Origin of the sequence: Salinactinospora qingdaonensis, assembly GCF_039539445.1 — a bacterium.
Taxonomy (GTDB): Bacteria; Actinomycetota; Actinomycetes; order Streptosporangiales; family Streptosporangiaceae; genus Salinactinospora; species Salinactinospora qingdaonensis.
Genome location: NZ_BAABDD010000001.1, coordinates 461,373 through 545,228, shown reverse-complemented (window position 1 = coordinate 545,228; position 83,856 = coordinate 461,373). Strand labels below are relative to the sequence as shown.

At 68.9% G+C, this 83,856-nt stretch carries 61 protein-coding genes, 2 tRNA genes and 2 pseudogenes (1 of these 65 cut by a window edge); 40 read left to right on the top strand and 25 right to left on the bottom strand.

The genetic code is table 11. The features are described 5' to 3' along the window. The 3 genes and pseudogenes from ABD848_RS02230 to ABD848_RS24960 all read left to right on the top strand — a co-directional run. A partial coding sequence (locus ABD848_RS02230) for an RNA-guided endonuclease InsQ/TnpB family protein (protein WP_344966699.1) occupies nt 1-351 on the top strand: 351 nt, incomplete at its 5' end. A gap of 64 nt (nt 352-415) precedes the next feature. Next, nucleotides 416-559 (top strand): hypothetical protein, encoded by a 144-nt coding sequence (locus ABD848_RS02225; protein ID WP_344966697.1) that lies wholly within the window; start codon nt 416-418, stop codon nt 557-559. 159 nt (nt 560-718) lie between these two features. After that, nucleotides 719-850, top strand: a pseudogene (locus tag ABD848_RS24960) (type II toxin-antitoxin system VapB family antitoxin); the annotation flags it as partial. Between the two features lie 284 nt (nt 851-1,134). On the opposite strand, the gene ABD848_RS02220 reads toward ABD848_RS24960, so the two are convergent. Further along, nucleotides 1,135-1,455: a hypothetical protein gene (locus ABD848_RS02220; RefSeq protein WP_344966695.1), complete on the bottom strand. Its 321-nt coding sequence runs from the start codon at nt 1,453-1,455 to the stop codon at nt 1,135-1,137. Between the two features lie 373 nt (nt 1,456-1,828). Here ABD848_RS02220 and ABD848_RS02215 point away from each other — a divergent pair, with 373 nt between their 5' ends. From ABD848_RS02215 to ABD848_RS02195, 5 genes are all read left to right on the top strand, one after another. Then, a complete protein-coding gene (locus tag ABD848_RS02215) occupies nt 1,829-2,908 on the top strand; it encodes a Gfo/Idh/MocA family oxidoreductase (protein WP_344966693.1) in 1,080 nt (359 codons plus the stop codon). A gap of 219 nt (nt 2,909-3,127) precedes the next feature. Then, nucleotides 3,128-4,399 (top strand): MFS transporter, encoded by a 1,272-nt coding sequence (locus ABD848_RS02210; protein WP_344966691.1) that lies wholly within the window; start codon nt 3,128-3,130, stop codon nt 4,397-4,399. Between the two features lie 182 nt (nt 4,400-4,581). Then, nucleotides 4,582-5,925 carry a four-carbon acid sugar kinase family protein gene (locus tag ABD848_RS02205; RefSeq protein WP_344966689.1) on the top strand — a complete coding sequence of 448 codons (1,344 nt, stop codon included), beginning with the start codon at nt 4,582-4,584 and terminating at the stop codon, nt 5,923-5,925. 170 nt (nt 5,926-6,095) lie between these two features. Continuing rightward, the gene (locus tag ABD848_RS02200) at nt 6,096-7,217 is read left to right on the top strand and encodes an adenosine deaminase (protein WP_344966687.1); all 1,122 of its coding nucleotides are present in this window, start codon (nt 6,096-6,098) and stop codon (nt 7,215-7,217) included. Nucleotides 7,218-7,338: 121 nt separating this feature from the next. Next, complete coding sequence (locus tag ABD848_RS02195; RefSeq protein ID WP_344966685.1) at nt 7,339-7,848, top strand: pyridoxamine 5'-phosphate oxidase family protein; 510 nt, start codon at nt 7,339-7,341, stop codon at nt 7,846-7,848. A 100-nt stretch (nt 7,849-7,948) separates the two neighbouring features. Here the strand turns inward: ABD848_RS02195 and ABD848_RS02190 are convergent, their stop codons facing one another. Continuing rightward, a complete protein-coding gene (locus ABD848_RS02190; RefSeq protein WP_344966683.1) occupies nt 7,949-8,470 on the bottom strand; it encodes an OsmC family protein in 522 nt (173 codons plus the stop codon). Nucleotides 8,471-8,607: 137 nt separating this feature from the next. On the opposite strand from ABD848_RS02190, the gene ABD848_RS02185 reads away from it, so the two are divergent. Next, nucleotides 8,608-9,756: a hypothetical protein gene (locus ABD848_RS02185; protein WP_344966681.1), complete on the top strand. Its 1,149-nt coding sequence runs from the start codon at nt 8,608-8,610 to the stop codon at nt 9,754-9,756. A gap of 142 nt (nt 9,757-9,898) precedes the next feature. Here ABD848_RS02185 and ABD848_RS02180 read toward each other — a convergent pair whose 3' ends face one another. Both ABD848_RS02180 and ABD848_RS02175 read right to left on the bottom strand, forming a co-directional pair. Continuing rightward, nucleotides 9,899-10,219: a DUF4873 domain-containing protein gene (locus ABD848_RS02180; RefSeq protein ID WP_344966680.1), complete on the bottom strand. Its 321-nt coding sequence runs from the start codon at nt 10,217-10,219 to the stop codon at nt 9,899-9,901. A gap of 217 nt (nt 10,220-10,436) precedes the next feature. Then, nucleotides 10,437-11,357, bottom strand: a complete 921-nt coding sequence (locus tag ABD848_RS02175) for an AurF N-oxygenase family protein (protein ID WP_344966678.1) — start codon at nt 11,355-11,357, stop codon at nt 10,437-10,439. Between the two features lie 308 nt (nt 11,358-11,665). On the opposite strand from ABD848_RS02175, the gene ABD848_RS02170 reads away from it, so the two are divergent. Then, nucleotides 11,666-12,427, top strand: coding sequence for a MerR family transcriptional regulator (locus tag ABD848_RS02170; protein WP_344966676.1), 762 nt, complete (start codon nt 11,666-11,668; stop codon nt 12,425-12,427). Between the two features lie 72 nt (nt 12,428-12,499). Here ABD848_RS02170 and ABD848_RS02165 read toward each other — a convergent pair whose 3' ends face one another. Further along, nucleotides 12,500-14,344, bottom strand: coding sequence for a GMC family oxidoreductase (locus ABD848_RS02165; protein ID WP_344966674.1), 1,845 nt, complete (start codon nt 14,342-14,344; stop codon nt 12,500-12,502). A 229-nt stretch (nt 14,345-14,573) separates the two neighbouring features. On the opposite strand from ABD848_RS02165, the gene ABD848_RS02160 reads away from it, so the two are divergent. From ABD848_RS02160 to ABD848_RS02150, 3 genes are all read left to right on the top strand, one after another. Further along, on the top strand, nt 14,574-15,191 hold the full coding sequence (locus ABD848_RS02160) for a DUF6230 family protein (RefSeq protein ID WP_344966672.1): 618 nt from the start codon (nt 14,574-14,576) through the stop codon (nt 15,189-15,191). A 4-nt stretch (nt 15,192-15,195) separates the two neighbouring features. Beyond that, a complete protein-coding gene (locus ABD848_RS02155) occupies nt 15,196-16,620 on the top strand; it encodes a DUF6114 domain-containing protein (protein WP_344966670.1) in 1,425 nt (474 codons plus the stop codon). A 282-nt stretch (nt 16,621-16,902) separates the two neighbouring features. Then, nucleotides 16,903-17,856, top strand: a complete 954-nt coding sequence (locus ABD848_RS02150) for a type IV toxin-antitoxin system AbiEi family antitoxin domain-containing protein (RefSeq protein WP_344966668.1) — start codon at nt 16,903-16,905, stop codon at nt 17,854-17,856. Nucleotides 17,857-17,917: 61 nt separating this feature from the next. Here the strand turns inward: ABD848_RS02150 and ABD848_RS02145 are convergent, their stop codons facing one another. The 5 genes from ABD848_RS02145 to ABD848_RS02125 form a co-directional block, all read right to left on the bottom strand. Next, the gene (locus tag ABD848_RS02145; RefSeq protein ID WP_344966666.1) at nt 17,918-19,765 is read right to left on the bottom strand and encodes a UvrD-helicase domain-containing protein; all 1,848 of its coding nucleotides are present in this window, start codon (nt 19,763-19,765) and stop codon (nt 17,918-17,920) included. A gap of 1,024 nt (nt 19,766-20,789) precedes the next feature. Then, nucleotides 20,790-21,986 carry an FAD-dependent monooxygenase gene (locus ABD848_RS02140; RefSeq protein WP_344966664.1) on the bottom strand — a complete coding sequence of 399 codons (1,197 nt, stop codon included), beginning with the start codon at nt 21,984-21,986 and terminating at the stop codon, nt 20,790-20,792. Next, a complete protein-coding gene (locus tag ABD848_RS02135) occupies nt 21,986-22,618 on the bottom strand; it encodes a TetR/AcrR family transcriptional regulator (RefSeq protein ID WP_344966662.1) in 633 nt (210 codons plus the stop codon). The genes ABD848_RS02140 and ABD848_RS02135 overlap by 1 nt, the downstream gene beginning before the upstream one ends. Before the next feature lie 145 nt (nt 22,619-22,763). Continuing rightward, nucleotides 22,764-24,308, bottom strand: coding sequence for a glycosyltransferase family 2 protein (locus tag ABD848_RS02130; protein WP_344966660.1), 1,545 nt, complete (start codon nt 24,306-24,308; stop codon nt 22,764-22,766). Continuing rightward, entirely contained in the window at nt 24,308-26,566 is a 2,259-nt protein-coding gene (locus ABD848_RS02125; protein WP_344966658.1) for a glycosyltransferase family 2 protein, read from the bottom strand. Before ABD848_RS02125 ends, ABD848_RS02130 begins: the two co-directional genes overlap by 1 nt. 431 nt (nt 26,567-26,997) lie before the next feature. Between ABD848_RS02125 and ABD848_RS02120 the strand changes: the two genes are divergently transcribed. After that, nucleotides 26,998-27,546 carry a DUF488 domain-containing protein gene (locus ABD848_RS02120; RefSeq protein ID WP_344966656.1) on the top strand — a complete coding sequence of 183 codons (549 nt, stop codon included), beginning with the start codon at nt 26,998-27,000 and terminating at the stop codon, nt 27,544-27,546. A gap of 167 nt (nt 27,547-27,713) precedes the next feature. On the opposite strand, the gene ABD848_RS02115 is transcribed toward ABD848_RS02120, so the two are convergent. Then, nucleotides 27,714-28,232 (bottom strand): hypothetical protein, encoded by a 519-nt coding sequence (locus tag ABD848_RS02115; protein WP_344966654.1) that lies wholly within the window; start codon nt 28,230-28,232, stop codon nt 27,714-27,716. Nucleotides 28,233-29,007: 775 nt separating this feature from the next. Here ABD848_RS02115 and drmD point away from each other — a divergent pair. Together drmD and ABD848_RS02105 are read left to right on the top strand one after the other, a co-directional pair. Continuing rightward, complete coding sequence (gene drmD, locus ABD848_RS02110) at nt 29,008-32,196, top strand: DISARM system SNF2-like helicase DrmD (RefSeq protein ID WP_344966653.1); 3,189 nt, start codon at nt 29,008-29,010, stop codon at nt 32,194-32,196. 720 nt (nt 32,197-32,916) lie between these two features. Further along, nucleotides 32,917-36,993, top strand: coding sequence for an Eco57I restriction-modification methylase domain-containing protein (locus tag ABD848_RS02105; protein WP_344966651.1), 4,077 nt, complete (start codon nt 32,917-32,919; stop codon nt 36,991-36,993). 254 nt (nt 36,994-37,247) lie between these two features. On the opposite strand, the gene ABD848_RS02100 is transcribed toward ABD848_RS02105, so the two are convergent. Both ABD848_RS02100 and ABD848_RS02095 read right to left on the bottom strand, forming a co-directional pair. Then, a complete protein-coding gene (locus ABD848_RS02100; RefSeq protein ID WP_344966649.1) occupies nt 37,248-37,496 on the bottom strand; it encodes a DUF397 domain-containing protein in 249 nt (82 codons plus the stop codon). Then, nucleotides 37,493-38,356: a helix-turn-helix domain-containing protein gene (locus ABD848_RS02095; protein ID WP_344966735.1), complete on the bottom strand. Its 864-nt coding sequence runs from the start codon at nt 38,354-38,356 to the stop codon at nt 37,493-37,495. Before ABD848_RS02095 ends, ABD848_RS02100 begins: the two co-directional genes overlap by 4 nt. Before the next feature lie 227 nt (nt 38,357-38,583). On the opposite strand from ABD848_RS02095, the pseudogene ABD848_RS02090 reads away from it, so the two are divergent. The 3 genes and pseudogenes from ABD848_RS02090 to ABD848_RS02080 all read left to right on the top strand — a co-directional run bounded on the left by ABD848_RS02090 (nt 38,584) and on the right by ABD848_RS02080 (nt 41,244). Next, nucleotides 38,584-39,193, top strand: a pseudogene (locus tag ABD848_RS02090) (ATP-binding protein). Between the two features lie 174 nt (nt 39,194-39,367). After that, nucleotides 39,368-40,570, top strand: a complete 1,203-nt coding sequence (locus ABD848_RS02085; RefSeq protein ID WP_344966645.1) for an AAA family ATPase — start codon at nt 39,368-39,370, stop codon at nt 40,568-40,570. Then, nucleotides 40,567-41,244: a hypothetical protein gene (locus tag ABD848_RS02080; RefSeq protein ID WP_344966643.1), complete on the top strand. Its 678-nt coding sequence runs from the start codon at nt 40,567-40,569 to the stop codon at nt 41,242-41,244. The genes ABD848_RS02085 and ABD848_RS02080 overlap by 4 nt, the downstream gene beginning before the upstream one ends. 104 nt (nt 41,245-41,348) lie before the next feature. Here the strand turns inward: ABD848_RS02080 and ABD848_RS02075 are convergent, their stop codons facing one another. After that, the gene (locus tag ABD848_RS02075; protein ID WP_344966641.1) at nt 41,349-41,609 is read right to left on the bottom strand and encodes a hypothetical protein; all 261 of its coding nucleotides are present in this window, start codon (nt 41,607-41,609) and stop codon (nt 41,349-41,351) included. Between the two features lie 5 nt (nt 41,610-41,614). Next, the gene (locus ABD848_RS02070; protein ID WP_344966639.1) at nt 41,615-42,424 is read right to left on the bottom strand and encodes a nucleotidyltransferase family protein; all 810 of its coding nucleotides are present in this window, start codon (nt 42,422-42,424) and stop codon (nt 41,615-41,617) included. A gap of 424 nt (nt 42,425-42,848) precedes the next feature. Here ABD848_RS02070 and ABD848_RS24955 point away from each other — a divergent pair, with 424 nt between their 5' ends. From ABD848_RS24955 to drmC, 8 genes are all read left to right on the top strand, one after another. After that, the gene (locus ABD848_RS24955) at nt 42,849-43,058 is read left to right on the top strand and encodes an AbrB/MazE/SpoVT family DNA-binding domain-containing protein (RefSeq protein ID WP_425567380.1); all 210 of its coding nucleotides are present in this window, start codon (nt 42,849-42,851) and stop codon (nt 43,056-43,058) included. A gap of 446 nt (nt 43,059-43,504) precedes the next feature. Next, nucleotides 43,505-44,413 (top strand): DNA-processing protein DprA, encoded by a 909-nt coding sequence (locus tag ABD848_RS02065; protein ID WP_344966637.1) that lies wholly within the window; start codon nt 43,505-43,507, stop codon nt 44,411-44,413. After that, nucleotides 44,403-45,164, top strand: coding sequence for a phosphoribosyltransferase (locus tag ABD848_RS02060; protein WP_344966635.1), 762 nt, complete (start codon nt 44,403-44,405; stop codon nt 45,162-45,164). Before ABD848_RS02065 ends, ABD848_RS02060 begins: the two co-directional genes overlap by 11 nt. 223 nt (nt 45,165-45,387) lie before the next feature. Continuing rightward, entirely contained in the window at nt 45,388-46,698 is a 1,311-nt protein-coding gene (locus tag ABD848_RS02055) for an AAA family ATPase (protein ID WP_344966633.1), read from the top strand. Nucleotides 46,699-46,707: 9 nt separating this feature from the next. After that, nucleotides 46,708-47,346 carry an RloB family protein gene (locus ABD848_RS02050; protein WP_344966631.1) on the top strand — a complete coding sequence of 213 codons (639 nt, stop codon included), beginning with the start codon at nt 46,708-46,710 and terminating at the stop codon, nt 47,344-47,346. Between the two features lie 92 nt (nt 47,347-47,438). Next, on the top strand, nt 47,439-50,984 hold the full coding sequence (drmA, locus tag ABD848_RS02045; protein WP_344966629.1) for a DISARM system helicase DrmA: 3,546 nt from the start codon (nt 47,439-47,441) through the stop codon (nt 50,982-50,984). After that, nucleotides 50,981-52,843, top strand: a complete 1,863-nt coding sequence (locus ABD848_RS02040) for a DUF1998 domain-containing protein (RefSeq protein WP_344966627.1) — start codon at nt 50,981-50,983, stop codon at nt 52,841-52,843. The genes drmA and ABD848_RS02040 overlap by 4 nt, the downstream gene beginning before the upstream one ends. Further along, nucleotides 52,840-53,625 (top strand): DISARM system phospholipase D-like protein DrmC, encoded by a 786-nt coding sequence (gene drmC / locus ABD848_RS02035; protein ID WP_344966625.1) that lies wholly within the window; start codon nt 52,840-52,842, stop codon nt 53,623-53,625. Before ABD848_RS02040 ends, drmC begins: the two co-directional genes overlap by 4 nt. Nucleotides 53,626-53,705: 80 nt before the next feature. On the opposite strand, the gene ABD848_RS02030 is transcribed toward drmC, so the two are convergent. Genes ABD848_RS02030 through ABD848_RS02020 form a run of 3 tightly spaced genes read right to left on the bottom strand, consistent with a single transcriptional unit; the run spans nt 53,706 to nt 55,537 of the window. Then, the gene (locus tag ABD848_RS02030) at nt 53,706-54,329 is read right to left on the bottom strand and encodes a hypothetical protein (protein ID WP_344966623.1); all 624 of its coding nucleotides are present in this window, start codon (nt 54,327-54,329) and stop codon (nt 53,706-53,708) included. Further along, nucleotides 54,326-54,934, bottom strand: a complete 609-nt coding sequence (locus ABD848_RS02025; protein ID WP_344966733.1) for a hypothetical protein — start codon at nt 54,932-54,934, stop codon at nt 54,326-54,328. Before ABD848_RS02025 ends, ABD848_RS02030 begins: the two co-directional genes overlap by 4 nt. A 51-nt stretch (nt 54,935-54,985) precedes the next feature. Next, nucleotides 54,986-55,537: a hypothetical protein gene (locus tag ABD848_RS02020; protein WP_344966622.1), complete on the bottom strand. Its 552-nt coding sequence runs from the start codon at nt 55,535-55,537 to the stop codon at nt 54,986-54,988. A gap of 507 nt (nt 55,538-56,044) precedes the next feature. Here ABD848_RS02020 and ABD848_RS02015 point away from each other — a divergent pair. Next, on the top strand, nt 56,045-57,232 hold the full coding sequence (locus ABD848_RS02015) for a beta-1,3-glucanase family protein (RefSeq protein ID WP_344966620.1): 1,188 nt from the start codon (nt 56,045-56,047) through the stop codon (nt 57,230-57,232). 82 nt (nt 57,233-57,314) lie between these two features. Here the strand turns inward: ABD848_RS02015 and ABD848_RS02010 are convergent, their stop codons facing one another. Further along, nucleotides 57,315-59,594 carry a 3'-5' exonuclease gene (locus tag ABD848_RS02010; RefSeq protein ID WP_344966618.1) on the bottom strand — a complete coding sequence of 760 codons (2,280 nt, stop codon included), beginning with the start codon at nt 59,592-59,594 and terminating at the stop codon, nt 57,315-57,317. A 378-nt stretch (nt 59,595-59,972) separates the two neighbouring features. Between ABD848_RS02010 and ABD848_RS02005 the strand changes: the two genes are divergently transcribed. Together ABD848_RS02005 and ABD848_RS02000 are read left to right on the top strand one after the other, a co-directional pair. Continuing rightward, nucleotides 59,973-60,899: an NADP-dependent oxidoreductase gene (locus ABD848_RS02005; RefSeq protein ID WP_344966616.1), complete on the top strand. Its 927-nt coding sequence runs from the start codon at nt 59,973-59,975 to the stop codon at nt 60,897-60,899. 347 nt (nt 60,900-61,246) lie between these two features. Next, nucleotides 61,247-61,897, top strand: a complete 651-nt coding sequence (locus ABD848_RS02000) for a SanA/YdcF family protein (RefSeq protein ID WP_425567379.1) — start codon at nt 61,247-61,249, stop codon at nt 61,895-61,897. Between the two features lie 533 nt (nt 61,898-62,430). On the opposite strand, the gene ABD848_RS01995 is transcribed toward ABD848_RS02000, so the two are convergent. Both ABD848_RS01995 and ABD848_RS01990 read right to left on the bottom strand, forming a co-directional pair. After that, nucleotides 62,431-63,405, bottom strand: coding sequence for an N-acetylmuramic acid 6-phosphate etherase (locus ABD848_RS01995; RefSeq protein ID WP_344966615.1), 975 nt, complete (start codon nt 63,403-63,405; stop codon nt 62,431-62,433). Between the two features lie 107 nt (nt 63,406-63,512). After that, on the bottom strand, nt 63,513-64,457 hold the full coding sequence (locus ABD848_RS01990; protein ID WP_344966613.1) for a MurR/RpiR family transcriptional regulator: 945 nt from the start codon (nt 64,455-64,457) through the stop codon (nt 63,513-63,515). Between the two features lie 251 nt (nt 64,458-64,708). Here ABD848_RS01990 and ABD848_RS01985 point away from each other — a divergent pair, with 251 nt between their 5' ends. From ABD848_RS01985 to ABD848_RS01955, 7 genes are all read left to right on the top strand, one after another. Beyond that, complete coding sequence (locus tag ABD848_RS01985; RefSeq protein WP_344966611.1) at nt 64,709-65,680, top strand: N-acetylglucosamine kinase; 972 nt, start codon at nt 64,709-64,711, stop codon at nt 65,678-65,680. Between the two features lie 109 nt (nt 65,681-65,789). Next, complete coding sequence (locus ABD848_RS01980; RefSeq protein ID WP_344966610.1) at nt 65,790-65,975, top strand: hypothetical protein; 186 nt, start codon at nt 65,790-65,792, stop codon at nt 65,973-65,975. 330 nt (nt 65,976-66,305) lie between these two features. After that, nucleotides 66,306-66,381: transfer RNA gene (locus ABD848_RS01975), tRNA-Lys, on the top strand. A 1,053-nt stretch (nt 66,382-67,434) separates the two neighbouring features. Then, nucleotides 67,435-68,097 carry a hypothetical protein gene (locus tag ABD848_RS01970; protein ID WP_344966608.1) on the top strand — a complete coding sequence of 221 codons (663 nt, stop codon included), beginning with the start codon at nt 67,435-67,437 and terminating at the stop codon, nt 68,095-68,097. Between the two features lie 24 nt (nt 68,098-68,121). Next, entirely contained in the window at nt 68,122-70,131 is a 2,010-nt protein-coding gene (locus tag ABD848_RS01965) for a flotillin family protein (protein ID WP_344966606.1), read from the top strand. Nucleotides 70,132-70,138: 7 nt separating this feature from the next. After that, a complete protein-coding gene (locus tag ABD848_RS01960; protein ID WP_344966604.1) occupies nt 70,139-75,115 on the top strand; it encodes a DNA repair ATPase in 4,977 nt (1,658 codons plus the stop codon). Between the two features lie 98 nt (nt 75,116-75,213). After that, nucleotides 75,214-75,915, top strand: a complete 702-nt coding sequence (locus ABD848_RS01955) for an SPFH domain-containing protein (protein WP_344966602.1) — start codon at nt 75,214-75,216, stop codon at nt 75,913-75,915. A gap of 141 nt (nt 75,916-76,056) precedes the next feature. Here the strand turns inward: ABD848_RS01955 and ABD848_RS01950 are convergent, their stop codons facing one another. Next, nucleotides 76,057-77,118 (bottom strand): serine/threonine-protein kinase, encoded by a 1,062-nt coding sequence (locus tag ABD848_RS01950; RefSeq protein ID WP_344966600.1) that lies wholly within the window; start codon nt 77,116-77,118, stop codon nt 76,057-76,059. A 354-nt stretch (nt 77,119-77,472) separates the two neighbouring features. Here ABD848_RS01950 and ABD848_RS01945 point away from each other — a divergent pair. Further along, nucleotides 77,473-77,545, top strand: a tRNA-Lys gene (locus tag ABD848_RS01945). 130 nt (nt 77,546-77,675) lie between these two features. Here the strand turns inward: ABD848_RS01945 and ABD848_RS01940 are convergent. Further along, nucleotides 77,676-78,362 (bottom strand): winged helix-turn-helix transcriptional regulator, encoded by a 687-nt coding sequence (locus tag ABD848_RS01940; protein WP_344966598.1) that lies wholly within the window; start codon nt 78,360-78,362, stop codon nt 77,676-77,678. A 141-nt stretch (nt 78,363-78,503) separates the two neighbouring features. On the opposite strand from ABD848_RS01940, the gene ABD848_RS01935 reads away from it, so the two are divergent. Then, a complete protein-coding gene (locus tag ABD848_RS01935) occupies nt 78,504-79,550 on the top strand; it encodes a class I SAM-dependent methyltransferase (RefSeq protein WP_344966596.1) in 1,047 nt (348 codons plus the stop codon). A 101-nt stretch (nt 79,551-79,651) separates the two neighbouring features. Here ABD848_RS01935 and ABD848_RS01930 read toward each other — a convergent pair whose 3' ends face one another. Beyond that, nucleotides 79,652-80,440, bottom strand: a complete 789-nt coding sequence (locus ABD848_RS01930; RefSeq protein WP_344966594.1) for a GNAT family N-acetyltransferase — start codon at nt 80,438-80,440, stop codon at nt 79,652-79,654. A gap of 183 nt (nt 80,441-80,623) precedes the next feature. On the opposite strand from ABD848_RS01930, the gene ABD848_RS01925 reads away from it, so the two are divergent. Continuing rightward, on the top strand, nt 80,624-81,721 hold the full coding sequence (locus tag ABD848_RS01925) for a class I SAM-dependent methyltransferase (protein ID WP_344966592.1): 1,098 nt from the start codon (nt 80,624-80,626) through the stop codon (nt 81,719-81,721). Here the strand turns inward: ABD848_RS01925 and ABD848_RS01920 are convergent. Then, nucleotides 81,700-83,856, bottom strand: the 3' portion of a protein-coding gene (locus ABD848_RS01920; protein WP_344966590.1) for a BTAD domain-containing putative transcriptional regulator. Its footprint extends 816 nt past the window's final position; only the last 2,157 of its 2,973 coding nucleotides appear in the window; its start codon lies off the right edge, out of view; it ends in the stop codon at nt 81,700-81,702. The two genes, ABD848_RS01925 and ABD848_RS01920, sit on opposite strands and share 22 nt — an antisense overlap.

Genomic DNA, 83,856 nt, shown 5'->3' with positions numbered 1-83,856 from the left:
GTCCACGACGCCGGATGGTCGGCGTTCGTGAACATGCTGGAATACAAAGCCGCCCGCTACGGCCGCACCTTCGTGAAGGTCGGCCGGTTCGAGCCCACCTCCCAGGTCTGCTCGCAGTGCGGCGTCACCGACGGCCCCAAGCCTCTCAACGTTCGTACCTGGACGTGCTCGGTGTGCGGGGCCGCCCTGGACCGCGACGTCAACGCGGCACGCAACGTCGCCACGGCCGCCGGACTGGCCGCATCAGCCTGTGGAGCGCAGGTAAGACCAGACCCCGGTCCGGCACAGCGCGGAGAAGCAGGAACCCACCGAGACGGCCACCCGGCCGTGGTAGGAACCCTCGGGCTTTAGCCCGGAGAGCGGAAGTCAAACCGCGCTGTTCGGTCTGCTCCAGGCCGAGGCGCTGGGCCAGGACATGTCCCTGGCGCTGCTGGAAGAGGCCATACGCGCCTTGGCGCCCCCGCGGGCCGCGATCGCCGCCGGCAGCGATCCGCTGGCCCCGAAACGCAGTCCTCACGCTGCCGAGGACCCCCTGCACACCGCTGGAGCCGGCATGTAAGCCCTCCACTCCGGAGGGAGCAGCCGTCTCGGTGGGGCCGGGACCACCGGCCCCACCGGCCCCGCGAGTCGGGGAGAAAACCGCGCCGCCCGTCTGCTCGGTCCAATGTCCGTAAACCGGGATGTATAACTCTCCCAGGGTTTTCAGACTTCTCTGAACATGAAAGGACCGGCTGTGTCTCTCACCCGTATCGAGGTCGACGATGATGTCGTGGAGACGGCCAGGAAGCTGGGCGGGCACCGCACCAAGACCGCAGCGGTGGCTGAGGCACTGCGCAATTACAATCAGCGCCTCTCACGCGCTGCCGCCTACGACCACTATTTCGAGCTAGCCCAGAAGTTGGATATGAAATGTGGCGCGCCCGTCAGGCGGTGTAAAATTCCAGTTCAAGGAGTATATATCGTGACCTCGGGCCTTGTGGGTGCGAAGGCGCGTAGGCCACGGCAGCGTTCCGGAGAAGGCGCCGGCCGCGACGGCGGGAAGGAAGTCCCTGCGGACAGCCTCCAGGAAGAGTCGTTGGTGCTCTTTCGGGAGTTGCCGAAATTCGCGATCGAAGCCTCGCAGACTCGTGAACTTCACGACTCTCTGCTCGCCTTGTCGTCGATGAGCTCTTCCAAGTGTGAGAGGAATTCCTCGCCCGTCATAGGTCCGTTGACTTCTCCTGCGGCGAGTTCCTCCTCCGCCTCCCGCTCGGCGCGTTGTTGGCCTTCTTCCCAGAACCACATGTCGTTGGGGTGGACAGCGACACGGGGGCGCAGCACGATTTCGCCGTCGCGTTCGATGTATTCGACTACCGCGTCGGGGTTGTCGAGCCCCAACGCCTGCCACACCTCTTGGGGCACCGTGAGGCCGTGGCCAGAGGAGGAGACGCCGCCGAAACCAATGCGCTTGTCCATATGCTCACAGTAACCGCTGTGGTGCGGCTCCAGAAGTACCGTCATCTCGTTGCCTATTGTCGTTGTGCCGGACAGGGATTACGGGAACAGTAGCGCTCCAATGCACAGAGTGTCTGTCGTTTGCGCAGTGTGCGGGGAATGCGTGCTCCACGGTCTGTGTCGGTCCTCTGTTCACTCTCGTGCGGGCAAGTCGGGCGGGACCGGCCGGGGCGGTCTACGCGGCGGCGTTGCGCAGTAGGGGTGTGGCTTTGCGTGGCGGCTACCGGGGGGCGGTACCGCGACCTGGGTGGGGAGTGCTCGGGCCGGTCCCGGTGAGGCGGCGATCGCCCCGGAAACGCGACCACCGAGGGGACGAACCCGCATAATTGGGTTCATGACCACATCCCACGGTGCTGACCGCGATCTTCACGTGGCCCTGATCGGCTATGGCAAGGGTGGAGCCGTCTTCCACGCGCCCCTCATCGACGCCGTGCCCGGGCTGCGGCTGTCCGCAGTCGTCACGGGCAACCCCGAGCGCGCCTCGGCCGTCCGCGAGCGCTACCCGCACACCGAGGTGATCGCCTCCCCCGAGCAGGTGTGGCAGCGCCCCGGGGACTTCGACATCGTCGTCATCACCACCCCCAACGACAGCCACGTGCCCCTGGCCCACGCCGCGCTCAAAGCCGGGATGGCGGTCGTGGTCGACAAGCCGCTGGCCCTGACCGCAGCCGAGGCGCGCGAGCTGGCCGCCGAAGCCGAACGGCTCGACCAGATGCTCACCGTGTTCCACAATCGGCGCTGGGACAGCGACTTCCTCACGCTGTGGCGCATCATCGACGAAGGCCGGATCGGCACGGTCCACCGCTTCGAGTCGCGCTTCGAGCGCTGGCGCCCCGAATCCAAAGACACCTGGCGCGAGCAGGGCGGTGTCGAAACCGGCGGCGGCCTGCTCTACGACCTCGGGACGCACCTGATCGACCAGGCCGTCAACCTCTTCGGCCCCGTCACCCGCGTTTACGCCGAACTCGACACCCGCCGCCCCGGCGTCACGGCCGACGACGACACCTTCGTGGCCCTCACCCACGCCGGCGGGGTCCGCTCCCACCTGTGGATGAGCGCGCTCACCGCCCAACTCGGCCCCCGCTTCCGCGTCCTGGGCGACGCCACCGCGTTCACCACCCGCGGCCTCGACGGTCAGGAACGGCGCCTGGAGCGCGGCGAGCGCCCCGACGCCCCCGACTGGGGCGAGGAGCCCAAGGTCAAGTGGGGCGCCTACGGCCTCGACGGCGACCTGCGCGCCATCCCCAGCGAGAACGGCAACTACCCCGCCTTCTACGCCGCCGTGCGCGACGCCGTCGCCGAGGGCGAGCCGCTGCCGGTCAACCTGCACGAGGTGATTCACGGCCTGGAGATCATCGAAGCCGCCCGCCGCAGCGACGAGGCCGGCGAGGTCGTGCCCCTACCGGCCACCTGACCCGCACCACTGTCCCCGGGCCGCTCCCGGTACCCCGTGCGGAGCGGAAGGTTCCCGCGCGGCACGGCGGAGCGCAGCGGCTGCCTCCCGCAGAACAAGCCCTGCCGCCCTGCCGGGCTTTCGCGCAGCCCGCACACCCGGCCCTACCACCCGCGCATGCCATGCCAATGTACGGGGCGGGAGGAAACCGCTGGACAGCCGCAGCGTAGCGTCGATGGAATGACCGACACGCGCGGCAGCGCCCAAGCGTGGCCCCAGCCGTGGGCCGGCTACCGGGTGGGCGAGATCGGCCACCGGCGCATCGTCGTCGCCATGACGGCGGCCGGCATCGCCACCTTCATCCAGCTCTACTCGCTCCAGGCGGTCCTGCCCGCCATCGCCGGCGCCTTCGACGCCTCCGCCGCGCGCGTGGCGCTGACCATCTCGGCGGCCACCGGCGGGCTCGCCGGGTTCGTGCTGGTCTGGAGCGCGCTGGCCGACCGCTTCGGGCGGGTCTGGGTGATGACGGCGGCGCTGACCGTCTCCACCGTCTTGGGGCTGCTGGCGCCGCTGCTGCCGGAGCTGGGGATGCTGCTGGTGGTCCGCGGAGTGCAGGGTGCCGCCCTGGGCGGCGTGCCCGCGGTGGCCATGGCCTACCTCGCCGAGGAGATCCACCCCGCTCATCTGGCCCGCACCGCCGGGGTCTACATCGCCGGAAACACGGTGGGCGGCATGAGCGGCCGGCTCGTCGCCGGCGCCGTGTCCGACGCGCTCGGCTGGCGCTGGGGCGTGGGCGCCGACTCGGCGCTCGCCGCGGTCTTCCTCGTCGTCTTCGTGATCACCGTGCCCCGGGCGCGCGGGTTCACGCTGCGGCGACGCGCGCACGGCGGCCCGGGCCTGGCGCGCCGCCTGTACCGGGCGGTGGCCGACCGGGCGCTCCTGGCGCTGTACTTCCAGGGCCTGTTCCTCATGGGCGCGTTCGTGACCGTCTACAACTACCTGGGTTTCCGGATCGTGGGCGAGCCGTTCAACCTCTCGCAGACGGTTGTGGCGCTGCTGTTCGTCACCTACCTTGCCGGGACCGTCGCCTCGACCGTGGCCGGGCACGTCGCCGAGCGCCGTGGCCGTTACCCGGTGCTGCTCGCCGGTGTCACCGGCATGGCGTTGACGACCCTCTCCCTGCTCACCCCCTGGCTCGCCGTGGTCGCGGCGGGGCTGTTGGGGTTCACGTTCTCGTTCTTCACCGCCCACGCCGTGGCGGCCTCGTGGGCGGGCCATCGCGCTGACGCCTCCGCCCGCGCCCAGGCCACCGCGATCTACACGCTCTCCTACTACGTGGGCTCCAGCCTGTTCGGCTGGCTGGGCGGCTTCTGCTACGACTGGTTCGGCTGGCCCGGCGTCGTGGGGTTCGTGGTGGCGCTGTGCGTGGCCGCCGCGCTCGCCGGCAGTGCCCTGCGCCGCGCCCGGCCCGTGGCGGCTGCGGCCGATCCCGGCCCGACGGGGTACCAGTGAGGTCTGTCACCATCTAGACTCCAACCAGGACATACCCAGCACCGGTCCAGCCGCGCGAGCAGGTGCGGCGGGATGGGGGCACGCCCGCCGGAGTGCCCGCGCCGCACGCTCCCGGTACCGGCCGGCGCTTCCCCAACGGCCCCCACGACCATGAGGTCGGGTTCTCTGACAGGGGATTGAGCATGGCACACGTGCTTGTCGTCGCCGACGACCTCACCGGAGCCAACGCCACCGGTGCGCGTTTCGCCCGCTCGGGGCTGCGCGTGGCCACGGTCGCCCCCGAGCACGTGACCCGGGGCACCGAGGACTACGACGTCATCATCGCCAACCTCGACAGCAGGCACCTGCCGCCGCAGCAAGCCGCCGACCTCGTCACCGACGTGGTCGAGGCGGTGTGGCCGGTGAGTCTGGTGGTTAAACGCACCGACACGACGCTGCGCGGCAACGTCGGAGCCGAGCTGGAAGCGGCCTGGCGGGCGGTGCGCGAGCGGGTCCCGGCCAGCACCCGGGTGCGGGCCCTGTTCACGCCGGCGTTTCCCGCCTCCGGCCGGGTCACCGTCGACGGTGTGCAGTTGCTCGACGGCGCGCCGCTGGAGCGCACCGAACTCGCCTACGACCCGTTGACGCCGATGACCACGAGCGTCGTCGCCGAGATCGTGGCCCGCCAAAGCGAGCTGCCCCTGCGCCACGTGCCCATGCGTAAGGTCACCCAGACCATGCTCACCGCCGACCTGTTGGCGGGCGACGAGCCGATCGTGCTGTGCGACGCCTTCACCGAGCAGCACATCGCCGACATCGCCGCGGCGGCAGCCGAGGCACACCGCCGCCACGGCACGGTGTGGGTGTCGGTGGACCCCGGCCCGGCCGGCGCGATGCTCGCCGACGCGCTGCGGCTGGGCGGCCAGAGCGCGCCGGCGGGGCCGCTGCTGGCCGTGATCGGCAGCGCCACCGAGCTGACCCGCCGCCAGGTGCAGGCAGTGCGCCGCACGGGTCCGATGCGCTTCGTCGACCTTGACGTGGCCGCGCTCGTCGCCGACGACGCCTACCGGCGCGAGGTCGCCGCCACCCTCACCGACCATCTGGCCACCGCCGTGTTCCCCGAACTGGTGGTGGTGCGCACGGTCACCAGCCTCGGCGACATCAACGCGCTGTCACCGGCCGCGCGCCGGGCGCTGCCGCACACCCTCGCCTCCCTGGTTGCCGATGTGGTCGGTGTCGAGGCCCCCGTCCCCAGCGGGTTGTTCACCAGCGGCGGCGACGTCACCTCGGCGGTACTCGACGAGTTGGGGGTGCGTGCGTTCGAGGTCGGTGGCGAGGTGCTGCCGCTGGCCGTCTACGGGGTGCTCAGCGGCGGGCCGCTCGACGGGGTGCCCGTGGTGACCAAGGGCGGTCTGATCGGCGACGACACCGCGCTCGTCGAGTGTTTCGCGCGGTTGCGCCGCGCCGCGCAGACCCGGTTGCGCCAGGTACGTTCGGAGGTCTCCGAGCACGTCGTACTCACCGGAGGCGAACCGCTCGCCCGGTAGCCACCGTGGTGGACCCCGTGGCGCTGGGCGGCTGTCCAGGGACGCCGCCTAGTAGGGCAGGGGAGCCGGTCCGCTAAAGCAGGAATCGCACCGTCCACGACAGGGAATTGATCCAGCTCAAAAGTAGGGTTTTCCCGGTAAGCAACTTCGCGGCGGAAAGGAGGCAGCCGATGGCCTCGCTGGCGCTCGACACGATCCGTCGCGTCCCCAAGGTCGTCCTGCACGACCATCTCGACGGTGGTGTGCGTGTGGAAACCCTCGCCGAACTGGCGCGGGAAGCCGGTGACACCGATCTGCCCGCCGACGACCCCGAGCGGTTGGCCGCGTGGCTCGCCGGAGCCACGAGCGCGGCCTCACACGACCACGGCGGCCACGACCCCGTCATCGAGTTGCTGCAAAGCGAGCAGGTCCTCACCCGCGTGGCCGCCGAGGCTGTGGATGACCTCGCCGCCGACGGCGTCGTCTACGCCGAGGTCAAGATCGCGCCGGAGCGCCACACCGCCGCCGGGCTGACCCCGGCCCAGGTCGTGGCGGCGGTCCTGGCCGGTGTGCGGGTGGGCGCCGCGCGGGCGCGACTGTTCGGCCACCGTATCGAGGTGCGGCTGCTGTTGACGGCCATGCGCCAGGCCGCCCACTCCATGGAGATCGCCGACCTGGCGGTGCGGTTCCGGCACCAGGGAGTGGTGGGCTTCGACATCGCCGGTCCCGAACACGGCTACCCGCCCACGCGCCACATTTCGGCCTGCGAGTACGTCAAGCGAGAGAACTTCCACCTCACCCTGCACGCGGGGGAGGGGTTTGGCCTTTCCTCCATCTGGGAGGCGATCCAGTGGTGTGGCGCCGATCGTCTCGGCCAGAGCGTGCGCATTGTCGACGATATCGCCGTCGCCGAGGACGGTACGGCCAAGCTCGGCGATCTCGCCGCCTACATCCGCGACCGGCGGGTGCCGCTGGAGTTGTGCCCCATCTCCAACCTGCGCACCGGCGTGGTGCGCTCCCTGGAAGAGCATCCGGTGGAGGTGCTGCGCCGGCTGCGGTTTCGCGTCACGGTCAACACCGACGCCCGGCTGCTCAACCAGACCTCGATGACCAGGGAGTTCGCCGCTCTGGCCGACACGTTCGGCTACACCCTCACCGACCTGCGGTGGTTCACCGTCAACGCGATGAAGTCGGCGTTCATCGGCCATGACGATCGGCTGGAGCTCATCAACAGCGTGATCAAACCCGGCTATGCCGCCGAGAGCGTCGACCGCGTCCGAGCCGCCTTCTTCCGCGGCGAAGATCCGTGGTGACAGCGACGGTCGGCACGCGGGCGATCGTGACGCTCCCGCACGAGGCGAGCCTCGGGAAATTCCGTTGCGCCTTTCCCGGTTCGGGCGCTACAACCGAGTGGTCCGGCAATGAAGGGACGCGATGACAACCGACTCGTTCGCCGATACGGCGCCGGCGTTCGCTGAGATGGCCAACCGGATGGTCTATGCCACGCTGACCACAGTCGACCGCCGGGGCCGGCCGCGTGCCCGGATCGTCCACACGCTCTGGGAGTGGGACGGCACCTCGCTAGTGGGCTGGGTCGGCAGCATGGTCACACCTATGAAGCAGGCTCACCTGCGCAACAACCCGTACGTGTCGTGCAACTATTGGGACGGGGTTGAGGCCTACGACACGTGTGTGGCCGAGTGCCGCGCCGAACTGCTGCTCGACGAGCGCAGCAAGCGCGAGGGCTGGGAACGGTTCAGATCGACCCCGCCGCCGTTGGGCTATGACCCCGCGATCATTCCGGGGTGGGACAGCCCCGACTCCCCAACGTGGGGCGTGATGCGCCTCGCCCCGTGGTTCTTGCGGGTCTTCCCGGGAGAGTACGCCAAGACCAACGGCCAACGTGGCCAGGTGCGTACCTGGCGCGATCCCGCAGAGAGCTGACGCGCCATAAGGCGGGTCTCTCCCGCTGCGCACCGCTTCGTGCCGGTAGGCCGGCCTCGCCGTGAGCCAGGGAGCCCCCGCGCGCCGGTACGGCCCGCATTCAGACCGTCCCCGGGGTCGGCTGCGCGTGCATCGACAGTTCGGGGCGCACGTTCAGGCTCTGGAACACCACACAGTACCGCTCGGTCAGCTCGACCAGCCGGTCGATTTCGGGTTGGGAGGCGTCGGCGTCGATCTCGAAGCGCACCCGGATCGCCTGGAAGCCCACGGCTACGTCGCGCTCCACCCCCAGCGTGCCGCGGAAATCGATGTCGCCTTCGGCGTGGACCACGGCATCGCGTAGCCGCACACCGATGCTCGTGGCCACTGCCTTCAGGGTGACGCCGGCGCAGGCGGCGAGCGCTTCCAACAGCATGTCGCCCGAGCAGGCTTGTAGGCCGCTGCCGCCCGTGGCCGGATGCAGTCCCGCCGTCACGAGGGCGCGCCCCGTCTGTACTTTGCAGGCGACGTGGGTTTGGTCCACCCGCCCTTGCGCGCTCAGGGTGACCAACGCGGCCTCGGGGGCATTTCGGTACCGCGCCTTCAACGGGGCCTGTACGGTGCGGAGTTCTTCGGAGTCCATGGTGCACTCCCACGAAGATCCGAATCCACCGGATCTGTCGATCCGGTTCTGACACCATCAAAACTACCGCTGCGGGGCGAGCGCGGCGGTGACAGCGCCCTCTCCTGCGGCCTCCCACATGAGGAAGCCCCCTGTGGATGACCGCGACGTTCGAGGGGGAGGCTCGGCTAGCTTTGCGGTTCGCAATCGCGAGTTCACTGTGGGAGGTGGCCGTGCGCTACACCGTCCGTATCGACGTCGAAGCCCCCGCCGACGCCGGAGCGTTGGAGGAGTTGCGGGCGCGAGGGGCGGCCCAGCTTCTCGCCGAGGGGTTCGCCACCGTCGTGGAGATCCGAGGGCCTGAGGGGGTGGTGGTGCGTCCGTGTCGCGTGCGGTGCGTGGCCCACGACCGGGGCGCCGTCATCGAGGCGGCCGTCGAGGCGCCGGCCCTTGAGGATGCCCGTACCGGGCTGCGGCTCACCGCGGTTCGGTTGCTGGGCGAGCACGAGGCGTTGGCGGGGTGGCGCGTCGTCGCCTGCCGGGTTCGCGGGGAGGTCTTAGCCGCCTCGCCGGTGGTCGAGCCGGCGGCGGGGCCGCTGGCCGTACTGCGCGCCGGGGCGCTGAGTGCCTCGCGCGCCGATCGTGACCGGGCACGGGAGCACCTGCTGTACCACGCCGATCGGTTACGCGCCTTCGGGGCCGAGATGTTCAAAGCCGCCCAGGCACCCCCCGAGGGTGGTCCCCCCGCTGCCGTCGACCCGCAGCGGGATCGACTGCTGGCGGGAGCGCTGATGGTGGGCGTCGACATGCTTTTCGACGGTCTTTACCACGACCTCGATCTGTTGCAGCGCACCGGCGGCACAGCGGCCGAGGTGACAGAGGCGTGGCTGCTGGGCGAGCTGCCCCGCTGCGCGGCCCACCGCTACGACGTCACATTTGTGCGCCGGTTCCTCCTGGTGGCCGGCACCGGTACGCATCGGCTCACCCAGAGCCGGTGGGTGGCGCCGGTCTGTCTGGCCGAGGCGTTGGCGCTGCGATTGGCCTACCGGGCGGCGTGTGACTATGTGAGCGGCCACGGTCTGCTGGCCGATCCGCAGCCGCATTTCGCGAGCTTGGAAGAGCACACGCTCGCCCCCGCCCACGTGAGTGCGTTGCGCGCTCTCAACGGGGGCGGGCTCACCGCCGCCGCATTCGAGGGGCCGGAGCAGCCGTGGGAGCCGGCCACCTGGTTCGCCCCCACCGGTGATCCCGCTGCGGCCCACCCCTATGGCAGTCACAGCGCTCCCGTTGCTGCCATGCAGGGGTAGCTGGGGTGGGCCTGTCCGGCCGGTACCACCGGCTGTCCACGGGATGACCGTGCCAGGGAAGTGCTGAGGGAGAAGTGGAGGTGGTTCTTCGAAACGCTGTTGTCAGGTGGCGCGTCCGCGTCGCTGCGGCTTTTACAACGGGTTACTCGTCGGGGATCACGTGCGGTACCGGGAAGGGTGGCCGGCCCGTGCCGGCGAGCCCGTGGCCACCCCACACGTTGGGGGCCGACAGGGTGGCCCGGGCCGTGTGGCCCTCGGGGGTGCGCACCAGCACGTCGGTGTGGCCGGCCTCGAAGGCGGTCGTGATCTCCGCGGCGGGGGAGAGTCGTCCCACCCAGCGGTAGTGGCCGTTCAGAGGGTCGAAGTGTCCGGCGAGGTGGGCGCGCACCTCGATCGTGCGGTCCCCCGCGGTGACGGTGACCGCTCCCCGGTACTCCTCCTCGGCCTCGTCGATGTCGCTCACGGCCGCCCTCCCACCGCTGCGCGGGCACTGGGGTGCGGGGCCAGGGTGGGCGAGGGGAGGTGGAAGTCGAGCACGGGTGTGTCCTTACGCCGGCGAACATGGAGGGCGTGCGGCGGGGCGGGTGCCGCAAAGCGGAGAGGCGTCGCCGGGCGCGCGGGCGCGTTCGGCGCCCGGCGACGCGAATGCGGGCCTGATCCCGTTGGGCGGAGTGGACGGGTCAGGCCGGAGTGGCGCTGTCCGGTTCGAGCAGGCCGGCCTTGCGCCACAAGCGGGCGCCGGGGCCAGAGATCGCTCCGGCCTGGTCGAGGGTGGCCACGACCTTGCGTGCCGCCCAGGTTTTGGTCTGGCGCCAGTAGGGGTTACGTTCGGCGGCTTTGCGCGCCGCGCGCGGGTCGAGCCCGACCGCCTCGTAGCAGCGCGGGTGGATCAGGCGAGTCGTCGCGTAGTAGATCACCAAACCGAGCACGAGTTGGGTGTAGGCGCGGGCCAGCGCGTTCTTGCCGCGCCACTGGCGGGCGAACTCCTCGCGGGCGTAGCGCATGTGGCGGGCTTCTTCCACGACGTGGATGCGGGCCACCGCGCGCACCAGCGGCTCCAGCGACTCGTCGGACATCATCTCGCGCTGGAGCTGGTCGAGGATCTCCTCCACGAACAGTGCTCCGCTGAAGGTGAGGCTGCCGGTGGAGGTGGTTTTGAAGACCTTGCCGAGAAAGTGGGTGAGCGGGTCGAGCCGCTGGTGGCCGGCGCCGAGCCGTTTGATCATCTTGGCGAACATCACCGAGTGGCGGCACTCGTCGCCGATCTCGGTGTAGGCGTACTGGATGTGTTCGCTGGTGGGGTCGCGGTCGTAGGCGTGGCGCACCAGCATCTGCATCAGGATGGTCTCGAACCAGATACCGATACTGGCGACGCTGGCCACCTCCTGCCGGCTCAGCTCCTTGCGCTGCTCCTCGCTGAGCTGATCCCACAGTTCGGTGCCGTAGATGGAGATCCGCTCGGGACGGATGGCGTAACGGTCGGGGTCGATGGGGGCATCCCAGTCGATCTCCACGAGGGGGTCAAAGGATGCCTTCGCGGAGGAGCGCAGGAGGCGCCGGGCGATCTGCTCCCGGTCCGAGGGTTGCGCCTGAACGGACATGTCGCTGCTCCTTAGGGGTGGCGGTGCGGACGGTGCCCGGGGGGCGTGACCGATGGGCAAGGGACCAAAGCCCCGGAGGGTGCGGTGACGCCGGCTGCGGTCGCGGTAGGTCCGTATGGGTCGCGCAGCGTGTTCAGCCACATCGAGCCTCCCGCCATCTTTCTCATGCTGAACGTTACAATGAATATTGTCACAGTACAAGGGGGGATGTTCTTTTCCGTGGTGAACCGCCTAGCTGTCCCCGGTCCGGCCCGTGCCGCGCGGCGCCGGTGGCGCGCGCGTGCGATGCCGCTCCATAAGCTGAAGGCATGGCCGAGTACCGTATCGACGAGTTGGCCCGCCGCGCGGAGACCACTGTCCGCAATGTCCGCGTCTATCAGGACCGTGGGCTGCTCCCACCACCGCGCCGGGAGGGCCGGATCGGCATCTACACCGAGGCGCACCTGGCCCGCCTCCGGTTGATCGGTCAGCTTCTCGGCCGCGGCTACACCTTCGCCAACATCGGCGAGCTGATCTCGGTCTGGGAGCGGGGCGGTGATCTCACCGACATCCTGGGCTTGGAATCGGCCATGGGCGACTCCGGCTCCGATGAGATCCCCAGTTACGTCACGCCGGAACAGCTCAACGAGATGTTCGGCCAAGAGATCTCCGAAGCCGACCTCGCCCACGCGATCAGGCTCGGCATCATCGAACGCGAGGGGAGCAGGTACCGCGTGCCCAGCCCGCGGCTGCTCCACGCCGGTGCCGAGCTGGTCTCGGTGGGAATGTCGATGCACACCGTGCTCGACATCGCCGAACAGCTCCACGAGCACGTCGACCGGGCCTCAGGGGAACTGGTGACCCGGGTCGCCGACCACATCCTCGCCGCGCACGCTCCCGACGGCCTGCTCAAGGGCGAGGAGATCGCCGAAGTCGCGGCGCTGGTGCGGCGGCTGCGTCCCCTCGCCCAGAGCGCCGTCGACGCCCTCCTCGCCCGCTCCATGGCCCACCACCTCCACGAGGTGATGGGCGAGCGCCTGGCCGAGGTCATGGAGCAGATCCAGGAGGACCGGCAGCGCCGATCGGCGTGAGCCCCGCCGGGGCGGCACTGGCGGGGCCGGCCGCGTCGCCCTCCCCGCGACAGAGGTTGAGGCGCCGCCGTCTCATTCGGTGGCGCGGTGGCGCACCCTCAGCGGCAGCGGCGTGGTGAACCGCAGTTCGGCGAAGGCGCCCGCCGGCACCGCCGGCCGGCGGGGGAACACGGGAGCGACCCGCGTGTAGTCGGCGCCGGGCGCGGGCCGCGGGTCGGGGTCACCACGGTTGGGCCACAGCGACATCGCCCGCTCGGCCTGCGCCGTGATCGTCAACGAGGGGTTCACGCCCAGGTTGGCCGAGACCGCCGAGCCGTCCACCACGTGGATTCCGGGGTGGCCGTACAGCCGGTGATAAGGGTCGATGACCCCCTCGGCCGCGCTCGCCCCGATCGGGCAGCCCCCGAGGAAGTGGGCGGTCAGCGGGATGTTGCACACGTCGCCCAACGTCCCGCCGGCGTAGCCGTCGATGCGCTGGGCCAGCCGACGCACGACCTCCTCGCCCTCGGGGATCGTGGTGGGGTTGGGCGCGCCGTGGCCCTGCCGAGAGGTGAGTCGGCGCCCGCCGAGGAGGCCACGCTTGGTGTAGGTCGTCAGCGAGTTGTCCAACGACTGCATGACCAGACTGATCGTGGTGCGCTCGGAGAATTTGCGCACCGAGAGGCTGCGTGCGAACACGTAGGGATGGGCCGCGATCAGCCCCAGGAAGCGCAGCCAGCGCGGCCCGCGCCCGTGCCCAGGCACCTGGATGGTGCTCAGCAACCCCATGGCGTTGGAGCCCTTGCCGTAGCGCACCGGCTCCACGTGGGTGTGGTCGTTGGGGTGGATGGAGGAGGTGATCGCCACGCCGCGGGAGAAGTCCTGCGGGGGGTCCATGGCGCGCGTCTGGGCTCCGGCCAGCATCTCGGAGTTGGTGCGCGTCAGCGAGCCCAACCGCGGTGACAGGTGGGGCAGTAGCCCCTGGTCGCGCATGCTGTGCAGCAGCCGCTGGGTGCCGTAGGTGCCCGCGGCCAGCACGACCTGGCCGGCGGTGAAGGTGCGGGTGGCGCCGCGTCGACGCCGGGCGCCGGTAACCCGCGTATCCACCGCGTAGCCGCCGCCGGCCGACTCCGGCCGTGGCCGCACGCGTTCCACAGTAGTCATCGGGTGGATGCGGGCGCCGTCGCGTTCAGCGAAGTACAGGTAGTTCTTGGTCAACTCGTTCTTGGCGCCATGGCGGCACCCCGTCATGCACTCCCCGCACTCCAGGCAGGCGCGCCGTCGCGGGCCGGCGCCGCCGAAGTAGGGGTCTTCGGTCTCGGTTCCCGGCGCGAGCCGTCGCCCAGGGGGATCGTCGCCGTCGTGGCCGTCACCGAAGTACACCCCTACCGGTGCCATGTGGAAGGAGTCGCCCACCCCGGTGTCCTCAGCTACAGCCTTCAGATGCACGTCAGCGGCGGTGGTGGTCGGGTTGACGCGCACGCCGAGCATGCGCCGCGCCTGGTCGTAGAACGGAGCCAGTTCGGCGCGCCAGTCGGTGATGTCGCCCCACTGCGGGTCGGTGAAGAAGCCGTCCAACGGCTCGTAGAGCGTATTGGCGTAGTTGAGCGAGCCGCCCCCCACACCCGCTCCCGCCAGCAACATCACGTTGCGCAGCATGTGGATGCGTTGGATGCCGTACATGCCTATCGCCGGGGCCCACAGGAAGTTCTTCAGATCCCAGGAGGTCGCGGGCAGCGTCTCGGGCGTGAAGCGGCGGCCGGCTTCCAAGATGCCGACGCGGTACCCCTTTTCGGTAAGTCGCAGCGCGCTCACAGAGCCGCCGAAACCCGAGCCGATAACCACGACATCGTAGTCAAAGTCGGGTGCGGTGGCAGCCGTGTCGGGGGCGGGCGAATCGGTGCGGGGGTGGCCGTCATCAGGGGGATCAACGCGCATGTGCGCACCTCATTTCCTCGGGGGTGGCCGCGATACAGCCCTGAACGTGTCCCGATTGAGAAATAGGCCACTTGGAACAGTGACATTGCCTATTGTAAGGTTCATCACCTACTGGTGAGTAGGGTGTCACGTACGATCGTCGCGAGATCCCCGCTCGCCCCCATCCTCTTCCTCCCCGCACCGGGGCGGGCGACCCGGTCTTCCGCCCCTGAATAGGAGGCGTTTTCCCATGTCAGAGCAGACAGAAGCCACGCCGGCCAAGGGCGGCGTCGGTTGGAAGCGATTCAGCCTCGCCCTGCTCCCCGCCCTTGGCGCGGCTGGTGCCCTCGTCGCCATGACGGCCCAGGGCAGCATCGCCGCATCATTCGCGGTTTCGGGCCAGAATTTCAAGGTTTCGGCCGACACGCTCGAGGGCACTGGCTTCGCTCAGTTCGGTGAGATCGCGACGGGAGCCGACGACAGCGCCCACCCGGTCGCGCTCTCGGTCGTCGACGACGCCACGTTGACGAACCTGTGCCAGTCGGTCCTCATGGACACCCCCGTCGGCGAGGTCACCCTCCTGGTCAACGCCGGCGATGGCGACACCCCGGTCACCGCGGACAACCTCGTCATCGACGTCGAACAGTTGCGCGGAGACGCCGTCTTCACCGAGATGCAGATCGGCCGCGACGCCAGCACGCTGGAAAACGCCAGCGGAGAGACCGGGCAACCCGGCGGCTTCGGCCAACAGGCCGAAACGGTCACCATCACCGACCTCGAACAGACCGCCTGGGCCGTCAACGCCGGCACGTTCAACCTGAGCGGCCTGTCGCTGTCGGTCGAGCCCGGCCAACACGAGTGCTTCTAGGGCTATGAGCACACATAGCTCCATCGCGCGGCGCGCCCATGGCGCTTGGCTGGCGTTCCGGCGGTGGCGCGGGAGCCGCCCCTTTTGGGGCGGCCTTCTCAGCGTCCTGGCCGGCGTCGACATCCTACTCGCCCCGCTCGCGCCGCTGCCGCTCCTGGTCCAGCAGGGCATTGCCGGTGTCTCCAGCTACGTGGTCGGCCTGCTGCTCATCGCCATCGGGGTCTTGGCCTGGCTGCAACCCGCCCAGCGCATCTTCTACGGCATCGTCGCGATCCTGCTCGCGCTGGCCTCCTTCGTCACCTCCAACTTCGGGGGGTTCCTCATCGGGATGCTGCTCGGCCTCGTCGGCGGTTCCCTGATCTTCGGCTGGTTGCCCGAGAAGCGGCCTCGCCGCCGCAGCGGAGGCAGGCGCGGCGAGCCGCCCACCGACACCGACGCCCCCCAGGGTGTCGACGGCGCGGGTGAGGCCGACACCGTGTCTCCTACCGACTCCGCCGGCGATACCGTCACGCCGCCCACCCACCGCCTCCCTCCCTCGTCTCCGCCGCAGCCGGGCCCCGACCGGCTGCACTCCACCCTTGCCCTGACAACCGCGGTGGCCTTGGCGATGGCTCCCTCTCCGGCCCTGGGGCTGCCGTGGGATGACTGGTTCGGCTCTGGGGACAGTGGGCAGTCCCCGTCGCCCTCCCCGTCCCCGTCAGCGTCGGTTTCCCCCTCGGCGCGTCCTTCCGGGGCGGTATCCCCCTCCGCCTCGTCCGCTCCCTCGGAGACGCCCTCGCCCAGCCCGGGAACCGGCGCCGGGGGTGGGCAGCCCCCCTCTGACAGCACCGGCGGCGCCCAGGAGGGGGACGCCGCCGACGACACAGAGGAAGAAGGGGAAGAACAGGCCGCTGACTGTGAAATCCAGGAGGGCGCCCCCGCCGAGGACGCGACAGAAGAAGAGTTTCGCCAGGCGGTCGAGGCATGCCAGAGCGCCCGCGAGAACGGCCAAAGCATCGACGTCGCCGTGACGCAAAGCGAACAGCCCTGGACCGCCGGTACCGCCGACACCGGGCTCACCGCCGACAGCCTGACCATGATCGGGGCCTCCTTCGACGGGGTCGTGGAGTATCCCACCGCCGACGGGCCGCGGCGCTTCCTCAAGCTGTCGATGGACTCGGCCCGGTTTGAAGCCGCCGAGCAGTTCTTCTACCGTTCCGGCACCAGGATCACGCTGGAGCATCCGCAGCTACGTATGGACGGCGACGTCGTCATGCATGTCACGAAGATGCGAGCGAGCATCCTCGGTCTGGAACTCACCTTCACCCCCGACTTCCCGCCTCCGTTGCTGCTGCCCGTCATGTACGTCACCGAGTTGGAGGTAGACCAGCCGCTGGCCCAGGCCGACCAGATCGACATCAGCGGCTTGAACGAGTACGTCAACCTGTAGCAGCGCCCACCTTCCCGGCCGGATCGGAAGCCGCCATCGCTGGCCGGCCAAGGCGGGCTCTTTCTCCCCCGACCCCCGCGCGACCGGACACGCCAGCGCGGGGGCCGCGCCACCCACACCACGTACCTGATCCGGCTGTTGCCGCATCCGGTGGTGCCCGCCCCGGCGGGCACCACCGCCCCTCGCAAGCCCTTCCAACGCCACGGCCAGGGCGGGCCTGCCTGTCCACAGCCCTCCAACCGCGCTGGCGCCCCATGGTCCGAGACACCGATCCTGGCAGGCATGTCGGAACTGTCCAGCGCGCACGCACTCGCCGCCACCCAGCACGGGGTCCTCACACGCGAGCAGGCACTACAGTGCGGTCTCTCGGAGCACCGCCTCGGGCGGCTCCTGCGCACGGGCCAGTGGTCGCGAATCCGCACAGGCGTCTACTTCGTCTCCCCCGGCTGCGGCGAGGCTCCCGCGCTGGCTACCCGGGTCATGGCCGCCCAGCTCGCCTACGGTCCCCGGGCGGTCGCCGTAGGCCCCACCGCGGCGCGGCTGTGGCGCATGCAGGGGCTGCTGCCCGGCCCCGGGCACGAGACCGTCCACCTTGGGCTGCCAGGGGGCACCCGCGCCAGGCGCCAAGGGCTGTCGCTGCACGGCTGGAGTATCGATCCCGGCCAGGTCACGCTGTACAACGGCATCCGGTTGACCACGCCTGCCCGCACCCTTTGCGACACGGTGCTGCTGACCGATCGCCACAGTGCCGTGAGCGTCATCGATTCCGCGCTCCAGCGCGGTCTGGTCCACCACGACGACCTTGAGGCGCTCAGCCGCGCCAACACCGGCCGGGCCTGTGCGCGGCGCACCCAGCCCTGGTGGGGGCTGACCGATGGTCGGTCGCACAGCACGTTCGAGACCAGGCTGCGCCTGCTCTGCTACGACGCCGGCATCGCTCCGGAAACCCTCCAGCACCCCGTGCGCGATGCCGCGGGCACCGTCATCGGCCACGCCGACCTCGCCTGGCCCAGTTGGGGCGTGGTCGTCGAGGCCGACGGTTCCGGGCCACACCGCCTTCCCGATGCCCTCTTCGCCGACCGGTACCGGCAAAACGCCATGGTCACCGCGCCCCAGCCTCTCGTGCTCCTCCGGTTCGCATGGCGCGACCTGCACCGGCCCCGCGACATCGTCGCCATGATCCACCAGGCCCGCCGGTCCGCGGCGACGCGCGCCGCCGCGGACCGGCCACCATGAGCCCCGGCCGGCCGTGGCGCTCTCCGGAAGCGGCGCTATCGGCAGCCGTGGTCCCACCGGTCTACCCAGCGGCCTCGGCCCGAGCATGCTCGGGCAGCAGCCGGCTGGGCTCGCCCACATAGGAGACGTAGAGGGCGTCGCGGGCACGGGTACAGGCCACGAACAGCAGGTTGCGCTCGCGTTGGTAGACCTGCTCCAGCGCCACCGGGTCACCCTGGGCCGACTCCAGCGCCGCCTTGGGCGGCAACAACCCCTCGCCGGCGCCGATGACGGCGACACAACTGAATTCCTGTCCTTTGAGCTTGTGCATTGTGGTCACCCGCACCGCGTCGGCCGCTCCGGCGGCATCCAGCGCCGCGGTGGGAACCCCCGCCGCGTACAGTTCCTTCGCGATGTTGCGCACCACCCACTGGTTGCGCCCGGCCACCGCGATCGACGGCGCGGCCACCCCTGTGGCCAGCCACGCGCGCACCTGCTCGGTCACGGCCGCGACCTCCGCGCGTCGACCGGTGTGGCCCCGCAGCACCGGCGCGGGCCCGCGCAGCAGCGAACGGTAGCCCACCGGCGTGTCGCTCCTGTCGTCGAGCCCCACCGCCGCCGCCCGGCCCAGGATCGCCTCCGACCACGACAGGATCTCCTGGCTTACCCGGTAGCTCGTGCGCAGCCGGTGCCCCCGCCCGCGCACGTTGATGCCCAGCGAGGCCAGCGACACCCGGTGCTCGTAGATGCGCTGGTGCGGGTCGGCGGCGATGAAAAGGTCATCGGGGCCGGCAGGAACGGCGGCGCGCAGCAGCCGCCACTGGGCGGGGTGCAGGTCTTGGGCTTCGTCGACCACGACGTGGCGATACCGTGGCCCGCCGCGCCGCAAAAGCCGGGCGGCCTCGTGGGCCACCTGCGGATACGACCATTCATTGTCGGCGCGCATCGCCGAGACGTAGCGGCCTATCGTCTCCCACACGAGGGCACGGTGTTCGGGAGCCAGGTGTAGCATGCGGCCGTTGCGGTCACAGCGGATGTAGGAGGGCAGGTCGGTGAAGCCGCGCGCCAGGATCACCTGCTCCCACTCGTCGACGAGGAACCGTCCCGAGTAGGCAACCCCGTCGGCGCGAGCGGCGGCGCGCCAGCGCCGGCTCAGCGCGTCCTTGCCCAGCGTTCGCGGTGGGGTGCCGGTGCGCTCGGCGACGATGCCGCGCGCGAGACTATCGATGGTGACGACATCGATCCTGGCGCGGATGTCGGGATCGTCGATGAGCCGGTCGAGGTGGGCGGCCAGCGTCTGAGCCAGCATCCGGTTGAACGTGGTCAGCAGCACGGCGCGACGGTCGTCGGCGGGCAGGCGCTGGGCGTCGCGCGTGGCCAGGTAGGCGGCGCGGTGCAGCGCCAGCACCGTCTTGCCGGTGCCCGGCCCGCCAGTGACCTGTGTCGCGCCGGCGTAGTGGCCCGTCGCCAGCCGGTGCTGCTCGGGGTGGAGGGTGACCCGCCAGTCGTCGAAGTCCTTAGCCAGACCGGGGGCCAGCTCAACCGGTCCGCTCACCTTGGGGGCGGCGGTCAGCGGGCCGCGCGGGTGGGGGATCTCGATGGTAGGGCGCGGGGGCTCAGCCACGTCGACGAAGCTGAGCGCCGGTGTGGCCTCGGCCCGGTAATCACGCGCGAAAGCCACGGCGTCGTCGTGACGGCGCACGGTCAGCAGACAGTAGACGTCATCGGTGGTCCGCGTCACCACCCCCGACCACTCCGGGCCGATCTGAAGGACGCGCACCTGAGGGTCGGCAGCCTCGGCGACGGGTTCGAGATGGTCGCGGTTACCGGAGAGATAGGAGCGCATAGCCGCCAGCGTGGCTGACTGTACGCGGGTGTCCAGGTGGGAGAAGTCGGTGAGGAAGGTCGGGGCGATCGCGAGCTGCGGCACGTCGGTGAATCCTCCGGGGCATCGACCTTGGTGGGACGGCTGCGTGGGGAAGACGGTCGCGATGACCAACGCTGCTATGGGTGAACATGCGCGTCGGTGAATTCCGGCAAACCCGCCAGTCGAGGCGATCCCACCTTTGTCGACCTGCCTCAGCGAGGACAATGAATTCGCAGGTCAAAGTAGATTTTCGCACGCGAGTTCGACTGTGTTGCGCAATGGTTATCCCGTGTGGCGGCCGGAGGGCGCTCCGTGCGCCAACACCTGTGTCCGTAACCAGCTTTACTGGTCGGCCAAAACGACGCTGCGAGCGGGCTCCCCGGCGAGCCGCACCAGCGCGATGCCACCGCAGCCTCGCGCTGCTCCCGTCCCATCGGGGGTTTCCCCTGCACCGCCACCCGTGGGGGCGAGGGCGCACCACCGCCGGTACAGCCCCGGGTTTCGGCTCCCCGGTGGGGGTTCTCTGGGGTGGTCAAGCGGGGGCGGGGTGGATGGTGTCGGCTTGTGCGTTGATCGTTGTGTGGTCTCAGTGGTCGTGATAGGTGGGGCGTAGATGGGGGGCTGTTGCTTGTCCGTGGTTGGAGAGGGTGGTGTTCGCTCGTGCCTCGATCGCTTCGCGATCTCGGCAGCCTCAAGGGGAGAGGCGTGGCTGGGGACGAGCGGAAACAACGCGGAGGGCCCGGCGGGTGAGGCAACGTCACTCCAGCGCGGGGTGCCGCTAGCCGCCCGGGGCGTAGCTGTAGCGGGGGATACAGCGGTGGATGGCGATCTCTGCGGGGGCACGGGCACCCCCGGAAGGCGTTAATCCGCGATCCCACCCCAACCCCAGACCACCGCGCCGCGGTGCCCGTTCCACCTCGGCCGTGGCCCGTCTGTTGGGGTATCTGGGCCACAGCCCGCCCCCAGGCTTGAGATCGCGCAGCGATCGAGGCACGAACTACGGCTCTCCCCACACGGCCAGTGCTGTCAGCCGGGGAAGACGTGCCCCCACTGCCCCGAGCGATGGCTACCCGGTCCGCGCGTCCCTTCAGGTTTCCCCGGTGGTGGCTGAGGATGCGCGGTCGGTCACGACGCTGCCGCCAGGAGTGCTCAGCACGGGCCGCAGCATCCCCTCCAACGCCCGCGAGGACGCCAGCCGCAGGAGCGTGCGGCGCATCAGCAGTCGACCGGACGTGGCGGGCACGAACCACTCGGCCGTTCGACGCCCGGCCCGCTGCTTTTTGGCGATGGCCGGGCGCAGCCGGGTCTCGTAGGCCGCCAGCGCGCTTGGGACGTCGCCGGCGCGGCCCAGTTCGTCGGCGAGCACGTAGGCTCCGCCCATGGCCATGCTCGCGCCTTGGCCGGCCAGCAGCGAGACGGCATAGCAGGCGTCGCCCAGCAGCACCACCCGGTTCTGGCTCCAGGTGGGCATCTCGATCTGGGCCATCAGGTCGTAGTACAGCTCGGGCGGGCCTTCGGGGCAGTGCTCCAGCAGTCGCGGGATGACCCAGCCCAATCCTCCGTAGCGCCGCCGCAGCTCCGCCCGCGGGTCGGCGGGCATCCCAGCGCGGGCGCGGTGGGCGAAGAACGCGGCCACCCGGTTCTCGCTGACCCGGTAGCAGCCCGCCTGTAGTCCCGGCGCCTCGACCATCTGGAACGCTTCACCCACCCGCTGCCACAGCTTTGGGTCGGTGGCGATGTAGGCGGCGGTGTGGTAACCGAGAGGGCGCAGGAACCGCTGCTGCGGTCCGAAGGTCAGCTCCCGCACCCGGGAGTGGATTCCGTCGGCGCCCACCAGAACATCGGCGCGCTCCACGCTGCCATCGGTCAACCCCACCTCGACCTCCGAGGCAGAGGTGGTCACCGAGGCGACACTGGTGCCGAAACGGATGTCGACGCCCTCGCCCAGGGCCTCGAACACGAGCTGTTCCAGGTCGCCGCGCAGCAGCGACGCCACCCGGTCCCGATTCATCCGGCGGAAGGCACCGTAGTCGAGTGTGCTGGTGGCTGTGCCGTCGGGGGAGCGGTAGACCACGCCCGAGACACGGTAGGCCGCCGCGGTGACCGCGGGCAGCAGCCCCATCCGTTCGGCGGCGTCATAACCGGAACCGTAGAAGTCGATCATGTAGCCGGCCCCGTGCAGCCCCGGCGCGTGTTCGGCGATGGTCACCTCCCAGCCCTCGCGTTCCAGCCACCAGGCCAGCGACAGGCCGGCGATACCGGCGCCGCAGATTACAGCCTTCATTACGACTCTCCTTCTCTCATGGAGGACGGCTCCTCGTCGGGGGATGCGGGATCTTCGGCGGCGGCCGTGGGCAGTCCGATCATCCGTAGTAGGTGGGCCGCGGTAGCGGCCGTGGTGGGCATGGGAGCCAGTGAGCGGTGCAGGATCAGACCGTCCAAAACGGCGCCCAGCAGTGCGGCGGCACTGTCGGCGTCGGGAACCTGCCCGGCCAACCGTTCGCGCACCGCCGCCCGGAACTCCGCCAGCGCCGCCGCCATGCCCTCGCGCAGTCGGGCGTCGCGGGTGGCGGCGAGGTAGGCCTCCACCATCAGCAGCGACGCCTCGTCTTGGCCGGTGTAGGCGTCGAGCGCTTCCACCAGGGCCACGATCCCGCTGGCCAGGTCGGGCGCGTCGTCGAGTAGATGGAGCGGCCCGGTCAGGGCGCTGCGCGTGAACGCCAACGCGGCCTCGGTGAGGAGATCGTCGACCGAGGGGAAGTGGTAGTGCACCAGCCCGGGCCGTAATCCGGCGCGTTCGGCGACTTTGCGCGTGGTCACTCCGCTCCACCCCAGTACTGGGATCAGTTCGGTGGCCGCGCGTAGCAGTCGTTCCCGTGTCTGTTGTCCGCGCTGTGTCGCCGTCTCCACTGGCATCCCCATTTTTTGGTCAATTGCCTTGGTCGTTCGACCAAAATAATAGTCGCTTGTGTCCGCCGCCGCAATGACCGGCGGCTGGCCGCGACCGCGGTGTGCGAAACACTCCCACCGCGCGCTATGGCGCGGGCCGCCCCAGGCTGTCTCAGTTGGTATGCCCCGTGGGGGCGTGGCCCAGAAGTGGTTCCGGCTGTTCGGCCTCCGCGCACCGTTCGGTTACGAGGCCGTGCTCGGTCAATTCCCAGTAGTGGCGCCGTGACGGACGGAGCAGTTGCAGTACCGCCCGGTAGCCGGCCACGCTGATCAACGCCCAGTACAGCGGCAACAGCAGCATCCCCGAGACCAGACCGTAGAGTCCGATGCGTAGGCAGGCCGCCATGTGGCAGTAGACGAGCAGCAGGTTGCCCGCGACCATGGCCACCATGCCCGTATACAGCACCGGGCGCGGAAACAGCGACGCGATGGGCTCGGGTCCCAGCACCAGATAGCACAGGGTCAACCCCCACACCACGGGGTTGGCCAGCGTGGTGAACGTCGAGATGCCCACCGTGATCTGGAACGACGCGAACCCGCGCCCGCCCAGCTCGCGCAGCAGCCGCATCGGCGCGCGCATATGCACCAGCCACGTTTGCAGATAGCCCTTGATCCAACGGCTGCGCTGGCGCAGCCAGTTGCCCAGTTGGCTGTTGGCCTCCTCCTCGGTCACCGAGTCCATCATCCGCACACCCCATCCGTAGCGAGCGATGCGGATGCCAAGATCGGCGTCCTCGGTGACGTTGTGCGGGTCCCACCCGCCCAGCTCGCGCAGTGCCTCGGTGCGGAAGTGGTTGGAGGTCCCTCCGAGCGGGATCGGCAGCCGGTAGCGGTCCAACCCCGGCAGGAACAATCCGAAGTTCAGCGCGTACTCCGCCGCGAAACAGCGGGTCAACCAGTTGGTCCACGGATTCCAATACCGCAGTTCGGCCTGCACGCACACCACCCACGACGGCAGCGCGCGCAGTGTGGCCACCGCCGCTCGCAGTTGGTCGGGATCGGGCCGGTCCTCGGCGTCGTAGATCACACAGAACTCGCCTCGCGCCCGCTCCAACCCCACGTTGCATGCCTTGGGCTTGGTGCGCGGCGCCTCGGGCGGGATCAGCACCAGTTCAAAGCCGGGGGGCAACGTGGCTGGCAGCGCCTCCCGAGTCTCGGCGTCGTCGGCTTCGACCAGCAGCAGGATCTGCAACCGGTCGTGGGGGTAGTCCAGCGCGCTCAGCCGCGCCAGCAGGCTCGGCACGACCTTGCCCTCGCGGTGCAGCGGCACCAGCACCGTGTAGACCGGCAGCTCCTCGCGGCGCGGTAACTCGGCCGCGTCGAACCGGAGCACGGCCGAGTCGCACGAGGCTCCCACGATCCACAGTTTGAACAGCAGCACAATCGCGTAGAGCACCGTGAGCCCCGCGATCAGAGCGGCCCCGGCGGCGATCGGCCCCACGGCCACCACACTCCCGACCGCTACCAGCCCTGCCAGGACCAGCGTCACCCGCTGCCCCTGACTGAACAGCTCGTAGGCGCTGTGGTGCCGCGACGGGCTGGGGCAGGCGTGCCGGCCCCGTGCCCGCCCAGGGGTGGGGATCACGATGGGGATGGAGATCGAAGGAGGCGTCACAGGCTCGCGCCGGTGCCGGCCACGCGGGAGCGACGACGTCATCACGGCTCCCCGGCGCGGTAGACGAATCGGTGGCGGTCGGCGTAGACCCGCGTGTAGTCCTCCAGCGCCGGCGCGTCTCCCAGCTTTTTCCACACCTGGTCGGACTTACCGGGGGTGTGGCGCATATGTATCCAGCGCACCCCGTTGCCCTTGGGGTCGGCCAGCGTCGGCTCCCACGCGCGGTAGCTGCCCTCGTAGACGATCCGGTTCAGCGGAAGCCGGGCGTCGAACATCACCGTCTCGTTGCCGAAGGACTGCATCAACACTGTGCCGCCGTCGTAGTTGTCCCGCAGCCACGCTGCCGCCCGCGCGCTCGCCCGCTCGGTCGCGGAAAACTGGAACTCCCGCGCTTCGCGCAAGACGTCAGGCTCGGTGCTGCCGGCCGCTCCCACGGCGCTCACCGCCACCGCCGTGGCGCCTACGAGCGCCGCCGTGGCTTGGCGGGGCCAGCGCACGCGCAACCGCAGGACCTCCGCGGCCAACGTGGCGGTAAACACGGCGATGGGCAGCATCACGATCAGGGCGAAACGCACGTTGTACAGGTCGCCGGTGATCTGTTCCACGTGCAGGGGGCGCTGGCCCGAGTACAGCGCCACGATGATGAACGGTGGGAACACCAGCAGCGTCAACGGCGCGAGTGAGCCTTGACGCAGCAGATGGGCGACCAGCCCCGCGCCGGCCAGAACCGGCAAAAACGCGCCGGCCACGCCCACGATCGCGTAGAGGTAAGTCAGCGTCGACGTCGCCCAGTCACCGACCGTGGCCTCGTCTTGGGAGACCCACAGCGAGGGCTTGGCGTAGTCTCCACTGTGGAAGAACAGCGGATCGCCGAAAATCACCGCATTCCACACCATCCAGCCGGCGATACCGGCGCACCCCAGCACCGCGAAGAACACCACGTGAGCCTCGGTACGGTGCAGTCGCTGCCCCACCGGTGCCCGCTGCCACGCCACGATCCCCACGGTCGCGAGCACGGCCGCCGTGAAGCACCAGGTCTCGTAGCGAGTGAGCGTGCCCAGCAGGCTCGCCGCAGCGGTCGCCGCCAGATGTCGGCTGCTCTCACCCTGGCACCACCGGGTCAGGTGGTACACCGCCGCCACGACACAGGCCGCCATCAGCAGTTCGCTCATCGGCGTGCTTTGCAGGTACAGCACCGCCGGACACAGCGCGAACAGGGTTGCCGCCACCACACCGCTACCGCTGTAGCCAGTGAGTGCCACCGCGGTGCGGTACAGGTAACGCACGGCGACCACATAGGAGGCCATCGACACGACGGCCCCGGCCAGGCCAGAGCGGTACCAGGAATCCAACCAGATGAAGGGGAGGGCCAACAGGTGCGGCAGGGGGAGCCACACCCCGCCGAGTTGGGCCAGCCCAGGCGTGGAGGCCGCAACCACTCGCCGGGCGATCACCAGGTGCGACACTGAATCCGGATAGGCCAGGGAAGCGGGGCGAAAGTAGAGATAGGCCAGGACCGACAGCACGACCGCCGCGGCGGTGAGCATAGTCAGCACCGGGTCGCGCGGTTGGGCGAGCCGGGCCATTCCCCCGCGAACCGTGACGTCCCACCAGACGCGGGTCAACCCGTTGAGGGAGTGCCAGATCACCGCCGGGTCGGCGCCGGTCGGTTGGCCGTGTCGGCGCGGCAGGTGCGTCACGGCGCGCTGGACGATGCGGCCGTTGGTGGCGCGCAGCTTGGCCACCAATTCGGGGGAGAACTCCGCCGCCTTGCCGCGCAGGTCCATGCGCTCCAGCAGTTCCCGCCGGATGAGCTTGTAGGCGCAGTCGACGTCCTTGGCCGGGGTCCGTAGCAGCAGGCGGCTCAGACAGCTCCACAGCACTCCGTTGACCTTGCGCCCGAGCGGGTCCGCGCGTGAGGCCCGGTAGCCCAAGACGGCATCGGCCCGTTCGCGGAGGGCGGTGTTGATGAAGGCCGGCACAGCGTTGGCGCGGTATTGGCCGTCGGAGTCGGTCAGCAGTACCCACTCGGCGTCGGTACGTTCCAGGGCAGCTCGGATACCGCTGCCTACGGCGGCGCCGTAGCCCCGCCGGGCGGGGTGATGGACCACTTCCACCACGTTGGGGTGGCGTGTTGCGAGCTCCCCGGCGATCCTCGCCGTGTCGTCCTGGCTGCGGTCGTCGACGATCACCACCCAGTGGCGTAACCCCAGCGCTGCCATTTCATGGAGGAAGTCCTCCACGGTTGCGGCGAGGTTCGCGGCCTCGTTGTACGCCGGCATCACCACCGCGAGACTCACTCGGCCCCCTTTCGGACCGTTGCGCCGGGACTGCGGCAACCGCATCGACTCCCCCCAGCAGCCCGCTAGGCCGAGGTGCCCGTAGGGAGGGCGGCGATTCGCGGGCATGCCGCTCATACGGTTCGAAAGACGTTATTCCTGGACAAGAGCATTAACAGGTAATCATGTCGGGCATAGTACGCTCGGCAGCGACGCGCCGTAACGGTCTCGAAACACACAGATTGCATGCCAGGTGGCAGCTCCCGCCCAACGGCGGGGGAGGGGCCGGTCATCCCGCCTCGGGCGTAGTCGCGCCAGAACCTCCTGGCACACGCCCAGCGCCCTGGCGGCGCCGATCGGTACCGCCCTGTGGCACTGTTGCCGCTGCGGTGGTAACGGTCCCACCGCTGGCCTGGCTGGAGGCGCGCCTTCGCGGCGCCCTGAGGAGGATGATGAGTACCCCGGATGTTCTGGTCACATTCGGCCATGGGGTCGCTGACCGCGAGCAGCTCACCGAACTGCTGGGCGGTGCTGGAGTGCGAGTGGTGGTCGATGTGCGCATCGCCCCGGGGAGCCGGCGCCACCCCCACGTCGCGCGCGCGGAGCTGGAGCAGTGGCTCCCCGAAGCTGGGTTCTCCTACCGCTGGGACAAACGCTTGGGTGGCCACCGGCGTCCCGCCTCCGACTCACCCGATGTGGCCTGGCGCGAGGCGGGGTTCCGGGGCTATGCCGGACACATGCGCACCGAGCCTTTCCTGGCCGCCGTGTCCGAGCTGCTCGCCCAGACCGCGACCGAGCCTACGGCGATCATGTGCGCTGAGAGCCTGTGGTGGCGCTGCCACCGGCGGCTCATCGCCGACTTCGTGCACCTGGCGCGTGGCGTCGCGGTGCGCCATCTCGCCCCTGACGGCAGGCTCACTGCGCACGAGCCCATGCCCGCTGCCCGGCTGCGCGAGGACGGGCTGTTGGTTTACGACAGCGGTCAGGCGAGCCTGCTGTGAACGCCGGTTGCGAGCCTCCGCTGCCTGCCCCATCGCCCTGTCGCGCGGGACCGGCGCATGTTCTGCACGGCGCTGCGACCCAACAGCAAACGGCTTCCCGCCCTTGAGCCGCAGCGGTAGGCCAGGCGATCGCGGTCGCGGCTTGTGTCGATGCCGGCTCGGGCAACTCAGCCACGGTACGGGCTGCGCACTCCGCGTGCTGTCGTCTGTAGCCATTGGGGGGCGAACCGTTCGCCGTCGAGACGCACCGACACCGCTACGCCGGGAGACACGAGCCAGAACGCACGCTCGGCGCCGATGAACCCGGAGCCGTCGGCGTGCCGGAAGTCGCGTAGCGACCATGCGCGGGCCTCCTGCTCGTGGTAATTGGCGAGGAACTCGCGCAGCGCCGCCGGGTCACGTAGTCGCTCACCCCGCAAGACCGCGATGACCAGGTCGGCGCGGTAGCCGCTGCCGGTTCGCCGTTCCCACACGCGTGAGGAGAATGCCACCCGCTGCCACTCGTAGTCGAAGTCGGATATCACCTCTCCCACCTGCGGGGGAAGGGCGGTCACCGTGAAGCCGTCGAGGGAATGCGCCGTCTGCGACCCGCCGGCGCCGGAGCGCGCCCCTGCCCCGGCGGCAGGCACCATGACGACACCCGCCGCCAGTGTGGCGACGAGGAGGACGCGAACGAGCACGGACATGGGGAGCCTCCGTATCCATCGAGGGCGCTCACGCTGAGCACCCGCCGCAACTCATAATGCGCACTCCTCCCGATCCTGGCCACCCCCGATCCGCGGGTTGTGGATAACCGTCGTATCAGCAGGACACCGGCGATCCCGTCCTCCGAAACCCGCCGATGCCTACAAGCCATGCAGACAGGACAAAACACCATTAGAAAAAAATAAGAACATAAGCAAAGAAAGCCACCTATTTTGAAAGGTAGAAATTTCAAAAATTAGGTCCTGGGGGTATGGCGATTACCCGTTCTTGCCGGGTATTCTTGGCAACAGCAACCGATTGGTTGTTTGGGGTGCCATTTCGCGTGCCCGTGGAGAGTGGAAAGTGCATCACGCGCACCCTTGCCGCTCTCCTCGCGGCCTCTCCGGCGGTTGGGGATTCTCGACCGCGGCGGTCGCCGCCGTAGCGGCGGCCGGAGATGGACGGGACTGGTAGCAAGGGCTGTGGCGGCCCGAGCCTGCTACCGCGCGGCCCGGTTTGCCCCCTGGTGTGCCAGGGGGCAAACTTCACCTGGCACGGTCGTATCGGGTCCCGCTCGTGTGGCGGGCTTTTCCGCCTCCGGTTCCTACGGCGGGCGCTGTCACTTCACGATGGTCGGTGACCACGGCAACGCCGAGCGCGCCCGCTGAGGGGTCTCGCCGCCGGCAACGCCGGAAACGCGCAATCCCACGGGAAAACCTCACTAGTCTGGTGACACCAGCCAGCGTTGCCCACCCCGCGGCGAGAAAGCGTCACCCCATGAGTATCGAGGCCGCCCCCTCTGCGGAACCGACGTCACCCCCCGAGATCGGACAGCTCGTCACGGTACGCAACCGCGTCTGGGGGGTCTCCGATGTATGGGCCGGTTCTGTGGTCGCCAGCGATCCCCACATCGCCACCGCACGGCCCCAGCACGTCGTCTCTTTGACCAGCGTGGAGGACGACGCCCAGCGCGACACCGCCCAGGTCCTGTGGGAGTTGGAGCCGGGCACCCAGATCCACGAGGTCAGCGAGCTCCCTGGCCCGCAGCGCGGCTTCGATGACCCCGCCGAACTCGACGCTTTCCTGCACGCCGTGCGCTGGGGGGCCATCGCATCGGCCGACACCACGGCGCTGCAAGCGCCGTTCCGTTCCGGGATCGAGATCGAGGAGTACCAGCTCGAACCCGTGGTGCGCGCGCTGTCCATGCCGCGTACCAACCTGCTGATCGCCGACGACGTGGGGTTGGGCAAGACCATCGAAGCCGGTCTGGTCATGCAGGAGCTGCACCTGCGCCACCGCGCCCGCACGATGCTCATCGTCTGCCCCGCCGGTCTCACGCGCCAGTGGCACGACGAGATGCGCGACAAGTTCGGGCTGGACTTTCGCATCGTCGACGCCGACCTACTTAAGCGGCTGCGGCGCGAACGCGGCCGCTACGCCAACCCGTGGACCCACTATCCTCGGCTGATCGTCAGCGTCGACTGGCTCAAACGCCCGCGTCCGATGCGCATGCTGCGCGAGGTGCTGCCCGAGATCCCCGAGTACCCGCGCGCTTTCGACCTGCTCGTCGTCGACGAGGTCCATTCCTGCGCACCCGCGGGCAGCGGGCGCTACGCGGTCGACTCCCAGCGCACCATGGCCGTGCGCGAGCTCGCCCCGCACTGTGAGCATCGGCTGTTCCTGTCGGCCACCCCTCACAACGGCTACCCCGAGTCGTTTTCAGCCTTGCTGGAACTGCTCGACGACCAGCGCTTCGCCCGCGGCGTGGCCCCCACGCGGGAACAGTTGGACCGCGCGATGGTGCGCCGCCTCAAACGCGACCTACCCAAGCGCTGGGACGGCCGGGAACGCTTCCCCAAGCGCGAATTGGGCTACCTCGACGTCGACTACACCCCCGAGGAACGCACCACCCACGACCTGCTCAACGACTACGCTGCGAGCCGGCGCCGCCAGAGCGGCCACGCCTCGGGGCGCCACGCCGCCGATTTCGTCACCACCCTGCTGAAGAAACGACTGTTCTCCTCACCCAAGGCGTTCGCCGAAACCATCGAGACGCATCTGACCTCCATGGTGGCCAAGGACGAGCCCGGCCCCGCCCTGCCCGACGAGGCGGTTCCCCGCGTTCTCGCGCCGCTGGCCGAACGGCTGGCCGAGGCCGCCGAGCACGATACCGACTACCGGGAGGCCGAGGTCGAGGCGTTCGCCACCGCCCGGCGCGGGGCGCCTCCGCTCACCGGGGAGGAGCGGCGACTCCTCTACGAGCTGCGCGACCGGGCACATCAGGCCCAGGACCGCCCCGACGCCAAGTTCACAGCGCTGCGCTCCTGGCTCGATCCGATCGTGTTCGCCGAAGGCGGGCCGGGACCGGCCGCGCAGTGGTCGACCGAGCGCGTCATCATCTTCACCGAGTACCGCGACACCCAGCGCTGGCTGCACCAGCGCCTCATCGACGCCGGCTACGGCGGGCGCGGCGGCGAGCGGGTGGCGCTGCTCTACGGCGGCCAGGACACCGAGGAACGCGAGCACGTCAAGAACGTCTTCACCGACGATCCCGACCTTGGCGCTATGCGGATTCTGGTGGCCACCGACGCCGCCAGCGAGGGCATCAACCTGCAACGCCACTGCCACCGGCTGCTGCACTGGGAGATCCCGTGGAACCCCAACCGGCTGGAGCAGCGCAACGGCCGCATCGACCGTCACGGCCAGGTCGCCGACCGGGTGGAGGTCACCCACTTCGTGCCGCGCGGCTGGCAGACGGCCCCCAGCGGCACTCTGGAGGACGAGCTGGGGTTCTTGCGGGTGGCCGCCGAGAAGGTCGACCGTATCCGCGAGGATCTGGGCAGCGCGGGCGACGTCATCGCCTCCCAGGTCGAGCAGAAGATGCTGGGCCGACGCTCCGACTGGCACGAGACCGACGTGGAGATCCGCAACCGGGCCGGTAACGCGCGACTGCGCATCGAACGCGACCTGCGCCGCGAGGTGGAGTGGCTCAGCGACGAACTGGCCGGCAGCCGGGCGCGCCTGGACCTCACCCCCCAGACGTTGGAGCACGTGGTGCGCACGGGGCTGCGGCTGGCCCACCGCAAGGACCTGACCGAGGCCGCACCGCCCGAGGGGGTGCGTGCGCGCTGCTTCCGGCTGCCCGAGCTGGCCGGGGCGTGGGCCAGCGCCCGCAACGACGGCCTCATGCACCCGGTCACTGGTGCCGAGCGCCTGGTCACGTTCGACCCCGACGCCGTGGTGGGCCGCAACGACCTGGTGCTGTTGCATCTCAAACACCGCCTGGTGGATCTGTGTCTGACCCTGCTGCGCCGCGAGCTGTGGTCCGACGGGCAGCGGCTGGCCCGCGTCACCGCCCGCGTCGTCGACTCCGACCTGCTGCGCACGCCGGCGGTGGTGGCCCACGGCCGGGTCGTCATCACCGGCGCTGAAGGCACCCGGCTGCACGAGGAGGTGCTGGCCGCCGGTGGCCTCATCGAGCAGGGCCGGTTCAGCCGCGCCAGGGAGGACGATCTTGCGCGCTGGCTGGCGGCGGCCTCCCAACGGCCCGTCCCCGAAAACGTGCGCCAGAGCCTGGCCGAGCTGTGGCCCGAGCTGGCCGAACCGCTGCGCCGGGCGCTGCGCACGCGGGCGCGGCAGCGCTCCCGCAGCCTGGAGAAGACGCTGGAGAAACGCTGCGAAGAGGAGGTGCGCGCGATTCAGGCCGTGCTCGACGAGTTGGACACGGCCATTCGCGCCGCCCTCGACGAGACGCCGCAGTGGCAGCAGCAGAGTCTCTTCGACTACAGCGAGGGAGAGAAGGACCAGATGCGCCGCGACCGCCACGCCCTGAGCGAGCGCCTGGCCGACATCCCGCGCCAAAAGGAGCAGGAGGCGAGGGCACTGCGGCGCCGCTACGCCGAACCCACCCCCCGCTGGTTCCCGGCCGCGGTCACGTTCCTGGTCCCCGCGTCCCTGGCGCGGTGAGAGCCTCGCCCCGAGACCACCGATCGACCGGGGGTGCCAGGGCGCTGGGGCGGGTCGGGGCGGCCGTGATCGCTGCGAGAGTTGCCGCGCGGCGACATTCGGCGTCGAAAACCGCCTGGCGGCGACACCGGCGACGGCTATGGGCGTTCGAGGCGGGAGCTGGCGTGCCCGAGAACAGTTCCGGGGCGGCGCCGCCCTCGGGCTGCCGGCGCCGGCAGCGTGGTGCTTCCCAGCGCCCTTGCCCGGATCGCTGCGCGATCTCGACAGCCCCGAGAGGGGCCGTGTCTGGGGCCGCACCCTGAAACCGTGTCCGGGAAGGTGTCCCCTCACCCCCGAGGAACGATCGCGCTTGAGAACCTGCCCCATCTGGCGCCGTATCCGGGGAGGATGCCACCCGCTGTCGCGTTTGGGGCTGTAGCGGCGTTTCCTCCCGCGGCGGTCACCTGCATCGTTTGAGGCCACCCCAGCCATCGCGCCTTTGCAGGCGGCCGGGCGCGCCCAGCGATGGAGGTACGAGCGAACGCCACCACCTCCGGCTTGCCACCCCTAGAAGTCCACTCACCTGCCGCTGCCGCCTCGTGGCCGTGACCAGCGGCCGTGAAAATCGGTGCAGGCCGCCCGCTGACGCCCATGATGCTTGGGCCGCCGCGCCCGCCGAGAAGCGCCCCGCATCACGCCGAACGGGCAGGCGACGGCCGCTCCGCTCGATAGCCTGAGGACATGCCCCCCGCGCGCCGCCCCCGCATTCCCCAGCAGTCTCCTGGCGAGCAGCACGCCGAGTGGCTGCAACTACTCGCCCCCGATGGCCCGTTCCTCTCGGTCGACGTGTTGCTGGAGGCGTTCCCGCAGGGGATGGCCGCCCCCGGCGCCGAGCTGCGCGACCGGCTGCGTACTGCCTGGGACGAGGTGCAGGCCGCCCCTGACCTGCTGCTGCCCGCCTGGAGCGAGCTGGTCTTCGGCGAACTCCTGGGCTGGCGGGAACGCTTCCGCGCCGAGCCCGACCGCACCGGCCCCGGCCCCCACCCCGACTTTGTCCTGACCGGCCCCGGACAGCGCGGCGGCACCCAGCCCCGCCTGCTGGCCTACCGGCTGCCCTGGGACAGCGACCTCACCGCTTCGGCCGCCGACCGGCCCTCGCCGGTGGAGCAGGCCGCCGCTCGCTGCCGCCGCGACGGGGTGCCCCTGGCCCTGGTCACCAACGGCCGGATGTGGGCGCTGGTCCACGCCCGCCCCGGCAAACCCACCTCCGTCGGCGTCTTCGACGCCGACCTGTGGCTGGAGGAACGTGGACTGCTCGCGGCCTTCACCACCCTGCTCGCCGGCAACCGCGTGCAGATCCCGCCGGTCAGCCCTGACGGCGCCACCACCTCCGACTCCACCGCCGCCCTGTTCTCCCGCACCGCCAACTCCCAGGGCCGCCTCACCGAGGAGCTGGGCCTACAGGTGCGCCAGGCCGTGGAACTCCTCGTCGACGAGATCGCCCGGCTCGACCGCGAGACCCGCGGCGCCCTGCTGGCGCCGGTGCCCGAACGCGAGATCTACCGCGGCGCGCTCACCGTGCTCATGCGCCTGGTGTTCCTGCTCTACGCCGAGGAACAGCGGCTGCTGCCCGCCGACGACCTCTACACCGAGCACTACTCCGTCACCCGTCTCTACGACCAGCTCGCCGCCGAACGCGACCGCTACGGCGAACAGGTCGGCGACCGCCGAGCCGCCGCCTGGCCTCGGCTGATCGCCCTGTTCACCGGCATCCACCGGGGAAGCGAGCACCCTGACCTGCGGCTGCCGCCCTACGGCGGCTCGCTGTTCGACCCCGAACGGTTCTCCTGGCTGGCCGACTGCCGCGTCACCGACCGTGTCGTGTTCCAGATGCTCGACGCGCTGCTGATGCTGCGCGGCCGCAAACACAAGACTCCCACCCGCATCTCCTACAAGGGGCTGGGCGTGGAGGACATCGGCCACATCTACGAGGGCCTGCTGGAGTTCTCCTGCCGCAAGGTCGACGAGCACTACGTGGGCCTGTTCGGCAAGCTCGAACCGGAACTGCCGCTGCGTGAACTGGAGGAACAGTACTCGGCGGGGGAGGAGGCGTTTCGCGAGTGGCTGCGCGAGCAGACCGGCGCCACCCCCAAACAGCTTGACAGGGCCCGCACCGAAACCCCCAAGGCCGAGCAGCGCGCCGCCCTGCACGCCGCCGCCGACTCCGACGACGAGCTCACCGAGCGCGCCCTCCCGTTCTGGGGGCTGCTCCGCACCGACCTGCGCGAGGAGCCCACGCTCTTCCCGGCGGGCTCGGTGCTGTTCACCCGTGTGGGGGAGCGGCGCACGACCGGTACCCACTACACGCCGCGCACCCTCGCCGAACAGGTCGTGCGCCACACCCTCGACCCGCTGGTGCACCGCCCCGGCCCTGCCGAGGGCGCCGCCGAGGCCGACTGGCGGGTGCGCCCGGCCGAGGAGCTCCTCGCCCTCAAGGTCGTGGACCCCGCCATGGGATCGGGGGCCTTCCTCGTCTCCGCGTGCCGCTACCTCGCCGAACGGGTCGTGCAGGCATGGCAGCGCGACGGCGTTCCCGAGGAGGTGCTGCAAGCGGTGGGCGCCGACCACGAACTTGACGAGCTGCGGCTGTTCGCCAAGCGCAAGGTCGTCGCCGCCAGCATCTACGGCGTCGACCGCGACGACATGGCCGTGGAGCTGGCCAAGCTGTCGCTGTGGCTGGAGACGCTGGAGAAGAACACTCCGTTCAGCTTCCTCGACCACGCGCTACGCTGCGGCGATTCCCTCGTGGGCCTGATCAGCGAGGAGCAGGTGCGCGCCTTCCACACCACCCCGGCCGAAGGGCGCCAGGTCAACGCCCAGATTGTGGGCGACGTCGGCGGCTACATCGACAAGGTCCTCGAAGAGGTCGTCGCGTTGCGCGAGGAGATCGAACGCACCCCTGTGCGCGATCCCGGCGACATCGCCGAGAAGGCGCGGCTGCTCGCGCGCGCCGAGCAGCGCTCCGAACAGTTGCGGCTGGCCGCCGACACCGTCGTCGCCGCCGCTCTGGCCGCCGACCGCTACACCGAGGTGGAACGTTGGTGGGTCGACGGCGACGCCGAGAGCAAACAGCTCAATTGGCACGACGCCTACAACGACCTGCTGGCCAACATCTCCGCCGACGTGCGTGAACTGCTGGACGAGGACTCCTTCGACTTCCTCAAGGAGCAGCGGCTCCGAGAGCGCGTCCAGGACTGGCTCACCGGCCGGCGCGACGCGCCCATCCGGCCGCTGCACTGGGCGCTGGAGTTTCCCGAGGTGATGGGAAACGGCGGGTTCGACGCCGTGGTGGGCAACCCGCCCTTCATGGGCGGGCAGCGCCTCACCGGCACCCTGGGCACCGACGTGCGCGAGTACCTGGTGGTCGACGTCGCCGACGGCAGGCGCGGCAGCGCCGACCTGTGCTCCTATTTCCTGCTGCGCAACCTGAAGGTCGCCGCCAAGGGCCGCACCGGCATCATCGCCACCAACACCATCGCCCAGGGCGACACCCGGGAGGTCGGCCTCGACCGGGTGACCGAACAGGGCTGGACCATCTACCGCGCCGAGAAGTCCCGCAAGTGGGAAGGCACCGCCAACGTCTATGTGTCCCTGGTGTGGGCCGGACATACGGGCGAACGCGAGAGGTCCGTTCTCGGCGACACTCCCGTCAACGCCATCACCCCCTCCCTCGACGCCCGGTCCCGGGTGACCGGCAACCCGCACCGGCTGGTGGAGAACGAGGATCAGTCGTTCATCGGTTCCTACGTCTTAGGAGAGGGCTTCGTCCTCGAACCGGAGCACGCCCGCGAGCTGATCGAACGCAACCCAAAGAACAGGGACGTACTCTTCCCCTACCTCAACGGCAAAGACCTCAACTCCCGCCCCGACTGCTCCCCGAGCCGCTGGGTCATCAACTTCGGCTCGATGAGCGAAGAACAAGCGCGGGAATACCCCGAACCGTTCGAGATCGTCGAGCGTGAGGTGAAGCCAGTCAGAGCAAAAAACAATCGGGCTGCTCGTAGAGAACGTTGGTGGCAGTTCGCGGAACGTGCTGCGGATATGTATGAGGCCATCGCCGGGCTGGAGCAAGTACTGGTGATTGCCAGGGTGAGCCGAACGGCTCAGCCTGATTTCGTGGATCGTGGCATGGTTATGAGTGAGCAGATCGTTGTTATCTCTCAAGCTGATCTGTCAAACTTTGCCCTTCTTGCTAGTGGGCAGAGCTATGTTTGGATGATGTCCCGAGGGTCAAGTATGAAAGCAGACTTGCGCTATACTCCTTCGGATTGTTATGAGACTTTTCCCAAGCCGAGTTTGGTCTCAAGTATTAAGAAAAGCGGTCAAGCCCTCCACGATTTCCGTAAGCCCCTCATGATCAACCGCGATCTTGGTCTGACTTCGCTCTACAATCTGGTCCACGATCCCAATCACAGTGATACCGAGATCGATCGGCTTCGGGAGATCCATGTCGAGATCGACGAGGCGGTCAAGCAGGCTTACGGCTGGATGGATCTCGACCTTGGCCACGATCACCACGAGACGCCGCAGGGAACGCGATGGACGATCAGTCCTGCCGCTCGGGTCGAGGTGCTGGACCGGCTGCTGGAGTTGAACCACGCCCGCTACAAGGCGGAAGTCGAGCAAGGGAAGCACAAGCCCGGTGCCCGCGCCAAGCGTCGCAAGGCCAAGAAAGCCCAGCAACCACACAAGACCGCCGCCGATGATCAGGAATCTATCGACGGCGGCCTGTTCAAGCCGGACAACGCCCTGTTCTAGCCTCGGCCAGCAGGCGGAAAGAGGAGGAAAGCAGGAGACTAGGGCGGAGAGTTGTCAGGAGTTCACGCCGGTGGGGCGGGCTTCCCAGCTAGGTTCTGTTTTTTGGAAGAACGGCCAGGGCCGGTGGTGGGCGCACGTGGGCGAGCGCGCCCGCTATCCGCCTACGCGGGCTGCCGAGATCGCGAAGCGATCGAGGCACGAGCGGACGACGAACACCCCCGTGGCCCCACGCCCCATCCGTTCAAAAACAGAACCTAGAGCTGTTCCTCGCACGCTGCTTTCAGGAACGCTTTCCACTCACTGGCGGGGAAGGCGAGGTGGCCGTGCTCGGGACGCTTCGAGTCTCTGACAGCCGCTCCGCAGGGGAAGTCAGCCACTTCTACGCAGCCTTGGCCTTGGCCGCTGTAGCTGCTTTTATGGAAGTTGGAAGAGAAGTGGGCCACTTCTACACAGTTCTGATCTTGCCCGCTGTAGCTGCTCTTCCGAAACTGAAGCTCGTTCACTGGTCACTCTCCAGAGATGCGATCACGTCTTTTATGAAGGCGGCTGATCGTGTAGTGCTCATAGCAGCCCCCTGAACGTCGCCGAAGGTCGCGCTGCATCGCTCGATGTCTCCATGTTCCTCTAGAAATACAGCATCGGTAACTGTACCGATATAAACAATCGGAGTGTCCAGCGGATCTGGGAAATCCAAGATCGTGAACGGAGCCGCAAGTGCTGAGTGCGCGCCAGCCTCGAAGGGGAGGACCTGCACGTCAACGTTGGGTAGTTGCGCCATGTAGAGCAGGTGCTCCAACTGGGTTCGCATCACCTCCCGGTCACCGATGACTCGGCGGAGTGCTGCCTCGTCGATGACCGCACGCAGGTGTGCCGGGTTGAAACGCAGCAGGATCTCCCGGCGGGCCATCCGGAAGTCCACGCGGCGTTTGACCTCCTCAGGGGCTGTGTAGCGTCCGCCTCTGAAGATTGCTTCTGCGTACTCCGGAGTTTGCAGTAGCCCTGGGATGCTCAAGGCTTCGAAGCTACGGATGCTCGAAGCTTCGGCCTCGAAGTCGGGAAGGGCGCGTTCTCCGAAGATCTCCTTGTACTTCGACCACCAGCCGCGCTCCCGGGCGTCCCGGGCGAGGGCTTGCATCGCTTCCCGGGTCTCCTGGTCCCTGATCTTGTAGAGATCCAGCAGTCTGTCCAGGTCCGGGGTGCTGATGCGTTTGGTCTCGGCGTTCTCGATCTTGCTGATCTTGCCGACAGCCCATTTGAGTTCCCCGGCAACCTGGGCCGTCGTCATGCCCATGTTCTCCCGGGCGCGTTTCAGTTCGGCAGAGAGTCGCCGACGGCGGAGGGAAGGGCTGTGGGGGCGCTGCATTGCCATGGGCTCAGCCTTCGATCTTTTTGGTGAACTTCACGTTAGCCATTGACGTGAGTGAACTTCACGCTCACTATGTAGTTATATCAGGTAACCAAACCGTCGCTCAAAGTGTTGGTCACCACGCTACGCCCGTGCCCCCTCCTCCGGCTGGGGATGGCCGGAAACCGTTGGGGCTGTCCGCTTCCCGGCCGCTGTCGCGGCCCGTGCGAACAAGGAGTCTCCCTATGCCCGTCACGCCCGGCCTGTTGGCGCCGCCGTCGCTACCCGAAGTGACCGTTCCGCTCTCGATGGTGATCCCGTCGGGCAGCGAGTACTACTTCAACCGACGGCCGGTGCGGCGGTTCACCCGGCGCTCGTTCGAGTTCCGGGGGCGATCCGGTCCTCATGCCGCTGGTGCACGCCTTCCTCGACACGTGCGCAGCCGACCGCTCCGAGGACTACCGCTACGTCTTCGGCCTGCTCGGCGGTGAGCTGGCGGCCAACGCGATCCAGCACTCCCGCTCCGGCCGGGTGGGCGGCACCTTCCGGCTGCACGCCCGGCGCTTCCGCGACGGCATGACGTTGACCTGCCGCGACGACGGCGTCGACGCGACCGGCCACCACCACGGCAGCGCTCCCGTCCACCTCGTTCCGCGCCCGGCCGCAGCGTCGACCGGGCACGATCCCGAGGCCGTCCCAGAGGAGGAACCCGAGACCGTCCCCGAGCACGGCCGTGGCCTGGCGCTGGTGGACAGCCTCTCCACCTCCTGGGGCGACAACGGCCTGCCGGGGTTCCGCATGGTGTGGTTCCACCTCGCCGACGACCTCGACGGCAGCGACTGGCCGGCCGCCTGACTCGGAAGGCACGTCGACGGCCCCGGTCCCCGCGTTCGTCACGGCTCCCCGGCGGAGTCCATCCCCCACAGGGGCGGGGCCGCGGACACATGACATCGCTCCACCGCTTCCGTCGAACCGGGGGCACCGTTCGCGGTGGAAGCGCAGCGATCGATCAGATGGGATGCTGGTCCTATGCAGAAGCGGCTGCTGCAACTCGAAGTCGAGAACTTCCGGAGTCTGCGCAAGGTCAAGATCCCACTCGGACCGCTCAACGTGCTGGTCGGCCCCAACGGTGCGGGAAAGACCAACGTGCTTGACGTGTTCCGGTTCCTCGCCGACATCATCCGCACCGACATCGAGCCCGCGCTCGACGCCCGAGGCGGGTTCGACGGAACGGTGTTTCGAGGCGGCGAGAGAACCCCACCGTCCATCAGGATCAAGCTACAAGCCACCTGGACCAGCTACAGCAGTGCGAGCGCGCCCGACGAGTACGATCTGCGGATCACCCGCCGAGCCAAAGGCGACAGCGTCTCCCTCTCGCGCAGGGAGAGCTTCCAGTTCAAACGGACCCAGGGCCGGGGGCGGCGGATCACGATCAGCGGTGAGCAAGCCAACGTCGTGGACCAAAGGCAAAGCCAGGGAGAGACAAAGCATTCGATCGGTCTGCGTCGGCTCAGCAGCGGTCTGTCGACCCTCCCCCGGCTCAGCGACGACGCCGGCGGCGCTGAAGTGGCGGCACTGGCCGAGCAACTCGCCTCCTTCCGGGTTTTCGACGTCAACGTCGACTTCGCGCGTTCGCCCTCACGGTTTCCCCGAACCGACAATGAAAAGCTCGACGACGATGCGGCCAACCTCGCCGCGTTCCTGCTGTCGCTGCGCAGCAGGGACGAGGACGCCTGGCAGCGCCTTGAGGAGGACGCCAGGCGGGTACTGCCGGGGTTGCGCGCCGTCGACTTCCGCTTTCCCTCCGGCGCGGCGCGCGAGGTCATCGTCGTGCTGGAAGAGGACGGGCTGCGCGGCAGCACCGAACTCGCCGACGCCTCCTTCGGAACGATCCGGCTCCTCGGGCTGCTCGCTTTGCTCTACGATCCGCAGCCGCCCGCGCTGACCTGCATTGAGGAGATCGACCACGGGTTGCATCCGCAGGCGCTGGAGATGCTCGTGGAACGGGTCCGCCAAGCCAGCGAGCACACCCAGTTCCTCATCGCCACGCATTCGCCTGCCCTCGCCGACAGGCTGCGCCCCACGGAACTCGTGGTCTGCCAACGCGGCGACGACGGCGCCTCCGACATTCCCGCGCTCTCCGCACGCGAGATGGAACGGATCGTGACCGCCAGCGAAGGGCTGCCTTTGGGGGAGCTGTGGTTCTCCGGGGCGCTGGGAGGGGATCTGTGAGCCCTCGCGGCGGTACCCGCAGGAAAGCGGTCAAGAAACCGGTGGTCGTGGTGGCGGGGGAAGACCGCAACGACCGGCAGAGCCTGCGCGCCCTCCTCGAAGCGATCTGTCCGCACATGAGCGGTCGGATCGTGGAGATCAGCGATGATGTGCGGCTGCGTCAAGCCACCGGCAGCCGGCTCTCCCAACGGGTCAAGACACTGGCCGGCAAGATCAAAGCCCGCGCGCAGCGCGAGAACACCGAGGTGGCGTGCGTGTTCGTCCACGAGGATCTCGACGGAGTGGACAGCGAAAACTATCTGGCCGTACACGAGAAGGTGGAACGCGAGCTGCACGCCCATCTCGGCAGCGCCCACTACGTGCTGGCGGTAGCTGAGATGGAGGCGTGGCTGCTGCTCTTCCCCCACGCGCTGCGCAGCGTGGTGTCAACGTGGCAGGTTCCGGTGCGCTTCAGGGGAAAAGATACCGGCAAGATCGCCGACCCGAAGAAGGTGCTGATGCAGGACGTTCCCAAGAAGGGGGGACGAAGGTACAGCGAGTCGGACGCTCCGAAGGTCTTCAGCGTCATCGCGAATGAGGAGGACCTCGGTTCGCCGATGGGCTCCAACCGCTCGTGGAACCGGTTCTGTGAAGACGCCGAGCAGTGCGGCCAACGGCATGTTCCCGCCGACTAAGGCACTCGCCGAAGCGTTGTCGGCAAGGGCAGGGAGTCTTCCGCTCTCCCCGGCGCCCGCTGAGTACGTTCGCTATGGGCCGCCCCTGAGCGTCGACGCTCCGCTCAAGCAGGTGTGATCTTCAGCGAGCTGGAGAGCCTGTCGACCAGTTGGCTCGCTGTGGAGAAGTAACGGCCGTGAGTACGCAGCAGGTCCTCGCGGGACTGCGCCCCCAGCACGACGATCTCGACGTTGCGTCCTGTGCCCCGGAACTTGTCCTCAGCATCAAACCTGGCCATCATCGCTTCCCGGGGGTCACTGAACTCCTCCTCGCGAAGAAGTTCTCCCCGGCGGCGGTCGTAGACCAGCAGGAAGTTCTTCACCATGTCCCCTACTCGTCCGGAGGTGATGAGGCTAGGCCGATCAACATCTGTTTGAATGTGCTCAGCGTCTCCTGGAACTCCAGTGTAGCCTGCGACAGCTCTACGTCGTCGGGTCTCTCCGTGCACCGCTCTTCATGATCCGCGATCAGCGCCGCGAGTTCCCGCATGCTTTCAATCGCCAGCCTGCTACCCGGTGGAGCGGCCGCGCGCATGGCTGGTGCGCGTGGATCATCAACCGGCGCAGCAATCCACAAAGAAGCACTAGCACTATGAACAACCATGTGAGAAGGATTGTCCCCATACCGTATGCCTCTGCCGGCGAGGTCGGCGAGCTTCTCGAATGTCTCCGCCCACTCGTGCTGTAGCAATGTGCGTATCTGAATCTCGACAGGTATACCGTGAGGAAACGCGATTACGTGGACAGCTCGGTAGCCGTGACTGGGCTCGTTGCGGCGGTCAATAACCCTTACGGGTTTCGGACAGTCGATAAACAATCCTGAAACCTGTTCAACCAGCCTGTCCTGTTCTTTGAGGTCTCCCTCAAAGACAAAGCGCATACCGGCTAGGTCCTGAACGTCCCGTAGCCAACGGCCGCCACCGCGGCGTAGCTTCTCCAGGATCGTCTCTTCCGTCTTCGTTCGAGAGCTCGGCAGCAGCTCCAGCCTTGAGGTTACAAACTCAACTGTCTCGGCCAACATCTGGGAGTACACTAAAAGTAGCTCCCGGAGGGCGGCGATGTCCTCCTCGGAAGGAGTCTCTGAACGGATCAGTCGTTGGCCGAGTCTACCGATCTGAGCCTTCGACATGGGGAGTTGCACGGGTCTTTCTTAGCAGTTCCGGAAACGTAAGGCGAACTGCGGTCAACTGGGGTCGTTCGTCGCGCAATGTTTCAAGAATGCTTCCCAAGTTCTGGGCAGGTGGTATGTCGCTAATTGAGATGTTTCGGGGATCGAATGCCAGCTATCCCCGGTCGGGGCGCCTTGTTTCGCCACGGCTGCTTGAGATGAGTCGAAGGGTTTTGACCTGCTGCTAATTAATCTTGACCAATGTGGCGGATCTTCCCTTCTGTCGGCAAATGAAGGCTATTCGTCAATCACCCTCCGGAGTTGCGGTCCCGTCGCCAAGGCAACCGCGTGTGGTTCCGCCTCACCGGGCTTGCGACGTGTCTTTCGCCCGCGGCTCGTGTGCCTTCTCACCACATCGGAGACAGCCAGTATTGCGTAATAGACGTAATACGGAGGAGTGAGGGTGCGGATCGACAACAAGGGGCAGGTCACGATCTCGGCCGAGCTTCGCGACAAGGTCGGATGGTACGAAGGTGGCGAGGCCGACGTTGCTGAAGGTGAGGACGGCGCACTGTGCCTGTGCGGGTGGCGGGCGCGCAGACGCGGGAGCAGCGTATGGCGTGGAGGCTGTACGGCAGTGGCACCGCTGCGGAAACCGCGGGCATGAGCGCGCAGGAACTCATGGAGTTGCTCTGTGGTTAGCGCCCTGGGTTCTGTTTTTTGAGCGGCTGGAGTGGGGCTGTGGGGTGTTCGTCGTCCGCTCGTGCCTCGATCGCTGCGCGATCTCGGCAGCCCGCGTGGGCTGATAGCGGGCGCGCTCGCCCGCGTGCGCCCACCGCCGGCCCCGGCCGTCCCTCCAAAGAACAGAACCTGGCCCCGCTAGGACTGCTTCTGTCGTCGCCCCGGCTTCTCGCGAGCACCGAGCCGTCTCTCCTTCTCCTCTCGCTCCCGCAGCCCTCTGTACGGTAGACCACAAGATCATCGTTAGAACGTGTGTTCTATTGTGGATATCGGTAAGTACATCACCGGAAACCGGTGTAAGGTCACACCGTTGTAAGGGCGGTCGCGATGTCGGAGTTGGGCAGGGGGCGGCGAGCTTCTACGATCGGACGCATGCAGCAGATCGACGAGCGGACCGCGATGGTGGCACTGCTGCTGCGCGAAGGCTCGCGATGGCGGACCATTACCGAGACCGTGATGGAGGCCGGTAGCGCCGTAACCGTGTTGCAGCGCCAACCAGCCCCCCAAGAGGCGTTGTTTTCGGCTGCTGAGCCGCCGACCGAGGTCACGGCCGCCCACGATCTGCTGGCCGACTGCGAGAAGCGTGGCGTGCGGGTCCTCAGCTTCCTCGACGAGGAGTACCCGGCGCGGCTGCGCGAGATCCACGAGATGCCCCCCATAGTCTTCACCTGGGGTGAACTGCGCTCTGATGCCCACGCAATCGCTGTCGTGGGATCGCGCAAAGCGTCCCAGCGCGGGCTGGAGATCGCCGAGAACATCGCCGGCATGCTCGCCTCGCGCGGCATCACCGTGGTCAGCGGTCTGGCCCTCGGCATCGACACCGCCGCCCACACCGCCGCCCTCGCCCACGGCGGGCGCACCGTCGCCGTCCTGGGCACCGGGATCAACCGCTGTTACCCCAAGCAGAACCGGGAGTTGCACGAGACGATCGCGCGGCGCGGCATGCTGCTGAGCCAGTTCCTGCCCGACGCCCCGCCGTCCAAGCGCAGCTTCCCCATGCGCAACGCTGTGATGAGCGGTTATGCCACCGCCACCGTCGTCGTGGAGGCCGGTGAGCACAGCGGCGCCCGTATCCAGGCCCGCTTCGCCTTGCAACACGGACGTCCCGTGATCTTTCCGCGCGAGCTGCTGGTCAACGAGTGGGCGCGTCGTTACGCCGAATTCCCCGGCGTGCACGTGGTCGACAGCCTCGATCAGCTCGCCGCCACGGTCGACGCCCTGATCCGGGAAGCCGAGCTGACCCCCGAGGATCTGCACGAGGCCGTCGACATTGCCTGGTGAGAGTTCCTGGGAGATCATCCGTCACCAGGTGGCGGTGCAGGTCAACTACCTGCACGCTGCGCTTCCCGCCGCCGCGGGAGCCTGCGAGGTCTGCTACGGCGCCGTGCCGGTCGAGCTCTCCCGCTGCTGGCGCTGCGTGGAAGCCCGGAACAGCTCCGGGGGAGTGCTCGCCGACGCGGTCGTCCCCATCTCCTACCGGGTCAACGACAACGGGCAGCACGCCCAGGATCTCGTGATGTACAAGCGTCCCTTGCGAGGCAACGAGGCGGCACGGCGCCGGCTGCACGCCCTCTTCTGGTACTTCTGCAAGACCCACATCACCTGCGTCAAGCAGTCCGTGGGGATCGAGCGCTTCACCCACGTGTGCTTCGTGCCCAGCACGAAGCACACGGAGGCGGTCCATCCCCTGCAAGTCCTGCTCGCGCCCAAGATCTCGCTCAACCGCGTCGAGCTCGTCGTCAACACCGGCATCGACACCGCCAGCCGTTCGTTCCACGCCGACTGGTTCGACCTCTCGGGCGAGTCCACGAGTGTCGAGGGGGCGAACGTGCTGTTGATCGACGACACTTGGGTCACCGGCGCACGCGCCCAGTCGGCGGCCCACCGCCTCAAGCGGGCCGGGGCGCACACGGTGGCCACCGTCGTACTCGCCCGGGAGCTGCAACCCAAGTACGAGCACGCCAAGCCGCTGCTCGACCGGGTGACCCACACCCGATTCGACCTTGAGACGTGTGTGCTGCACCAGTCCTGAGGTGAGGTCGACGGGGCGAAGCGAGAGCCTAACGCGTGGGCGGGGCGGCCAGTCGTCCTCTGCCGTCGTACTGCTATGACCACTTCGAACGCTTCGTCGAGACAATCAAGAGGCGGTTCTGGGAAGATTCTGCCGAGAAGTTTCCCGAAAACGCCAATAAGAGTTCGTTCCTCGGGTATACGCTCCGGTAGGTCGTTAAGAGTAAACCTTCAGGAGTCCGGTCGTGTTGCTTCGGTTCCGGGTCGCCAATTTCGCCTCGATCCGTGACGAGCAGGAACTCAGTCTGATCGCCGCAGACAGGCATGAGGACCTGGCGGTGCGCGATGTCCCGGGCACACACTTCCAGGCCCTGCCGGTCGTCGGTGTCCTCGGGGCCAACGCCTCCGGCAAGTCCAAGCTGATCCACTCGATGTTCTACGCCCGCGAAGTGGTGCTCTCCTCCCACCAGGGGTGGAAGCCCAACGCGCCCACCCGGCGGGAACCGTTCCGGCTCGATCCCGCTATGGCCGAGCAGTCCAGCGAGTTCGCCTTCGACATGGTCATCGACGGCGTGCGCTACGAGTACGGCTTCGCCCTCGACGACCGCGAGATCGTCGAGGAGTGGCTGCTGTCCTGGCCCAAAGGGCGACCGCGCCGGCTGTTCGAGCGCACCCGAGAGGACGGGGTGGACTTCGGCCCCCACCTGCGTAAGGGCTACGGCCAGCTCAGCCGGCTCGCTAGGGAGGCCGTGCGGCCCAACAGCCTGCTCGTCTCCGCCGGCGCGGCCAACAACCACCCGCTGCTGACCCGTGTCTACGACTGGTTCCAGCAGTTGCGCATCGCCCACGAACACGACGCCTACCCGCGGTTGCAGTTCACGCTCGACCTGCTGGAGAGCGGCGAGATGCCGCAGTTGCGCGACCTCATCCGCTTCGCCGATCTGGGCATCAGCGACCTTCGCTCCAAGCAGCGGGAGATGCCGGCCGAAGCCGCCACGCACTTCGTCGAAGCGATCAAACTCCTCCATCCCGAGGACGCCGAGCTGGTGGACCCGCACTCACTCACAGCCGGTCCCGAAATCCGGGTCGCGCACACGACGACGGACGGTGATGTGGAGCTGCCCTACGACGTGGAGTCGAGCGGGACGCGTACCTGGCTGGAGTTGATCGGTGCCGTCGCCTTCACGCTCACCCACGGCACGCTCCTCATCGTCGACGAACTCGACGCGCGGCTGCACCCCAACCTCGCCGGCCAGCTAGTGCGGCTGTTCCAGGAGCCCACGACCAACCCCAACGGCGCACAACTCGTGTTCAACACCCACGACGTCACGCTGCTGGACCGGCGTTCCTTCGGTCGGCTGACGCGCGACCAAGTCTGGCTGACGGAGAAGAGCCAAGAGGGAGTCACCGAACTCACCGCCCTACGCGAGTACGGGGTCCGCGATTCCCGAGACGATGTGCTGCGCCGTTACCTCCTCGGACGCTTTGGCGGTGTCCCGGTCTTCGAGGAAGAGTCTCTGCCCGATACGAGCAAAATCGTGGAGCATGCTCGCTAGCATGGCCATGTGGGGTCAAAACTGAAAAAGCGGTCCTCGCTGCAACCGAAGACCGGAACAAAGCAGGAGAAACGCCGTTTCCTCATCTGTTGTGAGGACAAAAATGCCGCTCCCAGTTACTTCAGGGCGATTAAGAGGGAACTGCGCTTTTCCGGCCTTAAGGTCGATATCGACGGAGAAGCCGGCGAACCTCTCAAAATGGTTAAAAAGGCGAAAATCCGCCAGGACAGCGCTGGTAAGCGGCGAGCCGACCAGGGAGAACCCTACGATGAGGTCTGGTGTGTCCTCGACGTCGAGGCTCCCCAGCCGCACTCCTCCCTCGATGAAGCGCTCGCCCTCGCCCGCAGGAACAACATCCGCTGTGCCCTGACCACCCCCTGCTTCGAACTGTGGCTGCTGTTGCACCAGCGTTCGCACACGGGCTATCTGACCACCGGCCAAGCCCAAGACCGGATGCGCAGGCTCAACTGCTGCTACACCGCCGACAAGGACATCAACCCCGCCCACTTCACCGGTCAACGGCGTCGGGACGCCATCGACCGGGCGGCCAAGCTCGCCGAGAACTTCCCAGAGCAGGCCCACCCCACTGCCAAAAACCCCTGGACCGATGTCCACATCCTCGTCGGGCGACTGCTCGCCCACACCTGAATAGGTTCGCGCCCGAGACGCGGGTCGGCCTCCCGCTTTCCGGTTCGCCGTCGGCGCTGCCGGTGTCGGCGCGGCGTCCTAGAGTGGCCCTCATGGTTGAGCAGCGGGTGTTGAAAGTGCCCTCGGCGCGCGAGATCCGAGCCGAGTTGGAGGAGCTGGTCGTCGCCGACCTGTACGGTCCCATCGGCGGCGACGAGCACGAGGAGTTCTCCGGCGAGCGCCCCACCGACCGCTACATCCTAGGGCGGCTCGCCCCCAACGGGGCGGTGTTCCACCCCGAGGAGCAGGACAACCTCGCCGAAGTCGGTCTCAACAGCGGTGACGAGGTCGCACTGGACCCCGACGACGACGATCCCGAGCCCGAAGCCCCCGCCACCCCCAGCATGTCCTGCTCGGCCCACGGGTTCACCGCCTCCGTGGCCCCCGACACCGAGCGGCTGCTCGTGCGGGCCACCTGGGCACGCTACGTCGACGCCACCGCCGACGACGGCTCCGGCAAGCAGGTGCGCCGCCGCGACCCCCGAAGTGGCCAGACCCTCATCTCGCTGGCCGAGGGCGAGATCCCCGCCGTGGAACTCGACCCCGAACAGCCCGGCGTGTGCCTGCGCGGTCGGGTCCGCTCCTTCGCCGGCCACACCCTGGTCACCCTGTTCCTGGTCAACGGGCAGACCGGAGAGGACCGCGAGTGGAAGAAGTGGCTGTTCCAAGCCGAACTGAGGGCCACCGCCGCCGACGGCGCCGCGCCGGTGTTCGTCCCGCGCCCCGACCACTCCTCCGGCGGCGACCAGCTCGACCGCGAAGAACAGCGCCGGCTGGCCATGACCTACCGCTTCGCCGGCGAGTTCGCCGTGGGCCACAGCACCGCCGTGGCGGTCGACCCCGCGCCCGACGACCCCATGCGGGCCGTCGCGGTGCGCACCGCGAGCGTCCCCCGCTACGAGCTGCCCCACACCGACGTGCCCAGCGCCGAGGAGGACCCCGACCTGCCCGAGCTGGCCCGCCTCACCCTCGACATGAGCGAACTCGCCCGGATGCAGGCCGGTGACGTGCGCGCCGGCCTGGACCCGCTCGTCACCGGCTACCGCGCCTGGATCGCCCGGCAGCGCGACCGCATCACCGACCCGGCCGCCCACCTCGCCGAGTACCGCGCCGAGGCCGAGAAGAACCTCGCCGACGCCGAGCGCGCCGCACACCGCATCGAGGCCGCCGTCGAGCTGCTCGCCACCGACCCCGCCGCGCTGCGCGCCTTCCAGTTCGCCAACGAGGCCATGCGCCGTCAGCGCGTGCACTCCCTGGCAGCCGCCGCGCGCGGCGGTGACACCACCCGCGCCATCGACGAGGTCGCCGCCGAGCTCGACACGCCGCGAAACCGCAGTTGGCGCCCCTTCCAGCTCGCGTTTCTCCTCCTCAACCTGCCATCGCTCACCGACCCCGCCCACGAGGAACGCGCCGCTCCCGAAAGCCGGGTCGCCGACCTGCTGTGGTTTCCCACCGGCGGCGGCAAGACCGAGGCTTACCTGGGCCTGACCGCCTACACGCTGGCGATCCGGCGGTTGCAGGGCGACCTCGACGGCGCCGACGTGCGCGGGCGCTCCGGTGTGGCGGTGCTGATGCGCTACACGCTGCGGCTGCTGACCATCCAGCAGTTCCAGCGCGCCGCCGCCCTCATCTGCGCCTGCGAGGTGCTGCGCCGCGACGACGAGGACACGTGGGGGCGCGTGCCGTTTCGGATCGGCCTGTGGGTGGGCGGCAGGGTCACCCCCAACCGCACCAAGGCCGCCGAGGAGTGGGTGCGGGCGCGGCGCAGCCAGCGGGGCGGGGCCGGCAATCGCGCCGACGGCTCGCCGCACCAGTTGGTCACCTGCCCCTGGTGCGGCGCGACGGTCGATTCCGGCTCCGACATCGACGTCGACCCCGCCGAGCAGCGCACCCGCATTCGCTGCCCCGACCTGGAGTGCCCCTTCAGCGCCTACCCCAGCGGCGGCGAGGGGCTGCCGGTCCTCGTCGTCGACGACGAGATCTACCGGCTGGTGCCCTCGTTGATCATCGCCACGGTCGACAAGTTCGCCCAGCTCGCCTGGCAGGGCGAGACCCAGGCGCTATTCGGTCGGGTGGGTCGGGTCTGCACCCGGCACGGCTACCTCGCCGGCGAGCTGCACCAGCAGGTCTGCGGCGGGGTGTCGCAGCACCAGGCCGAGACCCGTCCTCGGTCGCTGCCGGCCGCCCACGTCAAACCCACCGCCGCGCTGCGTCCGCCCGACCTGATCGTTCAGGACGAGCTGCACCTCATCTCCGGCCCCCTGGGGTCGCTGGTGGGGCTGTACGAGACCGCGGTGGACCGCCTCGCCTCCTGGGACTACACCGCTCCCGGCAGCGGCGCGACGGTGCAGGTGCGGCCCAAAGTCATCGCCTCCACCGCCACCGTGCGTCGCGCCACCCGCCAGATCGGCGCGCTGTTCGCCGGCCGCGACACCCGCGTGTTCCCGCCGCAGGGCCTGGACGCCGCCGACAACTTCTTCTCCCGCCAGCGCGCCCCCGAACGCCGCGACGGCCGGCGCTACATCGGCCTATGCGCCCACGGCGTGCGCATCAAGTCGGTGCAGATCCGGGTGTTCGTCGCGATCCTGGCCGCCGCCCAGCGCCTGCACGACACCTACGGCGGCAACGAGGTCACCGACCCCTACATGACCCTGGTGGGCTACTTCAACAGCCTGCGTGACCTGGGCGGGATGCGCCGCCTAGTCGACGACGACGTGGCCACCCGGCTGGGGCGCGCCGACCAGCGCGGCCTGGCCCGGCGCCGCACCCCCTGGGCTGCGGAGCTGACTTCGCGGCTGGGCTCCGACGACATCCCCGCCGTGCTGGAACGGCTCGCCGTCTCGGCCGCCGACCGCACCAAGCGCCCGATCGACGTGCTGTTGGCCACCAACATGATCGCCGTCGGGGTCGACGTCGCCCGGCTCGGCGTCATGACGGTCAACAACCAGCCCAAGTCCACCGCCGAGTACATCCAGGCCACCAGCCGGGTGGGGCGCCGCGCCCCCGGGCTGGTGTTCACCGTCTACAACTGGTCGCGCCCGCGCGACCTCTCCCACTACGAGCGTTTCCACGCCTTCCACGCCACCATGTACCGTCACGTCGAAGCGCTGTCGGTGACGCCGTTCGCCGCACGGGCCGTCGACCGCGGCCTGATGGGAGTGCTGGTCTCCCTCGTGCGCAACCTGGAGACCGCCCTCAACCCCAACGACGCCGCCCGCATGTTCGACCGCTCCGGCAAGGTCGCCGACCACATCGTCAACGAGATCGACCGGCGCGCCCGCACCGTCACCGGCAGCAGCCAGGCCGCCCGCGATATCCACGACGAACTCGACAACCGGCTCGACGTCTGGGAAGCCCGCCGAAGAAAGCAAGGCGTGCGGCTGGTCTACAAAGAGCCGCCGAAGAACACCGACGCCCAGGCGCTGCTGGACAGCCCCGACGGCGCCCCGTGGAAGCCCACCACCTGCCCGACCTCGCTGCGCGAGGTCGAACCCGGCATCCGGCTCGTCCTCGATCCGGGCCAGGATCTCGGCGACGGCGCCGAACCCCCCTTCATCCCCTACACCTCCTCCGAGACCGACGACCGAGGCGAGCAATGACCACCCCGCCCCAGCGCGTGGGAGAACTGCGCACCAGCCAACTGCTGCACACCTTCGGTGTGGGAGCCATCGCCGACATGCCCAACCTGTCGGTGACCATCCTCGGGCTCGACCACTGGGACCCGGCCCGCACCACCGTCATCCCCGAGCCCCGGCTGCTGGCTGCGGTACGCCGCGAACTCGGAACGCAGGTGGAAAGCTTGCGCACCCCGCCCTACACCCCACCCAACCACCGCAACGTCCACGACGAGTGGAGCCGCATCGGCGTGCCGGTCGCGCTGTTTCCGCGGTGGCTGCGCTGCACCAAAGGCGACTGCAACTACCTCGGCCCCGTCGACGCCGGCTCGTTCCAACCGATCTTTTCCCCCTACCGTCCCGACAAGACCCGCATCGTCCACAACTGTTACGGCCAGGGGCGCAGCCGCCCCACCGTGGTGCCGGCCCGGTTCGTGCTGGCCTGCGAGAAAGGTCACCTCGACGACTTCCCGTGGATGTTCTTCGTCCACCGCGGCAGCGTCCCCGAGCCCGGCGGCGAGCAGCCCCACACCCTCAAACTCGTCGAGACCGGCACCTCAGGTGAGGCGGCCAACGTGCGGGTGGTGTGCGCCTGCGGCCAAGGACGCGCCATGTCCGAGGCCATCGGCCCCGACAACGCCGCCAAGAACCTGCCGGCCTGCCGGGGCCGCCACCCCCACCTGAGCCTCTTCGAAGGCTGCGACCAGTCCACTCGGGCGCTCTCGCTGGGCGCCACCAACAGTTGGTTCCCCACCCAGATTCGCGTGTTCAGCCTCCCGCGGGAGGACGATCCGCTCGACAACACCCTCGCCGAGAACTGGTCGACGCTGGAACCGCTGGTCTCCCTGTCGCAGGAGCAGGCCCGGCCCGTGCTGGAGGTCCTGCCGTGCTGGCCCCAGTTGGAGCATCACGGGTTGGCCAAGGTCTGGCGCGCGATCCAGCGCCGCGCCCAGCGCTCCGACACCGCCGGCTCGGAGCCCGAACTCGGCGAGGACGACCTCGCCGGCCCGGAGTGGCAGGCCTTCACCCGCGACGAGGAGGTGCATCTCCCCGATTTCACGACCACCCGGGTCGCCACCCCCCGCCGGGCCGGCGCGTTCCTGCGGCGGGTAACGCTCGTACCCCGGCTGCGCGAGGTCAGCGCCCTCTACGGCTTCACGCGCATCGGCGCTCCCGAGTTCGAGGTGCGCAGCACCGAAGACAAACGGATCGCACCGTTGGCGAGCGGATCGCCCACGTGGGTGCCCTGCGCCGAACAGCGCGGCGAGGGGATATTCCTGCGGTTCCGCGAGGAGCAGGTCGCCGCGTGGGAGCGCCGGCCCGAAGTGGTGCGCCGGGAGAAACGGCTGCGCGACGGACACCAGCGTTGGCGCCTGGCCCGAGGACTCGACTCGGGCGGGTGGCCCGGCGTGCGTTACCTGATGCTGCACTCCTTCGCCCACGCGCTCATCCGCGAGTTCGCGCTGGAGTCGGGCTACAGCGCCTCCGGGATCGCCGAACGGGTCTACGCTCGCGACGGCGACGACCCGATGGCGGGTGTACTGCTCTACACAGCCGCCTCCGACAGCGAGGGCACACTCGGCGGTCTGGTGTCGCTGGGCCAAGACCCCGACCGGCTCGACACGCTTATCGAGCAGGCGCTGGAGGCGGCCCGGCTGTGCAGCTCCGACCCGCTATGCGCCGAACAGGAGCCCCACGACCACGCCCGACTCTACGGTGCGGCCTGTCACGCCTGCATGTTCGCCGCCGAGACCTCGTGCGAGCGCAACAACCACTACTTGGACCGCGCTCTCGTCGTCGACACGCTCGCCAGTGGCCCCGCCGGCACCGGCTTCGTCCAATGAGCGATCCCCCCAACACGGGGCTCATCGAAGAGCTCTGCGCCCTCGCCGACCGGCTCCCCGGCGAGCACGCGAGCGCCTGGGCCGACGTTCTCGCCGCCGCTGCCGGCCCCGACGAGCCCGGCCTGGAGGCGGCGCTGCTAGCCGCGCGTCCCGGCTACGGTATGGCCGCCGACGCCGCCCGGATCGTGCGCGCATGGCGGGGAGAGCCGGCGACCCCGGCCGCAGCGGCGGCCGCGGCGCTGCGGGCCGCAGCGACGATGGCCGAGCGAACCCGCCGTCACCGGCCCGCCGTAGTGGTCAGCGGCCCCCGTTCGGCCGGCCAGCCGGCGCGGCTGACCACGGCGGTGTTGAGCCAACTCATCCGCCAGGCCCAGCGCGAGGTGCTGATCGTCAGCTTCGCCGCTTCCCACACCTCTCCGCTCGTAACCGAACTGGTCGCCGCCGCCGACCGCGGCGTACGCATCGACCTGGTGCTGGAGGAAAGCACCAACGCCCACGCCCCGTTCGCGCGGCTGCGGCGCCGAGCTCACTTTTGGCACTGGCCCGCCCACCGCAGGGGCGGCGACGGTAGAGCGGCGCTGCACGCCAAGGTCATCGCCGCCGACCGTTCCGCCGCGCTGATCGGCAGCGCCAACCTCACCGCACGCGCGCTCACCGACAACATCGAACTGGGGGTGCTGCTGCGCGACCCGGCCGCTGTGGCTCGCGTCGTCGGCCACTTCCGCGCGCTGATGAACGGCGAGCGCCCCTACCTGCTCCCCCTGCCCGCTCCCTCCGGGTGAGGAAGGATTCCCCGTCGCGTCGAGGGGCCGGCCGCGGGCGCTGCGGTGCCACGGCCGGCCTGTCAGGGGCGGAAGGCAGGTCAGTCGCAGTAGGTGGCGCGTTCCTGGGCCGTCATGACGGAGGTGGACTGGGTCCACGCGCCGCCCTGGTCCTCGGCGGGGCCGGTGGCCTCGAAGGGGACGTACCAGATGTAGTGGCCGTAGTAGGGGTCGCCGAAGTGCATCTCGTAGGTGCCGCTGACCCGTTGCATCATGGCGCCGTAGTAGACCCGTCCCACATGGCCAACGGGGACATCCACGTAGGTGGTCTGGCTCTCGGTGTGGGACTCGCTCCACTCGTAGCCGTAACTGGCCTCGAACGTGGTCTTGAAGACCGTCCCGAAGGTCGCGCTCATCGAGATTCCCACGCTGTTGGACTCCGAGACCGTGTCCGACCACGTCACCGACATCAGTTGGGAACGGTCGGTGCAGTTGTAGGCCGGGCTGCCCACGACCTCGCTGGTGTTCTGGTAGTACTGCGGTGGGCCGTCGGGGTGGAAGACGCAGGTGTCGGTGCCGTTACCGCACTGTTCGAGCAGTTGGCGGTTCGTGGGCTCGGCCGCGGCGGCCGGGGCCGCCGGCAGTATCGCGGCCAGCAGGGCCGTGGCGGCCACCGCCCCCGCGCTGGCGCTTCCGCGCGTGCCGGTTCGGTTGCGGGTCGTCATGGGCACGCCGCCTTTTCCGCATCGGTCATATCCCGGTTGTGCTGCACGATCGCTTCCGAGGCGCCGTCAGAGGCCGGTCCCCGGGCCTCGAAGGGGACGTACCAGATGTAGTGGCCGTAGTAGGGGTCGCCGAAGTGCATCTCGTAGGTGCCGCTGACCCGTTCCATCCGCGGCTGCCGTTCGACCCAGCCGACCTGGTAAGGGCCGGTGTCGACGTAGGTGGTCTGGCTCTCGGTGTGGGAGGTCTTCCAGGTGTGCTCGTAGGACTGTTCGTAGCTGACGGCGAAGGCCTCGCCGAATCCGGCCTCGGTGGTCATGGCGATCCCGACGCTGTTGCTCTGCGAGGTGGTGTCCGACCACGAGACGTTGAAGCGCTGTACACCGTTGGTGCAGTTGTAGACGGAGTCGCCGACTTGGCGCGCCGGGCCGGTGTAGTACTGCGGTGGGCCGTCGGGGTGGAAGACGCAGGTGTCGGTGCCGTTGTTGCACTGTTCCAGGAGTTGGCGGTTCGTGGGCTCGGCCGCGGCGGCGGGAGCGGCGGCGAGCACGACCAGTCCGGCGGTGGCGCTCGAAAGTGCCAGCGCGGACCAGGAGCGCTTTCGCATGCTCACGTTTCCTTCGTCGGGGGAACTCTCGGGAGGGGGAAGGGGAGGGGATCAGCTAAATCCGACGGACTCGGTGCGGTCGTTCATATAGTCGCCCACATAGGGGGTGTTCTCCTTGTAGGGACCGTCGCGGTCGCCGCCCAAGTCGGGCTCGGGGTAGAGCCAGATCCAGCAGTTGGCCCACGGTTGGACAGAGGAGATGCTGTCGACCCAGTCGCCACTGAAGTTGTAGACGTATTCCATTTGGCCGTCTTTGGAGCACAGCGAGTCGCCGTAGAGGGTGAACGTTGCCCCACCGTACTGCTCGTGAATGAAAAACGTTCCCAGAATGATGTCGTTTGCGGCCGCGGTGGTCATAGCCCGGCTGCTCTGCTTGGACTTCATCATTCTTTTCTGTTCGGCGATTGTGTTTCCGGTGCGCTCCTCAGCGGCGGAGATGGCCGTCTCGAATTCCGAAAAGCACTCTTTTTCGCCGGTGTCGAGGCTCTCGATGCAGTGGTCGGCATCCTGCGCATGGGCGGTGCCACCGGCCAGTGCGGCGCTGATCAGGGCGGTCGTCCCCGCTGTGGCACCGAGACGCAAAACCTTCTTTCTCGCGCCCAAGATAATTATTCCTCTCTGGGGTTGCCGATGTCTGGCAGTTCGAGAAACACCGTAACACCGGATCGGTGATAAATTGATTACTCTCGGTTGTCAGGGTGTATTGCGGTGGAAAGTTGGAGGTGTATTTTTATTGGGTTTTCGTCGTGGGTATGACCGCCCGTTTGCTCTTGGTGCGAGGCGTGATCGAGCGTCAGTGGCGAACGGCCAGGTGTGACGGTGTCGCGTCTGTCCGCGCGTGGGACGATCCCGGTGTCGAGCCGGCGGCGGTAAGCACCCATGTCTGTCGGTTGGTGACGCTCGGTGTTCATGTGGACGTTCGGCGTCGGGGTGGGCGCATCAAAAAGGAAGGAAACCTTTCGATAGAGGAAGTGATTCGCGTCACACTACGATTCGCTTTCCAGGGGCGACCCACCGTGTGTGTCTCGAGGAGGCGTCCGGCTATTGACCCTGTGCTACCGGATCGTCACATTGGCCGCGTTATGTCCCGCTAGCCCAAGGAGACGCAACGTGATCAACCGACGATCCTTCCTCAGCGGCTTCGCGCTGGCCGTCGCCGGTACCCCGCTCATGGGCTGTCGTCGCCCAGGGGCGCACCTCGCCTCGGCCGCCCCAGCCGCCCAGGCGGCGAGTGGGGCCTTGCCGCTGAGCGTCGTCAACGCCAGTGAGGCCTTTCCCGACAGTCAGATCCGCCTCTACATCGTGGGCACCGACCTCGCCACCGGCCGGCAGTGTCACGTCACCTCCGACGGCACGGCAGTGCCGGTGCAACTCTCGGACAACGTCGACGACGGCTACACCGACTACGCGATACCACTGCCGCAGGCCGGCGCCGGACTGTCGCTGCCCCACATGTCGGGCCGCATCTACATCGCTCTCGGCGCCAAACTCAGGTTCAAGGCCGTCACCGCCGGCGACGGTAGCCCCGCCCTGGCCTACCCCGCCGGCTGGGTGGACAGCGACCCCAACTTCGAGGTCATGCACGACTACGTGGAATTCACCCACGACGGCGCCGGCATGCACTGCAACACCACCATGGTCGACCAGTTCAGCGTCCCGATCGGGATTCGACTCGTGGGCCGGCGCGACCAAAGCACCGGCACCCTCGTCGAGGGAGGCCGGACCGCGATCTTCGACGCCCTCGCCGCCCACCCCGACTTTTCTCCGCTCCTCGTCGGTGACCGGCTCCGTGTGATCGCCCCGGGGCACGGTCTTGACGCCGGCCGATTCGCCGGCGACTACTTCGCCCCCTACATCGACGAGGTGTGGCGTCGCTACACCGACACCGACCTGCGCGTCACCACCGACGCGGGCACCTTCACCGGCCGGGTCGACCCCGTCTCCCAGGAGTTGCGCTTCGACGGCGGCGTAGACCCCATAACCAAGCCCAGCACCCGCGACGTCTTCTTCTGCCACGGTGCGCTCGCCGCTCCCAACGACGGGCTCACCGGCCCCGTGGCCGCGGTCCTCGGCGCGGCCTTCAACCGGTCGACCCTGCTGGACTCAGCGCAGCAGCCCACCGGCGACCCAGCCGGCTTCTACCAAACCGACATCAGCAATCATTACGCCCGCATCCTGCACGCCAACACCGTCGACGGGAGGGCCTACGGCTTCGCCTTCGACGATGTCGAAGGTTTCGCCCCCTACATCGAGGACGGCGCACCCACCCTCTTCGAGATCACCCTGACCCCCTTCTGACTCTGATGCGGGCAGGCCCTGCTGCGCCGTCCCCGAGAGCCTGCCCGCACCGCCGCACTTGGCCGGTACGGTGTCCGCCTTTTCACACCGGCAGGAACGAGCTGGGGCGGCCGTGCCAAGAGACGTAGAGCCATTCGCGGGCGCGGGTGCAGGCCACGTACAGCAAAGAACGCTGGGCGGCGAGGTCGGCCTCGTGCTGGTTCTGGTCGATCTCGGCGTCGGTGACCCGCTCCATCTGCGGCAGCGCCTCGGCTGTGACGCCGACGACCGCGATCGCCCGGAACTCCAGCCCCTTGACACTGTGCATCGTGGTCACCCGCACCGATTCCGACTGCTCGGTAACCGTGTCCTCCTGAGCGTTAAAGACCACGGCGGGCAGCCCGCGGTTACGCAGCTCCTTGGTGACCGTGTTGCGGATACCGCGGGTGCGCGTGGCCACGCAGATATCACCGGCGGCCACCCCGTCGGCGAGCCACCGCCGGACCCGCTCGGCCAGCGCCGCCAACTCCGTGGCCTCGTCGGGCGCACCGTAGAGTTCGGGCGCCTCGCCTTGCAGCACCGAGCGCGTGCTGCCAGCGGGCTCTGGCGCGGACTCGCCCAGCTCGGCCACCGACTGGCCGCGCATGATCTCGTTGGCCCACGCCAGGATCTCGGTCGTGGTGCGGTAGTTGACCCGCAGCGGGTAGGAGCGCCCCACGATCGTGATCCCCAGTTGCTTGAACGACACGGTGGTGTCGTAGATGCGCTGCCGGTTGTCACCGGCGATGAACAAATCGTTGGGGCCGGGCGGCACCGCCGCGCGCAACGTGCGCCACTGGGCCGGGTGCAGGTCTTGGGCCTCGTCGATGACCACGTTGGTGTAGGGCTTCTCGGCCCGCTCCTCCAGCAGTTGGGTGGCCTTGGCGTGCAGCTCCAAGGCCGGTAGCCGCGTGGTGCGGCGCATGCGCGCGCGAGCCTCGGCGATGGCGTGCCACACGTCGCGTCGCTGCTGCACGTCCAACGGAGTCGAACGGCCACGCCGCGCGTCGGGGTCGAGGTAGCCCTCCAGCGTCGTCAAGCCGTGCGCCATGACCACGTGCTTGTACTCCTGGAACAGGAACTCCCCCGACCACGGCAGGTCGTGCTTGCCGGCCACGTTGGCGAACAGCCCGCGCACGTCGTGGTCGGGCCAGAAGCTGATCTCAGGCGAAACCTCCTTGACCACGTCCATGGCGAACTTGTCGGCCGTGATCACGTCGACGTCGTCAAGGAGTTCGGCCGTCACCAGCAGCCCCAGGTTGCGCTTGAGCGTCTCGACGAGGGCGTTGGTGAAGCTGGTGAGCAACACCCGCCCACCCAGCGGCAGATGTTCGGCCAGGTACTTGACCCGGTGCAGCGCCACCACTGTCTTGCCCGTGCCCGGACCGCCCGAGACCTTCGCCGGGCCGCGAAAGCGCGGCCGGTAGGCGAGGTCGCGCTGCTTGGGGTGGAGGTAGATCCGCCAGGCGTTGAACTCCCCGGCCAGCACGTCTTCGATCTCGCGGTCGTCGTTGACCACGATGACCCGTTCCCGCGTGTGGCGGATCGCGGTGTCGTAGTCGTCGGTGGCCACCGCTCCCACAGCCGGCCGGCGCGGCTCGACCACCTCGCGCAGCACCCGCTCCACCGACAGCCCATCGGCCAGGTGCGACAGCACCTCGTACTGGTCCTGCGGCAGCGCCGCCGCCCACATCCGCAGCTCCTCGGCAGTGCTCAACGACCGACAGAAGTTGACGATCTCGGCGTCGACGCCGAGCCGGCGCAGCTCGTGGTCGCTGACGTGGGCGAAGAGTTCGGCCCCGCTCGCCGCGGCCCCGCTGGTGGTCGAGGCGGGGGCGGGCGGGGAAGGGGCTGTGGCCGTGGTGGTGGGGGCGCTGAGCACGGTCGAACCGCCGGCGGCGCGCCGCATCGGGGTGGGGGCGTCCCAGCCCGATGCGGCGCTCTCGCCGGCTGCCCGGTCCATGGCGCCGCGCCGGGCCTCCTCGCGCTCTAACGCTGCGGCGTCGCGCCGCTCCAGCGTGCCCATGACGGTGTTGACGTCGTGGCGCTGGTCCTTGGCCCACGCATCGGCCGACTCGCGCGGCAGCAAGTGTACGAGCAGGAACGTCTCCCCCGATTCGGGGGCGAGCATCACCCCCGTCCAGGAGTCGCTGATCCGGAAGGTGCGGATACGGGGGTCCTGACCGGCCGGAAGGGAGCGGATGCGCAGGTCCGGGTGAGCGTACAGAGCGTCGAGGGAGAGCTCACGGAACTTGCGCGTCGCGGCGAGAAGCCGTTCCCGAGTCGGCCGGTCGAGCTTGTCGTACTGGGGAAGACACGTCGCGTCGATGGCCAGATGGGGCATGGGCCTCCTTCGCTACGGACGTCGGACACACCGGGGGGAGCCCGCGTCGCGCTCTTCTCCGGAATGTCTTCCCCTCATTTTTTAACCGAAGGTGCTGACAAATAGGCCGGAAGCGGCCAATCGGTGAACCGCTCGGGTCTGTCGGGCGTCGATTCGGGACTTGTTGGTTCTGCCGTTGTCGCATGGCTGTTGTCCTTGCGGGGCATGGCCGCTTTCCCTTTCCGCCGGGGCGTACCCATGTCACATGTCATAGCCCGGGCGGGAAATGTGGCAGCGGTGGCGCGTGTTGCCGATCACTGCGGCCACGCCGCACGACAGGTGTCCCGGCGCCCGCCGGAGGACGGCACCTGGCCACAGTGTCAGTGAAGAGAGGCAGACATGCAGGCGATCGTCTACGACGAGTATGGGGGGCCCGAGGTACTGCGGCTAGCCGAGGTCGCCGACCCCAAGGTCGGTCCCGACTCGGTGCTGGTGCGTGCCAAGGCGGCCTCGGTCAACCCGGTCGACTGGAAGCTGCGTGAGGGCGGGCTGGATGCGTTCATGGACACGGTCTTCCCCGCCATCCCCGGCTGGGACGTTGCCGGTGTGGTCGAGCAGCCCGGTATAGCGGTCCCGGAGTTCGCTCCCGGTGACGAGGTGATCGGCTACGTGCGCAAGGACGTCGTCGGCGGCGGCACCTACGCCGAGCTGGTCGCCGCCCCGGTGCGCACCCTGGCCCGCAAACCGGCCAACGTCACCTGGACGCAGGCGGCCTCGCTGCCCCTGGCCGGGCTCACGGCCTATCAGGCCCTACTCAAGACGTTGCGTGTCGGTAAGGGCGACACCCTGGTGGTGCACGCGGCCTCCGGCGGCGTGGGGCTCTTCGCCGTGCAGATCGCCCAAACGTTGGGAGCGCGCGTGATCGGCACCGCCTCCCCGGCCAACCACGAGTTCCTCCGAGGGCTCGGTGCTGAGCCGGTGAGCTATGGGGAGGGCCTGCCCCAGCGGGTGCGCGAGCTCGTCCCCGAGGGCGCCACCGCCGTTCTCGACCTCTACGGCGCGGGCACGCTCGCCACCACCTCGGAGTTGGCCGCGCCCGAGGCCCGCGTGGCCTCTGTCGCCGACCCGTCCGTGGCCCAGCAGGGCGGCAGCTACGTCTTCGTCCGGCCCGACAGTGCCGACCTGTCGGCACTGGTGGACATGGTGGAGCGGGGCGAGCTCACCATCGAGGTGGCGGAGACGTTCCCGCTTTCCCAGGCCGCCGCGGCGCAGCGCCGCAGCGCCGAGGGGCACCCGCGCGGCAAGATCGCCATCGAGGTGTCCTAACCACATGGGCGACCGGCCCGACGGTCTCTCGTAGCCGGCGAAAGCCCAAGGACCAGGCTGAAGAGCGAGTCCTGGTGACGTGCCGGCGTCGCACCAGCGACGCAGAGCGCACCGGTCGCCCCTTGCCGGGACGGCCGGCGCGCCGGCCGCGTCGTGGTGTCCCGAGACGGTTCGTTGCTTCGGGCACCCCGGCGCGCCACATTTTCCCGCTGGCTCGCCACTCGTGTGGCTCAGCCGCCGCTTCCGTCACGAACTTCCCCCACAGCCCCACAATCGGCTGTCTCGGCCCACTAGTCTCGGCAGTGACGGCGTAGGGGCGCCGCAGACGAGGCAGGGGAGCGGCCGAGGTGCAGTGGGCAGCGTGGGCGGTGCTAGCCGCCGGTGTCGTCGTGGGGATGGGGGTCGCACCCACGGTGGGCATGTACGCGGTGACCGCGCGCCGCCGGTTCACCCCGGCGACCGTCCCGTTCCGGCCGGTGGCGCTCGTGCTCGGCGCCGGCGCCTGGCCCACGGGCCCGTCACCGTTGCTCGCCCGCCGCCTCGACATCGCCGCCGAACTGTTCCACACCGGCAAGGTCGGCGCCCTCCTCGTCAGCGGCGACAACCGGGCGATGTCCAACCGCGAGACCGACGTGATGCTCGCCTACCTCGTGCGCAGCGGCGTCCCGGCTTCGGTCATCGTCGCCGACCCGGCCGGGTTCCGGACATGGGACAGTGCCGCGCGGGCCCGCCAGACCTACGGGATTTCGGCCGCGACCGTGGTAACCCAAGCGTTTCACCTGCCTCGCTCGCTCGTGCTGTGCGCCGCGGCCGGTATCGACACGGTCGGCGTGGGCGATCCGGCGTTCCACCGCCGGTTGGGGCCCACCCTGCGCGGTTACCTGCGGGAGGCCGGCGCCAACGTCAAGGCGGTGCGCGACGTGCTGGTACGCCCGGCCCCGATGCGGGTCGAACCGCTCGACCCCCACGCCAGGGCCAAGCTCACCTCCACCGACTGAGCCGTGGCATCGTCGGCCTCAAGGCCGCCCCACGGAGTCGCGCCCCGCTCGTGGGGGGTATGGGGGTGTCGAGCGGGGTGTGGTGGGGATGGTGCCGTTCGCTCGTGCCTCGATCGCTGCACGATCTCGGCAGCCTCACGGGGGCGCCGTGGCTGAGGCGACAGGAAACGACGCGGACAGTCACAGGGGTGAAGGAACCTCGCTCCAGCGCGGGGTGTCGCTTTTCGTGGGGTGGTGCTGTGGCGGGGGGACAGCGGTGGGCGGCGTCTCTGCGGGGGCGGTAGTGGAGGGCGTTCCAGAAGACGTTGAGCCGCGGTATCTACCGCAGCCCCAGTCCGTCCGTCGCGATACCCGCCTCACCGTGGCCACAGCCCGTCCCAGGCTGCCGAGATCGCGCAGCGATCGAGGCACGAGCGACGGGAAACACCGCCTGCTCTGCTCAGCCCCAACCCGCACCACGCCCCAGGCCCCACCTACGGGGGCGTCACCGTCGCCCGGATTTCCAGGACAGCTTCAGCGGCCACACCGGCCCGTCAGCCGGTGCCCAGCAGCCGCAGCGCCTCGCGCACCGATCCTTCGGCCTCGCCTACGGCGCTGGCGGCGGTCGGGATCTCCACACCAGCCAGCAGGCTCACCAGGGCCACTCGCGTGTCGCCTCCGGCGGCGGCCAGCGCCGCCTCGCACACCCCCGCCTCAAGTCCGGTCGCCTCGGTCAGGATCGTCACCACGCGCCCGCGCAGCTTGGCGTTCGTCGCGTTCACTCCGACCATGAGGTTCGAGTAGGTGTAGCCCAGCCGCACCATCACCGCCGTGGAGAACCCGTTCAAGATCAACTTCTGCGCCGTGCCCGCTTTCATGCGCGTCGATCCGGCGATCACCTCGGCGCCGGTGTCGGCTCCGACGTGCACATCGGCTTCCTCGGCGAGTTCGGCACGCGGGTTCGCGCTGACCAGCACCGCAGCCGCGTGTTGGCGCCGGGCGTGCCGTAGCGCGCCGGCGACGTAGGGGGTCCGCCCGCTGGCGGTGACGCCTACCGCCACGTCACCGGCCACCAGCGAGGCCGCGTCGGCGCGCCCCCGACGCTCGTCGTCCTCGGCCCCCTCCAGCGCTTGGCCGAAGGCGAGCTCGCCCCCGGCGTGGTGGGCCACCACCCGCCCCTCGGCCAGGCCGAACGTGGGAGGCAGTTCAGCGGCGTCCATGACCGCGATCCTGCCTGAGGTCCCAGCCCCGAAGTAGTGGATGCGGCCACCGCCGCGCAACGCGGCCACCCCCATGTCGACCGCGCGCGCCAACTCCGGCAACACCTGCGCGACAGCCCCCGCCACGCCGGCGTCCTCGACGTTGATCCGGCGCAGCACGTCGATCGTGGCCACTTGGTCGATGTCCCGGCCCAGCCAACTGCGCTCCTCGGTGGGAGAACGCACGATCTCGACTTCCTCGCCCGGCTGCGGCGGTACGGCTCCCGCTCCGGGCTCCCCTCCCGGCACCTCTGCGGCCTCCGGATTCATTCGTTCCTCCAGGTGCGTTTTTCCGCGTTCGGAGCGGTGCCGGAGCAGCCCCGGTACTCGCGGTGTCGCCTGCTCCCTGTCTGGCAGCCTGGCCCGGTGCGGCCAGTTCAGTGGTCGGTGCGCAAGTCACGCACTGCTGCGTAGGTCGACTCCAACGCTTGGCGACTCTCGGCGTAGCGCAGTTGGGCCAGCCCCACGAATACACAGTCCACCACAGTGAGCTGGGCCAACCGGCTTGCCGTGGCGCCCGAGCGGAATGTCGTCTCGCGCGCCGCCGTGGTCAATACCAGGTCGGCGCTTTCGACGATGCGCGAACGAGGGAAGTTGGTCAGTGCCACCGTTCTCGCCCCGCGTCGCCGCGCTGCTGCCAGTGCTTCGACGGTGTCGCGCGTGGTGCCGCTGTGGGAGATGGCGATCGCGACGTCGTCCTCTCCCAGGACAGCGGCGCTAGTGACCATGACGTGGGCATCGGACCAGGCGAACGAGGTCAGCCCGATCCGGTGCAGCTTTTGCTGAAGGTCGGCTGCCACAAACGCGCTCGCCCCCACTCCGTAGATGTCGATGCGTCGCCCGCCCGACAATGCGTCGATGACCTGCTGTAGCACCTCGACGTCGAGTTGGGCCGCCGTCTCCTCGACCGCGCGGGCGTCAGTGAAGGCGATCTTTTCCACCACGGTGACCAGCGTGTCGTCGGGGTCGATGTCGCTGGCCAGTTCGCGGGTTTCGGGGTGGGCCCCACGCTGTTGGCCCGCCTCCCGCGCCAGCGCCAGCCGTAGATCGCGGTAGCCGGTGAAGTCGATCGTGCGGCAGAACCGGATGACTGTGGCTTCAGAGGTGTCGCAGTCGTGCGCGAGTTGGGTGATCGAGGACGCGGCGGCCCCCTCGGGATCGTCGATGATGCGCTGGGCGACCCGCTGCTCGGCTGGAGCCAGCGACGGCAGCAGCGCCCGGATACGGACGACGGTGCTCGGCCCGCGCTCGTCACGGTCAGGCGGGTCGGGCGCGTCGCCGGGGTCTGGATCGCTGCCGGAGGTTTTCCAAGGTCTCCCCATGTTGGAAAGTTTCCTTCGCCGCCTCAGTAACAGTCAATCCATGAACAGGCGAAACAGTAGATTCAGTCCAGTGTTGAAGCTCATCCGTGCGAGCATGACCCCATCGTGAGCAGTGGGGGCGGCGCGGGAGTACCGCGTACTGCCCGCGCGAACCTGCCGGCGGTGCCGACGACCACAGGGAGGGGGCGGCGCTTCCACGGCCGCTCGGCTGCCGCCCTCGCGCGCGACGAGAGGGGAAGCGCCACCACCGGATGAGGCAATCCGTAGTCATCGGCGTCGACGCCGGCGGCACCGCAACTCGGTGCGTCGTGGCCACACTCGACGGTCGGGTCGTCGCGCGCGGCGAGGCGGGCGGAGCCAACCAGTACTCCAGCGCCGCCCCCGCCACGGCGTTGCGGGAAGCGCTGCTCCCGGCACTGGAGGCTGCCGGCGACGTCACCGTGGCGGCGGCGGTGTGCGGCATCGCCGGTGCCGCCGGCGCCGGACACGCGCGTGTCCAAGCATGGGTGCTCGACAGTTGGCACCGGTGTGGCCTGCTGGGCGCACCCCATGTGTGCGATGACATCGCCGTCGCCTTCGCTGCGGGCAGTGCCGAGCGGGAAGGGGTGGTCGTCATCGCCGGGACAGGAGCGGTGGCGGCGCACGTGTGTGAGGGCGCGGTGGTGCGCCGCTGCGACGGCTACGGCTGGTTGCTGGGAGACGAGGGGTCCTCGGTGTGGCTCGCCGTGCGCGCGCTCCGCGCTGTGCTGGCTGAACTCGACGGCCGTGGCCCGGCTACCTCTCTGACGTCCCGCCTGCCGCCGGCGTTGGGGGCAGCGCCCGGTGACCCTCGGTCCATCGTCACAGCGGTCTATGACCGGCCGCCCGCCGAGCTTGGGTTGCTCGCCCCTGAGGTCACCGGGGCAGCCGCCGCAGGAGACGCCGTGGCCAACACCCTGGTGGCCGAGGCCACGCGGCGGCTGCTTTCCGCCGCTGCCACAGTGATCCCCCAGGCCGTGACTAGGGGCGAGCGCGAGCCGATACCGGTGGTGCTGGCCGGTTCCGTGCTCGCTGGCGGCCTGGTGGCTGAGGCTGTGACGGCACGACTATGGCAGTTCCACGGGGTGCGCCCGGTGCGCGCGGTTGACGGTGCCTGCGGTGCCGCTGGGCTGGCGCTGCACCGTATCGGCTCCACTGAGGCGCACGCCCGGTTACTCGCCGTAGCGCCGACACAGTCGGGGTGACCTGCTGAGGATTGAGTTGTACCGTGGGGGCGATCAAATCATGGTTGTGGCCGGCTGCGATGCCGGAAACGGCTTTGAGTACTCCCGTCGAGTCGCTAATGTCAGGCTCATGTCACAGTACGAAGAAGACAACGTTGATCCCGCCGGCTCCACGCAGAGCTTCCGGCGTTTCGTCACCGAGAACAAAGAGCGGGAGACCGCCCCGCGGCGTCCCGTCCTGCCCTATGTCCTTGTGGGCGTTGGTGTCGTCCTTGCGGTCGTCATCGTCGTGACGATCGTCATGCTCTGGGGGTAGCCGGGAAGGGCTTCCGCTTCCCCGATCCATCGCAGGGCTCGCGCACCGGTCGCCGCTGCGCGCGTACCTGCCAAAGCCGTACCAGGGTGTGACGCGCGCTGCGCGCCTGCCCGTCTTTTGGCTGTCCGGCGTCATATCCGCAGGTGGTTCGCCCCGGAGTCAGGCCCTTGGGGTGCCCCGGCGGGCGTTTTCCGCCATAGCTTCCGACGCCGGTGGACGGTCGCCTTGGGGACAGTTGATCGCCCACCGGCGGTTTTATCGGTTCGCGCCGCCTTCGCCCCGCTGGTAAAGTTAACCGCGCTGCACGGGGAACATACCCCCGCACCGCGGGCGCCATTAGCTCAATCGGCAGAGCAACTGACTCTTAATCAGTGGGTTTGGGGTTCGAGTCCCTGATGGCGCACCAAGCAAGGCCAACGGAGTCGTTGGGCGTGCTTAATACGATTCGACGGGCTCTTCTCTTATAGGAGAAGGGCCCGTTTCGTGTCTCCTGCCCTAAGGGTCGGCTAAAGCCAAGGCATCGTGTGGCGCCCGGTGGGCTTACGCCGGGCGCGGCTGTTCCTCACCTCGCTCCACACGCGCTGTGCTCCAGCGCGCCACCGTGCGTTTCGTGGTGGGCCGCCTCGATGGGGCCACCACGGCTTCGCCGTGGTGGGGCAGAGCTCATCTGCGGTGCCGAGGCCGGACACAGATCGGTGTCGACGCCACGGCCTGGCTGCCGCAGGCACTTCCGCCCGCGGGCGAGCACCGCCAACCGGTGAGAGAACCTCGTACAGTCGGCATTTTCCAGGCGGCGCCGCGGCGGGAACAGCGGAAAGCGAAAACACATCGGCGGGCGGGTTCCTCGGATTGTAACCGGCATTTTCACTGTGTGGTATCGCGCGATTGCCAGGTACGAAGTCGGGTGTGGATTCCTTGTGAGAGGATTTTCTTAACGCGATCTCCGCCCCTGCGGTATCCCAATTGATTCCTCGATTCACAGGAATCTCTCATGGAAGCCCTCCTCATTGGTGCGGCACCGATCCCCGGCGGCGTTTGGAGACAGGAAGCTGAGATCCGAGGAAAGCGCCGGCGACGAGAGCGCGCGGGTGGGAGCCACTAGCCTCGCCTCAGGCGCGCCATGTCTCGACCCGCTCGGAAGGCAGGAGTCCGTGTGCTACAGCGGGTTCCGTGCCGCCACCCGGTGCCTGCCAAGCGCCGCCGACGGCTCCTCGCCCACCGTGGCGCACCGTCGTGAGTGTTGCGAGTACCACCTCTTTGGAATGGAACCAAAATGCCCATAGCGCCATGAGCAGCAATCCACTGTGCCAGATGATGGCGGGGTCGCCGGTGTTTCCCCGATATGGCCGGATGAGGTCTCCAGCCATTGGTTCCGACGGTGACGAATAGGTGTAGAGTCCTCGTCCAGTTGCCATTTTCCGGGGGCGTTGCAGTGGAATAGGTGGGAGAGTGAAAACCGATGCGTGAGTTCCTTGCCGCAGTAATCACTTTTCCCACCGCACTGTTTACGTTCTCGTTGCTCGTCGTCGCCGGCTACTGGGTGCTCGTACTTCTCGGCGCCGCGGAGCTCGACGCACTTGACGTCGACCCTGGCAGCGCCGTGGGCACGGAAGGACTGGCCGCAGGGGGGTTGGCGAGCGCCCTCGCCGGAGCGGGCATGGGTGGGGTGCCGGCCACCGTCGCGCTCTCGCTGCTGATCGCCGTGGCCTGGTTCGTCAGCCTCACCGGCAACGTGGTGATCGAGGGGCTCGCCGTGTCCACCCCCCTGCTGGTCGCCCTCTCCATCGCCGTACTCCTGCTCGCCCTCGTCTGCGCCTGGCTGTGTACCAGCATGCTGGCGCTGTTGTGGCGCCGTCTCTTCCCCGACGGGCGTAGCCCCTCCCAGCAGGACTTCATCGGCAGGGTCTGTGTCATCCGTACCGGCCGCGTCACCGCCGACTTCGGTCAGGCTGAGGTCACCGCGGCCGACGGCTCCTCCTCCCTCGTGCAGGTGCGCCAGATCGGCACCGACACCTTCACGACCGGTAGTAGCGCGCTGATCTACGAGTACAGCGCCGAGGGCGGGTTCTTTTGGGTCGCTCCCTATGACGCCGAGCTCGACCCGAACCGTCCCCCCGAATGATCCATCGACGTACAGGAATCTTTGATGGAAGCCATCACCATTGGCGTCGGCGTACTGATCGCCGTCGTCCTCCTCGCTCTCCTCGCCATTGTCTTCGTCATCGGCCGCCTATTCCGCAAAGTCCCCCAAGGCCGGGCCCTGATCGTCTCCAAGATCAAGAAGGTCGACGTCACCTTCACCGGCGCCGTGGTGCTGCCGGTGCTGCACAAGGCCGAGTACATGGACATCTCGGTCAAGACCATCGACATCAACCGCACCGGTAAGGAAGGGTTGATCTGTCGAGACAACATCCGCGCCGACATCCGCATCACGTTCTTCGTCCGGGTCAATAAGACCGTTGAGGACGTGATAAAGGTCGCCCAGGCCATCGGCACCGACCGGGCCAGTGACCAGGAGACGCTACAGGAGTTGTTCAACGCTAAGTTCTCCGAGGCGCTCAAGACCGTCGGCAAGCAACTCGACTTCGTCGACCTCTACACCAAGCGTGACGAGTTCCGGGACCGCATCGTCAGCGTCATCGGCACCGACCTCAACGGCTACAGCCTTGAGGACGCCGCCATCGACTACCTTGAGCAGACCCCCATGGCCCAGCTCGACTCGGCCAACATCCTCGACGCTCAGGGCATCCGCAAGATCACCGAGCTGACCGCGATCGAAAGCGTCAGCACCAACGAGCACACGCGCGACCAGCAAAAGGAGATCGAGCGCCAAAACGTCGAGGCGCGCGAGGCCATCCTGGAGCTACAGCGGCGCCAGGCCGAAGCCGAGGCCAAGCACCAAAACGAGGTCGAGACCATGCGCGCCCGCAAGGAGGCCGAGACCGCCGCCGTGCAGGCCGAGGAACAGCTCAAGTCCCGCACCGCGCAGTTGCGCACCGAAGAGCAGATCGGCGTCGCCGGCCAGAACCGCGACCGCGAGGTCGCCGTGGCCGAGAAGAACCGGGAACGGGTCATCGCCATCGAGGCCGAGCGCATCGAAAAAGACCGGCTGCTTGAGGTCATCGCCCGCGACCGCGAAACCGAGCTGTCCCGCATCGCCAAGGACAAAGAGGTCGAGACCGAGAAGCGCGAGATCGCCGAGACCATCCGCGAGCGTGTCGCCGTCGACAAGACCGTGGCCGAGCAGGAGGAGAGCATCAAGCGCGTGCGCGCCGTCGAGGAGGCCGAGCGCCAGCGCCAGACCAAGGTGATCGAGGCCGAAGCCGAAGCCCAAGAGAACTTGGTCAAGGACATCAAGGCGGCCGAGGCCGCCGAACAGGCCGCCCAGCACAAGGTCCGCGAAGAGAAGGCGCTTGCCGAGGGGCGCCAGCAGGCCGCCGAACTCGACGCCCAGGCCAACATCCGGCTGGCCGAGAGCAAGCAGGCCGAGGCCGCCGCTGCCGGCCTGGCCGAGGTACAGGTGCGCGAACGCGACGCCGAGGCCATCGAACGGGTCGGCCGGGCCGAGGCCGCAGCCGCCCGCGAGAAGGAAAAGGCCACAGCCGAGGCGATGCGCGAGAAGCTCAAGGCCGAAGCCGAAGGTCTCACCGACAAGGCCGAGGCGATGGCCGCGCTGGACGAGGCCACCCGCGAACACGAGGAGTACCGGCTGCGGCTGGAGGCCGACAAGGAGGTCCGGCTCGCCGGCATCGACGTGCAGCGCCAGGTCGCCGAGTCGCAGGCGTCAGTGCTGGCCGCCGGGCTGGAAAAGGCCGACATCGACATCGTCGGCGGCGATGGCGCGTTCTTCGACCGCATGGTCGGCTCCATCAGCGCCGGTAAGGCCGTCGACGGTTTCCTGGCCCACTCCACCGCCGCCCAGAACCTCGCCCAGCCCTACCTGGACGGCCAAGCGAGCCTGCCCGAAGACGTGTCGCGGCTCGTCGGCTCGGTCAACACCTCCGACGTCGCCAACCTCTCACTGTCGGCGCTGCTGATGCGGCTGATCAACCAGGGTGGCGCCCAGGAGTCCCAACTGCGCGAACTGCTCGACACCGCCCAACGCCTGGGCGTGGCCGAAGCCCCCGTCGCCGACCTGCACGCACTGAAGCGGTGAATCTCCTGTGACCGATGCCTCCACGACGCCTCCCGACGACAGCCAGGACCGTGCCGAACTCGACGCCGGCACCTACGAGGTGCTGCGGAGCCGGCTCTTTGAGCAGGCCGCCGAGCTGACCCGGCGGGCCGAGCTGCTCAACGAGCGGCGCCTGGAGGTTTTCGGCAGCACCGAGCTGCGCCAGATCGGCACGCAGCGGGTCCACACCGAACACAACTGTGTCCCCCGCGACATCGTGTCGATCGGCCAGCTCATGCTGATCGGGTTCAACCCCCTGGTCGGTTCCAAGACTGAGACCAGCGTCAGCGACGTCTTTGCGCTGCGTCACTTCACCCACGACAGTGACGGCATTCAGCTCGACGAGACCGACCAGGCTCCCCACGGGCTGTTGTGCGACGAGCGGTTCCTCCGCGACTTCGGGGAGCTGTACCGCTACTACCGCGATACCCGCCTGCTCCAGTTGCGCGGCTTTGAGGACACGCTGCTGGCCGTGTTCCAGACCGGTCCGCGCACCGCCGATATCCGGGTGCTGCGCTGGCGGATCGACACCGACGGCACGGTCACCTACCTGGACAACCGGGGGGACCGCCAGCACGTCTTCCCGCCCGCGCAAGACTTTGAATGGCAGTCGGCCACCCGGGAAGACCACGTGGCCGGCCGCCACCCCCACATCTCTATCCTCGGTGAGTTCTTCGTCGACACCCTCGGCGGCAGCCTCACCGTCAAACTCGACAACGACACCGAGACCGACCAGGGCAGCTACAGCGAGCCGGTCGACGAGCCGTTGCAGAGCCTGGCCGACGCCGAGGTGCACTACGCACGGGTGGGATCGCTGATCCTGCTGCGTATCCGCCCCTACAAGGAGAACGAGTGGCGCCATCTGGTGTGCAACACCAGAACCGGCGACGTTGTGCGCCTCGACGGGATCGGTCAGGCCTGCCAGCGTCTACCGGAGGACCACGGGATCATCTTCCCCGGCGGCTACTACCTGACCACCGGTGTCAACAAGACCTTCGACACCGACGTGACCAACCTGGAGTTTGAACGGGTCATCCGCTCGCCCAACGGCGAGGACGCGCTCTATGTCTTCCACTCCCGCGACGACGGCCGCTCGTTGCTCCTGCCCTACAACGTGATCCGCAAGGAGGTCGCCACTCCGATCCCCTGCCACGGCTACTCGCTGTTCGGCGACGGAACCCTCATGGTCTTCCGCGCCTTCTCCGAGGAGCCCACCCGCGTGCACCCCATGCAGGTGTGGCGTACCCCCTACCAGTCCGACACCCACGCCGCCGCCCAACCCACCGGCACCGGCCCGCTGGAACGCCTTGGCAACGCCGAACTGGTCCGCGGTATCTCCGACTGCCTGTCCGTAGCCCGGATGGTCGACGAGATGGCCCCCGCCGTCCCGGTGTTCCAAGCGCTCATCGCCGCCTGCCAGCGCGCCTTCGACCACTACCACTGGCTGTCCGAGGACGAGCTCGAAGACCTGAGCAGCCCCCTCGAAGAGCTACGCGAGACCGCCAAGCAGGTCCTGGACGAGTTCGCCAACGTCCAGGCTCTCACCCAGCAGGCCGCCACCGCCCTCGACGACGCCGCCACCCGCATCACCGCCCTGGTGCGCCAGACCCGCGAGGACGACCCCACCACAGCCGACGCCTGGGTGAGTCGCCTGGCCGAACTGCGCCGCCTCCAGGGCCACCTGGAAACTCTGCGGGAGATGCGCTACATCGACTCCGAGCGCATCGACGAGCTGGCTGCCCAACTCACTGACGCGCTCGCCGACACCGGCGAACGCGCCATCGCCTTCCTCAGCGCCGAGGACGCCTTCACCAGCTACCACGACACCGTGGGGAGCCTCGCCGCCGAGGCAGGCGCCATCACCACCGTCGCCCAAGCCCAACCCATCACCGACCGGCTCGCCGAACACTCCGAAGGGCTGGAGACCCTCACCGAAGTCGTCGGCTCCATCGACATCGCCGACGCCACGGTGCGCACCACCATCCTGGAACACATCGGCGAGGTGCTGGGCGGCATCAACCGCGCCCGCGCCACTGTGGACCTGCGTCGCCAAGAACTGCTCTCCACCGAAGGACGCGCCGAGTTCGCCGCCGAGTTCGCCCTCCTCGGCCAGGCTGTCACCGGTGCGCTCGCCGCGGCCGACACCCCCGAGTCCTGCGACGAACAACTCAGCCGGCTCCTGCTGCGGCTGGAGAACCTTGAGGCGCGCTTCGGCGAGTTCGACGATTTCCGCACCGAACTCGCCGACAAACGCGACGAGATCACCGATGCCTTCGCCGCGCGTAAACAAGCCCTGCTCGACGAGCGCACCCGCCGCGCCGACCGCGTGGCCGCCTCGGCCGAACGCATCCTCGCCAGCGTGCACCGCCGCGCCGTCACCCTGTCGTCCACCGACGAGGTCAACACCTACTTCGCCACCGACTCCATGGTGGCCAAGCTGCGCCAAAGCGTCGAGGAACTGCGCTCGCTGGGCGACCAGGTGCGCGCCGAGGAGCTCGAAGGACGTATCCGCGCCGCCCGCCAGGAGGCCGGCCGCGCCCTGCTCGACCGCGCCGACCTCTACGGCGACAGCGGCCAGACCATCCGGCTGGGCCGCCACAGTTTCGCGGTCAACACCCAACCCATCGACCTCACCCTCGTCCCCCACGAGGGCGAGATGACCTTCACCATCACCGGAACCGACTACCGCTCGCCCGTGCGCGACGCCGACTTCGCCGGCACAAAACGGTTCTGGGACCAGCACCTGGTGTCGGAGTCCCCCGAGGTCTACCGCGCCGAACACCTGGCCACTTCGATCCTGGCTCACGCCGAGTCTGGCCAGGGCGAGGTCTCTCTGGACGCGCTGTACGAGTCCGCGGCCACCGACAGCGGACTCCTCGACGTAGTGCGCCGCGCCGCCGAGACCCGCTATGACGAGGGCTACGAGCGCGGCGTCCACGACCACGACGCCACGGCGATCCTGGCGGCCCTGCTCCGGCTGCGCGCCGAGGCCGGCCTGCTGCGCTACCCGCCCCACGCGCGCAGCGCCGCCCAACTGTTCTGGGCCTTCGGCGCCGACACCGACGCCAAGGCGGCGTGGAGCGCGCGGGCCGCCTCCTTGGCGCGGGCCCGCGCCCTGTTCGGCCACTCGGAGGCGATCACCGAGCTAGCCGACGAGCTGGGCGGCGCCGTTGCCGCGTTCACCCGCACCACCGGCCTTCCCACACAGCCCTCCGGCGAGGAACTAGTGGGGGAGTACCTGTTCGAAGAACTGGCCGCCCAACCAGAAGGCTTCGTCACCGGCCCGGGCGCCCAAGAGCTGGTGGAACGGTTCCAGCGCCACCTCGGCGGCCCCGACGCTGCCGCCCGCCGCGAGTTCGACGCCGACCTCGCCGCCCTCGACACCGACCTGACCGCGCGCCACCAGCTCACCCACGCATGGCTGGCCTCTTTCCGCAGCACAACCGCCCCCGACATCCCCGCAGCCGACCTACCCGAATCGGTAGCCCTCCTCCTGGGCGGCCACGACCTTCCCCGCTACGAGGTCACGGCCCAGCTCAGCGCCACCATCCCCGATCTGCTCGGCACCCATCCGCGTATCACCGAACGCCGCCTAGAGCTCCGCCTCGACGAGATCCTCGCCCGCACCCGCCGGTTCCGTACCGAGCGGGTCCCCGCCTACCGCGACTACCAGCGTCGCCGCACCGAGTTGGCCCAGCGCGAGCGGCACCGGCTGCGCATGGACGACTACCAGCCCAGGGTGATGAGCGGGTTCGTGCGCAACCGGCTGCTCGACGAGGTCTACCTGCCGCTGATCGGCGACAACCTCGCCAAACAACTCGGCACGGCCGGCGACGGCGCCACCGTCGACCAGATGGGCCTCCTGCTGCTCATCTCCCCGCCCGGTTATGGCAAGACCACGCTCATGGAGTACGTGGCCAGTCGGCTCGGCCTGGTGTTCGTCAAGGTCAACGGCCCCGCCCTGGGCCAGGAGGTCACCTCGATCGATCCGGAGCAGGCCCCCAACGCCACGGCCCGCCAAGAGGTCGAGAAGATCTCGTTTGCGCTGGAGATGAGCAGCAACGTGCTGCTGTACCTGGACGACATCCAACACACCTCGCCCGAACTGCTCCAGAAGTTCATCTCGCTGTGCGACGCCCAGCGGCGCATGGAAGGCGTGTGGGAGGGCGAGACCCGCACCTACGACCTGCGGGGCAAACGGTTCGCGGTGTGCATGGCCGGCAACCCCTACACCGAGTCCGGGCAGCGTTTCCAGGTGCCCGACATGCTCGCCAACCGCGCCGACGTCTACAACCTCGGCGACGTGCTTTCCGGCAAGGACGACCTGTTCGCACTCAGCTACATCGAAAACGCGCTGACCTCCAACCCGGTGCTGGCCCCGCTGTCCACGCGCGACCGCGGCGATGTGGAATTGCTGGTGCGTCTGGCCAACGGTGACGAGTCGGTCCGGCCCGACCAGCTCACCCACCCCTACTCCGCGGTGGAACTGGAGCAGATCCTGGCTGTGCTGCGCAAGCTGCTCGTGGTCCAGCGCGTGGTCTTGACCAACAACCAGGCCTACATCGCTTCGGCCGCCCAGTCCGACGCCGCGCGCACCGAGCCGCCGTTCCAGTTGCAGGGCTCCTACCGCAACATGAACAAGCTGGCCGAACGGGTCATGCCGGTGCTCAACGACGCCGAGTTGAGTGCCCTGATCGACGACCACTACCTGGGGGAGGCCCAGACGTTGACCTCAGGAGCCGAGGCCAACCTGCTCAAGCTGGCTGAGCTGCGGGGCACGATGACCGAGGAGCAGGCCAAACGCTGGGCCGAAGTCAAGGACGCCTACCTGCGCGAACGAGCGCTCGGCGGCGCCGACGACCCCATGAGCAGGGCCGTTGCGGCGGTGGGGCTGCTGGCCGACCAGGTGGGCGCGGTCGAGCGGGCCATCGCCCGTGCCGCCGAACGCTCCACACCCGACCAGTGAGACTCTAGCGTCGGCAGGTCCCGCCGCCCCGTGCCCCCAGGCGTGGCCGTCCCCCTGCCCGCTTGCCCCAACCGGCCAGTTACCCGCGGGAGTCCTCGATGCTCGCCTCCAGCCCTCCGATGCTCGCCTACCTCAACCTCGTCGAGCCGATTTTCGGCGTCGTCTGTGTCATCGCCATCGTGCTCGTCTATCTGTTCAACTACGTGTTCTACACCGCTAAGGAGGACGAGGCGCTGATCATTCACCGGCACGCGAAACCGGCGGAGCCCGAAGTCAGCTTCACCAGGGCCGTGCTGCCGAGATTTCTCGACAAGGCCGATCGGGTCGATCTCTCCCCCAAGCGCATCGAGATATCTCGCAGCGGTCGGGAGGGGATGCTCTGCCGTGACGGTATCCGCGCCGACATCACCATCACGTTCTCGCTGCGCGTCAACCACACCGCTGAAGACGTGATCAAGGCCGCCTCCCTCCAGTACGACACGGGGGCCAGCACCCAGCAACGCCTGGAAGAGACGTTCCACGGTGGGTTCCACGACGCGCTCAAGGCCGTCGGAGCGCAGTTCGACTTCCTCGAGCTGCTCAACAACCCCGACGAGTTCCGCGACCGCCTCCTCAGCGCCCTTGACACCGACCTGAGCGGCTATGTCATCACCGAAACCGTCGTCACCCACCTCGAACAGAGCCCGCTCTCCCACCTTGACGAGGACAACATCGTCGACGCCGCAGGCGTGCGCAAGGCCAAGAAGCTGGCCGCCCAGGAAGACGACGGCACCGACGGCCACGCGCGCGAACACGGGTAGGTGCGCCGCCGGCCCCGAAACCGCGCCACGAGGGCGCCCTGCGTGGCGATCGTGGCGCGGAAGCCGCCAGGCCAAGGCTATCGGCTCGGTTAACGGTTCGCCGGCCGGCAGGTGGTCACGTGGCCTGTCTGGCGGGACGGGTCACGGCTGCTCGCGTCGGCTGGTCAGTATCTCCCGCAGCGCCGGCCGGGGAGGTTTGGGCAGCCGGTCCGAGACGCGGGTCCACTCCCTGCTGAGCAGGGCCCGCAACCGCTGCCGGTCGCCCGCGGGCGCCTCCTCGCCCGGTTCGGCAAGCTCCAGAACGCGCTGAAGGACCTCTTTGGAGCTGGGGCGGTCATCAGGGTTCTTCGCCATCGCCGCCAGCACCAACTCCTTGAGCTGAGGGGGGAGCCCCTGTAGGTCGGGCTGCTCGTGCAGGACCCGCCGGGCCATCTCCTTAGGTGGGCCATGGCCGAACGGGTCGTGCCGCGCCGCGGCGAAGCCCACCAGCGCTCCCCACAGGAAGATGTCAGAGCGGTCACTGACCGCCTTGCGCTGGTACTGCTCCGGGCTGATCCAGCCGGGCGTCCCCACCCGGTCGCCTCCCCCCGAGCCCGATTTGCTCGACTGGCTGGGCACGCGGGGCGGGGAAACGCGCCGCTCGCGCGCCCCCCGGTAGACCCGGCGCACCCGCAGCCACCAGGTCGGGTCCTCGTCGGCGTAGGCGATCCCGAAGTCGAGTAGCTTCGGCGCTTCGGGGGCCAAGATGATGTTGCTCGGCTTCAAGTCGCGGTGCACGATGCCCGCCGCATGGATCGACCGCAGCGCCTCGGCCGTGCCGGCCGCCAACCCCAACAGCATGCCGCCGCGCAGCGGCTGGTGGCGTTCCACGTAATGGCGCAGTGTCGGGCCGGGGACGAACTCGGTGGCCAACCACGGCAGTTCGGCCTCCACGTCGGCGTGGATGAACCGGGCCAGGCACGGGCTGTCGACGCGGGCCATCAGCTTGGCCTCGCGAGCGAAACGCTTGCGGAACTCTTGGTTGGCCGCGTGCTCGCCGTGAACGACCTTGATCGCGATATAGCCACTGAGTTCGTCGGTCGTGCCCGCATAGACGGTGCCCATGCCGCCCGAACCGATACGGCCGACGATGTCATAGGCGCCCACGGTGCGCGGATCGTCGGGGCGGAGGCGCTGTAGCCGGCGCGGCCCCCGCGCGATCATGGCGTGTCCTTGGATCTGACCAGCGCTGCCGGGCGCGCGCCGCGCTGGGCGGTGCACGGAACGCGGTCGGGGCGGGGGTGTCCTTGTTGGTCTGTCACGTAGCCGTCCTGGGTGTGTGGCGCGCGGGGCTTATGGGTCGAGCTTAGATCTCTGGGGCCGGTGATGACACGATCGTGTACCAGCCCAGCGGCGCTGTTACCGTCGCCGTTGGCTACCCAAGCAGCTCCGCGGGTCACGCGGCCACGGAAACAGCCGTCACGATGGTCGCCCGTAGCGGCGTTACGGGCGAGAGCGCCCCGCCCATCGGATAAACTAAGACCCAGTTGAGCGCCGCAACCGCTGGCGGCACAACCCGCGCCATTAGCTCAATCGGCAGAGCAACTGACTCTTAATCAGTGGGTTCGGGGTTCGAGTCCCTGATGGCGCACTGTTAATCGGCCCCCGGGGCGCGCCACGTTACGCACGGCCTCCCACAGCGCCAGATCTGCAGGGGCACAAGGGGAGTGTACTGGGAGGCACCCGCCGGCCGGCATCTCACCGCTGCGAGCGGGCAAGGGTCAGCCCAGGGGCGCAGAGGCCCGGGGCACGCTCGCGAACATCGACAGCCGCAGCCATCTTGGGAACGCCCGGGCGAGGTGGGGTGAGCCCACGACCTCCAACAACTCCTCGCACAGCGCTGTGCTCCAGTCGATGTCGCCACGCCATATCCGCACGAGGGTCCGAAGCCCGCAGTGCACCCCGAGGTCAATCGGGTGGCCCGGGTCGCTGTCGCATACATCGACGCTCTCGGGCGTGATGACCAGCCACCAGCTTCGGCTACCGTGCGCTACGTCGGTAAACGACAGCCTGACCACGGTGCGACCTCGGGGGACGGCGGCAAGGTCGATGTTGCGGTGCATGTCCCAGACGAGTAGCTGTGGGTCGAGATCCTCGTCGCCCAACTCGCCGATCCACCGGATTCCCCATGTGCCCAGCGTCTCCACCACCGGTTCCAGCTCCCGCCCGGCGGGGCTGAGGGCATACCTCACCCGGTTGCCGTCGTCGTGGCGCTCCACGATCCCGGCGCGGACCAGGCGCTGCAACCGCTTGCTCAGCAGCGCCGGCGACATGCGCGGCACCCCGCGCCGCAGTTCGTTGAAGTGCGTGCTCCCGGCGATCAGCTCCCGGATGATCAGCAGCGTCCAGCGCTCGTCGAGCAGTTCCATCGCCTTGGCGACGGGACAGAACTGTTTGTAGGTGCCCATATCGCGAGACTAGGCCAGCCGCTCCCCTCTGGGTAGTACAGATGTTGTACCGGGGGAGTACAGCTCCAGTACTGGTCAGCGCCCTCCTCACACCCCGATCGTGGTCATGTCCGGTCACACCTGTGTGAGGAGAGAACAACCATGACCGCCACCCACCCCACCACCGAGGCCCCACTCGCCGACCAGGCCAAAACGCTGTTGCAGCTACCCGCCGGCTACATCGGCTACCGCACCGTCGCCCTGGGACTGCGCTCCGGACTCATTGAGGCGCTGGCCGCGGCCGAGCCCGGCGGCGCCAGCGCTGACGACCTCGCGGAACAGCTCGATCTCGACCCCTTCTACGTCGGTGTGTGGTGCCGGGCCGCCTTCGGTGCGAGCGTGTGCGAGCGCGACGGCGCGACCTACCGGCTCGCGCCCCACATGGCGACCCTGCTCCTCGACGTCTCGTCGCCGGCCTATGCCGGCGGGCTGTTCACCGTCTTGAACCAGCCGGAGGTCTTCGACCGATTCGAGCGCACGCTCGCCACAGGCGAGCGGCTGTGGTGGGACGAGTGCAGCCCTGAGTTCATCCGGGAGGTCGCCGGTACCGGCACTCCCTTCTACACCCGACTAGTGCCCGGCGGGCTCGAACAGATTCCCGGCCTCGCCCAACACCTCGAGGCGGGCTGTCGGGTGCTCGACACCGCCTGCGGTTCGGGAACAGGGCTCGTGCGGCTGGCCCAGACCTACCCGAACTGCGAGATCACCGGCGTGGACGGGGACGCCCACTCGGTGGAGATGGCCGCCGAGCGACTCCGAGAGGCGGGGGTGGCCGATCGGGTCCATCTGATGGTGAGCCCGCTGGAGGACCTCGACCTCGACGCCTCGTACACCGTCGTCATCAACAACATCTCGATGCACGAGTGCCGCGACATCGACCGAGTGACCGACAACATCCACCGTGCCCTGAAGCCGGGCGGGTGGTTCGTCATCTCCGACTTCCCTTTCCCCGAAGACGAGACGGGCCTGCGCAGCGTGCCCGGGCGCATCATGAGCGGCATCCAGTTCTTCGAGGCCCAGATCGACGACCAGCTCGTCGCCCGCAGCTTCTACGACGGGCTGCTCTCCCGGCACGGTTTTACCGACATCGGTTCGTTCGGCCTGGCGCCGGTGCACGCGGTCACCTACGGCCGCGCCGAGCAGCGGTGAGCGGCGACTAGCAGCCACCGCAGCGTCCCTGACCGGGCCGATCGGCACCGGTTCCGGCAGGGACGCCGCCGCATTTTCGCCGAGCCGGGCCCGCGATGCGCTCAGCGCGACAGGCCCCACAGCGTGAAGCGGTTGATGCTCAAAAAGCCCAGCTCTTCCAGTCCCGGGCGGCTCATGTCGCTGGCGATCACGCCGACCGGCAGACCACTGGCGCTGGCGACCCGCTCGTGCACCAGCGCTTTCCACAACCCGTGCCGCCGGGCGTGCGGCAGGGTCACCCCCAGCGCCAGGTGCGCGATTCCCGCCTCGGTGAACAACGTGCCGATGGCGGCCGGCTCTCCCTCGTGCCAGGCCACCCACATCCGCTGCCGCCGCTCCGCGAGGATGCGCTCATCCAGATAGCAGCCGGGCCGGTAGGGCTGCAATTCGGGGATCGGATACCCCTCGACCACGATGCGCTCGTAGACGCGCACCCCCTCGGTGTCGGTCACCTCGCTCACTTCCGCCTGCGGCGCCGGCCCGGCCAGCCCTCCCGGCGGCAGCACCAAAAACGTCGGGTACCCGTGTAGCTGCCACCCGCGTTCCCGCAGATCAGGGGTGGGCCACGCGCTCCACAGCAGCACCTCGCCCGCGCCGCCCGCCGCCGCGTGCTCCACCTGCTCCAGCACCGGATCGACACGCTCGGCGGTCAGCGGACGCAGCAGGGTCGCCCCGTGCAGCCAGCCGAACGGCCGGTCCAGCACCGCGATCGACACCTCCGGCGTGCGCCGCACCACGCCACCCATCGCTGCGACCGGCCCCTCACAGGCCGCGGCGACGTTTCGGACGAACTGTCCGGTCAGCGTGTCGCCCGCCGCGTCGGAGCGGGCGTCGGAGATGGTCTCTGCCATAGACACGACCATCACCTCCTCAGTCTTGGTCGGCCACTCGGTTGCATTCGCTATGGCACCGCCCCCGGCTCACACCCCGCTTTCACCGGGCTCACACCAGGTTGGGAGTGCGGCGTGAGCCGGCTGTGAGCCGGGGCAGTGAACCTGACAACCAGACTCTGACCGATCTCAAGGAGGTCACCCATGACTACCGACGCGACCACCTGGACGGCCCCCACCGCAGAGGAGACCGCCGAGCGGTTCATCGGTAACGCCGCCACGATGATGGAGGTGCTCGGTACCGAGTTGGGCGTGCGGCTAGGGCTGTACCGCGTGCTCGCCGAAGGTGCCACCGATCCCCGCGGGCTGGCCGAGAGCGCCGGTATCCACCCGCGCTACGCCCGCGAGTGGCTGGAGCAGCAGGCCGTCGTCGGGCTCGTACGCGCCGCGGACACCGACACCGACCCCTACGCTCGCGTGTTCACGCTGCCCGACGGCCCGCGCGAAGCCCTGCTCGACGAGGACAGCCCCGCCTACGTCGCCACATTGCCCGGCTTCATCACCAGCTTCGTCACGGTGCTGCCCGAGGTGGCCGAAGCCTTCCGCAGCGGCGGCGGCGTCAGCTACGAGACCTACGGGGCGGGCACGCGCCACGGCATCGCCGGTGTCAACCGGCCGGGATACCTCAGCCAGATCACCGAATGGGTCGCCACCCTGCCCGATATCCACGCCCGCCTCACCACCGGTCCCGCCCGCGTACTCGACCTGGGGTGTGGCACCGGCTGGTCCAGTATCGCGATCGCCGAGGCGTTCCCTGCCGTGAGCGTGCACGGCGTCGACCTCGACGCGGCTTCCGTCGACGAGGCCCGCGCCAACGCCCAGCGCTCTGGACTGAGCGAGCGTGTCACCTTTGAACACGCCGACGCCGCCGCACCCGAGGCGGCCGCCCCGGGCTACGACCTGGTGTGCGTCTTCGAGGCGTTCCACGACATGGCCGACCCGGTGGCGGTGCTGCGCACCGCGCGTAGCCTCCTCACAGACGGGGGAGCGGTGCTCATCGCCGACGAGCGCGTCGCCCAACACTTCACAGCGCCCGGCGACCTGCTGGAACGGCTCAACTACGGCTTCAGCGTGCTGCACTGCCTGCCCGCGACCCGGGCAGAGGGCGCCACCGTCGAGGCCGGGACCGTACTGCGCCCCGACACCCTCTGCGCGTATGCACAGCAGGCGGGGTTCGCCGAGTGCGCGGAACTGCCGATCGAGCACGACCTGTGGCGCTTCTACCGGCTCGACCCCGCCTGATCCACAGGCACTCGTCCGGCCGCCGCGGCCTCGACCGCGGCCAGAACGCGGTTGACCAGATCGTCCAGGCCCGCCCGACGGCCTCGCTGCTGGGCGGCCTCGGCCGCCGCGTCGCCCAGCAGCCGCCGTGCTCGAGCGATGGCAGCGGCCAGCGGCGAGGCTTCGGGCGCGTCGTCGGGCAGCCGAGCCGGGGCCGCTGCCAGGGCACCGTGCAGCAGGCACGCTGTCTCCTCCTGGCCCGCTCGCACCAGCAACGGGACCACGTTGCGCAGCGTCACCCACTGCTGCGTCCGGTTGCCGATCCGACGCCAGTGTTCGACCGCTTCCCGGTAGGCGGCCAGGGCCGCCACCGGGTCACTCGCCGCGCGCGCCCGCAACGACACCGACGACACGGTTGCGACTCCGGTGATGAACACCGCATCCACCTCCGCAGCCAGTCGCCGCGACTGCGACAGCAGTTCTAGCGCCCGCTCCGGAGCGTCGACCAGCCGGCACTCGCCCGAGAAGTACAGCGACAGCGCGATCGGCCCGGGCGCCCCCAGTTCCTGGGCCACACGGCGGGCTGCGTCCGCCAGAGGCAGCGCCTCGGTGGTGTCGCCCTGGTAGCTCAGCGCCACCGCCTGGCTGCCCAGCGCTTCAGCGGCACTGACCAAATCGTCGTCACCGGCAGCCCCTGCCACCGCACCGTAGGTTTCAGCGGCCTCAACGAACTTGCCCTCCAGCAGCGCGACGTCGCCGAGGACAAGCAGCGACGCGGCGGCCAGCACAGGGGAGCCGCCCGCAGCCGCGGCCAGGCCCTGCCTGGCCAACTCCGCCGCGCGCGAGAAGTCGCCGCGCCCCCACGCCCCGTTGGCGGCCGAGGCCAGCGCCGCCGCCCGCAGCGGATGCTGCGCGGCCCCCGGCAGCGCCGCCGCGGTCTCGGCCCACTCCTGGACCTCGAAGCGCATCCGGTATCCGGCGTAGCCGGCCAGCGCCGCGGATAGCCGTACCGCCAGGTCGACGTCGTTGGCACACGCCCACCGGTGCACGATCCGGAACTCGTCGAGACGCTCGGTGATCCGGGCTACCCACACCGGCTCCTCCGGGGTGCGCAGTTCCTGCGCGGCCCGTTCGGCCATCTCTACGAAGTGGCGGGCGTGCGCCGCGTCGAGCAGAGCGGTATCTTCCTGCTCAGTCAACCGCTCGCTCGCGTAGGCCCGCACCGTGTCGAGTAGCCGGTAGCGGTCCCGTTCCGGTCCGGCCACCATCGACTTGTCCACGAGACCGGCCAGACACACCGCGACCCGGCGGCTTTCGAGGTACTCGTCGGCGCACACCCGCTCGGCGTCGTCGAGGGTGAAGTGCCCGTTGAATACGGTCAGCCGGCGCAGCAGCGCCCGTTCCTCAGCCGACAGTAGGTCGTACGACCAGTCCAAGACCGCGCGTACGCTGCGGTGGCGCCCCTCGTCACCGCGGCCACCGCCCAACAACTCCAGCGGGGAACGCTCGGCCATCGCAGCGAGCCCCAAACTGCGGGAACGTGCCGCGGCCAACTCGATAGCCAGCGGCAACCCGTCTAACCGCCGGCACAGCTCAGCCACCAGCGCCATATCGCCACTGTCCAAGTCGGGGCCGCCCGAGGAATGGAGCCGGTCCACGAACAGCGCCACCGCGGCACTTTCCCACCGTCCCGCCTCGCCGGAGTGTTCAACGGTGGGCAACGACGAGACCGCCATCACCCGCTCACCGGGTACCGCGAGTCGTTCACGGCTGGTGGCCAACAGAACCGCGCCCGGGCACCACTGCGCGATCCGTTCCAGCAGTCCGGCGACCGCACACACGACATGCTCGCAGTTGTCGACCACGATGACGCCGTTCACGCCACGTAACGCCTCAACCAGGAACTCCGCCATATCTCCTTCGGCCGGTTCGTGCAGTCCCAACGCGCGGCTGAAGCGGTGGACGACATCGGCAGCCTCTCCCGCCGGGCTGAGGTCCACCCACCACACCGGGCGGGAAGCTTTGGACAGTCGTAGCGCCAACTCCCACGCGAGTCGGGTTTTGCCTATACCGCCCGGCCCCACCAGCGTGACGATACGGTTTTCCTCGATCAGCTCGCCCAACGTGTGTAGTTCCGCCGCCCGCCCCACAAAGCC

Excerpts from the sequence above, each read along its gene's own strand:
- ABD848_RS02225 (WP_344966697.1), top strand. The coding sequence starts at position 416 with ATGTCCCTGGCGCTGCTGGAAGAGGCCATACGCGCCTTGGCGCCCCCG.
- ABD848_RS02220 (WP_344966695.1), bottom strand. The coding sequence starts at position 1,455 with ATGGACAAGCGCATTGGTTTCGGCGGCGTCTCCTCCTCTGGCCACGGC.
- ABD848_RS02215 (WP_344966693.1), top strand. The coding sequence starts at position 1,829 with ATGACCACATCCCACGGTGCTGACCGCGATCTTCACGTGGCCCTGATC.
- ABD848_RS02210 (WP_344966691.1), top strand. The coding sequence starts at position 3,128 with ATGACCGACACGCGCGGCAGCGCCCAAGCGTGGCCCCAGCCGTGGGCC.
- ABD848_RS02205 (WP_344966689.1), top strand. The coding sequence starts at position 4,582 with ATGGCACACGTGCTTGTCGTCGCCGACGACCTCACCGGAGCCAACGCC.
- ABD848_RS02200 (WP_344966687.1), top strand. The coding sequence starts at position 6,096 with ATGGCCTCGCTGGCGCTCGACACGATCCGTCGCGTCCCCAAGGTCGTC.
- ABD848_RS02195 (WP_344966685.1), top strand. The coding sequence starts at position 7,339 with ATGACAACCGACTCGTTCGCCGATACGGCGCCGGCGTTCGCTGAGATG.
- ABD848_RS02190 (WP_344966683.1), bottom strand. The coding sequence starts at position 8,470 with ATGGACTCCGAAGAACTCCGCACCGTACAGGCCCCGTTGAAGGCGCGG.
- ABD848_RS02185 (WP_344966681.1), top strand. The coding sequence starts at position 8,608 with ATGACCGCGACGTTCGAGGGGGAGGCTCGGCTAGCTTTGCGGTTCGCA.
- ABD848_RS02175 (WP_344966678.1), bottom strand. The coding sequence starts at position 11,357 with ATGTCCGTTCAGGCGCAACCCTCGGACCGGGAGCAGATCGCCCGGCGC.
- ABD848_RS02170 (WP_344966676.1), top strand. The coding sequence starts at position 11,666 with ATGGCCGAGTACCGTATCGACGAGTTGGCCCGCCGCGCGGAGACCACT.
- ABD848_RS02165 (WP_344966674.1), bottom strand. The coding sequence starts at position 14,344 with ATGCGCGTTGATCCCCCTGATGACGGCCACCCCCGCACCGATTCGCCC.
- ABD848_RS02160 (WP_344966672.1), top strand. The coding sequence starts at position 14,574 with ATGTCAGAGCAGACAGAAGCCACGCCGGCCAAGGGCGGCGTCGGTTGG.
- ABD848_RS02155 (WP_344966670.1), top strand. The coding sequence starts at position 15,196 with ATGAGCACACATAGCTCCATCGCGCGGCGCGCCCATGGCGCTTGGCTG.
- ABD848_RS02150 (WP_344966668.1), top strand. The coding sequence starts at position 16,903 with ATGTCGGAACTGTCCAGCGCGCACGCACTCGCCGCCACCCAGCACGGG.
- ABD848_RS02140 (WP_344966664.1), bottom strand. The coding sequence starts at position 21,986 with ATGAAGGCTGTAATCTGCGGCGCCGGTATCGCCGGCCTGTCGCTGGCC.
- ABD848_RS02135 (WP_344966662.1), bottom strand. The coding sequence starts at position 22,618 with ATGCCAGTGGAGACGGCGACACAGCGCGGACAACAGACACGGGAACGA.
- ABD848_RS02130 (WP_344966660.1), bottom strand. The coding sequence starts at position 24,308 with ATGACGTCGTCGCTCCCGCGTGGCCGGCACCGGCGCGAGCCTGTGACG.
- ABD848_RS02120 (WP_344966656.1), top strand. The coding sequence starts at position 26,998 with ATGAGTACCCCGGATGTTCTGGTCACATTCGGCCATGGGGTCGCTGAC.
- ABD848_RS02115 (WP_344966654.1), bottom strand. The coding sequence starts at position 28,232 with ATGTCCGTGCTCGTTCGCGTCCTCCTCGTCGCCACACTGGCGGCGGGT.
- drmD (WP_344966653.1), top strand. The coding sequence starts at position 29,008 with ATGAGTATCGAGGCCGCCCCCTCTGCGGAACCGACGTCACCCCCCGAG.
- ABD848_RS02105 (WP_344966651.1), top strand. The coding sequence starts at position 32,917 with ATGCCCCCCGCGCGCCGCCCCCGCATTCCCCAGCAGTCTCCTGGCGAG.
- ABD848_RS02095 (WP_344966735.1), bottom strand. The coding sequence starts at position 38,356 with ATGCAGCGCCCCCACAGCCCTTCCCTCCGCCGTCGGCGACTCTCTGCC.
- ABD848_RS02085 (WP_344966645.1), top strand. The coding sequence starts at position 39,368 with ATGCAGAAGCGGCTGCTGCAACTCGAAGTCGAGAACTTCCGGAGTCTG.
- ABD848_RS02075 (WP_344966641.1), bottom strand. The coding sequence starts at position 41,609 with ATGGTGAAGAACTTCCTGCTGGTCTACGACCGCCGCCGGGGAGAACTT.
- ABD848_RS02065 (WP_344966637.1), top strand. The coding sequence starts at position 43,505 with ATGCAGCAGATCGACGAGCGGACCGCGATGGTGGCACTGCTGCTGCGC.
- drmA (WP_344966629.1), top strand. The coding sequence starts at position 47,439 with ATGGTTGAGCAGCGGGTGTTGAAAGTGCCCTCGGCGCGCGAGATCCGA.
- ABD848_RS02040 (WP_344966627.1), top strand. The coding sequence starts at position 50,981 with ATGACCACCCCGCCCCAGCGCGTGGGAGAACTGCGCACCAGCCAACTG.
- drmC (WP_344966625.1), top strand. The coding sequence starts at position 52,840 with ATGAGCGATCCCCCCAACACGGGGCTCATCGAAGAGCTCTGCGCCCTC.
- ABD848_RS02030 (WP_344966623.1), bottom strand. The coding sequence starts at position 54,329 with ATGACGACCCGCAACCGAACCGGCACGCGCGGAAGCGCCAGCGCGGGG.
- ABD848_RS02025 (WP_344966733.1), bottom strand. The coding sequence starts at position 54,934 with ATGCGAAAGCGCTCCTGGTCCGCGCTGGCACTTTCGAGCGCCACCGCC.
- ABD848_RS02010 (WP_344966618.1), bottom strand. The coding sequence starts at position 59,594 with ATGCCCCATCTGGCCATCGACGCGACGTGTCTTCCCCAGTACGACAAG.
- ABD848_RS02005 (WP_344966616.1), top strand. The coding sequence starts at position 59,973 with ATGCAGGCGATCGTCTACGACGAGTATGGGGGGCCCGAGGTACTGCGG.
- ABD848_RS01995 (WP_344966615.1), bottom strand. The coding sequence starts at position 63,405 with ATGAATCCGGAGGCCGCAGAGGTGCCGGGAGGGGAGCCCGGAGCGGGA.
- ABD848_RS01990 (WP_344966613.1), bottom strand. The coding sequence starts at position 64,457 with ATGGGGAGACCTTGGAAAACCTCCGGCAGCGATCCAGACCCCGGCGAC.
- ABD848_RS01985 (WP_344966611.1), top strand. The coding sequence starts at position 64,709 with ATGAGGCAATCCGTAGTCATCGGCGTCGACGCCGGCGGCACCGCAACT.
- ABD848_RS01980 (WP_344966610.1), top strand. The coding sequence starts at position 65,790 with ATGTCACAGTACGAAGAAGACAACGTTGATCCCGCCGGCTCCACGCAG.
- ABD848_RS01970 (WP_344966608.1), top strand. The coding sequence starts at position 67,435 with ATGCGTGAGTTCCTTGCCGCAGTAATCACTTTTCCCACCGCACTGTTT.
- ABD848_RS01965 (WP_344966606.1), top strand. The coding sequence starts at position 68,122 with ATGGAAGCCATCACCATTGGCGTCGGCGTACTGATCGCCGTCGTCCTC.
- ABD848_RS01955 (WP_344966602.1), top strand. The coding sequence starts at position 75,214 with ATGCTCGCCTCCAGCCCTCCGATGCTCGCCTACCTCAACCTCGTCGAG.
- ABD848_RS01950 (WP_344966600.1), bottom strand. The coding sequence starts at position 77,118 with ATGATCGCGCGGGGGCCGCGCCGGCTACAGCGCCTCCGCCCCGACGAT.
- ABD848_RS01940 (WP_344966598.1), bottom strand. The coding sequence starts at position 78,362 with ATGGGCACCTACAAACAGTTCTGTCCCGTCGCCAAGGCGATGGAACTG.
- ABD848_RS01935 (WP_344966596.1), top strand. The coding sequence starts at position 78,504 with ATGACCGCCACCCACCCCACCACCGAGGCCCCACTCGCCGACCAGGCC.
- ABD848_RS01930 (WP_344966594.1), bottom strand. The coding sequence starts at position 80,440 with ATGGCAGAGACCATCTCCGACGCCCGCTCCGACGCGGCGGGCGACACG.
- ABD848_RS01925 (WP_344966592.1), top strand. The coding sequence starts at position 80,624 with ATGACTACCGACGCGACCACCTGGACGGCCCCCACCGCAGAGGAGACC.